This is a genomic window from Streptomyces coelicoflavus (assembly GCF_003112555.1).
Taxonomy (GTDB): Bacteria; Actinomycetota; Actinomycetes; order Streptomycetales; family Streptomycetaceae; genus Streptomyces; species Streptomyces coelicoflavus.
This window is the reverse complement of record NZ_BEWB01000009.1, coordinates 55,795-166,910: the sequence shown is the minus strand read 5'-3', so window position 1 is coordinate 166,910 and position 111,116 is coordinate 55,795. Positions and strand designations below refer to the sequence as shown.

The 111,116-nt window shown below is 70.6% G+C and carries 112 protein-coding genes (2 of these 112 only partly in view); 56 read left to right on the top strand and 56 right to left on the bottom strand.

All coding sequences use genetic code 11. From position 1 onward, the window contains the following. Window positions 1-391 carry the beginning of a LysR family transcriptional regulator gene (locus Sco07f_RS22655; protein ID WP_108989001.1) on the bottom strand. 446 nt of this gene lie to the left of the window's left edge, so 391 of the gene's 837 nt are visible here — the first part of the coding sequence; the start codon lies at window positions 389-391; the stop codon falls past the left edge of the window. Window positions 392-572: 181 nt separating this feature from the next. Here Sco07f_RS22655 and Sco07f_RS22650 point away from each other — a divergent pair, with 181 nt between their 5' ends. Further along, window positions 573-1,472: an NAD(P)H-binding protein gene (locus Sco07f_RS22650; RefSeq protein WP_108989142.1), complete on the top strand. Its 900-nt coding sequence runs from the start codon at window positions 573-575 to the stop codon at window positions 1,470-1,472. Window positions 1,473-1,485: 13 nt separating this feature from the next. On the opposite strand, the gene Sco07f_RS22645 is transcribed toward Sco07f_RS22650, so the two are convergent. Next, entirely contained in the window at window positions 1,486-2,370 is an 885-nt protein-coding gene (locus Sco07f_RS22645; RefSeq protein ID WP_007389254.1) for a LysR family transcriptional regulator, read from the bottom strand. Window positions 2,371-2,501: 131 nt separating this feature from the next. Here Sco07f_RS22645 and Sco07f_RS22640 point away from each other — a divergent pair, with 131 nt between their 5' ends. The 6 genes from Sco07f_RS22640 (at window position 2,502) to Sco07f_RS22615 (ending at window position 8,681) form a co-directional block, all read left to right on the top strand. Then, window positions 2,502-3,173, top strand: a complete 672-nt coding sequence (locus Sco07f_RS22640) for a succinate dehydrogenase (protein WP_007389256.1) — start codon at window positions 2,502-2,504, stop codon at window positions 3,171-3,173. Between the two features lies 1 nt (window position 3,174). Beyond that, window positions 3,175-5,124 carry a fumarate reductase/succinate dehydrogenase flavoprotein subunit gene (locus Sco07f_RS22635; protein WP_108989000.1) on the top strand — a complete coding sequence of 650 codons (1,950 nt, stop codon included), beginning with the start codon at window positions 3,175-3,177 and terminating at the stop codon, window positions 5,122-5,124. Continuing rightward, complete coding sequence (locus Sco07f_RS22630; RefSeq protein WP_054101309.1) at window positions 5,121-5,867, top strand: succinate dehydrogenase/fumarate reductase iron-sulfur subunit; 747 nt, start codon at window positions 5,121-5,123, stop codon at window positions 5,865-5,867. The genes Sco07f_RS22635 and Sco07f_RS22630 overlap by 4 nt, the downstream gene beginning before the upstream one ends. A 205-nt stretch (window positions 5,868-6,072) precedes the next feature. After that, window positions 6,073-6,846, top strand: a complete 774-nt coding sequence (locus tag Sco07f_RS22625) for a GNAT family N-acetyltransferase (RefSeq protein ID WP_087788555.1) — start codon at window positions 6,073-6,075, stop codon at window positions 6,844-6,846. After that, on the top strand, window positions 6,843-7,670 hold the full coding sequence (locus Sco07f_RS22620) for a lysophospholipid acyltransferase family protein (RefSeq protein WP_007389260.1): 828 nt from the start codon (window positions 6,843-6,845) through the stop codon (window positions 7,668-7,670). Before Sco07f_RS22625 ends, Sco07f_RS22620 begins: the two co-directional genes overlap by 4 nt. A gap of 72 nt (window positions 7,671-7,742) precedes the next feature. Then, the gene (locus Sco07f_RS22615) at window positions 7,743-8,681 is read left to right on the top strand and encodes a DUF2382 domain-containing protein (RefSeq protein WP_108988999.1); all 939 of its coding nucleotides are present in this window, start codon (window positions 7,743-7,745) and stop codon (window positions 8,679-8,681) included. A 42-nt stretch (window positions 8,682-8,723) separates the two neighbouring features. On the opposite strand, the gene Sco07f_RS22610 is transcribed toward Sco07f_RS22615, so the two are convergent. Both Sco07f_RS22610 and Sco07f_RS22605 read right to left on the bottom strand, forming a co-directional pair. Next, the gene (locus Sco07f_RS22610) at window positions 8,724-11,069 is read right to left on the bottom strand and encodes an ATP-binding cassette domain-containing protein (RefSeq protein WP_108988998.1); all 2,346 of its coding nucleotides are present in this window, start codon (window positions 11,067-11,069) and stop codon (window positions 8,724-8,726) included. A 40-nt stretch (window positions 11,070-11,109) separates the two neighbouring features. Further along, the gene (locus Sco07f_RS22605; protein ID WP_108988997.1) at window positions 11,110-12,132 is read right to left on the bottom strand and encodes an LLM class flavin-dependent oxidoreductase; all 1,023 of its coding nucleotides are present in this window, start codon (window positions 12,130-12,132) and stop codon (window positions 11,110-11,112) included. Window positions 12,133-12,210: 78 nt separating this feature from the next. On the opposite strand from Sco07f_RS22605, the gene Sco07f_RS22600 reads away from it, so the two are divergent. Beyond that, a complete protein-coding gene (locus tag Sco07f_RS22600) occupies window positions 12,211-12,702 on the top strand; it encodes a phosphatase domain-containing protein (protein WP_054101305.1) in 492 nt (163 codons plus the stop codon). Between the two features lie 33 nt (window positions 12,703-12,735). Here Sco07f_RS22600 and Sco07f_RS22595 read toward each other — a convergent pair whose 3' ends face one another. Beyond that, the gene (locus Sco07f_RS22595) at window positions 12,736-12,951 is read right to left on the bottom strand and encodes a dodecin (protein WP_007389281.1); all 216 of its coding nucleotides are present in this window, start codon (window positions 12,949-12,951) and stop codon (window positions 12,736-12,738) included. Window positions 12,952-13,211: 260 nt separating this feature from the next. On the opposite strand from Sco07f_RS22595, the gene Sco07f_RS22590 reads away from it, so the two are divergent. Beyond that, on the top strand, window positions 13,212-14,480 hold the full coding sequence (locus tag Sco07f_RS22590) for an extracellular solute-binding protein (RefSeq protein ID WP_054101304.1): 1,269 nt from the start codon (window positions 13,212-13,214) through the stop codon (window positions 14,478-14,480). Window positions 14,481-14,525: 45 nt separating this feature from the next. Here the strand turns inward: Sco07f_RS22590 and egtD are convergent, their stop codons facing one another. Genes egtD through egtA form a run of 4 tightly spaced genes read right to left on the bottom strand, consistent with a single transcriptional unit; the run spans window position 14,526 to window position 18,932 of the window. Further along, window positions 14,526-15,497, bottom strand: a complete 972-nt coding sequence (gene egtD / locus Sco07f_RS22585; RefSeq protein WP_108988996.1) for an L-histidine N(alpha)-methyltransferase — start codon at window positions 15,495-15,497, stop codon at window positions 14,526-14,528. Continuing rightward, window positions 15,494-16,300, bottom strand: a complete 807-nt coding sequence (gene egtC / locus Sco07f_RS22580) for an ergothioneine biosynthesis protein EgtC (protein WP_108988995.1) — start codon at window positions 16,298-16,300, stop codon at window positions 15,494-15,496. Before egtC ends, egtD begins: the two co-directional genes overlap by 4 nt. Then, window positions 16,300-17,634: an ergothioneine biosynthesis protein EgtB gene (egtB, locus tag Sco07f_RS22575; protein ID WP_108988994.1), complete on the bottom strand. Its 1,335-nt coding sequence runs from the start codon at window positions 17,632-17,634 to the stop codon at window positions 16,300-16,302. The genes egtC and egtB overlap by 1 nt, the downstream gene beginning before the upstream one ends. Then, window positions 17,631-18,932: an ergothioneine biosynthesis glutamate--cysteine ligase EgtA gene (gene egtA / locus Sco07f_RS22570; RefSeq protein ID WP_108988993.1), complete on the bottom strand. Its 1,302-nt coding sequence runs from the start codon at window positions 18,930-18,932 to the stop codon at window positions 17,631-17,633. Before egtA ends, egtB begins: the two co-directional genes overlap by 4 nt. 286 nt (window positions 18,933-19,218) lie before the next feature. Here egtA and Sco07f_RS22565 point away from each other — a divergent pair, with 286 nt between their 5' ends. Then, window positions 19,219-20,058 (top strand): TIGR02452 family protein, encoded by an 840-nt coding sequence (locus Sco07f_RS22565; RefSeq protein WP_167468178.1) that lies wholly within the window; start codon window positions 19,219-19,221, stop codon window positions 20,056-20,058. On the opposite strand, the gene Sco07f_RS22560 is transcribed toward Sco07f_RS22565, so the two are convergent. Then, window positions 20,043-20,507, bottom strand: a complete 465-nt coding sequence (locus Sco07f_RS22560) for a type II toxin-antitoxin system PemK/MazF family toxin (RefSeq protein ID WP_087788549.1) — start codon at window positions 20,505-20,507, stop codon at window positions 20,043-20,045. The two genes, Sco07f_RS22565 and Sco07f_RS22560, sit on opposite strands and share 16 nt — an antisense overlap. Window positions 20,508-20,605: 98 nt before the next feature. On the opposite strand from Sco07f_RS22560, the gene Sco07f_RS22555 reads away from it, so the two are divergent. The 3 genes from Sco07f_RS22555 (at window position 20,606) to Sco07f_RS22545 (ending at window position 22,550) form a co-directional block, all read left to right on the top strand. Further along, entirely contained in the window at window positions 20,606-21,496 is an 891-nt protein-coding gene (locus Sco07f_RS22555; protein ID WP_087788548.1) for an NAD(P)-dependent oxidoreductase, read from the top strand. A gap of 88 nt (window positions 21,497-21,584) precedes the next feature. Beyond that, a complete protein-coding gene (locus Sco07f_RS22550) occupies window positions 21,585-22,007 on the top strand; it encodes a PPOX class F420-dependent oxidoreductase (RefSeq protein WP_054101299.1) in 423 nt (140 codons plus the stop codon). A 114-nt stretch (window positions 22,008-22,121) separates the two neighbouring features. Beyond that, window positions 22,122-22,550, top strand: a complete 429-nt coding sequence (locus Sco07f_RS22545; RefSeq protein WP_108988991.1) for a VOC family protein — start codon at window positions 22,122-22,124, stop codon at window positions 22,548-22,550. Between the two features lie 42 nt (window positions 22,551-22,592). Here the strand turns inward: Sco07f_RS22545 and Sco07f_RS22540 are convergent, their stop codons facing one another. Further along, window positions 22,593-23,471 (bottom strand): alpha/beta fold hydrolase, encoded by an 879-nt coding sequence (locus tag Sco07f_RS22540; RefSeq protein WP_108988990.1) that lies wholly within the window; start codon window positions 23,469-23,471, stop codon window positions 22,593-22,595. Between the two features lie 200 nt (window positions 23,472-23,671). Between Sco07f_RS22540 and Sco07f_RS22535 the strand changes: the two genes are divergently transcribed. From Sco07f_RS22535 to Sco07f_RS22515, 5 genes are all read left to right on the top strand, one after another. Further along, on the top strand, window positions 23,672-25,675 hold the full coding sequence (locus Sco07f_RS22535) for an AfsR/SARP family transcriptional regulator (protein WP_108988989.1): 2,004 nt from the start codon (window positions 23,672-23,674) through the stop codon (window positions 25,673-25,675). 169 nt (window positions 25,676-25,844) lie between these two features. After that, entirely contained in the window at window positions 25,845-26,279 is a 435-nt protein-coding gene (locus tag Sco07f_RS22530; protein WP_108988988.1) for a PPC domain-containing DNA-binding protein, read from the top strand. An 87-nt stretch (window positions 26,280-26,366) separates the two neighbouring features. Then, the gene (locus Sco07f_RS22525) at window positions 26,367-26,792 is read left to right on the top strand and encodes a CBS domain-containing protein (protein WP_108988987.1); all 426 of its coding nucleotides are present in this window, start codon (window positions 26,367-26,369) and stop codon (window positions 26,790-26,792) included. Between the two features lie 27 nt (window positions 26,793-26,819). After that, window positions 26,820-27,161, top strand: coding sequence for a DUF6343 family protein (locus Sco07f_RS22520; protein WP_174855401.1), 342 nt, complete (start codon window positions 26,820-26,822; stop codon window positions 27,159-27,161). Between the two features lie 33 nt (window positions 27,162-27,194). Next, entirely contained in the window at window positions 27,195-28,214 is a 1,020-nt protein-coding gene (locus Sco07f_RS22515; RefSeq protein ID WP_054101293.1) for a sigma-70 family RNA polymerase sigma factor, read from the top strand. Window positions 28,215-28,241: 27 nt separating this feature from the next. Here Sco07f_RS22515 and Sco07f_RS22510 read toward each other — a convergent pair whose 3' ends face one another. Both Sco07f_RS22510 and Sco07f_RS22505 read right to left on the bottom strand, forming a co-directional pair. Then, window positions 28,242-29,678, bottom strand: coding sequence for an FAD-dependent oxidoreductase (locus Sco07f_RS22510; protein ID WP_108988986.1), 1,437 nt, complete (start codon window positions 29,676-29,678; stop codon window positions 28,242-28,244). A gap of 14 nt (window positions 29,679-29,692) precedes the next feature. Continuing rightward, window positions 29,693-31,036 carry a polysaccharide pyruvyl transferase family protein gene (locus tag Sco07f_RS22505; RefSeq protein WP_108988985.1) on the bottom strand — a complete coding sequence of 448 codons (1,344 nt, stop codon included), beginning with the start codon at window positions 31,034-31,036 and terminating at the stop codon, window positions 29,693-29,695. Window positions 31,037-31,218: 182 nt separating this feature from the next. Here Sco07f_RS22505 and Sco07f_RS22500 point away from each other — a divergent pair, with 182 nt between their 5' ends. Then, entirely contained in the window at window positions 31,219-32,172 is a 954-nt protein-coding gene (locus Sco07f_RS22500) for a TerC/Alx family metal homeostasis membrane protein (RefSeq protein WP_108988984.1), read from the top strand. Window positions 32,173-32,202: 30 nt separating this feature from the next. Here the strand turns inward: Sco07f_RS22500 and Sco07f_RS22495 are convergent, their stop codons facing one another. Beyond that, window positions 32,203-33,042 (bottom strand): helix-turn-helix transcriptional regulator, encoded by an 840-nt coding sequence (locus Sco07f_RS22495; protein ID WP_108988983.1) that lies wholly within the window; start codon window positions 33,040-33,042, stop codon window positions 32,203-32,205. Window positions 33,043-33,143: 101 nt separating this feature from the next. Here Sco07f_RS22495 and Sco07f_RS22490 point away from each other — a divergent pair, with 101 nt between their 5' ends. Then, the gene (locus Sco07f_RS22490) at window positions 33,144-33,851 is read left to right on the top strand and encodes an SDR family NAD(P)-dependent oxidoreductase (RefSeq protein WP_108988982.1); all 708 of its coding nucleotides are present in this window, start codon (window positions 33,144-33,146) and stop codon (window positions 33,849-33,851) included. A gap of 4 nt (window positions 33,852-33,855) precedes the next feature. On the opposite strand, the gene Sco07f_RS22485 is transcribed toward Sco07f_RS22490, so the two are convergent. Beyond that, window positions 33,856-34,059 carry a hypothetical protein gene (locus tag Sco07f_RS22485; protein ID WP_007387315.1) on the bottom strand — a complete coding sequence of 68 codons (204 nt, stop codon included), beginning with the start codon at window positions 34,057-34,059 and terminating at the stop codon, window positions 33,856-33,858. A gap of 142 nt (window positions 34,060-34,201) precedes the next feature. On the opposite strand from Sco07f_RS22485, the gene Sco07f_RS22480 reads away from it, so the two are divergent. Beyond that, entirely contained in the window at window positions 34,202-35,107 is a 906-nt protein-coding gene (locus tag Sco07f_RS22480) for a LysR family transcriptional regulator (protein ID WP_007387334.1), read from the top strand. 57 nt (window positions 35,108-35,164) lie between these two features. Here the strand turns inward: Sco07f_RS22480 and Sco07f_RS22475 are convergent, their stop codons facing one another. Next, a complete protein-coding gene (locus Sco07f_RS22475; protein WP_007387316.1) occupies window positions 35,165-35,728 on the bottom strand; it encodes an NAD(P)H-dependent oxidoreductase in 564 nt (187 codons plus the stop codon). Window positions 35,729-35,868: 140 nt separating this feature from the next. On the opposite strand from Sco07f_RS22475, the gene Sco07f_RS22470 reads away from it, so the two are divergent. Beyond that, the gene (locus Sco07f_RS22470) at window positions 35,869-36,573 is read left to right on the top strand and encodes a TetR/AcrR family transcriptional regulator (RefSeq protein WP_108989140.1); all 705 of its coding nucleotides are present in this window, start codon (window positions 35,869-35,871) and stop codon (window positions 36,571-36,573) included. Between the two features lie 73 nt (window positions 36,574-36,646). Then, the gene (locus Sco07f_RS22465) at window positions 36,647-37,681 is read left to right on the top strand and encodes a LacI family DNA-binding transcriptional regulator (protein ID WP_087788537.1); all 1,035 of its coding nucleotides are present in this window, start codon (window positions 36,647-36,649) and stop codon (window positions 37,679-37,681) included. Between the two features lie 31 nt (window positions 37,682-37,712). Here the strand turns inward: Sco07f_RS22465 and trxA are convergent, their stop codons facing one another. Further along, entirely contained in the window at window positions 37,713-38,108 is a 396-nt protein-coding gene (trxA, locus tag Sco07f_RS22460; RefSeq protein WP_007387317.1) for a thioredoxin, read from the bottom strand. Between the two features lie 120 nt (window positions 38,109-38,228). On the opposite strand from trxA, the gene Sco07f_RS22455 reads away from it, so the two are divergent. Beyond that, window positions 38,229-39,662, top strand: coding sequence for a dihydrolipoyl dehydrogenase family protein (locus tag Sco07f_RS22455; RefSeq protein WP_108988981.1), 1,434 nt, complete (start codon window positions 38,229-38,231; stop codon window positions 39,660-39,662). 45 nt (window positions 39,663-39,707) lie between these two features. Here Sco07f_RS22455 and Sco07f_RS22450 read toward each other — a convergent pair whose 3' ends face one another. Both Sco07f_RS22450 and Sco07f_RS22445 read right to left on the bottom strand, forming a co-directional pair. After that, window positions 39,708-40,364: a peptide deformylase gene (locus Sco07f_RS22450; RefSeq protein WP_108988980.1), complete on the bottom strand. Its 657-nt coding sequence runs from the start codon at window positions 40,362-40,364 to the stop codon at window positions 39,708-39,710. Between the two features lie 64 nt (window positions 40,365-40,428). Next, on the bottom strand, window positions 40,429-40,776 hold the full coding sequence (locus Sco07f_RS22445) for a tetratricopeptide repeat protein (RefSeq protein ID WP_007387319.1): 348 nt from the start codon (window positions 40,774-40,776) through the stop codon (window positions 40,429-40,431). A 138-nt stretch (window positions 40,777-40,914) separates the two neighbouring features. On the opposite strand from Sco07f_RS22445, the gene Sco07f_RS22440 reads away from it, so the two are divergent. Continuing rightward, complete coding sequence (locus Sco07f_RS22440; RefSeq protein WP_108988979.1) at window positions 40,915-41,880, top strand: pirin family protein; 966 nt, start codon at window positions 40,915-40,917, stop codon at window positions 41,878-41,880. A 472-nt stretch (window positions 41,881-42,352) separates the two neighbouring features. On the opposite strand, the gene Sco07f_RS39780 is transcribed toward Sco07f_RS22440, so the two are convergent. The 6 genes from Sco07f_RS39780 to Sco07f_RS22410 all read right to left on the bottom strand — a co-directional run bounded on the left by Sco07f_RS39780 (window position 42,353) and on the right by Sco07f_RS22410 (window position 45,549). Next, on the bottom strand, window positions 42,353-42,763 hold the full coding sequence (locus Sco07f_RS39780; RefSeq protein WP_159106975.1) for a TlpA family protein disulfide reductase: 411 nt from the start codon (window positions 42,761-42,763) through the stop codon (window positions 42,353-42,355). 218 nt (window positions 42,764-42,981) lie between these two features. Further along, on the bottom strand, window positions 42,982-43,284 hold the full coding sequence (locus Sco07f_RS22430) for a hypothetical protein (RefSeq protein WP_108988977.1): 303 nt from the start codon (window positions 43,282-43,284) through the stop codon (window positions 42,982-42,984). Further along, window positions 43,281-43,502 carry a hypothetical protein gene (locus Sco07f_RS22425; protein ID WP_108988976.1) on the bottom strand — a complete coding sequence of 74 codons (222 nt, stop codon included), beginning with the start codon at window positions 43,500-43,502 and terminating at the stop codon, window positions 43,281-43,283. The genes Sco07f_RS22430 and Sco07f_RS22425 overlap by 4 nt, the downstream gene beginning before the upstream one ends. Continuing rightward, on the bottom strand, window positions 43,495-43,803 hold the full coding sequence (locus Sco07f_RS22420; RefSeq protein ID WP_108988975.1) for a glutaredoxin family protein: 309 nt from the start codon (window positions 43,801-43,803) through the stop codon (window positions 43,495-43,497). Before Sco07f_RS22420 ends, Sco07f_RS22425 begins: the two co-directional genes overlap by 8 nt. After that, window positions 43,800-44,522 (bottom strand): peroxiredoxin family protein, encoded by a 723-nt coding sequence (locus Sco07f_RS22415; RefSeq protein ID WP_108988974.1) that lies wholly within the window; start codon window positions 44,520-44,522, stop codon window positions 43,800-43,802. The genes Sco07f_RS22420 and Sco07f_RS22415 overlap by 4 nt, the downstream gene beginning before the upstream one ends. Continuing rightward, window positions 44,512-45,549: a cytochrome c biogenesis CcdA family protein gene (locus Sco07f_RS22410; RefSeq protein ID WP_108988973.1), complete on the bottom strand. Its 1,038-nt coding sequence runs from the start codon at window positions 45,547-45,549 to the stop codon at window positions 44,512-44,514. Before Sco07f_RS22410 ends, Sco07f_RS22415 begins: the two co-directional genes overlap by 11 nt. Before the next feature lie 181 nt (window positions 45,550-45,730). Between Sco07f_RS22410 and Sco07f_RS22405 the strand changes: the two genes are divergently transcribed. After that, window positions 45,731-46,498: a cytochrome c biogenesis CcdA family protein gene (locus Sco07f_RS22405; protein WP_108989139.1), complete on the top strand. Its 768-nt coding sequence runs from the start codon at window positions 45,731-45,733 to the stop codon at window positions 46,496-46,498. A 174-nt stretch (window positions 46,499-46,672) separates the two neighbouring features. Here the strand turns inward: Sco07f_RS22405 and Sco07f_RS22400 are convergent, their stop codons facing one another. The 4 genes from Sco07f_RS22400 to Sco07f_RS22385 all read right to left on the bottom strand — a co-directional run bounded on the left by Sco07f_RS22400 (window position 46,673) and on the right by Sco07f_RS22385 (window position 49,198). Next, window positions 46,673-47,302: a class I SAM-dependent methyltransferase gene (locus tag Sco07f_RS22400; protein WP_108989138.1), complete on the bottom strand. Its 630-nt coding sequence runs from the start codon at window positions 47,300-47,302 to the stop codon at window positions 46,673-46,675. An 88-nt stretch (window positions 47,303-47,390) separates the two neighbouring features. Continuing rightward, a complete protein-coding gene (locus Sco07f_RS22395; RefSeq protein ID WP_159106974.1) occupies window positions 47,391-47,867 on the bottom strand; it encodes a DUF2752 domain-containing protein in 477 nt (158 codons plus the stop codon). Window positions 47,868-47,912: 45 nt separating this feature from the next. After that, complete coding sequence (locus tag Sco07f_RS22390) at window positions 47,913-48,569, bottom strand: DUF305 domain-containing protein (RefSeq protein WP_108988971.1); 657 nt, start codon at window positions 48,567-48,569, stop codon at window positions 47,913-47,915. Next, the gene (locus tag Sco07f_RS22385) at window positions 48,569-49,198 is read right to left on the bottom strand and encodes a thioredoxin-like domain-containing protein (protein ID WP_108988970.1); all 630 of its coding nucleotides are present in this window, start codon (window positions 49,196-49,198) and stop codon (window positions 48,569-48,571) included. Before Sco07f_RS22385 ends, Sco07f_RS22390 begins: the two co-directional genes overlap by 1 nt. 144 nt (window positions 49,199-49,342) lie before the next feature. On the opposite strand from Sco07f_RS22385, the gene Sco07f_RS39775 reads away from it, so the two are divergent. Continuing rightward, window positions 49,343-49,537 (top strand): hypothetical protein, encoded by a 195-nt coding sequence (locus Sco07f_RS39775; RefSeq protein WP_159106973.1) that lies wholly within the window; start codon window positions 49,343-49,345, stop codon window positions 49,535-49,537. A 293-nt stretch (window positions 49,538-49,830) separates the two neighbouring features. Here the strand turns inward: Sco07f_RS39775 and Sco07f_RS22380 are convergent, their stop codons facing one another. The 3 genes from Sco07f_RS22380 to Sco07f_RS22370 form a co-directional block, all read right to left on the bottom strand. Then, on the bottom strand, window positions 49,831-51,798 hold the full coding sequence (locus Sco07f_RS22380) for a copper resistance CopC/CopD family protein (protein WP_159106972.1): 1,968 nt from the start codon (window positions 51,796-51,798) through the stop codon (window positions 49,831-49,833). Between the two features lie 126 nt (window positions 51,799-51,924). After that, entirely contained in the window at window positions 51,925-52,908 is a 984-nt protein-coding gene (locus Sco07f_RS41125; protein ID WP_108989137.1) for a M56 family metallopeptidase, read from the bottom strand. Continuing rightward, window positions 52,908-53,279, bottom strand: coding sequence for a BlaI/MecI/CopY family transcriptional regulator (locus Sco07f_RS22370; RefSeq protein ID WP_108988968.1), 372 nt, complete (start codon window positions 53,277-53,279; stop codon window positions 52,908-52,910). Before Sco07f_RS22370 ends, Sco07f_RS41125 begins: the two co-directional genes overlap by 1 nt. Window positions 53,280-53,834: 555 nt before the next feature. Here Sco07f_RS22370 and Sco07f_RS22365 point away from each other — a divergent pair. The 3 genes from Sco07f_RS22365 to Sco07f_RS22355 all read left to right on the top strand — a co-directional run bounded on the left by Sco07f_RS22365 (window position 53,835) and on the right by Sco07f_RS22355 (window position 56,587). After that, window positions 53,835-54,689, top strand: a complete 855-nt coding sequence (locus tag Sco07f_RS22365; RefSeq protein ID WP_108988967.1) for a DUF8832 domain-containing protein — start codon at window positions 53,835-53,837, stop codon at window positions 54,687-54,689. A 20-nt stretch (window positions 54,690-54,709) separates the two neighbouring features. Then, entirely contained in the window at window positions 54,710-55,240 is a 531-nt protein-coding gene (locus Sco07f_RS22360) for a carboxymuconolactone decarboxylase family protein (RefSeq protein WP_108988966.1), read from the top strand. Window positions 55,241-55,321: 81 nt separating this feature from the next. Next, window positions 55,322-56,587, top strand: a complete 1,266-nt coding sequence (locus Sco07f_RS22355; RefSeq protein ID WP_108988965.1) for an MFS transporter — start codon at window positions 55,322-55,324, stop codon at window positions 56,585-56,587. Window positions 56,588-56,853: 266 nt separating this feature from the next. On the opposite strand, the gene Sco07f_RS22350 is transcribed toward Sco07f_RS22355, so the two are convergent. The 3 genes from Sco07f_RS22350 to Sco07f_RS22340 form a co-directional block, all read right to left on the bottom strand. Further along, window positions 56,854-57,708, bottom strand: a complete 855-nt coding sequence (locus Sco07f_RS22350; RefSeq protein WP_108988964.1) for a F510_1955 family glycosylhydrolase — start codon at window positions 57,706-57,708, stop codon at window positions 56,854-56,856. A gap of 146 nt (window positions 57,709-57,854) precedes the next feature. After that, entirely contained in the window at window positions 57,855-58,532 is a 678-nt protein-coding gene (locus Sco07f_RS22345) for a DUF305 domain-containing protein (protein WP_108988963.1), read from the bottom strand. Window positions 58,533-58,627: 95 nt separating this feature from the next. Continuing rightward, window positions 58,628-59,005, bottom strand: a complete 378-nt coding sequence (locus Sco07f_RS22340) for a hypothetical protein (RefSeq protein ID WP_244942138.1) — start codon at window positions 59,003-59,005, stop codon at window positions 58,628-58,630. Between the two features lie 349 nt (window positions 59,006-59,354). On the opposite strand from Sco07f_RS22340, the gene Sco07f_RS22335 reads away from it, so the two are divergent. Continuing rightward, window positions 59,355-59,690: an ArsR/SmtB family transcription factor gene (locus tag Sco07f_RS22335; RefSeq protein ID WP_108988961.1), complete on the top strand. Its 336-nt coding sequence runs from the start codon at window positions 59,355-59,357 to the stop codon at window positions 59,688-59,690. Continuing rightward, window positions 59,690-60,415, top strand: a complete 726-nt coding sequence (locus Sco07f_RS22330; RefSeq protein WP_108988960.1) for a cation efflux transmembrane domain-containing protein — start codon at window positions 59,690-59,692, stop codon at window positions 60,413-60,415. The genes Sco07f_RS22335 and Sco07f_RS22330 overlap by 1 nt, the downstream gene beginning before the upstream one ends. Before the next feature lie 70 nt (window positions 60,416-60,485). Here the strand turns inward: Sco07f_RS22330 and Sco07f_RS22325 are convergent, their stop codons facing one another. The 10 genes from Sco07f_RS22325 to Sco07f_RS22280 all read right to left on the bottom strand — a co-directional run bounded on the left by Sco07f_RS22325 (window position 60,486) and on the right by Sco07f_RS22280 (window position 71,899). Then, window positions 60,486-61,157, bottom strand: coding sequence for an SCO family protein (locus Sco07f_RS22325; RefSeq protein WP_108988959.1), 672 nt, complete (start codon window positions 61,155-61,157; stop codon window positions 60,486-60,488). Window positions 61,158-61,516: 359 nt separating this feature from the next. Further along, entirely contained in the window at window positions 61,517-62,269 is a 753-nt protein-coding gene (locus tag Sco07f_RS22320; protein ID WP_108988958.1) for a cytochrome c biogenesis CcdA family protein, read from the bottom strand. 533 nt (window positions 62,270-62,802) lie between these two features. After that, on the bottom strand, window positions 62,803-65,082 hold the full coding sequence (locus Sco07f_RS22315; RefSeq protein ID WP_108988957.1) for a heavy metal translocating P-type ATPase: 2,280 nt from the start codon (window positions 65,080-65,082) through the stop codon (window positions 62,803-62,805). A gap of 112 nt (window positions 65,083-65,194) precedes the next feature. Beyond that, a complete protein-coding gene (locus tag Sco07f_RS22310) occupies window positions 65,195-65,482 on the bottom strand; it encodes a heavy-metal-associated domain-containing protein (RefSeq protein ID WP_108988956.1) in 288 nt (95 codons plus the stop codon). Window positions 65,483-65,694: 212 nt separating this feature from the next. After that, window positions 65,695-66,858: a PLP-dependent cysteine synthase family protein gene (locus Sco07f_RS22305; protein WP_108988955.1), complete on the bottom strand. Its 1,164-nt coding sequence runs from the start codon at window positions 66,856-66,858 to the stop codon at window positions 65,695-65,697. Between the two features lie 832 nt (window positions 66,859-67,690). After that, the gene (locus Sco07f_RS40730; protein ID WP_244942113.1) at window positions 67,691-69,010 is read right to left on the bottom strand and encodes a M23 family metallopeptidase; all 1,320 of its coding nucleotides are present in this window, start codon (window positions 69,008-69,010) and stop codon (window positions 67,691-67,693) included. A gap of 97 nt (window positions 69,011-69,107) precedes the next feature. Continuing rightward, window positions 69,108-69,359 carry a hypothetical protein gene (locus Sco07f_RS22295; protein ID WP_108988954.1) on the bottom strand — a complete coding sequence of 84 codons (252 nt, stop codon included), beginning with the start codon at window positions 69,357-69,359 and terminating at the stop codon, window positions 69,108-69,110. Next, a complete protein-coding gene (gene lgt / locus Sco07f_RS22290) occupies window positions 69,356-70,213 on the bottom strand; it encodes a prolipoprotein diacylglyceryl transferase (protein ID WP_108988953.1) in 858 nt (285 codons plus the stop codon). The genes Sco07f_RS22295 and lgt overlap by 4 nt, the downstream gene beginning before the upstream one ends. A 235-nt stretch (window positions 70,214-70,448) precedes the next feature. Beyond that, window positions 70,449-71,225, bottom strand: coding sequence for a cytochrome c biogenesis CcdA family protein (locus Sco07f_RS22285; protein ID WP_108988952.1), 777 nt, complete (start codon window positions 71,223-71,225; stop codon window positions 70,449-70,451). Further along, complete coding sequence (locus tag Sco07f_RS22280; protein ID WP_108988951.1) at window positions 71,222-71,899, bottom strand: TlpA family protein disulfide reductase; 678 nt, start codon at window positions 71,897-71,899, stop codon at window positions 71,222-71,224. Before Sco07f_RS22280 ends, Sco07f_RS22285 begins: the two co-directional genes overlap by 4 nt. Before the next feature lie 147 nt (window positions 71,900-72,046). Here Sco07f_RS22280 and resB point away from each other — a divergent pair, with 147 nt between their 5' ends. The 3 genes from resB to Sco07f_RS22265 all read left to right on the top strand — a co-directional run bounded on the left by resB (window position 72,047) and on the right by Sco07f_RS22265 (window position 77,125). Further along, window positions 72,047-73,783, top strand: a complete 1,737-nt coding sequence (gene resB, locus Sco07f_RS22275; RefSeq protein WP_159106971.1) for a cytochrome c biogenesis protein ResB — start codon at window positions 72,047-72,049, stop codon at window positions 73,781-73,783. Further along, a complete protein-coding gene (ccsB, locus tag Sco07f_RS22270; protein WP_108988949.1) occupies window positions 73,780-74,862 on the top strand; it encodes a c-type cytochrome biogenesis protein CcsB in 1,083 nt (360 codons plus the stop codon). The genes resB and ccsB overlap by 4 nt, the downstream gene beginning before the upstream one ends. Window positions 74,863-75,493: 631 nt before the next feature. After that, entirely contained in the window at window positions 75,494-77,125 is a 1,632-nt protein-coding gene (locus Sco07f_RS22265) for a multicopper oxidase family protein (RefSeq protein WP_108988948.1), read from the top strand. Window positions 77,126-77,346: 221 nt separating this feature from the next. On the opposite strand, the gene Sco07f_RS22260 is transcribed toward Sco07f_RS22265, so the two are convergent. Continuing rightward, on the bottom strand, window positions 77,347-77,808 hold the full coding sequence (locus tag Sco07f_RS22260; protein ID WP_374201151.1) for a MerR family transcriptional regulator: 462 nt from the start codon (window positions 77,806-77,808) through the stop codon (window positions 77,347-77,349). On the opposite strand from Sco07f_RS22260, the gene Sco07f_RS22255 reads away from it, so the two are divergent. The 4 genes from Sco07f_RS22255 to Sco07f_RS22240 all read left to right on the top strand — a co-directional run bounded on the left by Sco07f_RS22255 (window position 77,807) and on the right by Sco07f_RS22240 (window position 80,523). Continuing rightward, entirely contained in the window at window positions 77,807-78,574 is a 768-nt protein-coding gene (locus Sco07f_RS22255) for a methyltransferase domain-containing protein (protein ID WP_108988947.1), read from the top strand. The two genes, Sco07f_RS22260 and Sco07f_RS22255, sit on opposite strands and share 2 nt — an antisense overlap. 131 nt (window positions 78,575-78,705) lie before the next feature. Then, a complete protein-coding gene (locus Sco07f_RS22250; RefSeq protein ID WP_108988946.1) occupies window positions 78,706-79,266 on the top strand; it encodes a hypothetical protein in 561 nt (186 codons plus the stop codon). After that, complete coding sequence (locus Sco07f_RS22245; RefSeq protein WP_108988945.1) at window positions 79,250-79,618, top strand: BlaI/MecI/CopY family transcriptional regulator; 369 nt, start codon at window positions 79,250-79,252, stop codon at window positions 79,616-79,618. Before Sco07f_RS22250 ends, Sco07f_RS22245 begins: the two co-directional genes overlap by 17 nt. After that, window positions 79,615-80,523, top strand: coding sequence for a M56 family metallopeptidase (locus tag Sco07f_RS22240; protein ID WP_108988944.1), 909 nt, complete (start codon window positions 79,615-79,617; stop codon window positions 80,521-80,523). Before Sco07f_RS22245 ends, Sco07f_RS22240 begins: the two co-directional genes overlap by 4 nt. An 87-nt stretch (window positions 80,524-80,610) precedes the next feature. Here Sco07f_RS22240 and Sco07f_RS22235 read toward each other — a convergent pair whose 3' ends face one another. Then, a complete protein-coding gene (locus Sco07f_RS22235; protein ID WP_108988943.1) occupies window positions 80,611-81,636 on the bottom strand; it encodes a C40 family peptidase in 1,026 nt (341 codons plus the stop codon). A gap of 171 nt (window positions 81,637-81,807) precedes the next feature. Then, the gene (locus Sco07f_RS22230) at window positions 81,808-82,164 is read right to left on the bottom strand and encodes a BlaI/MecI/CopY family transcriptional regulator (protein ID WP_108988942.1); all 357 of its coding nucleotides are present in this window, start codon (window positions 82,162-82,164) and stop codon (window positions 81,808-81,810) included. A gap of 1,417 nt (window positions 82,165-83,581) precedes the next feature. Here Sco07f_RS22230 and Sco07f_RS22225 point away from each other — a divergent pair. The 4 genes from Sco07f_RS22225 (at window position 83,582) to Sco07f_RS22210 (ending at window position 88,922) form a co-directional block, all read left to right on the top strand. Next, complete coding sequence (locus tag Sco07f_RS22225) at window positions 83,582-84,679, top strand: PLP-dependent cysteine synthase family protein (protein ID WP_167468177.1); 1,098 nt, start codon at window positions 83,582-83,584, stop codon at window positions 84,677-84,679. After that, window positions 84,676-85,983 (top strand): MDR family MFS transporter, encoded by a 1,308-nt coding sequence (locus Sco07f_RS22220; RefSeq protein ID WP_108988940.1) that lies wholly within the window; start codon window positions 84,676-84,678, stop codon window positions 85,981-85,983. Before Sco07f_RS22225 ends, Sco07f_RS22220 begins: the two co-directional genes overlap by 4 nt. A gap of 244 nt (window positions 85,984-86,227) precedes the next feature. Then, window positions 86,228-87,463 carry a DUF1015 family protein gene (locus Sco07f_RS22215; protein WP_108988939.1) on the top strand — a complete coding sequence of 412 codons (1,236 nt, stop codon included), beginning with the start codon at window positions 86,228-86,230 and terminating at the stop codon, window positions 87,461-87,463. 202 nt (window positions 87,464-87,665) lie between these two features. Next, entirely contained in the window at window positions 87,666-88,922 is a 1,257-nt protein-coding gene (locus tag Sco07f_RS22210) for a L,D-transpeptidase (protein WP_108988938.1), read from the top strand. 64 nt (window positions 88,923-88,986) lie between these two features. Here the strand turns inward: Sco07f_RS22210 and Sco07f_RS22205 are convergent, their stop codons facing one another. Genes Sco07f_RS22205 through murJ form a run of 3 tightly spaced genes read right to left on the bottom strand, consistent with a single transcriptional unit; the run spans window position 88,987 to window position 92,082 of the window. Then, complete coding sequence (locus tag Sco07f_RS22205; RefSeq protein WP_108988937.1) at window positions 88,987-89,874, bottom strand: hypothetical protein; 888 nt, start codon at window positions 89,872-89,874, stop codon at window positions 88,987-88,989. Continuing rightward, a complete protein-coding gene (locus Sco07f_RS22200; RefSeq protein WP_108988936.1) occupies window positions 89,867-90,439 on the bottom strand; it encodes a SigE family RNA polymerase sigma factor in 573 nt (190 codons plus the stop codon). Before Sco07f_RS22200 ends, Sco07f_RS22205 begins: the two co-directional genes overlap by 8 nt. After that, on the bottom strand, window positions 90,436-92,082 hold the full coding sequence (gene murJ / locus Sco07f_RS22195) for a murein biosynthesis integral membrane protein MurJ (protein ID WP_108989134.1): 1,647 nt from the start codon (window positions 92,080-92,082) through the stop codon (window positions 90,436-90,438). The genes Sco07f_RS22200 and murJ overlap by 4 nt, the downstream gene beginning before the upstream one ends. A 248-nt stretch (window positions 92,083-92,330) precedes the next feature. Between murJ and Sco07f_RS22190 the strand changes: the two genes are divergently transcribed. The 12 genes from Sco07f_RS22190 to Sco07f_RS22135 all read left to right on the top strand — a co-directional run bounded on the left by Sco07f_RS22190 (window position 92,331) and on the right by Sco07f_RS22135 (window position 105,097). After that, on the top strand, window positions 92,331-93,500 hold the full coding sequence (locus Sco07f_RS22190; RefSeq protein WP_301543035.1) for a lipid II:glycine glycyltransferase FemX: 1,170 nt from the start codon (window positions 92,331-92,333) through the stop codon (window positions 93,498-93,500). 201 nt (window positions 93,501-93,701) lie between these two features. Further along, on the top strand, window positions 93,702-94,274 hold the full coding sequence (locus Sco07f_RS22185; protein ID WP_108988934.1) for a thioredoxin-like domain-containing protein: 573 nt from the start codon (window positions 93,702-93,704) through the stop codon (window positions 94,272-94,274). A gap of 164 nt (window positions 94,275-94,438) precedes the next feature. Beyond that, window positions 94,439-95,584, top strand: coding sequence for a Nickel transporter NicT (nicT, locus tag Sco07f_RS22180; protein ID WP_167468176.1), 1,146 nt, complete (start codon window positions 94,439-94,441; stop codon window positions 95,582-95,584). Window positions 95,585-95,690: 106 nt separating this feature from the next. Continuing rightward, window positions 95,691-96,371 (top strand): TVP38/TMEM64 family protein, encoded by a 681-nt coding sequence (locus tag Sco07f_RS22175; RefSeq protein ID WP_159106970.1) that lies wholly within the window; start codon window positions 95,691-95,693, stop codon window positions 96,369-96,371. A gap of 321 nt (window positions 96,372-96,692) precedes the next feature. Further along, a complete protein-coding gene (locus tag Sco07f_RS22170; RefSeq protein ID WP_108988931.1) occupies window positions 96,693-97,043 on the top strand; it encodes an NADH-quinone oxidoreductase subunit A in 351 nt (116 codons plus the stop codon). Window positions 97,044-97,723: 680 nt separating this feature from the next. Continuing rightward, a complete protein-coding gene (locus Sco07f_RS40725; protein ID WP_244942112.1) occupies window positions 97,724-98,494 on the top strand; it encodes a hypothetical protein in 771 nt (256 codons plus the stop codon). Window positions 98,495-98,510: 16 nt separating this feature from the next. After that, complete coding sequence (locus Sco07f_RS22160; RefSeq protein WP_108988929.1) at window positions 98,511-99,416, top strand: NADH-quinone oxidoreductase subunit H; 906 nt, start codon at window positions 98,511-98,513, stop codon at window positions 99,414-99,416. A 12-nt stretch (window positions 99,417-99,428) separates the two neighbouring features. Then, a complete protein-coding gene (locus tag Sco07f_RS22155) occupies window positions 99,429-99,998 on the top strand; it encodes an NADH-quinone oxidoreductase subunit J (protein ID WP_108988928.1) in 570 nt (189 codons plus the stop codon). Beyond that, window positions 99,995-100,300 (top strand): NADH-quinone oxidoreductase subunit NuoK, encoded by a 306-nt coding sequence (locus tag Sco07f_RS22150; protein ID WP_016325444.1) that lies wholly within the window; start codon window positions 99,995-99,997, stop codon window positions 100,298-100,300. The genes Sco07f_RS22155 and Sco07f_RS22150 overlap by 4 nt, the downstream gene beginning before the upstream one ends. After that, window positions 100,297-102,168 (top strand): NADH-quinone oxidoreductase subunit 5 family protein, encoded by a 1,872-nt coding sequence (locus Sco07f_RS22145; protein WP_108988927.1) that lies wholly within the window; start codon window positions 100,297-100,299, stop codon window positions 102,166-102,168. Before Sco07f_RS22150 ends, Sco07f_RS22145 begins: the two co-directional genes overlap by 4 nt. A gap of 5 nt (window positions 102,169-102,173) precedes the next feature. Next, on the top strand, window positions 102,174-103,679 hold the full coding sequence (locus Sco07f_RS22140) for a complex I subunit 4 family protein (protein ID WP_108988926.1): 1,506 nt from the start codon (window positions 102,174-102,176) through the stop codon (window positions 103,677-103,679). Then, window positions 103,676-105,097, top strand: coding sequence for an NADH-quinone oxidoreductase subunit N (locus Sco07f_RS22135; protein WP_108988925.1), 1,422 nt, complete (start codon window positions 103,676-103,678; stop codon window positions 105,095-105,097). The genes Sco07f_RS22140 and Sco07f_RS22135 overlap by 4 nt, the downstream gene beginning before the upstream one ends. A 217-nt stretch (window positions 105,098-105,314) precedes the next feature. Here Sco07f_RS22135 and Sco07f_RS22130 read toward each other — a convergent pair whose 3' ends face one another. Continuing rightward, entirely contained in the window at window positions 105,315-105,884 is a 570-nt protein-coding gene (locus tag Sco07f_RS22130) for a carbonic anhydrase (RefSeq protein WP_108988924.1), read from the bottom strand. 318 nt (window positions 105,885-106,202) lie between these two features. After that, window positions 106,203-106,829 (bottom strand): hypothetical protein, encoded by a 627-nt coding sequence (locus Sco07f_RS22125; protein WP_244942111.1) that lies wholly within the window; start codon window positions 106,827-106,829, stop codon window positions 106,203-106,205. 443 nt (window positions 106,830-107,272) lie between these two features. On the opposite strand from Sco07f_RS22125, the gene Sco07f_RS22120 reads away from it, so the two are divergent. Next, complete coding sequence (locus Sco07f_RS22120; protein ID WP_108988922.1) at window positions 107,273-108,169, top strand: DUF5655 domain-containing protein; 897 nt, start codon at window positions 107,273-107,275, stop codon at window positions 108,167-108,169. Between the two features lie 152 nt (window positions 108,170-108,321). Here Sco07f_RS22120 and Sco07f_RS40720 read toward each other — a convergent pair whose 3' ends face one another. The 3 genes from Sco07f_RS40720 to Sco07f_RS22105 form a co-directional block, all read right to left on the bottom strand. Beyond that, window positions 108,322-109,143, bottom strand: a complete 822-nt coding sequence (locus Sco07f_RS40720) for an SPDY domain-containing protein (protein WP_244942110.1) — start codon at window positions 109,141-109,143, stop codon at window positions 108,322-108,324. Window positions 109,144-109,771: 628 nt separating this feature from the next. After that, a complete protein-coding gene (locus tag Sco07f_RS22110) occupies window positions 109,772-110,890 on the bottom strand; it encodes a DnaB-like helicase N-terminal domain-containing protein (RefSeq protein ID WP_108988921.1) in 1,119 nt (372 codons plus the stop codon). After that, a protein-coding gene (locus tag Sco07f_RS22105) for a DNA cytosine methyltransferase (RefSeq protein ID WP_108988920.1) crosses the window boundary here: on the bottom strand, window positions 110,890-111,116 show its end. Its footprint extends 1,045 nt past the window's final position; the window shows 227 of its 1,272 coding nt (coding positions 1,046-1,272); its start codon lies beyond the right edge, outside the window; the stop codon is at window positions 110,890-110,892. The genes Sco07f_RS22110 and Sco07f_RS22105 overlap by 1 nt, the downstream gene beginning before the upstream one ends.

Sequence of the window (111,116 nt, the reverse complement as noted above, 5' to 3'; positions counted from 1 at the left end):
GCTGCTCCTGCCATCCGCACAGCCGGACGGCGACCGGCACGGACCCGGGCTCGGACGCGTAGCGCGTCAGGATCGGCTCCAGCAGCCCCGCGTCCCCGTCGGCCTTCACGGCCAGCACCAGCTTCGGCCCCTCGGCCGCCCGCCTGGCCCGCCGCCCGGCGGCCTCCAGGGCGTCCAGCGCGACGCGTGCCTCCGCGAGCAGCACGTCCCCGGCCGGGGTCCGGCTGACACTGTGGGTGTTCCGCTCGAAGAGGGTGACGCCCAGCTCCGTCTCCAGGCGGCGGATCGCCCTGGACAGCGGCGGCGGGGAGATGCCCAGCCGCTCGGCGGCGCGTGCGAAGTTCAGCTCCTCGGCGACCGCCACGAAGTACCGCAGGGAACGCGACTCCATGCTCCGCCTCCCTCCGGTGCCGCCCGGTATTGCCTTCAGGGTAACAAGCGGGACCCGATCGATCCTTCAGTTCCAGCGGCCCGGCGAACACGATGGAAGAGCGCCGGGAAGCGAACGGTACGGGCTACCCGCCCCGGCGCGCTCCCTCTCATCTCGCCTTCCCTGAAGCGGAGTTGTGTTCGTGATCGTCATCACCACCCCGACCGGCGGAATCGGCCGGCAGGTCCTCGACCGAGTCCTGGACGCCCTCGACACCCGGGACGACGGGGCCACGCTGCGAGTGATCGCCCGCGAGCCCGGCCGTCTCACCGTCCGCGCCCGCGAACGGGCCGAGGTGTTCCAGGGCTCGCACGCCGACCCCGAGGTCCTGGCCGCGGCCTGCGAGGGTGCCGGCCAGGTGTTCTGGCTGGTGCCGCCCGCGCCCGGCGCCGACAGCGTCGAGGGCCACTTCCGCGACTTCACGCTGCCGCTGTGCGACGTGATCGCCCGGCAGGGCCTCCCACGGGTCGTCGCCGTCTCCAGCCTGGGACGCGGCGTGGCCAAGGACGCCGGACCGATCTCCGCCTCGCTCGCCATGGACGACCGGATCGCGGCCACCGGCGTGCACTACCGGGCGCTGTGCCCGCCCTTCCTGATGGAGAACCTGCTCGGGCAGACGGCCGCCCTGCGCGACACCGGCGAGTTCCGCATGGCGTACGCCGCCGACCGCGTCCTGCGGACCTGCGCGACCGCCGACATCGCCGCCACCGCCGCCCGTCTGCTCCTCGACGACTCCTGGACCGGTCGCGCGGACGTCCCGCTCGTCGGCCCCGACGACCTCACCCCGGAGGGAATGGCCGGGGTGCTGTCCGACGTACTGGGCCGTCCGGTACGGGTACGGGAGACCACCCCGGAGGCCTACAAGGCGTCCGCCCTGCGGTTCGGGGCGAGCGAGAGCGGGGCCCAGGGGCTGGCCGACATGGCCTCGGCGATGGACGCCCAGGGCTTCTACGGCGCGGCCGAGCCCAGCACCCCGGACACCGCGCCCACGAGCTTCCGCCGCTGGTGCGAGGAGGTCCTCAGGCCGGCCACGCTCGCCTGACGGTCCGGGACCGTCACCGCTCGAGGAGCATCCGCATCAGCTCCCGAGCCGCCCGCGGCGGAGCCACGTCGCTGCGGTGGGCCAGGGCGATGGTCCGGTACAGGCCCGGCCGGGCCAATGGGGTCACCCGCAGTCCGCGCCCGGAGCGCGCGGCCACCATGCGCGGGACGACCGCCATGCCGAGCCCGGCCCGTACGAAGCCCAGCACCGCGTCCATCTCCCCGCCCTCCACGGCGAAGTCCGGTTCGAACCCGGCCGAGCGGCACGCGGCCACGGTCAGCTCGCGCAGGTCGTAGCCGTGCCGGAACATCACCAGACGCTCGCCCTCCAGGTCGGTGATGCGCACGGCACGGCGCCCGCCGCCCGGCCGGGGCGACTCCGGGGACGACACCACCACCAGGTCCTCCCGCAGCAGCTCCACCGTGGTCAGCGCCGGTGAGGCGGTGGGCAGCGGCAGGACGACCAGGGCGAGGTCCAGCGCGCCGCGCGCCAGCTCGCGCACCAGGTCGTGCGAGCCGCCCTCCTCGATCAGCAGCTGGATGCCGGGATAGCGGTCGTGGAAGGCGCGCAGCACGTCGGGGAGCAGGCCGGTGCACAGACTCGGGGTGGCGCCCAGCCGGACCCGGCCGCGGCGCAGCTGGGCCAGCTCCAGCACCTCGTGCCGGGCGGTGTCCGCGTCCGCGAGGATGCGCCGGGCCAGCGGCAGCAGTGCCTCCCCGGCGTCGGTGAGCGTGATGTTCCCGCGCGCCCGCAGGAACAGGTCGGCGCCCAGCTCCCGCTCCAGCGCCTTGATCTGCTGCGACAGCGAGGGCTGCGCCACGTGGACCACCTCGGCGGCCCGGGTGAAGTGCCGGGTCTCGGCGACCGCCACGAAGTACTGGAGCTGTTGCAACTGCATACCGCGAGCATACGGCCTTGATAGGTACACCCTATGGAAACCAGGCATTCCATGTCTTGGACCGATGAGGCCCGGTCCCCGTAACGTCCTGTGACATGGCTCTGGCAACGCGGACGGACCGACGGCCGTCCATGGCGCGCACCGTGTGGGACTCGACCGTCGGCAAGAAGACAGTGATGGCGGTCAGCGGTCTCGTCATGCTGCTCTACCTGGTCGCCCACATGATCGGGAACCTGAAGATCTTCTTCGGGACCGAGGAGTTCAACCACTACGCCCACTGGCTGCGCACGGTCGGCGAGCCGTTCATGCACTACGAGTGGACGCTCTGGCTGATCCGCGTCGTGCTCGTCGTCGCCGTCGTCGCCCACGCCGTCTCCGCGTACCAGCTCAGCCGCCGCGACATCAAGGCGCGGCCCAGCAAGTACGTGCACAAGAAGCCGCGCTCCAGCTACGCGACGCGCACCATGCGCTGGGGCGGCATCATCCTCGCCCTGTTCATCGTCTGGCACATCCTGGACCTGACCACCGGCACCGTGCACTCCGGCGGCTTCGAGACCGGCAAGCCCTACCAGAACGTCCTGGACACCTTCTCCACCTGGTACGGCAACGTCATCTACATCGTCGCGGTGCTCGCCGTCGGCATGCACGTCCGGCACGGCTTCTGGTCCGCCGCCCAGACCCTCGGCGCCGGCAGCCGCACCCGCGACCGCGCCCTGAAGACCGTCGCGAACGTCCTCGCGCTGCTGCTCACGGCCGGCTTCGTCGCCGTACCCGTGGGCGTCATGACCGGAGTGGTGAGCTGACATGACAACCTACGCCGACTACACGACCGGCGAGCCGGTCGCCGACACCAAGGCCCCGGCCGGACCCGTCAACGAGCGCTGGGACACCCGCCGTTTCGAGGCGAAGCTGGTCAACCCCGCCAACCGGCGCGGCAAGACCGTCATCGTCGTCGGCACCGGCCTCGCGGGCGGCTCCGCGGGCGCGACGCTCGCCGAACAGGGCTACCACGTCGTCCAGTTCTGCTACCAGGACTCCCCGCGCCGCGCCCACTCCATCGCCGCGCAGGGCGGCATCAACGCCGCGAAGAACTACCGCAACGACGGCGACTCGATCCACCGCCTGTTCTACGACACCGTCAAGGGCGGCGACTTCCGCTCCCGCGAGTCCAACGTGCACCGGCTGGCACAGATCTCTATCGAGATCATCGACCAGTGCGTGGCGCAGGGCGTGCCCTTCGCCCGTGAGTACGGCGGGTTGCTCGACACCCGCTCCTTCGGCGGCGTGCAGGTCTCCCGCACCTTCTACGCCCGCGGCCAGACGGGGCAGCAACTGCTGCTCGGCGCCTACCAGGCACTGTCGAGGCAGATCGCGGCCGGCACCGTCGAGATGCACGCCCGCACCGAGATGCTCGACCTGATCGTCGTGGACGGCCGGGCCCGCGGCATCGTCGCCCGGGACCTGATCACCGGGAAGATCGACACCTACTACGCGGACGCCGTCGTCCTGGCCAGCGGGGGCTACGGCAACGTCTTCTACCTCTCCACCAACGCCATGAACTCCAACGCGACCGCGATCTGGCGGGCGCACCGGCGCGGCGCCTACTTCGCCAACCCCTGCTTCACGCAGATCCACCCGACCTGCATCCCGCGCACCGGCGACCACCAGTCCAAGCTGACGCTGATGAGCGAGTCGCTGCGCAACGACGGCCGGATCTGGGTGCCGAAGGCCAAGGGCGACGACCGTCCCGCCAACAAGATCCCCGAGGACGAGCGCGACTACTACCTGGAGCGCATCTACCCGTCCTTCGGCAACCTCGTCCCCCGCGACATCGCCTCCCGCGCCGCGAAGAACGTCTGCGACGAGGGCAGGGGAGTGGGCCCCGGCGGCCAGGGCGTCTACCTGGACTTCGCCGACGCCATCAAGCGCATGGGGCGCAAGGCGGTCGAGGCCAAGTACGGCAACCTCTTCGACATGTACCAGCGGATCACCGACGAGGACCCGTACCAGGTACCGATGCGGATCTACCCCGCCGTGCACTACACGATGGGCGGACTGTGGGTCGACTACGATCTCCAGACCACGATCCCCGGCCTGTTCGCCGTCGGCGAGGCCAACTTCTCCGACCACGGCGCCAACCGGCTCGGCGCCTCCGCGCTGATGCAGGGCCTGGCCGACGGCTACTTCGTGCTCCCGGCCACCATCAACGACTACCTCGCCCGCAACCCCCACGAGGACGACGTCGACGACGACCACCCCGCGGTGCAGGAGGTGCTGGCCGAGACCGAGGACCGGCTGAACCTGCTGCTGGCCGTGGACGGCGACCGCACCCCGGACTCCTTCCACCGGGAACTGGGCGAGCTGATGTGGGAGTTCTGCGGCATGGCCCGCACCGACTCCGGCCTGCGCAAGGCCCTGGAGCGCATCCCGCAGATCCGCGAGGAGTTCTGGCGGCGCATCAAGGTCCCGGGCACCGGCGAGGAGTTCAACCAGTCGCTGGAGAAGGCCAACCGCATCGTCGACTACCTGGAACTCGCCGAGCTGATGTGCCTCGACGCGCTGCACCGCGCCGAGTCCTGCGGCGGCCACTTCCGCGAGGAGTCACAGACCCCCGACGGCGAGGCGGCCCGCCGGGACGACGAGTTCGGCTACGCCGCCGCCTGGGAGTTCACCGGCACCGGCGACGCCCCCACCCTGCACAAGGAAGACCTGGTCTTCGAGTACGTCCACCCCACCCAGCGGAGCTACGCATGAAGCTCACCCTGCGCGTCTGGCGGCAGAAGAACGCCGACGCCGACGGCGCCATGTCCACGTACGAGGTGGACGGGATCTCCAGTGACATGTCCTTCCTGGAGATGCTCGACACCCTCAACGAGGAGCTCATCCTCAAGGGCGAGGACCCGGTCGCCTTCGACCACGACTGCCGCGAGGGCATCTGCGGCGCCTGCTCGCTGGTCATCAACGGCGACGCCCACGGCCCCGAGCGCACCACCACCTGCCAGCTGCACATGCGGTCCTTCCAGGACGGCGACACCATCGACATCGAGCCCTGGCGGGCCTCGGCCTTCCCGGTCGTCAAGGACCTCGTCGTCGACCGCTCCGCCTTCGACCGCATCATCCAGGCCGGCGGCTACATCACCGCGCCCACCGGTGCCGCGCCCGAGGCCCATGCCACGCCGGTGCCGAAGCCGGACGCCGACCTCGCCTTCGAGCACGCGGAGTGCATCGGCTGCGGCGCGTGCGTGGCGGCCTGCCCCAACGGGGCGGCGATGCTGTTCACTTCCGCGAAGGTGAACCACCTGAACGTCCTGCCGCAGGGCGCACCCGAGCGCGAGACGCGGGTGCTCGACATGGTGGGGCAGATGGACGCGGAGGGGTTCGGCGGGTGCACGCTCACCGGCGAGTGCGCGACCGCGTGCCCGAAGGGCATTCCGCTGATGTCCATCACCAGTATGAACAAGGAGTGGCTGCGGGCCGCGCGGAAGGTGCAGCGGTAGGGGTTCAGTGAACGTTCGCCGACAAGGTGCGGACGGGCGGGGTCGAGGGAGGTGCTCCCCTCGGCCCCGTCTCGCTTGTGCTCCCGGCATTCAGGAAGCGCACATCCGGGCTCCCGGCAGTCGTCATGTGCAGTACAGCCGGCGTCGGGAGAACTGTGGCGGAGCCGTCCCCACCACCACCGTTCTCACGACCAGGAGAGCACCCATGACCGGCGTACTGACCGCGGACCGTCCCCCGAAGCCCGCCGCTCCCCGCCGCTACACCGTCGCCCTCGCCCGCGACGAGGACGACGTACGGGCCGCGCAGCGGCTGCGGCACGACGTGTTCGCCGGGGAGATGGGAGCACTGCTGGCGAGCGCGGAGCCCGGGTACGACGTCGACCCCTTCGACGCGTACTGCGACCACCTGCTCGTGCGCGAGGAGACGACCGGACAGGTCGTCGGAACCTACCGGCTGCTGCCGCCGGAGCGCGCGGCGGTGGCCGGACGGCTGTACGCCGAGACCGAGTTCGACCTCGCGGCGCTGGACGCGATCCGGCCCGGACTCGTCGAGGTCGGCCGCTCCTGCGTGCACCCGGACCACCGCGACGGCGCCGTCATCGGCCTCATCTGGGCGGGAATGGCCCGCTACATGACCGACCGGGGCCACGAGTGGCTGGCGGGCTGCTGCTCGCTCCCGCTCGCCGACGGCGGAACGCTCGCCGCCGGCACCTGGGACCGGGTGCGGGCCAAGCACCTGGCGCCCGAGGAGTACCGGGTACGGCCGCTGCTGCCGTGGGTCCCGCGCCCGGCGGTGCCCGCCGCGCGCACCGAGCTGCCGGCGCTGCTGCGCGGCTACCTCCGGCTGGGCGCCTGGGTCTGCGGCGCGCCCGCGCACGACGTCGACTTCGGCGTCGCGGACCTGTACGTGCTGCTGCCGATGAGCCGGGTCGACCCGCGCTACCTGCGCCACTTCCTCTCGCTCGCCCCGGCCCGATGAGCGGCTGGCTGCCCGTCGCGCCCTGCACCCCCGGGGCGTGTGTCGAGCGGCCCCGTGGCGCGGCGGCGGTGCCGCGTGCCGTGCTGCGGCTCACCGCCCTCGCGGTGCTGCTCCTGGCCGGGATCGCCGTCGTACTGGCGCCGTCCGGCCTGCGGCGCCGGCTGCCCGACGCCCCGGTGCGCAGCTGGTGCCGGTGGGTCGTGCGGGCCGCGGGGGTCCGGGTCCGCGTCACGGGTGCGGCCGCTCCCGCGGGCGGGCTGCTCCTCGTCGCCAACCACGTCTCCTGGCTCGACATCCCGCTGCTCGCCGCCGTGCGCCCGGCCAGGATGCTGGCCAAGAGCGAGATCCGGTGCTGGCCGGTGGCGGGCGGGCCGGCCGCGCGCGCCGGGGTGCTGTTCGTCGAGCGGGACCGGCTGCGGGCCCTGCCGGACACGGTCGACGCGATCGCGCGGGTCCTGGCGGCCGGTGCCGCGGTGGCCGCCTTCCCGGAGGGCAGCACCTGGTGCGGACGCGCCCGGGGGCCCTTCAGCCGGGCGGTGTTCCAGGCCGCCCTGGACGCCGGCGTGCCGGTCCAGCCGGTCCGGATCCGCTACCGGTCCGGGGAGCGGGCGGTGAGCACCACGCCCGCGTTCGTCGGCGTGGACACACTGCTCGCCTCCCTGTGGCGGGTCGCTTCGGCGCGCGGACTGACGGCCGAGGTGGAGGTCTGTCCGGCCGTGTCGCCCGGCCGGCACCGCGACCGCCGTTCCCTGGCGCGGGCCGCGGAGAGCGCGGTCCACGGCCACCAGGCGAAAGCACTTTCGAAAAGTGCGTGTGCTTTGTGAAGTTTGTGCCGTTTCCTCACCGCTGGATGCGGACAATCGGAAGGCAGGCACCCGAAAGGAGGGTGATGGCAGATGATCACCCGTGAAGAGATCGCCAACGTCCTGGACCAACCGGTCTACGACGGGGACGGCAACAAGATCGGCGACGCGAAGCATGTCTTCTTCGACGACATGACCGGGCGCCCCGAGTGGGTGAGCGTCAAGACGGGCATGTTCGGCGGAGCCGAGTCCTTCGTGCCCATCCGCGACGCCGCGATGGTCCAGGACCACCTCGAGGTTCCCTACGGCAAGGACCAGGTCAAGGGCGCGCCCTCTGTCGACGTCGACGCGGGCGGCCATCTGTCGGAGACCGAGGAGCACCGGCTGTACGACTACTACGGCATCAACTGGGGCAGCGTGCTGTCCGAGGCCGAGCGCACCGACGACGGCCGTTCCGCCGCGGGAACGGGCACGGCGGGCACCGCCGGGGCCGCCGGAGCGGCGGGTGCCGCGGGACTGGCCGGTACGGCCGGTGCTGCCGGAACGGCGGGCGGCAGGACCGGCCGCGAGGGCGCCGGGCGGCGCGAGGGCATGCGCGGCGACGAGGCCATGACCCGCTCCGAGGAGCAGATGCGCATCGGCGTCGAACGCCACGAGTCCGGCCGGGCCAGGCTGCGCAAGTACGTGGTCACGGAAGAGGTCCAGCAGACCGTTCCGATCACCCACGAGGAAGTGCGTGTGGTGCGCGAGCCCATCACGGACGCCAACCGTGACGAGGCCCTGGCCGGACCGGAGATCAGCGAGGCCGAGCACGAGGTCACGCTGCACGCGGAACGTGCCGTCGTGGAGACGGAGACGGTACCGGTGGAGCGCGTCCGGATGACCACGGAGGAGCTCACGGAGAACGAGACGGTGCGCGGCCAGGTCCGCAAGGAGCGCATCGAGGCCGAGACCGAGTCGTTCACCGAGGGCGAGGCGAAGCATCCCCGGGACGACAAGCGGCGGGACGACAAGCGGCGGGGCGGCAAGTGACCGTTCCCCGCGGTCGCGGGACCGGGCGCCGGTGAAGCCACTTCACCGGCGCTCCCCGCCGTCCAGGGCCCGGGCCAGATAGGGCGCCGTGGCGCTCCCGGCGGCCCGCGCCACCTCGGCCGGCCGCCCCGCGGCGACGATCCGGCCGCCGGCGTCGCCGCCGCCCGGCCCCAGGTCGATCACGTGGTCGGCGCCCGCGACCACCCCCATGTCGTGCTCGACCACGACGACCGTGTGGCCGGCGTCGACGAGACCGTGCAACTGGCGCATCAGCACCTCGACATCGGCCGGGTGCAGACCGGTGGTCGGCTCGTCGAGGAGGTACAGGGTGTGCCCGCGGCGCCCCCGCTGAAGCTCGCTCGCGAGCTTGATGCGCTGTGCCTCGCCGCCGGACAGCTCCGTCGCCGGCTGGCCGAGCCGCAGATAGCCGAGCCCGACATCCAGCAGCGCGGCCAGGCTGCGGGCCACCGCCGGCGTGTCCGCGAAGAAGTCCGCCGCGCCCTCCACCGTCAGGTCCAGCACCTCGGCGATGTTCCGCCCCCGGTGCGTCACTTCGAGCGTCGCGGGGTTGTAGCGCGCCCCGCCGCAGTCCGGGCACGGCGCGTAGGTGCTCGGCAGGAAGAGCAGCTCGACGCTGACGAAGCCCTCGCCCTGGCAGGTCTCGCAGCGTCCTCCCGCCACGTTGAAGGAGAACCGGCCCACGCCGTAACCGCGCGCCCGCGCCTGGTCGGTGGCGGCGAAGACCTTGCGTACGACGTCGAACAGACCCGTGTAGGTGGCCAGGTTGGAGCGCGGGGTGCGGCCGATGGGCCGCTGGTCGACGGAGACCAGCCGGTCCACTCCCGGCAGTTCCTCGGTGATCTCGCCGACCAGCGTCGACTTGCCGGAGCCCGAGACGCCCGTCACCGCGGTGAGTACCCCGAGCGGGATCCGGGCGGTCACCCCGCGCAGGTTGTGCCGGGTCACCGGACCGACCGTCACCGTGCTCCGGGGGGTACGCACCTCGCGCGAGGGCGCGGGGGAGCGGTCGAAGAGGTGCCGGGCGGTGGCCGACTCGGGGACCTCGGCCAGCCCGTCGACCGGACCGCTGTACAGCACCCGCCCGCCGTGCTCGCCGGCCAGCGGACCGACGTCCACGATCCAGTCGGCGCCGCGCATCACACTCAGGTGGTGCTCCACCACGAACACCGAGTTCCCGGCCGCCTTCAGCCGCTCGAGCACCGTCAGGAGCGCCTCGGTGTCCGCCGGGTGCAGACCGGCCGAGGGCTCGTCGAGGACGTACACCACCCCGAACAGCCCGGACCGCAGCTGGGTCGCCAGCCGCAGCCGCTGCAACTCGCCCGCCGACAGGGTGGGAGTGGGCCGGTCCAGGCTCAGATAACCGAGCCCCAGCTCGACGACGGGCGCGATCCTGGACACGAGGTCCTCGGTGAGCACCTTGGCCGTCTCGCCCTCGGTCGGCAGCAGGGCGGCCAGCTCGGTGAGCGGCAGGGCGGCCAGTTCGGCGACGTTGCGGCCGCCGACGGTCACCGCGAGGGACTCGGCCCGCAGCCGGCCGCCATCGCACACCGGGCAGGGCGCGCCGGTCAGGAAGCGCTCCGCCTTCGCCCGCAGCGTGGTGCTCTTCGAGTCCGCGAACGTCTTCATCACATAGCGCCGGGCGCTCATGTACGTGCCCTGGTACGGCCGCTGGATGCGGCCCGCGTCCCGCACCGGGTGCACCGTGACCACCGGCTGCTCGTCGGTGAACAGGATCCACTCCCGCGCCTCGGCGGGCAGCTCGCGCCAGGGCCGGTCCACGTCGTACCCGAGCGCGTCCAGGACGTCGCGCAGGTTCTTGCCCTGCCAGGCACCCGGCCACGCGGCGATCGCACCGTCCCGGATCGACAGCGAGGGGTCCGGGACCAGCAACTCCTCGGTGGTGCGGTGCACCCGCCCGAGCCCGTGGCACTCCGGGCAGGCCCCGGCCGCGGTGTTCGGCGAGAAGGCGTCGGAGTCCAGCCGCTCGGCGCCCGGCGGGTAGTCGCCCGCGCGGGAGAAGAGCATTCGCAGGGAGTTGGAGAGGTTGGTGACCGTGCCCACCGAGGAACGGGACGTCGGGGTCGCCCGCCGCTGCTGGAGCGACACGGCGGGCGGCAGCCCGGTGATCCCACCCACCGTCGGGGCGCCGACCTGGTGGATCAGGCGGCGGGCGTACGGCGCGACCGACTCGAAGTACCGCCGCTGCGCCTCCGCGTAGACCGTCCCGAAGGCCAGCGAGGACTTCCCCGACCCCGAGACGCCGGTGAACACCGCCACCACGTCCCGGGGGACGTCCACGTCGACGCCCTTGAGATTGTGCTCGCGGGCGTCGCGCACCCGGACGTACGGGTCGTGGGGGCTGTGCATCGCGGGGAACTCCGTACGGTGGGGGACAAACTCCGCAATTCTACGCCGGGGCGCCGAGCGGACCCGTGCCGGTGACACGGGCGAGCCGCCGGTAGGACTCGAGCAGTGCCTCGCGGTCGTACGTGCTGGTGGTGACCAGGACCTCCTGCGCGCCCGTCTCCTTCACCAGCCGCTCCAGCTCGTCGGCGACCTGCTCCTCGGTGCCGGCGACGTGACCCGCGAGACCGGCCTCGTACAGGTCGCGCTCCTTGCCGGTCATGGTCCGGGCCCCGACCTCCTCGGCCGGGGGCAGCGGAGGGAAGGAGCCCCGCGTGCGGGCCTCGGCCATGGACCACGCCTCCGGGACCAGCAGCCGCCGGGCCTCCTCGGCGGTGGCGGCCACCGCCACGGTGCCGGAGACGACGACGTACGGCTCCGCGCTCCACTCCGAGGGGCGGAACCCGGCGCGGTAGCGGTCGATGCCGCGGCGCATCCGGTCCCGGTCGCGCAGGTCCCCGATGACCATCGGCAGACCGGCACGGGCGGCGACGGCCGCGCCCTCGCCCATGGCCAGCACGAACGGCGGCACGGTCAGCCCCTCGGAGGGGCGCGCGTGCACGCCGCCCGTCGGCGACGTCCCCCGGAACCAGCCGAGCAGCTCGGCCAGTTGCGCGTCGAAGTCCTCGGCGTCGTCCTTCTCCCGGCCCAGTGCCCTGCGGACGCCGTCGGTGAAGCCCACCGAGCGGCCGAGCCCCATGTCGATCCGGCCGGGGAAGAGCGACTCCAGCACGCCGAACTGCTCGGCGACCACCAGCGGCCGGTGGTTGGGCAGCATCACGCCCCCGGTGCCGACGCGGATGCGGCGGGTGGCCCCGGCCACGGCGGCGGCGAGCACGGTCGGCGCCGAACCGGCCACCCCGGGTACGCCGTGGTGCTCCGCCACCCAGAACCGGTGGTAGCCGAGCCGCTCCGCCTCCCGGGCCAGCTGCACGGTGTCGCGCAGCGCCTCCCCGGCAGTGCGGCCGGCGCGGATGCGGGAGCGGTCGAGGACGGAGAAGCGGGTGGTGGCGAGGCTCGAGGTCACATGGTGTTCAACGCCCGCGCGCCGCACAGATTCCCGGTGGAGCCCTCTTGGTCCTGTCGTCGGACCTAGGGTGAACGCGTGAGCGACAGCAGCAGACCCCCGGTGGCCGTGTTCGACCTGGACAACACCCTCGCCGACACCGCGCACCGGCAGCGGTTCCTGGAGCGCAGGCCCCGCGACTGGGACGCCTTCTTCGCCGCCGCGCCGCACGATCCACCGCTCGCGGAGGGTGTCGCGCTGGTGCGCGAGAGCGAGAAGGAGTGCGAGATCGTCTACCTCACCGGCCGGCCCGAGCGCTGCCGGCGCGACACGCTCGACTGGCTGGCCGCGCACGGCCTGCCCGAGGGTGCCGTGCACATGCGGGGCAACGCCGACCGCAGGCCCGCCCGGCGCACCAAGCTGGAGATCCTGCGGCGCCTCGCCCGGACCCGCGAGGTCCGGATCCTGGTGGACGACGACGAGCTGGTCTGCGACGACGCCGAGCGGGCCGGTTTCCCCGTGCTCCGGGCGCGCTGGGCGGCCCGGTCGGCCGAACTGCGCGTGGCGCAGGAGCGCGAGGGCCGTACCTGACGGACGCGGCCGTCCGGGTGGGCTCCGGGGATGTCAGTCCGACTCCTCCAGGCGGAACCCGAGCTTGAGGCCGACCTGCCAGTGCGCGACCTGCCCCTCCTCGATCTGGCCGCGCACCTGTGTCACCTCGAACCAGTCCAGCTTGCGCAGGGTCTGCGAGGCACGGGTGATGGCGTTGCGGACCGCCTGGTCGACGCCGTCGGGCGAGGTGCCGACGACCTCGGTGACCCGGTAGGTGTGGTTCGACATGCCGGTGCTCCCTTCCGCGAGGACAGCGGTGTGCGCTGCGTCACTCCACCGTGCCCCAAGTCGGGACGGAGCGCGAGGCATCGGCGTTCGGGGCGGAAACGCTCCGGTACCTCCCCTTGCCCCTTGACCTTTGTAATGGTCCATACCAAAATCCCAGACACCCGTTCGAGCCTCGGGCTCGTCCCCCACGTCGGGTCTCCCTTCGCGTGTGCAGGACGCACCTGCCGCCGCCCTCTGTTCGTCAGTCAGAAGGACCCCTCGTGAGACGTCGCCTCCTCGCCCTTGTCTGTGTGTCCGCCTCCGTGCTCAGCGGCTGCGGCCTGATCTCGCAGGACGGCGGGAGCGGACGGCACACCGTCAGCGTGTGGCTGATGAAGGGCAGCGCCTCGGACGACTTCCTGAAGCGGTTCACCGAGGGCTTCGAGGCCGACCATCCCGACCTCGACCTGGACATCCGCATCCAGGAGTGGACCGGGATCGGCGACAAGGTGCAGGCCGCGCTGAAGGCCGACGGCACGGACGGCCCCGACGTCGTCGAGGTCGGCAACACCCAGGTCCCGCAGTACGCGGAGGGCGGCCGGCTCCAGGACCTGACCCTGGAGTCGATGCGTGACTGGGGCATCCGGGACTGGCTTCCGGGCCTCGCCGAACCCGGTCAGTGGATGTCCCAGCAGTTCGGCGTCCCCTGGTACGCCGCCAACCGCGTCGTCATCTACCGCAAGGACCTCTTCGAGCAAGCCGGAGTCAACGAGCCGCCCGGCACCCGCGAGGAGTGGCTCGCCGCCACGGAGAAGCTCGACAAGAACGGTGACCAGGGCATCTACCTGGCCGGCCAGGACTGGTACACGCTCGCCGGGTTCATCTGGGACGAGGGCGGCGAGCTGGCCACCCAGGCCGGCGAGGGCGGGGTCTGGACGGGCGCCCTCGACTCCGAGGCGGCCCTGCGCGGCATGGACTTCTACCGCGAACTGCAGGCCCTGGGCGACGGTCCGGTCGACGCCGACGAGGAACACCCGCCGCAGTCCGGGGTCTTCGCCAAGGGACAGGTCGCGCAGATCATCGCGGTGCCGGGCCAGGCCCAGTCCGTCCTGCGCGAGAACCCGGACCTCAAGGGCAAGATCGGCTTCTTCCCCGTGCCCGGCAAGAGCGCCGACAAGCCCGGTGCCGTCTTCACCGGCGGCTCCGACCTCGTCGTCCCGAAGAACACCGACCAGGAGGAGGGCGCCCTCGCCGTGATCGAGGCGCTCGCGGGCGAGAAGTGGAACACCGACCTGGCCCGCACCATGAACTACGTGCCGAACAAGAAGTCCCTCGCCGAGGCCGTCTCCGGCGAGGAGGGCGCCGAGGCCATGGCGGCAGGCGCCGCGCAGGGCCGGGCGACCCCCGGAACACCCCAGTGGGGCGCGGTCGAGGCGGACAACCCGATCAAGGAGTACATGACGAAGGTGCTCAAGGGGGCGGACGCGAAGCCGGAGGCCCGCAAGGCCTCCGACCGCATCACCGAACTGCTGGACCCCAACATGCGCTGACCGCGGCGAGGCGGGACCGTCGGGTCGGCCCCGCCTCGCCGCACCTCAGCGCGCGACGCTCAGCGACAGGGCGAAGCGCCCCTCCCGGTCCGTCCACCAATGGGCCAGATCGAGCCCGGCGGCCTCCAGTTCGGCCCGCACACCCTCCCGCCGGAACTTCGCGGACACCTCGGTACGCAGCTCCTCCCCGTCCGCGAAGTCCACGGCCAGGTCGAGCGCCTGGACCTTGACGGTCTGCGCGGTGCGCGAGCGCAGCCGCATCTCGATCCACTCCCGTTCGGCGTTCCACAGCGCCACGTGCTCGAAGGCCGCGGGCTCGAAGTCGGCCTCCAGTTCGCGGTTCATCACGGCGAGCACGTTCTTGTTGAACTCTGCCGTCACCCCGGCCGCGTCGTCGTACGCGCGGACCAGCACCCCCTCGTCCTTGACCAGGTCCGTGCCCAGCAACAGGGCGTCGCCCGGGGAGAGCAGGGCGCGGACGGAGGCCAGGAACGCGGCGCGCTCCCCGGGCAGCAGGTTGCCCACGGTGCCGCCGAGGAAGGCGACCAGCCGCGGGCCCGGCGTGCCGGGCAGTGTCAGCCCGCCCGTGAAGTCGGCGATCAGCGCGTGCACCTGGAGGCCGGGATGCTCGGCGACCAGCGCCTCCCCGGCCTGCGTGAGGGCGCTCTCGCTCACGTCGACCGGCACATAGGCGCCCAGCCCGGTCCGCTCCTTCAGCGCGTCGAGCAGCACCCGCGTCTTCTCCGAGGAGCCGGAACCCAGCTCCACCAGGGTGCGGGCGCCGGTCGCCGCCGCGATCTCCCCGGCCCGGTCGACCAGGATCTCCCGCTCGGCCCGGGTCGGGTAGTACTCGGGCAGCGCGGTGATCGCCTCGAACAGCTCGCTGCCCCGCGCGTCGTAGAACCACTTCGGCGGCAGCCACTTGGGCGTGCTGGACAGGCCGGCCAGGACGTCGTCGCGCAGGGCGGCGTCCGTGGCGTCCTCGGGCAGCGTCCGGGTCAGACGGAACTGGCTCACGTGCGGGGCTCCTTCGTGTGCGAAGAGACGAAAGCGTCTGAGGAGGCGGTCTCGCCCGGGTCCTTGAGCGGGGTGAGCCGCACCTCCGTGCGGCTCGCCACCAGCAGGGTGCGGTCGGGGACCGCCTGCCAGCCGGGATCGTCGTCGTACGGCTCCGAGGCGACGACCGTGCCGCCACCCGGGCGGGACAGGTACCAGAGGGTGTCGCCCCAGGTCGTGGCGGTGACGGTGGAGCCGTCGGTGAGGAGCAGGTTGAGCCGGGAGGCCGGGGCCGCCGCGGCGACCTCCAGTACCGTCTCGGACAGCGCCCGGCCCTCGTCGTCCCCGGCCCGCAGCCGGGCCAGGACCAGCGCCCACACGAGCGCCGAGTCGTTGCGCGCCTCCAGCGACAGCAGCTCCCCGGGCGGCAGTGTCGCGGCCACCGGCGCCAGCGAGTCCGGCCAGCCCTTGACGGCGCCGTTGTGGCTGAACAGCCAGGTCCCCGCGGCGAACGGGGCCGCGGCCGCCTCCGCGTCGGCGCCGGCCAGCGTCGCGTCCCGTACGGCGGCCAGCAGCGCACCGGTGCGCACCACCCGCGCGAGGTCGGCGAAGGACTGGTCCGCCCAGATCGGGCCGGCCCGCCGGTACCGGGCGGGCACCGGATCGCCCCCGGCGTACCAGCCGACGCCGAACCCGTCGGCGTTGACCGTGCCGTACCGCTGGTGCCGGGGCGCCCAGGACTGGCGGTACAGACCGTGCGGCGGCGTCACGAGGAGGCCGCCGAGCGGCTCCGCGGGGCCCACGTAGGCCAGGTGACGGCACATCAGACGGCCTCCGCCGACCGGGCCGTGCGGAACCCGGAGAAGATCTGCCGCCGGATCGGGTAGTCCCAGTTGCGGAACGTGCCCCGGCAGGCCACCGCGTCCACGGCGAAGGAACCGCCGCGCAGCACCTTGTACTCGGGGCCGAAGAACACCTCCGAGTACTCCCGGTACGGGAACGCCCCAAAGCCCGGGTACGGGGCGAAGTCGCTCGACGTCCACTCCCACACGTCGCCGATCAACTGCCGCACGCCGAGCGGCGACTCGCCGGCCGGGTAGCTGCCCGCGGGCGCCGGGCGCAGGTGCCGCTGTCCGAGGTTGGCGTGCTCCGGGCCCGGGTCGGCGTCGCCCCACGGATAGCGCATGGCGCGGTCCCCGGCCGGGTCGTACCGTGCGGCCTTCTCCCACTCGGCCTCGGTGGGCAGCCGGCGCCCCGCCCAGCGGGCGTACGCGTCGGCCTCGTACCAGCACACGTGCAGCACCGGCTCGTCGGCCGGGACCGCCTCGGTCACCCCGAAGCGGCGGCGCAGCCACTGTCCGCCGTCCCGGCGCCAGAACAGCGGGGCGGCGATGGAGTGCCGGCGGACGTGGTCCCAGCCCTCGGGGGTCCACCAGCGCGGGTCGTCGTAGCCGCCGTCGTCGATGAAGGCCAGGTACGCGCCGTTGGTCACCGGGGTGGTGTCGATGTGGAACGGCGCCACCTCGCGCCGGTGCGCGGGCCGCTCGTTGTCCAGGGCCCACGGCTCGGTCGACGTGCCCATCGTGAACGGGCCGCCCGGCACCAGGACTTCGGCCGGGCCGGTGAACAGCGGGAGCGGGTCCGGATCGGGTGCGGTCAGGACCTGCGGGCCCCTGCGCAACTGGTGCGTGATCAGCATGGTCTCGTCGTGCTGCTGCTCGTGCTGGGCGATCATCCCGAAGGCGAAGCCCGCCTCCGTCAGCCGCGTCCCGTCGAACGCGGTCCGCTCCAGCACGTCCAGGGCCCGGCCGCGCACGTCCGCCGCGTACCGGCGGGCCTCGGCGGGCGACAGCAGCGGCAGGCTGGGCCGCTCGGAGCGCGGGTGCTCGAAGGCGTCGTACAGGCTGTCGATCTCCGGGCGTATCGCCTCGTGTCCGGCGACCGCGCGCAGCAGCCACTGCTCCTCCTGGTTGCCGATGTGTGCCAGGTCCCACACCAGCGGGGACATCAGCGGCGACACCTGGGCGGTCAGGTCGGGGCCCTCCACGCAACCGGTCAGCAGCGTGGTGCGCTCCCGGGCGGTGACGAGCGTGGTCAGGGCCCGCTCCCGCAGCGTCTCGGCGCCGGCGGTCGTGGTCGCGTCCGTGGAGTCGGTCATGAGCGGGTCTCCCTCCCGTGCGGGCCACGGCCTGCGCCGCCCGGCATGTCCAGCAGATCGTCGGCGGGGCAGCGGCCCCTCAGGACGTAGCGCTCCAGGTACCCGGCGACGGCATCGGTCACCTCGGGACCCGCGCCGAGCCGGGGCAGTGCGGCGAGCGCCGCGGTGAAGCAGGTGACGGCCGCCTCGCGCAGCTCGGGATCGGTCAGGGCGGCACGGGCCGCGTCCTCGTACAGCGGATTGTGCGGCGCCGGCAGACCGAGCGTGCGCTCGGCCAGGGGCTTGACGGCCCGGTAGGCGGTCTCGGTGGCCTCCGGGTCGTCGAACAGCGCGGCGGTCACCGCCAGCGGCACGATCCAGCCGTCGTCCCCGGGCTGCGCGTCGATCATGCGCAGCTCCAGGTGGCCGCGCGGCCGGACCGGCGGGAAGAGCGTGGTCAGGTGGTAGTCCAGGTCCTCCCGGGTCGGCGGCCTCGGCACCAGCTCGCGGGTCCACTCCCGCAGGGTCAGGCCCTCCGGCACGTCCCACGGGCCGCCGTCCCGGCGTACGCACATCACCGGGGCGTCCAGCACGTGCCGTGCCCAGGTACCGCGCGGATCGGTGTTCAGCGGGGGGCCGCCCGCCCGGCCCGCGCCGATCTGCGTCCACCGCAGCTGCCGGGTGGACCGCCAGCCGGTGGGCCGGCCGCCGGACAGCGGTGAGTTGGCGAACGCGGCCAGCAGGACCGCGCCCAGATGATGGGCCAGCCACCACCGGCGTACATGGCCCAGAGGCCCGGGCTCCTCGTACCCCGCGTCCACGCACACCTGCACCGAGGCGGAGGCGCACATCATGAAGCGGCCACCGGGGCCGGTGCGGTCGAGACAGGACTCCATGGCGTCGTAGCGGGGCTGCCGCAGGTAGCGGCGCGGCCGGTGCCAGGGGTCGTGGCCGAGGCCGACCAGGGCGAGGCCGTCCTCGCGCAGCACGGCGCGGACGGCGTCGAGGTCGGCGGAGACGGAGCGGACGCACTCCGTCAGGGAGGCGGCGGGGAGCGAACTCAGCTCCAGCTGGCCGCCGGGTTCGACGGTCAGCGCCGACCTCAGGGGCACGGCCCGCAGTGCGGTGTACACCGCGTGGAGCCGTTCGGGTGACACGGGGAGCCGCGGCGCGCGCAGCTCGTGGACGAGCCATTCCACCTCGACGCCGAGGAGCCTGGGCGGCCCGGTCTTGAAGCAGATGCCGTGGACCAGTGCCTCGACCTCGGCCTCACTGACGGCGGTACGGGGCCGGACACAGCCCCCAACCGAATCGGACATGTCGGGATCCTCCTGAGATTCCACCATGCCGCCGGCCCTTCTGTGGTGGGCCGGGCCGGCACACTCGTCCCACCCAAGACCCTCGTGCCGCTCCGCACAAGGGTGCAATTCGGGACGTTCCCGCTCGGTAATCTCCGCGATCCGCCCGTTTCCGGGGGTCTTCCCCGTCGTTCGCCGGTCGGGAAACTCCGTTGCACCGCATGCCCAGCATCGCCCAGGATTCCCGCATGAGCACGACGGGGTAGACCGCGTGGCACGCGGTCACGGCGTCCACGGGGGTGGCGCCGTGAGCGCGCGCCTGCGGGGCATCGCACAGCGGACCGAGCAGATCGTCGCCGCCGGGGTCTACCGCACGTCCGACGGCCGCGAGGTGTCCGTCGCGGCGGCGGTCGAGGCGGCCCGGGACGGCACCCGGATGTACGGACCGGAGCCCGTCGAGGTGACCGCCTCCGCCCCGCTGCGGACGCTCTTCGAGGTCACCGGCGAGAGCAGCCTGGAGGCCGCCCGCCGCCTGGGCGGCGAGGTCGCCGTGCTCAACTTCGCCTCGGCACGCAACCCCGGCGGCGGCTACCTCAATGGCGCCCAGGCCCAGGAGGAGGCGCTGTGCCGGGCCTCCGCCCTCTACACCTGCCTGCTGCGGGCGCGCGGGTTCTACGACCACCACCGCGCCCACCGCGACCCGTTCTACACGGACCGCGTCGTCCACTCGCCCGGCGTGCCCGTCTTCCGCGACGACCGCGGCCGCCTGCTGGACGAACCGTTCACGGCCGGATTCCTCACCTCCGCCGCACCCAACGCCGGCGTGGTGCTGCGCACGGTCCCGGAACGCGCCGGGGAGCTTCCCGCCGCGCTCGCGGTGCGCGCCGAGCGGGTGCTGGAGACCGCCGCGGCCCACGGGTACCGGCGCCTCGTGCTGGGCGCCTGGGGCTGCGGGGTGTTCCGCAACGACCCCGCCCAGGTGGCGGGCGCGTTCCGGGCGCTGCTCGGGCCCGGCGGACGGTTCGCCGGGACCTTCGAACGGGTGGCGTTCGGCGTCCTGGACCGCACCCCGGGCGGGACCGTCCGGCAGGCGTTCGAGCGCGTCTTCCCGGAGGGCGCGGGCCGCCCCGCTCAGCTCCAGCCGTAGCGCTCCCGCAGCCGCTGCCGTACGAGGTCGAAGCGCATCCGGTCCAGGGCGCACGCCTCGCGGCGCATCCCGGCGTCGTGCAGGCGCAGCACCCGGTCCACGTCGACCCAGGAGTCGCGCCCGGAACGGTCCCACGGCCCGCTCCCGATCGGCACCCACTCCCGGTCTCCGTCGTGCCGCTTGCTGGACAGCTGCACGGCCAGCACGGTCCCGGCCGGCTCACGCGCCACGACGAGCACCGGCCGGTCCTTGCCCCGGCCGTCCGCCTCCTCGTAGGGCACCCACGTCCACACGATCTCGCCGGGATCGGGGTCGCCGTCGTGCGCGGGGGAGTACTCGGTCCGCACCCGGCCCACCTCCCGCGGGTCGGCCTCGGTGGTGGCGGAGGGTCCGTAACGGCCGGGGACGGTCTCGCCGTTGCTGTCGATGTCGTCGGTGAAGGCGCTCACGGCCGTACCGTACGGGACGTCGCCGCGCGGACGCGCGGGGACCCGCGCCGAGTGGCAGGCTGGCCCCGGCAACCCAGTCCGAGGCAGAAGGCGACGTCATGACCGACCAGCTCACCGTGAGCGTCCTGGGCACCGGCATCATGGGTGCCGCGATGGCCCGCAACCTCGCCCGCGCCGGACACACCGTCCGGGTCTGGAACCGCAGCCGGGACAAGGCCGAGCCGCTGGCCGCCGACGGCGCGCACGTCGCCGGCGGCCCGGAGGAGGCGGTACGCGGCGCCGACGTCGTCCTCACGATGCTGTACGACGGCCCGGCCGCCCTCGACGTCATGCGGCGGGCCGCGCCCGGCCTCGCTCCCGGCACCGTGTGGGCGCAGTCCACCACCGCGGGCGTCGACGCGGTCGCCGACCTGGCCGCCTTCGCCCACGAGCACGGCCTCGTCTTCTTCGACGCCCCCGTCCTCGGCACCCGGCAGCCCGCCGAGGCCGGTCGGCTGCTGGTGCTGGCGGCGGGGCCCGGCGAGGCGCGGGAGCGGGTGACGCCCGTGTTCGACGCCGTCGGCTCCCGCACCGTGTGGACCGGCGAGGACGGGGCGGCGGGCAGCGCGACCCGGCTGAAACTGGTGGCCAACAGCTGGGTCCTCGCCGCCACCAACGCGGCCGGCGAGACCCTGTCGCTGGCCAAGGCGCTGGGTGTGGACCCGGACGGCTTCTTCGACGCCATCGCGGGCGGCCCGCTCGACATGGGCTACCTGCGCGCCAAGGCCGGCCTGATCCGCGACGGCGCGCTCACGCCCGCCCAGTTCGCCGTCACCACCGCCGAGAAGGACGCCCGCCTGATCGTCGAGGCCGGCGAGGCGAACGGAGTCCGGCTGGACCTCGCCGCGGCCGGTGCGGAACGTTTCGCCCGGGCCGCCGCCCGGGGACACGGCGACGAGGACATGGCGGCGGCCTACTTCGCCAGTTTCGAGGAGAAGGCGACCGACTGAGCCCGCCCGGGGTACCGGGTGCACGAGACCACACCAAGACCGGCGACCGGACCCGGTGCCGGACCACACCGAATCCCGAGGAGCCCGCATGTCCAAGCCGCCGCTGCCGTCCGAGGCCGTCGAACTGCTGCGCCGCCCCAACCCGTGCGTCATGGCCACCCTGCGCTCGGACGGCGCCCCCGTCTCCACGCCCACCTGGTACGTGTGGGACGACGACGGCCGCGTGCTGATCAACCTCGACGCGGGCCGGGTACGCCTCGGCCACCTGCGCCGCGACCCGCGCGTCACCCTCACCGTCCTCGCGGGCGACGACTGGTACACACACGTCACCCTCATCGGCCGGGTCGCCGAGATGCGCGACGACGAGGACCTCTCCGGCATCGACCGGCTCGCCCGGCACTACACCGGCAACCCGTACCCGGACCGGAAGCGCCCCCGGGTCAGCGCCTTCGTCGAGGTGGAGCGCTGGCACGGCTGGGGGGCGATGAAGGACAGCGACCAGTCCGGCTGAACCCTGGGCAGGGAGGCGGACCCGGACGTATGATCATCACGCGGCATCGCGTGTCGGTCACCGTCCGGGTGAGGCATGGAGGCGCCGCGGAGATGCCCGTGGAGGCATTGACCCGTGTCAGTCCAGTTCAACCACACCATCGTTCTCTCCCGCGACCGGGAGAAGTCCGCCCACTTCCTCGCCACGATCCTCGGTCTCGAGGTCGGCGAGCCGGCCGGAATGTTCCTGCCCGTGACGACCGCCAACGGCGTCACCCTCGATTTCGCCACCGTCGACATCGACATCCCCGTGCAGCACTACGCGTTCCTCGTCTCCGAGGACGAGTTCGACGGCGTCCTCGCCCGGCTCGTCGAGGGCGGGACGCCCATCCAGGCCGATCCGCACGGCCGGCACCCGCGCCGGATCAACCGCAACGACGGCGGCCGGGGCGTGTACTTCACCGACCCGTCCGGGCACGGCATGGAGGCCTTCACCCGCCCCTACGGCAGTGACCCGGCCTCGCCGCTCAACGGCGTCACGGAGGACGTGCCGGGAGCCCGCTGACGGCCCCCGCCCCGGCGTCGGCCGCTGCGCGGACTGGTGTCCCTACCGGGCCAGCAGTCCGCGCAGCGCCCCCGCGACCTCGTCCGGCGCCTCCTCCGCCATGAAGTGTCCGTAGCCCACGGTCTCGTGCCGCAGGTCCGGCGCCCACGCCCGCCACAGCGCGGCGGCGTCGTACCCGAGGGCGGCCCCCCAGTCCTGCTGGAGCACGGTCACCGGCATCCGCAGCCGGTTGCCGTTCTCCCGGTCCGCCAGGTCGTGGTCCACGTCGACGCCGGCCGAGGCCCGGTAGTCGGCCACGATCGAGGGCACCGCCTCGCGCGACGCCTTCAGGTAGGCGGCGCGGACGTCGGCGGGCAGGGCGTCCGGGTCCCGGGTCCACAGGTCGAGGAAGTGACCGAAGAACGCGTCCGGCGCGGCGCCGATCAACTGCTCAGGCAGCCCGGGCGGCTGCGCCATCAGGTACAGGTGGAAGCCCACCGCTGCCGTCGTGCCGCGCAGGACGTCCCACATGTCGAGCGTCGGCAGCACGTCCAGCGCGGCCAGGTGCGTCACCGCGTCCGGATGGTCCAGCCCGGCGCGCACCGCGACCAGCGCGCCCCGGTCGTGACCGGCCAGCGCGAACCGTTCGTGCCCCAGCTCCCGCGCCAGGGCCACCACGTCGGCGGCCATGGTCCGCTTGGCGTACGCGGTGCCGTCCGGGTCGGCGGGCTTGTCGCTGGCGCCGTAACCGCGCAGGTCGGGGCAGATGACCGTGTGGTCGGCCGCCAGGTCGGCGGCGACGTGCCGCCACATCAGGTGGGTCTGGGGGAAGCCGTGCAGCAGCACGACGGGGCTGCCGGTGCCGCCCGTGGCCACGTGCAGGCCGATGCCGTCGGCGACCGTCACGCGGTCGTGGGTGAAGCCGGGGATGGTCGGTTCCATGGCTGGTCGTGCCCTTCTCTCTCTCGGTGCTCCGCGCTCCGCCCACAGCGCGTGGGCGACGTCCCCGACCCTGCCGCGCGCGAATCAGCAACCGATCAGCAACGATCGGCGGCCGGTCACCGACCGGCCGCGCACCGTCCCGCGCGCGTACCGTGGTGAGCGCACGAACGGTGGCGGAGCGGAGCGGACGGACACGGAACATGGAAGCGGTCACGTTCGGTGTGCTCGGAGCGGTCACCGCCGGACGCGGTCCCGACGTGCTCGCCCTCAAGGGCCCCCGGCACCGGGCCGTGCTCGCCCGGCTGATCCTGGCCCGGCGCCGGGTCGTCCCGGTCGCCCGCCTGGTCGACGACCTTTGGGAGGCGCCGCCGCCCCGCGCCGTGGGAGCCGTACGCACCTTCGTCGGCGACCTGCGCCGCGCCCTCGAGCCCGACCGTCCGCCGCGCGCCCCGGCCCGGCTGCTGGTCACCGAGGGCCCCGGCTACGCCCTGCGCGCCGCGCCGGACGCCGTGGACGCATGGCGCTTCGAGGCCGCCGTCACCGAGGCCGACCGGCTGCCGGCCGCACAGGCGCCCGAACGGCTGCGGGCGGCCCTGGGGGAGTGGCGGGGGCCCGCCTACGCCGAGTTCGGCACGGAGGACTGGGCCCGCGGCGAACGCTCCCGGCTCACCGAACTGCGGCTGCGCGCCGTCGAACGCCGGGCCGAACTGCTGGTGGAACTCGGGCGCGCCGCCGAGGCGGTGCCCGATCTCGACGCGCACCTCACCGAGCACCCCTGGCGCGAGGAGTCCTGGCGCCTGCTCGCGCTCGCCCTGTACCGGACCGGACGGCAGGCGGACGCCCTCGCCGTGCTGCGCCGGGCCCACGCCCTGCTGGCCGGACGGCTGGGCATCGACCCCGGACCCCGGCTGCGCCGCCTGGAGGCGGGCATCCTCGCCCAGGACCCGGACCTGGACCCGCCCGGCGAACCGGCGGACGCGGCGGCCCGGCTCTGGGCCCGCACGACCGAGGCGTACGACCGCACCGTGGCCGCCGGTTCCCGGGCCCGCCTGGAATCCACCGTCGGCCTGCTGCGCGGCCTCGCGGTCACCGGCGGCGGTGGCCTCGAGGCCGCCCGGGAGCACCGGATGACGGCGGTCCAGGCCGCGGAGGAGACGGGCGACGCGGAACTCACGGCCCGCGTGATCGGCGCCTACGACGTCCCCGCCAACTGGACCCGCGGCGACGATCCCGAGCTGGCCCGGCGGATCGTCGCGGCGGCCGAACGCACCCTCGCCGCCCTGCCGCAGGACCCCACCGCCGACACGGCGCGCTGCCGCCTGCTGGCCACCGTCGCCCTGGAGTCGCGGGGCGTGCGCTCCCCGCGCGGGCCGCGGGCGGCCGCCGAGGCCGAGGAGATCGCCCGCCGCCTGGACGACCCGGCGCTGCTCGCCTTCGCCCTCAACGGCGTCTTCATGCAGTCCTGCACCCGCGCCGGGCTGGCTCCGCGCCGCGACGCGATCGGCGCCGAACTCACCGCCCTCGGGGCCCGGCACGGCCTGGTCAACCATGAGGTGCTCGGCCACCTGATCCGGCTCCAGGCCCGCGCGGCCCTCGCCGACCTCACCGCCGCCGACGCGCACGCGAGGGCCGTGGACCGCCTCGCCGAACGGCACGAACGCCCCCTCGTGGGCGTCTTCACCGCCTGGTACCGGGCGCTGCGCGAGGCCGTCTCCGCCGACGCGCCCGCTGGCTCTGCCGATGAGTCCGGCGGCTCCCCCGACAGCGCCGAGGCCGCCTACCGCTCGGCCGCCGCACGGCTCGACGGCGCCGGGATGCCGGGTCTGGAACGCGGACTGCTGCCCCTCGCCCTGCTCGGCCTGCGCCTGGCCCGCGGCCGTCCCGCCCGGGTGGACCCGCGCGCCGACTGGGGTCCGTACCGGCCCTGGGCCGAGCCGTTCGCCCTGCTGGCCGAGGGACGTGACACCGAGGCCCGCGGCGCCCTGCGGGCGCTGCCCGAACCACCGCCCGACCTCCTCTACGAGGCCCTGTGCTGCGCCGAGGCCGCGGCCGCCCTCGGCCTCGGCGACCGCCCGGCCCTGCGGCGGACGTACGACAGACTGCTGCCCGCGGCCGGCGAAGTCGCGGGCGCGGGCAGCGGACTGCTCACCTTCGGACCGGTCGACGGGTGGCTCGCCGCGATCCGCCGGGCACTCGACGCCTGACGGCGGGGGCGAGCGGCGCTGCGGAACCGCCGCCGTCACGCGTTCCCCGGCACCGCCGCCGGCTCCTCGACGCGCGCCGAGGCCGTGCCACGGCTCACCCCGGGCGCGGGCGGCCCGGTCGGGACGCCGACCGGGGTTGCCCCGGCCCCCGCCGGGTACCCGCCGGGCCATGAAGTGGCAGCAGGTCCAGGAAGGTCCGTCCGCGGTGTACGTGGTGGTGCTCGACCAGGGGGAGGACGCGGTCGCCGAGCTCACCGCCTTCGCCCGCGAGCGGTCGCTGGGGGCTTCCCAGGTGACCGCCGTGGGCGCCTTCTCCGACGCGGTCGTCGGCTGGTTCGACCGGCAGGCCAAGGACTACCGGCCCCTCCCGGTCCAGGAGCAGTGCGAGGTGCTGTCCCTGATCGGGGACATCGCCGTCGCCGACGAGGGACCGACCCCGCACCTGCACGCCGTACTGGGCCTGTCCGACGGCTCCACCCGCGGCGGCCACCTGCTGTCCGGCCGGGTCTGGCCGACCCTGGAGGTCGTCGTGCGGGACAGCCCGGCCGAGCTGGCCAAGACCCACCGCCCCGACATCGGCCTGGCCCTGATCGACCTGGGCTGAACCGGCCGGCGTGCGGCGGTTTACCGGGCCGGGCGAGGGCTACGCGGCCCGCAGGCAATCCCGTACCGACACCCCGGGAGGCGCGAGATGACACGGCGCATCCGAGACGTGATGTCACCGGCCGCGGTGGCCGTCGAGCCCATGACGACGGTGGCGCGAGCGGCCCGGCTGATGCGCGAGGAGGACGTGGGCGACGTCCTGGTGACCTACGACTGCGATCTGTTCGGCGTGCTCACCGACCGCGACATCGTGCTCCGCGGCGTCGCCGACGGACGGGACCCGGACACCACCACGGTCGGCGCGGTGTGCACACCCCCGCCCGTGGTCACCCTCGGACCCGACGACACCACCGACCGCGCCGCCGAGCTGATGCGCCGGCACGCCGTGCGCCGGCTCCCGGTCGTCGAGCACGGCGGCGTCCCCGTGGGCGTGGTCACCCTCGGCGACCTCGCCGCCAGCGACGACCCGCACTCCGCCCTCGCGGACATCAGCCGGGCCGCACCCGGCCACTGACACCCCCCACCGCCGGGGAGGAACGGCATGAGCGACCGACGGAGCCCCCACCGGGCCGCGGAACCCGACCCCCGGTCCCGTTCCGGCGCGGTCGGCCGCCGCTCCCCGCGCACCGGCACCGAACCGGTCCGCGCGCAGAGCCCACTGCGGCTGAGACTGCTGCTGTCGGCGGTCTTCCTGCCGCTGTTCCTCGCGGGGGCCGCGTACTTCGGCGTGTGGGCCGCCGACACCGCTTCCGGTGACAGCCCCGGCCGCGGCACCCTCGTGGTCGTCGCCGTCGTGTGCGGGGCGCTCGCCCTGCTGGCGGCCGCCGACCTGCTGGTGGTGAACCGCAGGCTGAGGGACGAACGCGGGAGCGCAACCCTGTGATCCTGTGATCCGCAAGGGGACGGAGGAAACGACATGGCGCCCAAGGCACGCACCCCCGCGGCACGCACCCGGGACGACCGCCGCGCCACCACCCGTACCGCGCGGCTGCGCAGCCGGATCCCCGAACCCGACGAGGAACCCGACCTGCTCGGCCAGTACCTGACCCAGATCGGCGCCACGCCCCTGCTGACCGCCGAGGACGAGGTCCGCCTCGCCACCCGCATCGAGGCCGGCGTCCGGGCCAGGGAGGAACTGGAGGCGGCCGACACCGGCGAGCCCGCCCCGACACCGGAGCGGCGCCGTGCGCTGGAGGAAGCGGTCCACGACGGCCAGGAGGCCAAGGACCACATGGTGCGGGCCAACCTGCGCCTCGTGGTGTCGATGGCCAAGCGCCACGCACACCGAGGGCTGCCCCTCCTCGACGTCATCCAGGAGGGCAACCTCGGCCTGATCCGGGCCGTGGAGAAGTTCGACCACACCAAGGGCTTCAAGTTCTCCACGTACGCCACCTGGTGGATCCGCCAGGCCATCGAGCGGGGCCTGGCCACCCACGCCCGCACGGTACGGCTGCCGGTCCACGTCGTGGAGCAGCTCCAGAAGCTGGCCAAGACCGATCGCAAGCTCCGAGCGGGCCTAGACCGCGAGCCGACCACCGAGGAGGTCGCCGCCGAGAGCGGCATCGACGCGGACAAGGTCGTCTGGCTGCGCAGGGTCGGACGGGACGCGGTCAGCCTGGACACCCCCGTGGACGAGACCGGCGACACCGTCGTCGGCGACCTCATCCCCGACACCGAGGTGCTGCGCGCCCCCGAGGTCGCCGAGTTCCAGGCACTCGCGGCGGAACTGCGGGAGGCCGTCGGCACCCTCGCCCCCCGCGAGTCCCTGATCCTCAGCCTGCGCTACGGCCTCCACGACGGCCGCCCCCGCACCCTGCAACAGGTCGCCCAGCACGTGGGCCTCACCCGCGAACGCGTCCGCCAGCTGGAGAAGGAGTCCCTCGCCCACCTGCGCGCCCCCGAGCAGCGGGAACGCCTGCTGGACTGGGCGAGCTGAGCCGGCCGGAGTCCCCCCGGCGGACTCTCACCCGGGTCCCGTCCGCAGCCGCGCCCCCTGCCGCAGCAGTTCGCGCTGGACCAGCCGGTAGGGCAGCCCGCGCGGTCCGTGCCCGTGCCGGACGGTCAGCGCCGCGCAGACCCCGGCGGCGTGCCCGGTCGCCATGGCGATGGGCATCACCCGGTACGACGAGTGCGCCACGTGCGTTCCGGAGATGCAGCGCCCCGCGACCAGCAGCCGGTCGGTGTCCCGGGGCAGCAGACAGCGCAGCGGGATGTCGTAGAAGCTGCCCCGCGGCACCCGCTTGAGCACGGTGCCGGAACCGCGCGGGTTGTGGATGTCGACCGGATAGGCGCCGTGCGCGACCACGTCCGGGAAGGTGCGCGCCGCCAGGATGTCGTGGCCGGTCAGCCGGTAGTCGCCGAGCACCCGCCGGCTCTCCCGCACCCCGGTGTGCGTGCCGCTCTGCACGACGTACGACTCCTCGAAACCGGGCACGCGGGTGCGCAGGAAGCGGTCGATCTCGGCGAGTTGGTGCCGGGCCGTGTACTCGGCGCGGGTGAGGTCCCAGACATTGCTGCCGAGGACCCGGGTCACGCGGGTGCTGTTGACGGCGACCTCGTGCGGGTGCGGGGTCGCGAAGAACAGGATGTCCTCGCGCGGCAGGCGCAGTTCGCCGTTGGCCCGGGCCTCCTCGATCAGGTCCCACAGCCCGTGCACGCCCCGCCACTGGTCCGGGTGCTCGCGCGCGTAGGCGGCGAAGTCCGGCCGGGCGAAGTCGGCGACGCGGAACATCAGCGTCATGGGCTGCACCAGCCCGTCCTCGGGCCGGCCGATCTCGTACGGCGCCCCGCAGGCCGTCGCCACGTCACCGTCGCCGGTGCCGTCCACCACCACCCCGGCGTCGATCACCACGGGCCCCGACTTGGTCTCGAACACCACCCGCCAGCCCGAGCCGTCGTCCAGCGGCAGCGCGCCGGAGGCGAAGGAGTGGAACAGCATCCGCACGCCCGACTCGTCCATCAGCTCGAGCAGGGCGAACTTGAACAGCTCCGGGTCGAAGGGGACCGTGTACCCGGTCTTCGGGGAGGGCGGCAGACAGCCGCCGCGCCCCACGAGCCGGTCGAGCAACCGCCACAGGACACCGGCGACCACCGGCTCGCCCTCGCCGTGGTCGGTGGGCAGCAGCCGCGAGGTGTCCCCGGCCTCGGTGAACGCGGCCTGCTTGTGCTCGTTGTGGAACGACATCAGCGGCATGACCAGGGCCGCCGTCGCGTTGCCGCCGAGGAACCCGTACCGCTCCACCAGTACGGTGTCGGCCCCGGCGTCGGCCGCGCCGACCGCGGCCGCGAACCCGGCGGGGCCGCCGCCCACCACCAGGACGTCGCAGCGGCCCCCGTGCCGGGCGGGCCGGGCCGGCAGCGTGACGGTGCGGGACTCGCGGGGCTCTTCCAGAATCGGCATCGCTCACCTCCGGGTCAGGCCTTCAGCGGCCGTGTCTCGGCGCGGCACGGATCGTCCCCGGGCGGCTCGTGGCCCGCCGGGTGGTCGTCCGCCGGTCCGTCACCCGCCGGGTGGTCGTCCGCCGGTCCGTCACCCGCCGGGTGGTCGTCCGCCGGTCCGTCACCCGCCGGGTGGTCGTCCGCCGCGGGGACGTCCCCCGAACCGCGCGCTGTGCCGATCTCGTCGAGCAGGGACCCGCACCGCTCGCAGGTCTCCCGCGCCGACGCGGACAGCTCCGCCATCCGGGCCCTCAGGTCCTCCCGGCGCTGCGGATACTCGTCCCACAGCCGGTCCACCTCGGCCAGCAGCAGACCGGCCTGCTCCCGCGCCACCCCCACCAGCGCCGGGGCGCCCAGCCGGCGCGCGAAGTCGAAGACCTTGCCGGAGTACGGCAGCGGCAGCACCGGTACGCCGGTCAGCGCGGCGAAGACCACGAAGTGCAGCCGCATGCCCACGGCCAGGTCGAGGTGGCGCATGAAGCCGAGCACCTGCCCCGGGCTGTAGTCGCCGTGCAGAATGCGGCCCTGGTCCGGGGCCGTCATGTGGGACAGCACGGCGTGCGCGTGCCGTACGTCGTGACGCTCCATCGGCAGGAACACCACACGCGCGTCCAGCCGGCGGACCAGGAAGTCCGCGACGTCGGCGAGCAGGGCGTGGTAGTCGCCCTCGTCGAGCTTCTCGGCCGCCCGCCCCGGCTCGCGCACCGACATCCCCACCAGCCGGGTGCCGACCGGGATCCCCTCGTCGCGCATCATCGCCTCGGTGAACGGCTCCGGGGCCAGCAGCAGCGCCGGGTCCGCGGTGACCGCGACCTCGCGCTCCAGACCGACCTCCTCCAGCACCAGCCGCGACTCCTCGTCCCGGACCACGACGTCGTCCATCTCCGCCAGCACCGTGCGCACCGCGTCCCGGTCCTCGGCGTCCGTCAACGGGCCGGCGCCGACGGCGTGGGCGAAGGTGGGCACGTGCCGGATCTGCGCGGCGCGCACCAGCCGCAGATAGCGGCGCGCCTCGCCGTCGTAGAGGATGCCGCCACCGCCCAGCACCAGCAGGTCCAGGCCGGGCAGTACGTCCACGACGTGGTTGCGGCTGACGCCCTCCCAGGGGACGACCTCGTCGGCCTCGGGATGATGGGCGCGGGTGTGCTCCGCGTTCCGGCTCAGCACGACGAGCTGCGCGTCCGGCCGCCGGGCGCGCAGACAGCCCAGCACGCAGGTCAGGATCGCCTCGTCGCCGATGTTGAAGCCGCCGTAGGAACCCAGCACGCCGATGCGCGGGCCCCGGCGGGCGGGGTGCGGATGCGAGGACCGAAGAGTCATCCGGAACTCCCGTCACGTCGGCGAAGCCACGGCGCGGGCCGGTTCGGGTGCGCGGGGCCGCGCACGGTGCCGGGTTGCCTGCCCGGCATCCCGGAAACACTCTGATCAGGAGCAACCCCGGACGCGGCCGTCCCGAACGCGGCCCCGTCCCGCACGAGACCCGTCCCGCACGAGGAGCACCGGTGAACGTCTCGACCAGCGTCTGGCTGCTGACCGTCGCGGGCCTGTGCGTCCTCGTCGCCGCCGACTTCTTCATCGGCCGCAAGCCGCACGACGTGTCCCTGCGGGAGGCCGGGATCTGGACGGCCGTCTGGGTGGTGCTGGCCGCTCTGTTCGGGGTGGGAGTGATCGTGTTCGGCGGCGGCGGGCCGGGCGGCGAGTTCTTCGCCGGGTACATCACCGAGAAGTCGCTCAGCGTGGACAACCTCTTCGTCTTCGTCCTGATCATGACGAAGTTCGCGGTGCCCTCGCAGTACCAGCAGCGGGTGCTGATGGTCGGCGTCCTGGTGGCCCTGGTGCTGCGCGCCGCGTTCATCGCGGCCGGCGCCGCGATCATCTCCGCCTTCTCCTGGGTGTTCTACCTCTTCGGCGCCTTCCTGATCTGGACCGCCTGGAAACTGATCCAGGACGCCCGCAAGGGCGGGCACGAGCAGGAGGAGTACGAGGAGAACAAGCTGCTGAAGTCGATCGAGCGGCGCTTCGGCGTCGCCGACCGCTACCACGGCACCAGGCTGTGGGTGGAGGAGAACGGCAGGCGGGTCATGACCCCGATGCTGGTGGTGATGCTCGCCATCGGGTTCACCGACGTCCTGTTCGCCCTGGACTCCATCCCCGCCATCTACGGTCTGACGCAGGACCCGTACATCGTGTTCACGGCGAACGCGTTCGCCCTGATGGGCCTGCGCCAGCTCTACTTCCTCATCGGCGGCCTGCTGAGGAAGCTCGTCCACCTCTCCTACGGCCTGTCGGTCATCCTCGGCTTCATCGGCGTCAAGCTGGTGCTGCACGCCCTGCACGAGTCCGGCGTGCACGTGCCGGAGATCGGCATCCCCTTCTCGCTCGGGTTCATCGTGCTGGTCCTCGCGGTGACCACGGCGACGAGCCTGTGGGCCACGAGGGGGCAGGAACAGGAGTGACGCCCCTCTGCCTGCCGGTGAGCCCAGCGGCTACTCCACCAGTTCCTGGGTGCCCAGGACGGTGAGCAGGGCGAGCCGTTCCGCGTCGGCGGACTCCGGTTCGGCCGTGTAGACCATGATCCGCAGGTCGCTGCCGGCCACGCCGAGCACGTCGCAGTCCAGGGTGACCGGTCCGACCCGCGGATGGTCGACGGTCTTGCGCGCCGCCTCGTGCCGGCCCACCGCGTCCGCCCGCCACAGCTCGGCGAACCGCTCGCTGCGGGCACACAGCTCCGAGACCAGCCGGGCGAGGGCGCGGTCGGCGGGATAGCGGGCCGAGGTGGCGCGCAGGTCCGCGACGAGTGCCGCCTCGAAGGCGCGCCGTTCCCCGGGCGTGTACCGGGCCCGGCTGCCCGGGCCGACGAAGTTGCGCCACACGCCGTTGCGCTCCGGGCCGCGCCACCGGGAGGGGTCGCCCATCAGCGCCGCGTAGGGCGGGTTGGCGAGCAGCAGCGTCCACGCCGCGTCGTACACGGCCACCGGAGTGCCGGCCAGCCGGTCCAGGAGCCGGTGGACGCTCGGCGGGATGTACGCGGGGACCGTCTCGGGGCCCGGCGGCACCAGCCCGGCCAGCCGGAACAGATGCGCGCGCTCCTCGGCCGGCAGCCGCAGCGCCCGTACGAGGGCCTCGACGACCTGGGCCGACGGGTGGGCCGCCCGGCCCTGTTCGAGACGGGTCACGTAGTCGACGGAGACACCGGCCAGCAGGGCCAGCTCCTCGCGCCGCAGCCCCGCCGCCCGCCGGTGCCCGCCGGAGGGCAGCCCGGCCGCCCCGGGCGGGACCCGGTCCCTGCGCAGCCGCAACGCCCGCCCGAACTCCGTAGCCGTCATGCCCCCAGTGAACACCTCGTGCGCCCCCTGTTCCTGGTACCCGCGGTCCCAGGAAGACGGGACGCCTGGCTGCCCGCACCGGCGCGCCGCACGCTTGATCCATGACGACCACACTGATCACCGGAGCCAACAAGGGCCTCGGCTTCGAGACGGCCCGCCGCCTCGTCGCCGCCGGCCACACCGTCTACGCCGCCGCCCGCGACCCCGAGCGCGGCCGCCGCGCCGCCGCGGAACTGGGCGCGCGCCCCCTCGTTCTCGACGTCACCGACGACGCGTCGGTGGCCGCCGCCGTGCGGGCCGTGGAGGCCGACGGCGGCCTCGACGTCCTGGTCAACAACGCCGGCATCGAGGAGCGCGGCGAGCACAACACCGTGACCGGCGCGGACGGCACGACCGCCGGCCTGCTGCGCACCGTCTTCGAGACCAACGTCTTCGGCCCGGTCCGCGTGATCCACGCCTTCCTGCCGCTGCTGCGCAGCTCCGGCGCGCCCGTCGTGGTCAACGTGAGCAGCGGGCTGGCCTCGCTGACCGGACTCGGCTCGCCCGGGAGCCCGGGGTACGGCTACCCGGGACTCGCCTACCCGGCGTCGAAGACCGCGGTGAACGCGCTGACCGTGCAGTACGCCAAGGCGTTCCCGGGGATGCGGATCAACGCGGTCGAGCCCGGCTTCACCGCGACCGACCTGAACGGCAACACCGGTACGCAGACCGTGGCCGAGGGGGCCGAGGTCATCGTCCGCGCGGCCCGGCTGGGCCCGGACGGACCGACCGGGGGCTTCTTCGACGCGGCGGGCCCGCTGCCCTGGTAGCGGCTCAGCGGCCGGCCGGGGTGGGCCTGCCGCGCGAGACCACCCGGGTGCCGTGTCCGTCGACGACGCGGGCCTGGAGCGAACCGCAGGCGCACCGGGTCCACAGGGTCCCGCCCGCCCCGGTGGGGTGGGCGGACACCACCTGGAAGGGCTCGGCACCGTCGGGCCACCCGCAGTGCGGGCAGACGAGACCGGTCGTGCTGGGCATGGCGACTCCTCGTGCGTCGGTGGTACGTGGGGATGCCGGTGTGGGTGCTCGGGCCCACCGTGGCGTCACTGACAAGGGTGCGGCCACGCATCCGTTCACGTCCAGGTTGACTTTACGGACTCCACCGTGAAGCGTGGACTTCATGATTGATCTGCGCAGGCTGCACGTGCTCCGCGCCGTCGCCCACTACGGCACCGTCACGGCGGCGGCCCGGGCCCTGCACTTCACCACCTCGGCCGCCTCGCAGCAGATCCGCCAGCTCGCCCGGGACCTGGACGTCGACCTGCTGGAGCCGCAGGGGCGCGGGGTGCGGCTCACCGCGGCCGCCGAGAGCCTGCTGGAACACGCCGACGCGATCGAGGCCCGCTGGGACGAGGCCGAACAGGATCTGCGGGCGGGGGAGGGCGCCCCGGCCGGGCCGCTGCGGGTCACCGGGTTCCCCGTGGCCGTCGCCGTCCTGCTGGCCCCGATGGCGGCGCGGCTGCGCGAGCGGCACCCCCGGCTCTCGGTGCGGATCCGGGAGGTCGAGGTGACGGAGAGCTTCGACCTGCTCTTCGAGGGGGAGAGCGACCTGGCGGTGGTGGAGGCGACCCCGGCCAGCCCGCCGTCGGCCGACACGCGCTTCGAACAGCGGCCGCTCCTGGACGAACCGTTCGACCTGGTCGTCCCCGCCGACCATCCGCTGGCCGGACGGGGGGAGGCCGACCTCGCCGACGCGGCCCACGAGGCCTGGATCGCGCCGCTGCCGCAGAGCCCCTGCCGGACGCACGTGATGTCGGCGTGCGGTGCCGCCGGGTTCACGCCCGACGTGGTCCACCTCACGGTGGACTGGAACGTCACGGCCCACCTGGTCGCCCACGGGCTCGGCGTCGCGCTGGTGCCCCGGCTCGCCCGGCTGACCCCCGACCTGCCGATCGTCCGCGTGCCCTGTGCCGACCGGCCGCACCGCAAGCTGCTGACCTGCACGCGCAGCGGTGGTCACCGCCGTACCGCGGTCGCGGCCGCCCTCGAGGAACTGCGCACCCTGGCCGCCGCCGCGGTGGCCTGACACACGCGTGGACCGGAGCTCGGGCGAGCTCCGGTCCACGCGCGCGGTGTGCGCCGGTCAGGCGGCGAGGGCCTCGTCCGCGTGGCCGTGCAGCCGGGCGACGACCTCGGTCAGCTGCGCGGCGACCTCGGCGTCGTCCGACGGGTGGGTCTCGGCGAAGCGGGTCATGGAGCCGGGGATGGACAGCTTGATGTCCTCGATCACCTTGCCGCCGGCGATGCCCACGGCCTTGCGGGCCTCGTCCTGCGCCCACACGCCGCCGTACTGGCCGAAGGCGGTACCGACCACGGCGACCGGCTTGCCGGTGAAGGCGCCGGCGCCGAACGGGCGGGACAGCCAGTCGATGGCGTTCTTCAGGACGGCCGGGATGGTGCCGTTGTACTCGGGCGAGAAGAGCAGGAAGGCCTGGGCGCCCTGGGCGGCCTCGCGCAGCTTCGCGGCGGCGGCCGGGACGCTGCCCTCGACGTCGATGTCCTCGTTGTAGAAGGGGATCTCGGCAAGCCCCTCGAACAGCTGCACCTCGGCGCCCTCCGGCGCGAACTTGGCGGCCGCCTCGGCGAGCTGGCGGTTGTGCGAACCGGCGCGAAGGCTGCCGACGAGCGCAAGGATGCGGACAGACATGAGTACTCCCAGTAATGGAACAGAGGGTGACGGGCGGGGCCGCGACCTCGCGGTCACGATCCGGACCGGGGTCCGTTTAATTTCTAACATCCCAAACGGACCGCGGTCCAGTTTTCTTCCCGATGCTTTACGCTGGCTTCATGTCCGCCTCCCTGCCGCCCTTCCCGCAGCCTCAGGAGAACGCCGGCTCGCCCGAGTTGCTGCAACTCGGCACCGGGCCCGACGCGGACGAGCCCTGCCTGCGCGCCGACGCCGCGCGCAACCGCGCCCGGCTCCTGGAAGCCGCCGAGCGCCTGGTCGCCGAGCACGGCGCGGCCGCCCTCACCATGGAGGCGGTGGCCACCGCGGCCTGCGTGGGCAAGGGCACGGTCTTCCGCCGCTTCGGCGACCGCACCGGGCTGCTCGCGGCGATGCTCGACCACTCCGAGCGCAAGTTCCAGGCCGCGCTCCTGACCGGTCCGCCGCCCCTGGGCCCCGGCGCACCGCCCGTCGAGCGGCTGCGGGCCTTCGGCTGCGCGCTGCTGAGCCGCTCCGTCGACCAGCTCGACCTGCTCCTGGCCGGGGAACCCAGCGCCGAACGCCGCCACACCTTCGCCCCGCGCCGCTTCCTGCGCCAGCACGTGGCGCTGCTGCTGCGGGAGGCCGTGCCGGACGCCGACGGCGAACTCCTCTCGCACACACTGATGGCCTACCTCGACGCGGCCCTGATCCACCACCTCACTCGGCAGTGCGGGCTGCCCGCCGAACGGGTGCGGGCCGGCTGGATCGACCTCGTGGCACGGGTGACCCGTACCGAACCCCCGGACGCCGGCGCTGAGTTCCCCGGGACCGCCGAGACTGACTGAGCGTTCCGCCGCCGCGGCCGAAGTCGCCCCGCCCGCCGTCTCGCACCCGGCTTCTGCCAGGATTCCGTACGTCATGGTGCAGATACCGAAACAGCCCGCCCACGAGCCCTCCGCACCGCGCTCGGCCCCCACGAGCGCCGATGTGGCCCGCCTGGCCGGCGTCTCGCGCGCGACCGTCTCCTACGTCCTCAACAACGCCGACGCCGTACGGATCAGCGAACCCACCCGCCGCCGCGTCCGCGAGGCCGCCCGGGAACTGGGATACGTCCCGCACGCCGCGGCCCGCTCCCTGCGCGCCGGGCACAGCCGCATGGTCCTGATGCCGGCGCCGTCCTTCCCCGCCGGCCCGCTCTACAGCCGCTTCGTCGCCGAACTCCAGTGGGCCCTGGGCCGCCTCGAGTACACCGTCGTGCAGTACGGCACCGCCGGCGCGCACGGCGACGAGGCCGCCCGCGCCTGGGCCGAACTGCGCCCGGTCGCCGTCCTCGCACCCGCCTCCGACCTCGGACCGCGGGGTGTGGAGATCCTCAAGCGCTCCGGCGCCCGGGCGGTCCTCACCCTCGGCCCCGAGCCCGTCGACGGAGCGCACGCCCTGCTCACGGACCAGGAGGGCGTCGGCCGCGGCGCGACCCGCCACCTGTACGACCGCGGGCGCCGCACCATCGGCGTCGTCGTCCCCGCGGAACGCGGCCTGGACGTCTTCTCGGCACCGCGCCTCACGGGTGCCCGCCAGGCGGTCGCCGGCACCGACGCCACCGTCACCGAGCTGCCCCTCGCCTACGACGAAGGGGACGCCGCCCGCCTCGCGGCGCGCTGGCGTCCCCTGGGCCTCGACGCGGTGTTCGCGTACAACGACGAGTACGCGATGCTGCTGATGCGGGCCCTCCAGGACGAGGGCCTCGACGTCCCCGGCGACGCGGCCGTCATCGGCGCCGACGACCTCATGCTGGGCCGGCTGCTGCGGCCCCGGCTCAGCACCGTCCACCTGGAGCTGCCCGCGGGCCGTGACCTGGCCGCACTCGTCGACCGGGCCGTGCACGACCCCGGTGCCGCACCCGAGCGCCACAAGGTGCTGGGCGCCACGGTGCTGCACCGGGAGTCGAGCTGACCGGCGGACGGACCGACGGCCGAAGGGACCGCTACTGGCCTTCCTGGCCGTTCTGCCCGGCCTGGGCCTGCTGCTCGGCGACCGCCTTGCGGACCTCGTCCATGTCCAGGTTCCGGGCCTGGCCGATCACGTCGGTGAGGGCCGCCTCCGGCAGCGCGCCAGGCTGTGCGAACACGGCCACCTGGTCCCGCACGATCATCAGCGTCGGGATCGAACTGATGCCGAAGGCCTGCGCCAGCTCGGGCTGCGCCTCGGTGTCCACCTTGCCGAACACCAGGTCCGGGTTGGCCTCCGCCGCCTTCTCGTAGACCGGCCCGAACTGCTTGCACGGGCCGCACCACTCCGCCCAGAAGTCGATCAGCACGAACTCGTTGTCCGTGACCGTCTGGTCGAAGTTCTCCTTGGTGAGTTCCACGGTGCTGGTCATGAGGTAATCCCTCTTCCTGGTTGCGGGGGAGTAGCCGTCGGCACAACACTGCCGACCTGGTGGGTATTCCGCGCACGTACCCATGTGGCCACGTCGCACACCACCCACCAGACTGACCCCATGACGCAATCGGATTCCCTCACGTACGACGTCGTCGTGATCGGCGCGGGCCCCGTCGGGGAGAACGTCGCCGACCGCACCCGCGCGGCCGGGCTGTCCACCGCGATCGTGGAGAGCGAACTGGTCGGCGGCGAATGCTCCTACTGGGCGTGCATGCCCAGCAAGGCCCTGCTGCGCCCGGTCATCGCCCGCGCGGACGCCCGCCGGCTGCCCGGTCTCGCCGGGGCGGTCCAGGAACCCCTCGACGCCGCGGCCGTCCTCGCCCGCCGCGACGAGTTCGCCTCGCACTGGAAGGACGACGGCCAGGTCCAGTGGGTGGAGGGCATCGGCGCCGACCTGTACCGCGGCCAGGGGCGGCTCGCCGGACCGCGCACGGTCGAGGTGGCCGGCCCCGACGGCACCCGCCGGACCCTGACCGCCCGGCACGCGGTCGCCGTCTGCACCGGCAGCGCCGCCGCCCTGCCCCCGCTGCCCGGACTCGCCGAGGTACGGCCCTGGACCAGCCGCGAGGCCACCAGCGCCGAGAGCGCGCCCGGCCGGCTCCTCGTCGTCGGCGGCGGAGTCGTGGCCGTCGAGATGGCCACCGCCTGGCAGGCCCTCGGCTCCCGGGTGACGATGCTGGTGCGCGGCGAGGGCGGCCTGCTGGCCCGCATGGAGCCGTTCGCCGGGGAACTGGTCGCCGAGGCGCTCACCGAGGCCGGCGTGGACGTCCGCACCGGCGTCTCCGTCGAGTCCGTCACCCGCGAGAACGGCACCGTCGTCGCCGTCACCGACACCGGCGACCGCCTCGAGGCGGACGAGATCCTCTTCGCGACCGGCCGCTCTCCCCGCACCGGAGACATCGGCCTGGAAACCGTCGGCCTCGAACCGGGCTCCTGGCTTCCCGTCGACGACAGCCTCCGGGTGGAGGGCCACGACTGGCTCTACGCCGTCGGCGACGTCAACCACCGCGCCCTCCTCACCCACCAGGGCAAGTACCAGGCACGCATCGCGGGTGCCGCCATCGCCGCCCGCGCCTCCGGGGTGCCGATCCTGGAGTCCGACCCCTGGGGCGCGCACGCCGCGACCGCCGACCACGACGCCGTGCCCCAGGTGGTGTTCACCGACCCCGAGGTCGCGTCCGTCGGCCCGACCCTGGCCGAGGCCGAGCAGGCGGGACACCGCGTCCGCGCCGTCGACGTCCCCATCGCGGTGGCGGGCTCGAGCCTGTACGGCGACGGCTACAAGGGCCGTGCCCGCATGGTGGTCGACCTGGAGGACGAGATCGTGCGCGGCGTCACCTTCGTCGGCCCAGGCGTCGGCGAGATGATCCACTCGGCCACCGTCGCCGTCGCCGGCCGGGTGCCGGTCAGCCGCCTGTGGCACGCGGTCCCGTCGTACCCGACGATCAGCGAGGTGTGGCTGAGGCTCCTGGAGACGTACCGGGACAACTGACGGACGTGGGGAGAGCCGTCGGGTGAGCGCGAGCCCGGCGGCCGGTCAGACCGCCGGGCCGGGCAGCTCGAATCCCAGCGCCGACGCCGCCCGCTCGGGCGTCGGCTGGGACCACAGGTCCGCCATCGCCGCGTTGGAGGACAGCGAGCGCGACTCGGCCCGGTCGAGATACAGCGTTCCGCCCAGATGGTCCGTCTCGTGCTGCACGATCCGGGCCGGCCAGCCCGTGAACACCTCGTCCACCGTCCGCCCGTGCTCGTCCAGCGCCAGCAGCCGCACCTCGGCGTGGCGCGCCACCACCGCCTGCCACCCCGGCACGCTGAGGCAGCCCTCGAAGAACGCGGCACGTCCGGCGCCGACGGGTTCGTACGACGGATTGACCAGCACCCGGAACGGCTGCGGCACCCGTCCACGCGCCACCCGCACCTCGTCCGGCACCGGCGCCGGATCCTCGATCACCGCGATCCCGAGCCCCACGCCCACCTGCGGCGCGGCCAGCCCGACCCCCGGCGCCGCGTGCATCGTCAGGCGCAGCGCCTCGACGAACCGGGCGAGCAGCGCCGGCTCCAACTGCCCGTCGAACGGCTCGGCCGGCCGCCGCAGCACCGGATCCCCGGCCGCGACGATCGGCAACGGGCCGCCGACGGCGAGCAGTTCCTCGACCCGCTCGGCAAGCGGGGCACCTTCACGCGGAGTTCCCATCGCGCCAGGATGCCACGGAGCGACGCGTCGCCCGTCCCGGCTCAGCGGCGCCGCCCGTCCCGGCTCAGCGTCCGGCGAAGTCGCCCGCGAGGGCGGAGGCGATCCGCAGCTGGGCGTCCGCCTCCTCCTGCCGCCCCTGCCGTTCCAGGGTGCGGCCCAGCATCAGCCGGGCGTACTGCTCGACGGGGTCCCGCTCGACCAGCGTCCGCAGCTCGGCCTCCGCCCGCCGCAGCTGGGCCGAGTGGTAGTAGGAACGCGCCAGGAGCAGCCGCGGTCCGGTCTGCTCGGGCACTTCCGCGACCAGGCCGTCCAGCACTCGCGCCGCGGCGGCGTAGTCCTTGGCGTCGAAGAACATCCGCGCGCGCTCCCAGCGCTCCGCCGGCGTTCCGTGGTCGTAGTACGTCGTGTCCACTCGAAACCTCCTTCGGTCTCCTGCAACCACGCCGTATGGTTGAACATTCCACTACCGATGGAGCTGCCGTCGCCCGCCACGGTGACGCCACGGGGACCGCCCGACGCGGACGGCCGGTCTGGGGCTACGTTGGGCGGCATGAGCAACCTTGACCGGGACGCGGTTCCCAGCCTGTGCGGCGGCCGCGGCTTCGTGGTGACGGAGCCCGTGCGTGAACTCCTCAGCCCTCGCAACGTCAAGCTCGGCGAGTCGACCGAGGTCCGCCGACTGCTGCCCAACCTGGGCCGGCGCATGGTCGGTGCCTGGTGCTTCGTCGACCACTACGGCCCCGACGACATCGCCGACGAGCCCGGCATGCAGGTGCCGCCGCACCCGCACATGGGCCTTCAGACGGTGAGCTGGCTGCACGAGGGCGAGGTACTGCACCGCGACTCCACCGGCAGCCTCCAGACCATCCGCCCGCGCCAGCTGGGCCTGATGACCTCCGGACGCGCCATCAGCCACTCGGAGGAGAGCCCGCGTGCGCACGCCCGCCTGCTGCACGGCGCGCAGCTGTGGGTGGCCCTCCCGGACACCCACCGCCACACCGACCCGCACTTCGAGTTCCACGCCGAGCTGCCCCGCGTCACGGCCCCGGGCCTGACGGCCACCGTCCTCATGGGCACCCTCGACACGGCCACCTCGCCCGGCACGACGTACACCCCCCTCGTCGGCGCCGATCTGACCCTCACCGGCGGCACGGACGTACGCCTGCCGCTGGAACGGGACTTCGAATACGCCGTACTGGCCATGAGCGGCGAGGCCCACGTCGACGGCGTGCCCCTGGTGCCGGGCTCGATGCTCTACCTCGGCTGCGGCCGCGACGAACTCCCCCTGCGGGCCGACTCGGACGCGGGCCTGATGCTCCTGGGCGGCGAGCCGTTCGAGGAGGAACTGATCATGTTCTGGAACTGGATCGGACGGTCGCAGGAGGAGATCGTACAGGCCCGCCGGGACTGGATGGAAGGGACACGGTTCGGCGAAGTGAAGGGCTACGACGGCGCCCCGCTGCCTGCCCCCGAGCTGCCTGCGGTGCCGCTGAAGCCGCGCGGGAGGCTTCGCTGACCTGCGGGAATGGGTGCCGGGCCGGTTGTGCTCGATCGGCCGGCCGTCCTGCGTCGTCCTTCCCGGGCTCCTCGCGGGCGCTGTGCTGTTGGGTTTGCTGCTAGCCCGATGCGCTGTGCTGTACCCGTCGAGGGTGTGTCCGTCTGTGGTTGGCTGGGGCAGGACACTTGCTAACCCTTTGCTAACTCTACTGACGCGTCATCAGGTGTCGACGGAGTTCGTGGCGCACCTCTGCCGTGGTGGCGTTGTCATTGCAGGCTGGGTCACCACCGGATGGATTCCGGGCCGACGGGCGGCCGTGGCACGCTCTGGCGCACGGACTCGCTACTCAGCCTGTCCCCTTGTCGAGGTTCTACAAGAGGTGTGTCTGCCGTAGCGGTGAGGTTGGTGGACTGACCGTGATGCGGGCGTTGGATCTGGCCGTGGCACCCGATCGGCCGTGACCGGGGACGTGGGGCGGTCGTGTGGGTGCTCACGCCTGCTCCGCGGCGACGTCCTTGATGATGGGGTAGAAGCCCCGAGCGGTGAGCGGGCCGATGGACACGGCGGCCACGCGGCCCTTCTTGTCCAGCACATAGGTGGTGGGTACGGCACGCGCGGCCAGGCTCTTGAAGCCGATCAGAGTGCGGCTGTCGGGGTCGTAGAGACTGGGGTAGGTGATACCGAAGTTGCGCTCGAACGACTTCGCCGCGGTCTTGGTGTCCCGGATGTCGATCCCGAGGAACTGCACCCCCAACGGCACGGTCTGCTCGGACAGCCTCTTCAGCTCGGGTGCTTCCTTCCGGCACGGTCCGCACCAGGAACCCCAGATGTTGATCACTACGACGTGGCCGCGCATGTCGGCGATGTCGGCGGGCTTGCCATCCAGGGTGGTGCCCGCCACGGGCGGGGTTACGGACCGTTCGGACGGCTTGAGGTACCGCGAGGAGCTCCCCTTCGCAGCGCCCGGCGTCCTCGTACCGCTGCCGCCAGTGTCCTGCGCGCTGCCGCAGGCGGTGAGAGCGGCGGCCCCGGCGAGCGCGCCGGACAGGACCCGGCGGCGCGACGGTCCGGCCGGGCGGACATCTGCGGGAGGCCGTCGTGGGAATATGCCAGTGATTCTCAGCGCGGTTCCTCCTTGGTGAGCTGCACCGCGTCGTCCCCCGAGCGCAGGTCGAGTTCGTGGTGGAGCAGCTGGATCTCTTCGCGCAGCCCCGCGATCTTCGCGTCCGTGCTGTCATCGTCGGTGGAGGCATGCGCGGCCTGCCGGGCATCCGCAACGTTGCGACAGGATGCCTGTTCCGTCCCGGACCGCTGGAACATCATGTGACAGCCGCGGCCCTTGAGCATGGGCCGGACACAGAGGGCGTACGTCAGTACACCGGCTGCGGCGGTGAACAGCAACGGCAGAACATAGCCGGTCACCGGGCTTGCTCCCGGTCCTTCGGGCTGGGTTCCGGCGTGAGCCGCTTGCGCAGACCGTCGACCTCCGCACGGAGGACGGCCAGTTCCTGCTCGCGCGGGTCGGCCTTGGTGGCCGGGGCGGTGGCCTTCTTGTTGCCGGACCGCATCATGAACCACATCATCAGACCCATGCCGACCGGGCAGGCCAGCGCGGGCAGAACGTAGAGGATCTCACTCATGGAGAACTCCTGTCGGGGTCGGTACTGCGGTGGTCTCCGCGCGCGTGAGGGTGCGGCGGAGCTTGCGTTCGGACAGCCGCCCGTAGGAGAAGGGCTGGTCGTTCAGGAGGATGCCGGGGGCGAAGAGCACGCCGGCCTCAGTGCCGATGCGCATGCCCTCCTCGCTGCTCAGGTCGATCTCTGTGATGGCCAGGGGGTGGTCGGCGCCGACCTCGGTCAGGACCTGCTTGGCGTGCTCGCACAGCACGCAGTCGGCCTGAGTGAGTAGCGTGATCCGGTGCGGGGCGCTGGGGGGAGTCATGTCTGCCGCCCTGCCTTCAGGTCGGCGAGCAGCTTGTCGACCTTGACATACATCGTGTAATTGGGGGCGCCACCGTAGTCCGCCCGCCACTGGATCTTGCCGTCGGGGCCGACCAGGACGAAGCTGTGGCCGTCGCGGGAGTCGCCCATCATCCCGTACTGGTTGGCGTTGTACTCCTTGGAGACCTTCAGGTCGGGGTCGGACAGCACCGGGGTGGTGAGCTTCTCGTCGGTGACCTTGCGCTTGACCAGGTCGGCTGAGTCGGTGGTGACGGACAGGACCTGATCAATGCCGGCGGCCTTGACCTGGTCGGCGGCCTTCTCCAGGTCTCGGATCTGGTCCCAGCACGGCTGGCAGGTCAGACCCTCCTGGAAGTACAGCAGGACCGTTTTGCCCTTGTAATCGGCCAGGCTCTGCGTGCCCCCCGCGCTGGAGGACAGGGAGAAGCCTGGGGCGCTCTGTCCGATGCTGGGGCTGCCGACGTCGTAGCCGGTGTTCGGGGACTGCTCGGACTGGCGGAACACGAAGTACAGCATGGCGGTCACCGCGATCACGGCCGCGGTGACGAGCGCGGTGACGCGGCGCCGCCGGCTTCGTAGCTGACGCTTTTGTTCCTCCTCGCGCAACACCTGGGCCTTTACACGCCGGGCGGCCTTGTTCGCGGCCTTGGTGCCGGGCTTCGGTGCGGCCTTCGCGCCGGGCCGGGTGTCAGCGGCCATCCGTGGCGACCTCCTTGGTCGTGTTCGGGGACTGAGTTGCGGCCAGTGCCGCGGTTGCGTGCGCGGAGGAAGTGCCCCCGCCGATGTTGGAGCCGGTGCAGCACGCGGAGGCAACGGCTTCGGGCCCACCGGTGCCCTCCTCTGCGGCGGGTGTTCCGCCGTCTTCTGGGTCTGGGGCCACGGTTCGCAGGGCGTGTCGGATCACCAGCGCGAGCAGGGCCACCGCGAGCAGCGCCACTGCCCAGCCTGGTATCCAGGCGAGCGCGTCGGTGACCATCGAGGCGTAGTGGTCGAGATCGGCGGCGAACCGGGCCCGCCAGCCGGTGGTGCCCATGTCCGGGCCTCGGAAAGCGAGAACGACGGTCAGCGCGCCCATGGTCACCAGCAGCACCCCGGCCAGCAGGTCGCCCAGCGGCAGGCTGCGCTCGAAGGATCCGGCGCGCATCCGCACACGGCGGCTCTGCAGCACTCGGGCGGGGCCGCGGTGGCCACGCTCCCAGGCCAGGGCGATCACGACCAGCGGGGCGACCATACCCAGCACGTAGACGAGCCCCACTCCGAGCGCGGCCAGGAAGGAGCCGCTCGCCCCGGACAGCACCACCACCCCGGCGAGCACTGGCGCGCAGCACGCGCTGGCGATCCCGGAGAACGCACCCAGCCCGTATGCGGCGGCGAACCCACCGCCCTGGCGCGGCGTCCCGCCGGCCGGCATGGGCAGTTTCGGCTTCCACCCCACCAACACCGCCAGACCGCCGGCGAGCATCAGCACCCCGCCGATCAGATAGACCCACAGGTGGTACCGCTGCAGCGCCGAGGAGATAGCGGCGGCCCCGAGTCCGACCGGCACGATAATTGTCGCCACTCCCGCGCCGAACGCCAGCGTCGCCGCGACCACCCGGCCGCGGGAACGGAAGCCGGTGGCGAAGTAGGCGGGCAGCATCACCGAGACACAGCACGGGGCCAGTAGGGCCACCATGCCGCCGAGGAACGACGCCAGCAGCGTCGTCCCGAACAACAGCTCGCTCATCCACCAGCCCTTTCCGGCAGGCCGCAGGTCACACGACCCGCAATCACCTATGTGACTTAGGACCTAAGGTACATAGGAGTTAGAGTTCTTGTCGACCCGGCCCCCGAACTGGCCCCGCCGGTTCCACCCGATCGGTGCCGGGCCGGCCGGGCCGCCCCATACGCAGCGGAAGGTGCTGTTCGTGTCCGTCGACATCAGTCAAGTGGTGGGCTCCGGCTCCCTCCTGCTGGCCGCCCCCATCGCGCTGGCCGCAGGCGCCATCACCGTCGCCTCGCCCTGCTGTCTGCCCCTGGTCCCCGGCTATCTCTCCTACACCACCGGCATGACCGCCGCCGACGCCCAGGCAGGCCAGGGTGGGCGGGCCCGTTCGCGGGCGTTGCTCGGCACCGCACTGTTCGTCCTCGGCTTCGCGGCCGTGTTCACCGCCTACGGCGCTCTGTTCGGCTCCGTCAGTACCCTGCTGCTCGCCCACCAGGAGACCATCATCCGTGTGCTCGGCGTGCTCACCATCGTGCTGGGCCTGATGTTCATGGGCATCCTGGAGCGCATCCCGCTCCTGTCACGCTCCTTCAAGCCCCGCTTCACTCCGCGTGCCGGGCTGGTCGGCGCGCCGCTACTCGGCGTGATGTTCGGCATCGGCTGGACGCCCTGCATCGGCCCCACGCTCGCCGCCGTGCTCTCCCTCTCCCTGACCACCGGCTCCGCCGGACGCGGTGCCCTCCTAGCCTTCCTCTACGCGGTCGGCGTCGGCATCCCCTTCCTGCTTTTCACCCTCGCTCTGGGGAAATCGCTGCGGGCTTTCGCCTTCGCGCGCCGCCACACCCGCACCGTGCTCCGCGTCGGCGGAGTGCTGCTCGTGCTCGTCGGCATCACCCAGGTATCCGGCCTGTGGAGCCTGCTGATCTCCCAGATGCAGACCTGGATCAGCGGATACGCACTCCCGCTGTGAACCCGCCTGCTCGCGCAGCGGCGTGCTTCGGGCCCGTACGCGGAGACGGGCGCCGGAGCGGCGCGGAACAACGGCCGCCAGCGCTCCAGCCCGGCCCGCGCCGAGACCTGTTGAGCCCTGCGTGCCGGTTCCGGCGGACCGGCGCGCCCGGTTTCCACATGCCGCCGCGCCGGATCAGACCGGCTTGCGCGCGGCAATGCGCTCGACGATGCCGAGCTTGAACCGGTCCCGCTCCTCGATCTGCAGTCCCGCCGCCTCGACGTGCCGCAGCGGGCGGCGTCGGAAGTGCTCACCACCGAGCGGCACGGTGACCAGTTCCAGTAGCCGCTGGAGGGCGCGGGCCGACCAGGCGGAGGCGATGACGTGGTCCAGGAGCAGCAGACGGCCGCCGGGCCGCAGGACCCGGACCATCTCCGCGACCGCCCGCTTCTCGTCCGGGATGGCGCAGAGGGACAGGGTGGCCACGACGGTGTCGAACGAGGCGTCGTCGAACGGCATCTCCTGCGCGTCGCCCTCGCGCAGCGTCGCCGTACGGCCGAGCCCGTCTGCGCGACGGCGGGCGATGTCCAGCATGGCCGGACTCCACTCGAGTCCGGTGAGCTCGACATCGGCCGGGTAGAGGGGCAGGTTGAGACCGGTACCGACGGCGACCTCCAGGACCCGGCCGCCGGCCCGCGAGCAGATCCACCTCCGGCTCTCACCGAACAGCGTTCGGTCGAAGAAGCTCATCTGCCGGTCGTAGGAGCGGGCGTGCCGGTCCCAATAGCGGCGCAGCCGTTCGTCCGTGTCACTGGCAGCAGGCATGAGCACAGCCCTTTCGTCGTCTCGGGGGAGATGCGGGTGGATCCGGTCGTGCGGAAGGACAGTGGCGCACCGGAATGGCGGCCTCCGGTCAGCGCAGCCCGGCGGTCATCAGTAGCTCGGCCTGGCCCTGCTGGCGGATCTCCAGCGCTACCAGGGCCAGGACGAGCACCATCCAGCCGATCCGGCCGGGACGCACCCGCAGCACCGGGCCGCGCCGGACGAACACCCCGGCCAGGAGCCGGGCCAGGGCGGCGACGGCGACCACCGCGACCAGCAACCCGGCCGGGTTGTAGCGCCAGGCCATCGAGATATCGCCACGGAAGACCGCCACGACCGAGCGTGTCAGCCCACACGTCGGCGCCATGATCCCGGCATCGTGCGTCGGCCCGTGCAGGTCGACGGGGAACATCCCCCACACCGCCATCGCCACCCCAACGGCGACGATCACGGCGCCACCCGCGCCCAGCCACCACCAGCGGGCGTTCCGTGACTCGAAACCGATCCGTGCCTGTGGCAGCCAGCGTGCACCGGGCGGAGCGTCGGACGGGGCCCAGGTTTCTGTCATGGCACTCCTCACCTGCATACGACCGCGGCGCTGAGCAGAAATGGTTCAGGCGGCAGCGCCACGCTCGGCGAGCATGTCCACCATCAGCTTCATCTCCGACTCCTGGCCCTGGACCATACTCTCGGCCAGGCGCCGCACCTTCGCATCACCGGCCATGTCGGCGGCCGTCTCAGACATCTCGATGCCGCCCTTGTGATGTGCTGTCAGCAACCGCAGGTACAGCACCTCCGCAGCCTTTCCCTTGGCCTTGCGCAGCTGGTTCATCTGGGTGTTGGTGGACATGCCCGGCATGAGCGAGCCGTCGTGCGCCTCGTACATGGGCATGGACATCGACCCGTGACCGTGGCCCTCATCCATCCAGGCCATCGGCGGCTTCTGCGAGGACTTGGGCACGTCCCACGCCTCCAGCCAGCCCAGCAGCATGCCGCGCTGATTGGCTTGGGTGTTGATGACGTCGTACGCCAACCGCCGCACGTCCTCGTCGTCGGTGCGATCGCGCACGATGAACGACAGCTCCACCGCCTGCTGGTGATGGATTGCCATGTCCCGGGCGAAGCCCACATCCGCCGAGCCCTCACTCGGCGTGTCGTCCCCGCCGGGCCGCATCGCGATCAGCACGGCCGCCGCCACGGCCAGGGCAAGGACGACGGAGGCCACGGCGAGCCACCAGGGCCGTCGCCGTGCGAATGTGATCGGTTCCATCAGCCGATCCCTCCGGTGCAGGCCGCGCCCGGCTCAGGGGTCTGCGGGCCCTGCACATACTTGTCGAAGAACTCCGCCACCCGCGCATCGGATGCCTTGTTCACCTTCAACTGGTGACCCCAGGCGGTCAGCGTGATCGGTGAGGACTCGCTCTTGTAGGGGCTCATGAGGGTGTACGGGGTCTTGGACACCCGCTGGCTGAGTGTCTTGATGTCGGCGGCGGTGGCCTTGTCGTTGTAGGCGACCCAGACCGCGCCGTGCTCCAGGGAGTGCACGGCGTTCTCGTCCTTTATCGCCTGGTCGTAGACGTTGCCGTTGCAGTTCTGCCAGACCGGGGCGTGGTTGCCGCCGGCGGGCGGGTGCATCGGGTAGGCGACGGCCTTGTCGACGTGGGTGCGGCCCAGGTCGGGCCAGGTCTGCTCGCCGCGTACGGGGGCGGCCTGGGCCTTTTCCTTGTCGTTGGCGGAATCCAGTAGATACCAGCCGCCGACGGCGATGCCTGCGACGATCGCTGTGGAGGCGCCAATAGCGATGATCTTGTTGCGGCGCTCACGCTTCTGTTCGGCGCGGCGCATCTCCTCGATGCGGGCCCGGCGGGCTGCCTTCTGGGCCTTGGAGTTGGCTCCCATGGGATGTCCTTGTCCCCGCCGCTCCGCATTTCTTTGGGGCCGGCGGTGCTGCACGTGTAGTCGGTGTCGTCGTTGGACGCGGGGCGCCGCCGCGCGCTCTGCGCAGGCTTCGGCGCGGTGACCTAAACGAGCAGGAGTTGCAGCATGTGCAAGTCGGGAGGCCCTGGACCGCTGTCCGCGGGGGCGCGGCAACGGGACCGGCACGCGGTCGGCGGCTGCCCCGGCCGCACGCCAGGCTGGGGCGGGATCGCGATCGCCTGGGTGGTGCTGTGGACGGCGTCCGTGCTGGGCAAGTCACAACACGAGGGGGACGGCCGGCCGGACGCCTGTGGGCAGTGAGTCCGGTCGCAGTCGCTGCCCGGGGAGGCAGCCGTCGAGACGGCGGTCTGATCACCCCCGTTGTCACTCGCGTTCCGCAAGGTCGATGCCATGGTCACAGGGCCGGTGGACGCCATCGACGCCATGGGCGAAGCGTGAGCCGACGTCGCGAGGACGCATGCGGTGGCACTGGCGGCGAGTATGGTCAGCAGCAGTATCAGCAGCGTGCGTGCAGGCCGAAGCGGGCCCCGTCGGATACCCCGGCGGGCTGCTCGCATCGGTCTGGCCGACATGTCGTCCTCTTTCTGCGGCTGTTACCGGCCAACGGACGCGGCATCGCCCGAGTGGTCGTGCCGGTCCCTTTCCTGTCCCTGTGGTTCCGGATAGGTGAAAGTGCGACGGATGAAGTGGTTGGGCGCGACCAAGGTCTCCCGTACGACGCGCTCTTGATCGTCCAGGGTCAGCTCCAGCGCGAGCCGCTCGCCGGGGAAGCCCAGTGCGAGCACGGTGTTGCCCTCCGCATCGGTGAAGCGGGAGCTGAGCGGCGCCTGCCCTTTGGCATAGGGCTCGGAGTCGATGAACTGCTTCCCGGTGACCTCCAGCCTTGTCGGCGCGACCCGGGTGCGGTCGATGTCACTGGCCACCAGCTCATGCAGGGTGAAAGCGTCGATCGCGCGCATCGCCTTCACCACGCGCTGGAGCAGCTTCGCGTCGGGGCGGACCGGCCACATCACCCGCAGCGTGTCCTGACCGCCGCCCCAGCCCTGCGCGCCGGCCTTCACAGTGAGCAGGTTCAGCCCCTTGCGCCAGGTCACCCGCGCGTAGAAGCAGCCCTCACCACAGCCGCGGATCGCCAGCGCCCGGGTACGGCCGCCCGGCGTGGTCAGGGTGAGTCCGGCCTCGTACGAAAGTCTCGCCTCGCCGCCGTTGTCGCTGAGGTCGGTGTCCGGGGCGGTCAGCCGCACGACGACCTGGCCGGAGGAGGCGGTGGCGGCGATGCCGATTTGGTCCGCCCGTCCACCCGCCGTGATCGCGTTTCCGCTCGGCGGCGGCGCGAAGGGCAGCGCGGCATTCACATTTCGGGGCGGCTGGGTCACGCTCAGCAGCGCGGTGACGCCGAGCACGGCCACCAACGCTGAGGCCTCGACCCGGGCCAGCAGGTGGGGCGCGCTGCCGGCCAGCCTGCGACGGGCGGCGAGGGCCATTCCACAGGCCGCCCCCACCAGCGACAGCTTGACGACGAGAACCTGTCCGAAGGAGGTGTCCCACAACTCGGACCAGGACAGCAGCAACAACCCGGACAGCGTCCCGGTGAGCAGCACGACGAGCACGAGGGCCAGGGCGAGGCGGGCGTAGTGGCGCAATACCGCGCGGGCGTTCGACGCCCACCGCCAGGCCCGTCCCAGGCGTAGCACATGGACGAGCGCGCCGATCCACACCGCCGCCGCCAGCAGGTGGACCGTGGTAAGCACCGGCCCCCACACCGCCGACTCCGCCGCCGGATGGGCTCGCAGCCCCTCCGCGACTGCTGCCACGAACAGCGCCCCGGCAACAAGGCGCCGCTGCTTCAGCCGCAGCGCGACCATGGCCCCCAGCCAGGCCACCGTCCCGACCACCGCCAGGATCCCCGGCCGTCCGTCGAGCACTGCGGCCCCGGACGGCGAGGTGACCCCGTCAACCAGGCTGCCGCCTCCGGCGATCAGCACCGTCAGCCCGATCGAGGCCACCAGGCCGGCTGCCGTGCCGGGCAACACCCACGACCGGGGACGCCCGGCGCCCTCCGGGACGCGCTGCCGCGAAGCGAGCCGCTCCCCGACCAACCCGCCAAGAGACAAGGCAAAGGCCGCATACAGCACCCACCGCAGCGCCGCGGTTGCCGGAGCCCCGCTCACCTGCTGCCTGCCCGGCGCGCCGGAAGTGGACCCCAGCTCCGCCGTTACGGAGCCCACGGCGAAGCGGTACGTCCCGCTCATCACGTCGCCGTCCTCCGCGACCGCCTGCCAGGTGACCGTGTACACGCCCGGCCCCATCATCGAACGGACCGGTGCTGTCAGCTGCTTGCCACCCTCGCTGCGGGCGACCGCGCCGTGGGGCACGGACGCCCCGCCGGGTGCCGTGATGTGCAGCGCCTTCGCCCCGCTGGGCCGTACCGGCTCGTCGAAGACCAGGGCGATTTCCTTGGGTGCGGTCGGTACCGCGCCCTCGATCGCCGGGGAGGCGAACAGCAGAACCGCATGCGCTTGCGCCGGCGCTGGACCGGTCAGTAGCCCGGCCAGGGCCAACAGGACCGCGGCCGTCAGACGAGCGGCCCAGCGGGCCCACGCACCACACATCCTAAATACCTAAGTTCACTAGGAGATTGTGCCGGTCAACCTACCAGGCCCGGTCTGCCGGGCAGTGGGGTGGGGTCAGTAAGCGGGCTGTGGGGCGGCAACCGGCGGTGCGGTCGGGAGCGGGCAGGCGTTCATGCCGCTCGCGGCCACCGCAGGCTCGACGGCCACCACGAGCGGCAGCACCAGTACCGCGCCCGCCACCAGCGCACCGCCCCAGGCGATGGCACGCTTCAGCGGCCGCTGCGGAGCGAGGAGTCGACGCACCCGGCCGGCCGCGTGCCCGCCCGACGCGGCCAGCGAGGCCGCCGGAACCCCGGCTCCGGCCATCTCCACCAGCGCGCTGGCCAGCGTCAGCGCGTCCGACCGGGCCGTCGCCTCGTCGTCGGCGGCCAACTCCACCAGCCGCCGTGTCTCGCTCGCCGCGGTACGGAAGAGGGGCACGCGGGGGAAGGCCCGCTCCAGCGCCTCCGCATAGGCCAGCACCAGGTGGTGCCGCTGCCGGATGTGGGCCCGCTCGTGGGCGATCACGGCATCCAGAGCGCGCGGCTCAAGGGTCGTCAGCGCGGCGGTGGTCAGCACGACCCGGTGACCATGACCGGGTAGGCAGTACGCCGCCGGACGGTCGTGGTCCAGCACCGTGACCCCGAGATCGGGACGATGACGGCCCGCGAGATCCAGGACGGCGGCGTGCTCGGACCGCTGACGGCGGGCCCGTACGAGAGCGGCCGCCAGGCACCACCCGATGCGCGCGACCAGCGCAAACGCCAGCACGGTTCCGCTCGCCGCCACCGCCGCCCCGCCGGGCGCCGCGTACTGTGCCCGCAGCGCCATCACGCACTCCTGCAGCATCGCGGCGAGGTTCCCGCTGACAGGCACTGTGGGTACCGCCACCGCCAGCCCCGCCAGCGTCACCGAGATGATCACCGTCGCGGTCAGCGCATGCCACGCCCAGATGCCGAGCCGTGGCGCACGGTCCAGCCACGACGCCCGCTTCAGCCAGAGCGGACCGAGCCCACCCAATACGGCGGAGTAGCCAAGAAGCAGCAGCGCGACCGTCATCACCTGCCCCCATCCGCCCGCGCGGCGAGCGCGGCCCGCAGCTCGGCGACCTCGTCGGCGTCCATCTCGTCGAACAGCCGCACCAGGGTCGCGGTACGGTCCGCGCCGCTCTCCCACACCTGGTCGATGAGCGAGGCCGCGTACTCCTCACGGCTCTTCGTGGACGTGTACCGGTAGGCGCGGCCGTCCTTGGCTCGCGACAGCCAGCCCTTGCGGTGCAGAATCTCCGTGACGGTGTGCACGGTGTTGTAGGCCAGCGGCTGCGGCCGGTCACCGTTCAGCTGATCCAGCACCGCGCGGACCGTCACCGGCTCACCACTGGTCCAGACGACATCCATGATCGCCTGCTCCAGCTCCCCGAATCCTCGCACCAGCCGCCCTCCTCAGACCAAAACCTAAGCGACATAGTACGTGCTGCAGCCCGGCCGACGTCCAGGCACACTACGTGCGGTCTCCGGCTCACGCCGTCATACGGAATGGTCCGCTGCGCGGTGACTTCGAGTTCCCGCCCGGTGCCCGGGTCGTGGCATACGACCGGGGCACCGGGCGGCGGCGCGCTTCTGCGAGTGGCCACCCATCCTTCGATCGTCTTGTGGCCTGATTCCAATTTGGCGCTAGAAGCGTCCGAGCCCAACCGGTCGAGGGGCGGGGTTCGATAGGGCAGTTCTATGGGTCCGTGAGCGCGTGCGGATCATGCCGCATCAGCCCGTGAAACCAGTCCGCTGCCGAGAGATGCCAGGACTCGGTTCCGTAATTCGTGCACCCGGCGGTCTCAGCGCTGTAGCGGTGATCCTCGCGGTGGCGTGGTGAAGCCTATGCGGTGGGCGCGCAAGAGGGGTTTCTATATACCCCCGGGGGGTATATAGTCGCCGTCAGCGCCCTGAACGGGCGGCTTCGGTAGGCGCTTCTATTTCTTGGGAGAGGGCATGCGGAATCACTCCGATCACGGCGGACACGGTGCAGCCCAGCCCGGCGGGCTGTCGGTGTCGCAGAGTGGGTACACCCTGGAGCTCGAGTCGGCTGTCCTCGCCGCAGGGGTGCAGCCGGTGCGCTTCCGGGTCGTCGGTCCCGACGGGCGGGCGGTGACCGATTTCGTGGCCGAGCACGAGAAGGAACTGCACTTCATCGCCGTGCGGCGGGACACGGCCGGGTTCCAGCACGTCCACCCTGTGCGTGACGAGAAGGGCGACTGGAGCGTCGAACTGGACCTGACGCCTGGCGACTGGAGGTTCTTCGCCGACGTCCACCCGGCCGGCCACGACGGAACCCTGACGCTCGGGATCGACGCCGCGGTCGCCGGGGTGTACGAGCCCCGCCCGTTGCCCGAGGCCACCGGCGTCGCGAGGGTCGGCGAGTACACCGTCGCCCTCGACGGCGCGCTCGTGCCCGACGAGGCGAGCGAGCTGACCCTCACCGTCAGCCGCGACGGCCGTCCCGTTACCGACCTGCAACCCTACCTCGCCGCATACGGGCACCTCGTCGCCCTGCGGGTCGGCGACCTGGGTTATCTGCACGTCCACCCGGAGGGCGAGCCCGGTGACGGCACCACCGCCTCGGGCCCCGGCATCACCTTCCTGGCCGTCGCGCCCACCCCCGGCACCTACCGGCTGTACCTGGACTTCCGGCACGCCGGCGTTGTCCGTACCGCCGAGTTCACTGTGCGGGCCGCCCACAACCCCCACGCGGCCCAAACCGCCCACGCCGCCCAGACCGGCGCGGCCGCCGAGCCCGCGCACGAGGGCCACCGGCACGGCCACCCGACGCACTACGCCCACCTCTGACTGTGAACGTAAGGAGCGTCATGCCTCGCCTGAACCCCCTCACACCCGACACGGCGGTCGGCGCCTCGCGCGACCTCCTCGCCGACCTGGTCTCCCGCCACGGCCAGGTCGGTGACATGGTCGCCACGACGGCGCATTCCCCCGCCGTGCTCGGTGGCTACCTCCAACTCAGCCGCGCCATGGGCCGGGCCAAGCTGGACCGCCGGATCAGCGAGCGAGTCTCGGTCGCCGTCCAGGCCCAGCAGGGCTGCGGACTCTGCCTCGACGCGCACATCCATGCCGCCCGCACCCTGGGCGTGGAGGAGGAGGAGATCGAGCGGGCCCGCGCCGGCACCTCGGCCGATCCCGCGATCGCCGCGGTCGTCGCCCTCGCCCTCCAGGTCTACCGGGCGCCCGCGTCGATCACCGACGACCAGGTCGCCGCCTTGCGCGAGCACGGCTTCAGCGACCGCGCGATTTCCGACGTCGTGGGCGTCGTCGCGCTCAACCTCCTCACCGGCGCCTTCAACCTGCTCGCCGGTCTCACCCCGGAGAGCACCGCCCGTGCATAGAGATCTCCCCGCCTGTACCCGCGGGGCACGGCCTCCGTCCCGGAGCCGTGCCCCGCCGCATGGACACGGAAGGAAACCGCCATGCGTCTGTTCGCCCTCCGCGACTACCGCCGCCTGTTCGGCGCCCAGGTCATCGCCCTGTTCGGCACCGGGCTGACGACGGTGGCCCTCGGCCTGCTCGCCTACGACCTAGCCGGTCCGAACGCCGGCATGGTCCTCGGCACGGCCCTCACCATCAAGATGGTCATGTACGTGGTCATCGCCCCGTTGGCCGCCGCGTACGTCGACCGGCTCCCCAGACGAACGCTCCTCGTCCTCCTCGACGTGGTTCGCGGCGCGGTGGTCCTCGCGTTGCCGCTGGTTACCGAGGTCTGGCACGTCTACGTCCTGATCGGCCTGCTGCAGGCCGCCTCCGCGGCGTTCACGCCGACGTACCAGGCAGTCATCCCCGACATCGTCACCGACGAGTCCGCCTACACGCGCGCCTTGTCGGCGTCCCAGGTCGCCTCCACCATGGAGAGCCTGCTCAGCCCGGTGCTGGCGGCCGTCGCCCTTGCGTTCCTGAGTTTCGACCGGCTGTTCCTCGGCACCTCCGCCGGATTCCTCCTCTCCGCTCTCCTCGTTCTGTCGGCGCGCGTCCCGGATGCCCGGCCGAGCGCCCACACCAGGGCGTGGGACAAGGCGGCGGCGGGGATCAGGACCTTCCTCCGCACGCCGAGACTGCGCGGGCTCATGGCGCTCAACCTCGTGGTCGCGGCGGCCGGGTCGATTGTCGTCGTCAACACCGTCAACCTTGTCCGTGACGGGCTCGGCGGCTCGCAGTCGGACGTCGCCTGGATGCTCGCCGCCTCCGGAACCGGCACGCTGGTGGCCGCCCTCGTGCTGCCGCGTGTCCTCGACCGGGTCGCCGCCCGCACCGTGATGACGACCGGCGCCGCAGTCCTCGTCGGCGCCACGGGTGCCGCGGTGACGCTGGTCGCGACGGGAATCGCCACCTGGGCCGGCACGGCGGTGATCTGGAGCGCGATCGGCGTCGGCATGGCGCTGATCATCACGCCGACCGGCAAGGTGCTGCGCGCCTCAGTCGCCCGGAACGCGATCCCCGAGGCGTTCGCCGCCCAGTTCTCCCTGTCGCACCTGGCCTGGCTGATCACCTACCCCGTCGCGGGCTGGATCGGCACGGCAGCCGGCCTCACCCTCGCCTGGTCCGTCCTCGCGGTCCTTGCCGGGGCGGGAGCGGCCGGCGCCCTCCTGCTGTGGCCGCGCTACGACACCCCGGTGCCGGTCACCGGCCCAGTGTCCGGCGCACCGGCGAAGGACCGCTCCAGCCTGGCCAAGGCCGCCTGAGCTCAGCTCTAACGCGGCGGCGTCGACTCCCCGTCCCCGTGGTGCGGAGGGAACCCCGCTCTTCAGCGTCTGCAGCCCGCAGATCCGGACTCCATGCCCAGAGGGCGAGCGTCGAGGACCTGCGTGTCATACGGCCGCCGTGGGTGATCGGCCGCACTCAGCCGACGTCCCGGCCCCTCCAAGGTCGTGCCCTCGGAAGCGGGTCTGGACGTCGGCTGCGGACCGGCGTACAAGCGGTCATGGCTGCAGAACTCAGCTGGTGACGATCAGTTTTCGCCGCTGACTCCGACGTCCAGACGCCTCGTGAAGGTCTTGCCGCCGTCCTTCGACTCGTACACCCCGGTCTGTGTAGCAGCCAGGATGTGATCGGTTCCTGCGGCGGTGAGGGCCTGGGGCTGCCCCCCTGGGACCGTGCCAGTCTGCCGCCACGTGGTCCCTCCGTCGGTGCTGCGGTGCAGCGTGCCGGCAGTGTCGATGCCGTACAGGGCGTCCTTCGTCGGCCAGGACAGGAACGCCATCATCGGCTGCTGACCGGCGGTGAAGGTTTTGCCGCTGTCCGTGCTGCGTGCGACTCCCTCGGCGGTGGTGGCGAGGAGGAGGCCAGGATCCTCGGGGCTGACCGTGATGTCGAGGGCCTGGACGCTTGCCCCGTCTTTCCAGGTCTTGCCGTCCTTGCTGGTACGCAACAGGCCGCCGGTGGAATCGTAGCCGTAAACGGTGTCATGGACGTAGTCGAGCGCGTGGAAGTCGGACTTGCCGGAGAGGGACAGAGACTTCCAGGTCTTGCCCGCGTCAGTGCTCTTGATCAGTCCTTTGTTGCCACCGGTGGTGGGGTGGCCGCTGGCGTAGAAGGTCTTGGGCCCGGCCACCGTGAAGCCCATGAAGTCGTCTTTGCTGTCACCCACCAGGGTCGGCTTTCCCTGGGCGTCGGGGGTGTAGACGCCCTCGTGCGTCGCAACGTACAGACGCTGGTCGGAGGGGTCCAGACCGAGCCCATGGATGTGGCTCACCGTGACACCGGGTGCGGAGGCATCCGTATCGGCCTCGTCGCCGGAGCATGCGGTCAGGGTGAGCGTGAGCGCGGCGGCGAGGGCTGCCGCGGCGGCAAGGCGCGAGTTCATAGGTCCTCGAAGGAGAAGTTGTGCGGGCGCGGCGCGCCGTGTGCAGAGACCGGCGCGCCGGGGAGGAACGACCACCCGGGCCCGGAGTCGGAACCGGGTGGTCGATGGCGCGACGCGGGATCGACTGTGCGGCCGCGTCGCCCGACTCAGAGTCGGTCGAGGATGCTCTGGAGCTGCTCCACCTCGGCGGACTGGCCCTTGACGATGTCGTCGGCCATCTTCTTGGCGTCGGCGAACTTGCCGTTCTTCTGTTCGTCCTTGGCCATGCTGATCGCGCCGTTGTGGTGCTCGATCATCATTTCGGCGAACGCCTTGTCGAACTCGGTGCCCTTCATGCCCTTGAGTTCGTCCATGTCCGCCTCGGACATCATGCCGTCGCCGCTGCCGTGGCCTCCATGGTCCATGCCGGGCATGGACTCCATCTCGGTCGGCTTCCCCCAGGACTCCAGCCAGCCCTTCATCGTCTTGATTTCCGGGTCCTGTGCGTTCTCGATCTTTTGTGCGATGTCCTTGACCTCGGCGTCGGAAGCGCGGCCGTCGGCCAGCTTCGCCATCTCCAGGGCCTGCTCGTGGTGCGGGATCATCATCTGAGCGAACGTGACGTCCGCGTCATTGAAGTCCTTCCCCTGTTCCGCGCTCCCGGCGGCCTGGCCGGTGGCCGTCGCGGAAGCCGAGCTGTTGTTGCTGCCGTGATCCATACCGCTCATGTCGTCGCCGTCACCACCGCAGGCGGCGAGGAACAGGGAGCCGGCGGCGACGAGGCCCACTGCGGCGAGGCGACGGGCGGGCTTGCGGCGCAGAGCAGCGCGAGTGAAGGCAGTCATGGTTCGAGTCACCTTTTGTGTCGGTTTCGGGTGCTGTTTTGCCGTACGCGGAGTCGCGGGATCGCACGTGTGTGCGCACGCGAGTGCGGTTCGGCCTACAGCCGCAGGACCGACAACTGGGTGAGATCGGGGCAGCGTGGGGGTGGATTCGGTCGCAGCACGGCGGCGACCTGGGCGAGGAGCCGTGCCAACCACTCGCGATGTCTGGCGAAAGCGGACTTCAGCAGCGTGAGGAGCATCCATGCGCTGAACAGGACCGCCACGCACAACGAGAGCATGTCCATCGCCGCACCGGGGGCGTGCGTAGGTGACGCGTCCGATGGATCCGCCGCATGGCCGACCGGCTCGGTGTTCGTCAGGGCGAGCGGGCTCACGGCGTCGTGAGCTGTTGAGGTGCCGTCCATCGCCGACATGTGGGATGTGGTGCTCATGCCGGAACCGGAGGAGTCGTCGGGATGCCCCAAGGTGTGCATCGTGAGAACGCCGAACGCGAGCACGACGACGAGCAGTAGGTGCCCTAGGGCTCCTCCCGCGCGTGCATGTCGGCTCGGCCGCATTCCGCAAAACTCCGTTCCTGACCGTTGAACATCGGTCCATCCGACAGTACCGAACGGACGCGGGTCACGGCGCGAGAGGTACGCCCGAACGGAGATTACCGGCGGATCGTTGAAAGCTGTCACTGCGTTCGGAGGGGACGGCCGTCTCGGACCTGGTGAGGGGCTCCGTCGAGCACGGTGGTGACGTATGGGTGCGGCGGAGAGCCGCTGGAGCCCTTATGGTTCAAGGTGTTGTGAATTCACGAATGTGTGTATCGTGTCATCTATGCTGAGTCTTGCCACCGACCTTGACGCGTTGACCCGGTTCGGGCGGGCGCTGGCCGACCCGATCCGCTGTCGCATCCTGCTCGCGCTGCGCGAGGAGCCGGCCCACCCGGCCGCGCTGGCCGACCTGCTGGAGATCTCCCGCACCCGGCTGTCGAACCATCTGGCCTGTCTGCGGGACTGCGGATTGGTCGTCGCCGTGCCGGAGGGACGCCGGGTGCGCTACGAGCTGGCGGACGAGCGGTTGGGACACGCGCTGGACGACCTGCGCACCGCCGTGGTCGCCGTCGAGGCCGACAGGACCTGCGTGGACGCCGACGAAAAGGGCTGCTGCTGATGACAACGGACATCTCCCTGTCCCTCGGCCCGTCCCCGGCCCGCCGTGACGTCCTGGCCAAGCGCATACGTCTGTTGGTGGCCGCGACGATCACCTACAACGTGATCGAGGCGGTCGTCGCCATCACCGCCGGCACCATGGCTTCCTCCACCGCGCTGATCGGTTTCGGCCTGGATTCGGTCATCGAGGTCTCCTCGGCCGCCGCGGTCGCCTGGCAGTTCTCCGCCCGCGACCACGACCTGCGCGAAGCCCGCGAGAAGGTCACCCTGCGGATCATCGCCGTCTCCTTCTTCGCGCTCGCCGCCTACGTCTCCTTCGACGCCGTCCGCGCGCTGGCCGGCACGGGCGAGGCCGAGCGCTCCATACCCGGCATCGTCATCGCCGCCCTATCCCTGGCGATCATGCCGTTCCTGTCCCACGCCCAGCGCAAGGCCGGGCGCGAACTCGGCTCCGCCTCGGCGGTCGCGGACTCCAAGCAGACCCTGCTGTGCACCTACCTGTCCGCCGTGCTGCTGGTCGGCCTGGTCCTCAACGCCACCCTCGGCTGGTCCTGGGCCGACCCGATCGCCGCCCTCGTCATCGCCGCCATCGCGGTCAAGGAGGGCATCGAGGCGTGGCAGGGCAAGGGCTGTTGCGCTCCCAACACCACTGCCGTAAGCGCCGGTGCGGGCAAGGTCGAGTCGGACGCCTGCGGCAGCTGCGGCCCGGGCTGCGACTGCTGCTGACCGGCATCGGCCGAACGAGAGAAGGGCTCCGGCCCCGCGTGATGCGGGAGGCGGAGCCCTTTTCTCGTGGTCAGCGGGTGCTCTTGACGAGCAGCGGCAGGTCGTGGGCGTAGTCGTCGCTGGTGGTGCCGGCGGTGTAAACGACGTGGGCCATGTCGTCGGCGGGCAGGAAGGCGGCGACCTGGGCGCCGTGGTCGGAGGTGACGGTACCGTCGTGGTGCTTCTTGGGCTCCTCGACGGAGATGCCGAGGGTGAACGCGGCCTTCTTCACCTTGTCCAGGTCACCGGACAGGCCGGTGAAGTTCGGCCCGAACGTCTTGAGCCACTTGCCCAGACTCTTCGGGGTGTCGCGCTCGGGGTCGGTGGTGATGAAGACGACTTCCACGCTGTCCTTGACCGTCTTCGGCTGCTTGGACAGGGCGAGGGAGATGTCGCCCATGGTGGTGGGGCACACGTCAGGGCAGTTGGTGTAGCCGAAGAACATCAGCGTCGTCTTGCCGGCGGTCTGCTTGCGCAGATCGAACGGCTTGCCGGCGGTGTCGGTGAGTACCAGGTCGGGCTTGGTGAAGCCGCTGTCCAGCGCGGTGCCCCGGTAGGGGGAGTTGTCCGCCTGGGAGACCACGGCTGCGGGCTCCCCGTCGGCGTGGTGCTCTTCGGAGGCGCCGCAGCCGGCCAGGAGCATCGCGGCGGCGGTGGCGAGAGCGGCGGCGGTCAGGCGGATCGGACGCGTGCGGTGCTGCATGGTCGGCTTCTCAGTTCTCTTCGGACTCGGGCTCGGGCGCGGGCGCGGTGGCGGCCAGGACGGGGGCGAGGACGGCTTGCGTGAGGTGTTGGCCGCGGTCGGTGAGGCGGTACATCGCCAGTCGCCCGTCGCGGCGGGAGGCGGCCAGGTGCGTGGCGTGCAGGTGGTGGGAGACTTCCGGGTCTGGTCGACGAGGAGGTCAACCGGCATCCGCACAACGTTATTCGACACTGGCCCCCAGGCCCTGCGGCCGTGGGTGAACTCCGCCACGGGCAGTTCCCGGTACAGGAGGTCGCCGGCGTCGTCCCCGCGCACGTCACTCACGTCGAAATCCCTCGTTTTCCGGGTGGGTGTACAGCTCAGATGCCAATGGTGTAGTCGGCCGTCCAGGACTGCATCTGGCTGATCATGGCGCTCCACACCCCGGTGACCATGAGCAGCCCGGTCGCGATCATCATGCCGCCGCCGATGCGCATGACCCACTGGTAGTGGGCCTTGACCCAGGTGAAGACTCCGAGGGCCTTGCGGAAGGCGAGGCCAGCGACCAGGAAGGGCACTCCGAGTCCGAGGCAGTAGGCCACGGTCAGCAGGGCGCCGCGGGAGGCACTGGCCTCGCTGAACGCCAGCGCTTGCACGGCGGCCAGGGTCGGGCCGATGCACGGCGTCCAGCCCAGGCCGAACAGCACCCCCAGCATCGGCGCCCCGGCCAGGCCGACGGCCGGACGCCGGTGCAGGCGCCATTCCCGGCTCATTCCCGGCAGTACGCCCATGAACGACAGGCCCATCACGATCGTCAGGCCACCCAGCACCCGGATCAGCAGGTCCTGGTGTTCCATCAAAGTGTTGCCCGCGTAGCCGAACGCGGCGCCGAAGGAGACGAACACCCCCGTGAACCCGGCCAGGAACAGCAAAGTGCCGGCGAGGATTCGGCCTCGGCGTACGTCGGCGAGGTCCGCGCCGCTGACCCCGGTGACATAGGACAGGTAGCCGGGCACGAGCGGTAGCACGCATGGGGAGAAGAACGACACCAGCCCTGCCAGGGCGGCGATCGGGATGGCCAGCAGCACCGAGCCGGTCAGCACGGTGGACTCAAGTCCGGCAGCCACCAGCATGGCTCGACACTCCTTCGTACAGGGCCTCGATCGCACGGGCAGCGACAGGGAAGCGGGGGAGGCCGTGGCATACCCGAAGCAACAAGCTAACGGACGTTGCTACTGAGCCTGACCTCGCCCCTACCACACCGACCACCCCAGCAGAGGTATGCCGCTGTCCCTCGAGTCATCCCGTCGGGTTTTCGGGGAGGGTGTCCTGTTGGCGGGGCGGGGCACACGCTTCCGGGCGAGACGAGCCGGCGGCGCCCTTCTGCGCGAGGTGGGTCGCCACGGCTTGGAGCAGAGCAGCGGCCGTCATCCGTACCACCGGATGCTGGATCATCTTTCGAAGCGTGTCTGTTCGTGACGTCTGGCTCATCGGTACACCTCTCTCGTTCTATCGCTGAGCCGTTGATTCGCCGGGTGTGCGCCGACGGCCTGCCGGACCCCAGGGGGCTCGGCAGGCCGTCGGCCGGTACATCGTTCTCGTGCTGTTCGGTGGTCCGTCGTTCAAACGCCGACCTGCGTGGTGAGTGAGGCCAAACCGAGTCGGACTACTTGAAGGACCGCAGGCGGAGGCTGTTGGTGACGACGAAGACCGAGGAGAAGGCCATCGCCGCTCCGGCGATCATCGGGTTGAGCATTCCGGCCGCCGCGAGCGGCAGCGCGGCGACGTTGTAGCCGAAGGCCCAGAAGAGGTTGCCCTTGATGGTCGCGAGGGTCTTCCGGGACAGCCGGATCGCGTCCGCGGCGACCCGCAGGTCCCCGCGCACCAACGTCAGGTCGCCGGCCTCGATCGCCGCGTCCGTGCCGGTGCCCATGGCCAGTCCCAGGTCGGCGGTGGCGAGCGCGGCGGCGTCGTTGACGCCGTCGCCGACCATGGCCACCGTTCGGCCCTCTGACTGCAACCGCTTGACCACGTCCACCTTGTCCTGGGGGAGGACCTCAGCGATCACTTCGTCGATTCCGACTGCCCGCGCCACCGACTCGGCGACGCGCTGATTGTCTCCGGTCAGCAATACCGGCTTCAGCCCCAGCCGCCGCAACTCGGCGATTGCTTCGGCGCTGGTCTCCTTGACCGCGTCGGCGACCGTGACAACACCGCGGGCCTCGCCGTCCCAGGCGACAGCAACCGCAGTGCGCCCCTCGGCCTCCGCAGCCACTTTGGCCTCGGCCAGTTCACGGGGCAGCCCGATAGCCCACTCGGTGAGGAGTTTCTCGCGGCCGACCAGCACCGCGTGCCCGTCGACCACGCCTTGCACACCGAGGCCGGCGACATTTTCGAAGTTCTCCGGTACGGGCAGGCTGCCCACCTGTTCGATCGCTCCTACGGCGATTGCCTGGGCGATCGGGTGCTCCGAGGCGTGCTCCAAGGCGCCGACGAGTCGCAGAAGTTCTGCCTCTTGGACGCCCTCGGCGACATAGACATCCTGGAGGCTCATGCGGCCGGTGGTCACCGTGCCGGTCTTGTCGAGGACGACGGTGTCGACACGGCGGGTGGATTCCAGGACTTCGGGGCCCTTGATGAGGATGCCGAGCTGGGCGCCGCGCCCGGTGCCGACCATCAGCGCGGTCGGTGTGGCGAGCCCCAGTGCACAGGGGCAGGCGATGATCAGAACTGCGACGGCCGCGGTGAACGCCGCAGCCGGGTCCCCGGTCATGAACAGCCAGGTCAGGAGCGTGCCCAGTGCGACAAGGATGACTGCGGGGACGAACACGGCGGAGATGCGGTCGGCCAGGCGCTGAACCGCCGCCTTGCCGTTCTGCGCGTCCTCGACCAACCTCGCCATCCGCGCGAGCTGGGTGTCCGCACCGATTCGCGTAGCCTCGACGACCAGCCGTCCACCGGCGTTCACGGTCGCTCCGGTGACGGCATCCCCAACGGTCACGTCCGTCGGCACCGACTCGCCGGTCAGCATGGAGGCGTCGACGGCCGAGCTGCCCTCGACGACGGTGCCGTCGGTGGCGACCTTCTCCCCGGGCCGTACGACGAACCGGTCGCCAACCGCCAACTGGGATACCGGAATCCGTACTTCCGTACCGGAGCGCAGTACGGCGACGTCCTTGGCACCCAGCTCCAGCAGGCTTCGCAGAGCCGCGCCCGCCTTGCGCTTCGACTTCGCCTCCAGGTAGCGCCCGGCGAGGATGAGTGCGGTCACGCCGGCCGCGGCCTCCAGGTAGATGGAGGAGGAGCCGTCCGAGCGGGAGATGGTGAACTCGAATCCGTGCCGCATGCCCGGCATCCCGGCGTGCCCGAAGAACAGCGCCCACAATGACCAGCCCAGCGCGGCGAGCGTACCTATGGACACCAGCGTGTCCATGGTCGCGGCACCGTGTCGGGCGTTGGTGAAGGCGGCCTTGTGGAAGGGGAACGCACCCCAGACCACGACGGGGGCCGCCAGCGTCAGCGACAACCACTGCCAGTTGTCGAACTGCAAAGCTGGGACCATCGCCATCAGAACGACGGGCACTGAGAGTGCGAGCGACACGAACAGGCGCTGACGCAGTGAGAGCAACTCACCGTCCGCCGTCACCTGGACGGTCTCGGACCCACTCTCGGAAGGCGAAGCGGGAGGGGGTGGCTCCTCGGCCGTGTACCCGGTCTTCTCGACGGTGGCGATGAGGTCGGCAACCTGGATCTCTCCGCCGTACGCGACCTTCGCCTTCTCGGTGGCGAAGTTGACCGTCGCGGTGACGCCGTCCATGCGGTTGAGCTTCTTCTCGATGCGGGCCGCGCACGAGGCGCAGGTCATGCCGCCGATGGAAAGCTCGACCTCCGCGCTGGGCGGCGGCGCCGTCGCGGAAGTGGTCTTCTCCGGAGCCGTGCTGCTCATGGACGTCACTCCTGGGAACTGCCGGGGCGTACCGCGTCCGTGTGAGCGGAGCGGTACGTCCCGACGCGGAAGGGGAATGCGGGTATTGCCGGCGCGGGGCCCGGGACGGGCGTCAGTCCTTGCCGATGAGCTCGTACCCGGCCTCGTCGACGGCGGCTCGTACGGCCTGCTCGTCGAGCGGGGTGGCGGAGGTGACGGTCACCTCACCCGTCTTGGCGACCGCCGAGACCGCGGTGACGCCGTCGAGGGCCGAAATCTCCTTGGATACGGCGCCCTCACAGTGGCCGCAGGTCATGCCGGACACCTTGTAGACGGTGGTGACGCCGACGTCCTGGACACCGGACGTGGTGCCGGTGCCGCAGGAACCACAGCACGAGCCTGAGTTGTTCTGATCGGTCATGGCTTCTTCCTCGGGTGGGGTGCGTGTGTCGGTCTCTGCCGTGAGGGGCGCTATCGGATTCCGCATCCCTCGCACGACAGAGAACACTATACCCCCCTAGGGTATTTCTTGCTCGGGGTCTCCTGTGAGGGAAGCCACATGGCAGGTGCGCCGGCTGAGAGCGGAGTGCATCCCTCAGTCGCGGCAGGCCGTGACGCGGCCCTGCGTCTCTGTCATCGCGCGTACGTCATTGGGCCGCCCTTGGCGAACAAGGGAGCGTTGGTGGCGCCGGTGGACGCGAGCGGGTCGACCACCCGGGTACAGCGCGTCCATCGGGACACGACCCGGTCGTGAGGATGGCCGATCTCGTCCGGAGCCTCGGCGGGGAGGTGGCCGAGGAGCTGGTTGGCGAGGCAGTACCTGTCGTCGAAGACGGTGCCGACGTAGCGCTGGGGCCCATCGGGGAAGACGGCGACGACACGCTCCTCGGCCGGCAGGGTGCGGGCCAACCAGCGGGCCACGAGGGCGACGGCTCCGACGCTCCAGCCTCCGGTGGCGTAGTGGTGGTGTGCCAGCTGTCGCGCTGCCCAGACGGCCTCCGGGGCGGCGACCCAGTGAACCTCGTCGAAGAGGTCGTAGGCGACGTTACGAGGATGGATACTGCTGCCCAGGCCCCGCATGAGGCGAGGCGCGGCGGGCTGACCGAAGATCGTCGAACCGGTGCTGTCCACGCCGACGACCCGCAGCCCCGGAAGGAATCCACGAAGAACCGAGGCGATGCCGGCGGAGTGGCCGCCGGTGCCCACCGCCACCACAAGGGTGTCGATCCGCCCCAGCTGAGCGACGAGTTCGTGGGCGAGAGGGGCGTACGCGGCGACGTTGTCCGGGTTGTTGTACTGGTCGGGGCACCAGGCGCCCGGGCACGCAGCGAGAACCTCCTGCACGCGCCGAAGGCGGGCCTGCTGCCAGCCCCCGGTCGCATGTGGCGTTGTGACGACATCGACCTGGGCCCCGTACGCGGTGAGCAGGCCGGCCACCAGCGGTTCCATGCCGGGGTCGGTGACGACGGTGACCGGGTGGCCATATACCGCGCCCGCGAGGGCCAGGCCGAGCCCGAGCGTGCCGGAGGTGGACTCCACGATGCGGGCGCCCGGCTGCAGATCTCCGCGTTCCTGGGCGGCTAGCACCATGTGGAGGGCGCTGCGGTCCTTAATGCCGCCGGGGTTGTGACTCTCCAGCTTGGCCCAGAAGCCCCGTCCAGCGGTGGCGAAGGGTTCTCCGATCCACAGCACCGGGGTGTCCCCGACGAGTCCGGCGGGCGAATGGGCTGGGCGTTTCGCGTGAGCGGGGAGCTGGGCGGGTGACGACGGGACGGTGAGTGGGACCACGTAGTTCATGGCGTGCCTCTTCCGCGGCCGGCGGACCCAACTGGCTCCGGCCGTCATGAGGTTGTGGGGGAGTGGCTGACCGGTGGCCGCCACAGAGGTGGGCGAGACAGCGCTCGCCGACCCCCGGGGAGGCTTAAGTGCCGGTCAGGTCCGCCACACGCCGAGGCGGGATCGTGACTGTCCTCCGTGAGCTGCGCCGGAAGGCTCGAAGGCCGGCGCCTCGCTTTGCCTGAGGGGCGGGGTCGCGTCAGCCGGACGGGACTGCAGGGTGTGGGCATCCGAATCGGGCGCTGGGACGGTCGTACGCGTTGGATGCGCCGTCGGTTCGTCCTCGTCCAAGCAGCACCCGTGCCCATGCCCGGGGGGTTCCTCAGCCGTGAGGTGTGCTTCCTGCGGTACGGCGGACGCGTGCCTGTGGTCCCCCTGTGCGCGATCGACGGCGTACGTGTTGTGGTGCACGACAGACGCGGAGACGACGTTGTGCGCGTGGTCCGTCGCTATCGGCTTCACACCGTGGGCGCACGCAAGCACGTGGAGGAGCGCGGCCAGCAGCACGGAGAGGACCGCTCCGGTCGATGACCAGGAGCGGCCGCTGCGCCGTAGGGTGCGGGCCTTCATGAGCACAAAAGGTAATCGCACATGTGCGGTAAGTGTGGGCGAGGGGTCGTGCTCAGGATGCGCCGCATCCCGGGTGGTGCGAGTAAAGGTGCGTGTCAGTCGGGTCGCATCGACCTGGTGTGATGCTGTGAAGTTCCGGCAACGCGGCTCGTCCGGCGGAGTGAAGTCGTCGGCTGACCGGGCGACGACTTCGCCGGACTTTGATCCGGCCGGGTTCGCTTTGCTACGTCGGGTCGAGACCGTGGTTGCGCAGCCACGTCAGCGGGTCGACAGGAGCGCCTCCGCCCGGGCGTACTTCCAAGTGCAGGTGGGGGCCGGAGGAGTTTCCGGAGCTGCCGGCGTAGGCGATGACCTGGCCGGCCTTGACGTGGCCCGAGCGGGTCCTGGCGGAGGCGAGGTGGCAGTACCAGGTCTGCGTGCCGTCGGGTGCGGTCACGATGACCATGTTTCCGTAGAACTGATGCCACTTCGTCTGGACGGTGCCGTCCGTCACCGCCATTACTGGCGTGTTCATGGGAACCGGGAAGTCGAGCCCCGTGTGCCGGTTGGACCACATCGAGCCGGCCGCTCCAAACAGCTCACCCACCCCGCGCTGCGCGACCGGCAGAGCGAACTTCGGCCGAAGTGCCTCTTGACGGGCTGCTTCGGCCTTCTTTCTGGCCGCTTCCTCCCGCCTGCGCTCCTGCTCCTCCAGCCGCCGCTGCTCCAGGTCGAGCCGTTCCTGGGTCCGACTGACGCGGTCGGCGAAGTCTCGGGCGTCTTCCGGGAGTTGGTTGAGTCGTGCGTCCACTGCGATACCGGGGCTTGGCGGCGCGGCGGCCGGGGTTGCGTCAGCACCGGCCTGCACCGTCTCTCCGGTCGGGTCGCCGAGTCCGACGGAGACCGCGGCGAAGCCGGATATTCCCAGGAAAGCGACCGAGGGGGCGGTGACGCTGAAGAATGCTGATCGCCGGGTCGAAGCCCGCCGGGTGCGGAGATCGGCGCGGCGCGGTGCCGGCGTGAGTGCATCTACGCGCTGGGCGTCCCGAGAGCCTTCCGGCTGGGGGGCGTCTGCCGGGCCGCGGTCGATGCCGTCGGCGGTAAGGAAGGTGTCGAACTCACCGGGCGACGGCTGGCGATCGGGGGAGTGGTCTGGTTCTTGGAGGGCGGGTACGTCGAGGAACGAGCCGCTGCCCGCATGCGGCACCGCCTCCCACTCGGACGGCCTTGCAGCGGCCGGAGAGCTCCACATGCTGTAGTCGCCGTCGGGATGAACGGTCGTTTCGCTCTGCCACTCCTCGGAACCGCCGTCGGCATGCAGTTGCCCTGCGTCATCCGCACCGTGGCGCGGCGCGGAGCCGTGCTCCCAGATACTCGATTCGGTGCTGTACAGAGGGACATCACCGTGGGCGTGGCCCCATCGGTCGGCTTGGACGTGCGACAGCTCCGTGATGCCACTGGGCCCGAAGCCCGGGTGCCTGTGGTCGGTGCCAATTCCAGGCCAGGCGCTCGGCACTTGGGTGGCTGGTATCGCGTCCTGGAAGGGGTACTCCTCGTCGGTCACCGGTTCTTCTCTCGCCTCGGACACTGGGACGGGGGAAGCGTCCAGCCCCTACATACAGCCAAACTACTACGGTGGTTAGTGCACGTAATGCGCGGTACTACGACCGTGCGTCGAAGATTCCGGCCCGCCACGCGCCAAGGGCGGCGCCCACGATCCCGCCCACCAAATACAGGACGGAGTGGCCGCCGGGGAGGACATTGAGGTCGCTGAACTCCTCGATCCAGTTGAGCACGATCACTAGCAGGCTGAGCCACAGCAGGGTCCAGCCGAAGATCCGGGACGGCGCGGAGCGGGTGTGCAGGCGGCCGATCTTGGTCTGCGGTCGCTTGGTCTTCTTGGTGTTCTTCATGCCGTCTTCTTCTGCTCCTGTGCGGCCGATGCGTCGGGAGTGGACAGTTCCTCCCGGCCGGGGTGTTGCCGCGCCGAGATCGCGAAGTAGGCAACAGCCGCGGTGAAGAGAAGGATCGAGGTCCAGTCGTTCAGGCGTAGCCCGAGGAGGTGGTGGGCCTCGTCGATGCGCAGATACTCGATCCAGAAGCGACCGGCGGTGTAGGCGGCGACGTACAGCGCGAAAGCTCTGCCGTGGCCCAGCTTGAAGCGGCGGTCGGCCCAGATGACCAGCAGAGCGACACCGATGTTCCACAGGGACTCGTACAGAAACGTGGGGTGGTACGTCGCCACGTGCGGGCTGCTCGCCGGTCGGTTCTCGGGGTCGATCTCCACGGCCCAGGGCAGGGTGGTCGCTCTGCCGTACAGCTCCTGGTTGAACCAGTTGCCCCAGCGGCCGATCGCCTGGGCCAGGGCGAGGCCGGGAGCGGCCGCGTCGGCGAAGGCGGGCAACGGTACGCCGTGCCGGCGGCAGCCGATCCAGGCGCCCAGTGCGCCGAATGCGACGGCGCCCCAGATGCCGAGTCCGCCCTCCCAGATCTTGAAGGCGTCGACCCAGTCACGGCCCTCACCGAAGTACAGCTGGTAGTCCGTGATCACGTGGTAGAGCCGACCGCCGACGACGCCGAACGGTACAGCCCACATCGCTACATCGGCGACGAGGTACCTGTCGCCGCCGCGTCCCTGCCAGCGTCGGGAGGTGAGCCAGACGGCCACGAAGATGCCGATGATGATGCAGAAGGCGTAGCCCCTGAGCGGGATGGGACCCAGATTGACGACTCCGGTCGGCGGACTGGGCAGGTAGGCGAGCTGCATGTCTCGCAGTATAGGCAGATGCTGCTAAGTCACTTAGCAAAGAATCGGTTGTGTTCCGGCGCGGTCGTGAATCGGACACCACGGCATTGGTTCATAGCAACAGGCGCCAGAGCTTCGTCAGTGTGTGCGGGCTCGGTGGTCGGCAGCGTTCCCTGCGGCCCGGTCACCTCCGGGTCCTGCACTGCCCCGGACGCGTCACCTCATGGGTGTAGAGCAGCCGGTCACTGGCGCAGGGCTACAGGGGAAGCTCGAACCCGGTCACCAGTGATTGCATGCTCGCGATCAGTTCTCCCCACCAGCCGGTGATCTGCATCACGCCCACGACTACGAGCAGAGCCCCGCCGAAGCGCATCACTGCGCGGGCATGCCGTCGCGCGAAGGCGAACCGCCGTACCGCGCCGCTGAAGGAAAAAGCCGCGACCAGGAATGGCACGCCCAGGCCAAGACTGTAGGTGAACGACAGCAGAGCCCCGCGCCCCGCGCTCGCGCTGTCGGCGGCCAGCGTCAGGACGGCGGCGAGTGTGGGGCCGATGCACGGCGTCCACCCGATCGCGAACAGCGCCCCCAGTACAGGCGCACCCAGCAGCCCGGCGCGCGGTCGATAGGCCGGGCGCCAGCTGAGCCCGCTGAGTGGCAGCCGTTCGAGCACGCCGGCGAAGAGCAGTCCGAGAATGACGGTGAAGGCGCCGAGTACGACGGTCAGCGTGCGCTGGTGCACCAGCAATGCGGCGCCGGCGCCGCCGAACAGCGCACCGTAGCTGGTGAACACCACCGCGAACCCGGTGACGAACAACAGTCCACCCACTGTCACCCTCCAGCGGGAACTCCGCCCATCCGTCGGCCCGGAAGCGGTCGCGCCCGTCATCCCGGCCACGTAGGACAGATATCCGGGTACCAGCGGCAGGCAGCAGGGGGAGAAGAACGACAGGAGCCCGGCGGCGAGCGCCAGGAGAAGGGCGAGCAGCAACGGACCGGCCGTCACTGTCTCGCCGATGCCGGCGACCAGAGTCATGCGCCCGCTCCCTTGTCCGGCTGCTCGGCGGCCAGTTCCCGGACCACCGTGTTGAGCGTGTCGTAGGTCGTCGGTCCGATGATCCGGGCGGCGATGCGCCCGGATCGGTCGATGAGTACGGTGCTGGGTACCGCTGAAACGGGGACCAGGCCGTCGAAGCGCAGAACCAGTCGACCGTCACGGTCGCGGAGGCTGGGATAGGTGATCTCGTAGTTGCGCTCGAAGGCCATGGCAGCCGAGTCGTTGTCCCGGGTGTTGAAGCCGACGAACCGCACGCCGAGTTTCCGGGTCGCATCGGAGATCTTCTTAAGCGCGGGAGCCTCTGCCCGGCAGGGCGCGCACCATGAACCCCATACGTTGATCACAACGACGTCGCCGCGCCAGTCGGCCAGATCGAGCGTCCCGCCGCCGACCAGCTCGCCGCTGATGGCGGGAGCGGCGGGCCGTTCGCCAACTGGGTACTGGGTGAACCCGGACTTCTCGCGCTGCGAGGAGGCAGTCGATGCCCCCGACCCGTCGCCGGAACCGCATGACGCCAGGGTCAGGCCCGCGGCGGCGGCCAGGGCGACGGCACGCCAGACGCGGAGAGACCGTGTGAAGCGATGGCTCCGCCCTGCCGCGTTCCGCGCCGGCGGAACGGAACGCCGATCGGTGCGTGGCGGCGCTGCTGCCATGGCGGTGCTCCTTAGCTTCTCATGGATTCGGTTCCGTGAGGCATGAGTGGGCCTGGTAACCGTCTAAGCAGGTTAGGCGTAGATCTGAAAGCGGTAACGGCCGGGGTGCCCTGAAGTGCAACCGGCTTGCTGTGCCACACTCGTCGCGTGACTGCTAAGGAAATTCGTAGCCCTGCGAGTTCTGTCACGCAGAAGAAGGGGTGCGGTGGTACCAGCCTCGGGACCGCGGCCGACGAACTGGAGGCGAACAACGCGCCGATCGCACCGGGCGCCTCTGCGGACGGGCCGCGACTCGGACCGGTCGGCTGGCTGCGCTGGCTGTGGCGTTCGCTGACCTCGATGCGGACGGCTCTGGTGCTGCTGCTCCTGCTCGCCCTGGCGGCCGTGCCCGGTTCCCTGGTGCCCCAGCAGGAACGCCAGCCCGCGCAGGCAGCGGACTTCCGTCGGAACAACCCGGACCTGTCGAATGTGCTGGACACGCTGGGCGTCTTCAACGTCTTCGCCACGCCGTGGTTCGCCGCCGTCTACCTGCTGCTGTTCGTCTCACTGGCCGGGTGCATCGTGCCGCGTTGCGGGCAGTACTTGCGCGCTCTGCGCGCCCACCCGCCGACCGCACCCCGCGTCCTGTCCCGGTTGCCGGAACATACGTACTGGATTGCTCCGGCAGCCGACGCCGACGACGCGTTGCGCGCGGCCGTCGACGTCCTACGCGGTCGCCGGTTCCGCGTCGCTGCCGGACCCGGCGGCGATGGCTGGGTGGCGGCCGAGAAGGGGTACCTGCGCGAGGCCGGGAATCTGGTCTTCCACCTCGCGCTGTTCGGGATGCTGGTCGCTCTGGCGATCGGCAACCTGTTCGGCACCACCGGCCAGAAGCTGATCCTGCAGGGTGACGGCTTTACCAACACAAGCACCCAGTACGACGACTTCACGCCCGGCACGCTGGCCACCGGCGACGACCTCGAACCGTTCTCCTTCCGCCTCAAGAGCTTCCACGCCGCCTACCAGCCCACTGGCCCGCAGCGTGGCACCGCCAGTGCCTTTGAGGCCCGCATCAGCTACACCGCAGCCGAGGGTGCCACCCCGCGTGACGCCCGCGTACGGGTCAACGAACCGCTCGAAGTGAACGGCACCAAGGTCTTCCTCGTCAGCCACGGCTACGCTCCCGTCGTCACCGTTCGTGACGGCAAGGGTGACGTGGCATGGAAAGGGCCGGTCGCCTTCCTGCCCCAGGACAACAACCTGCGCTCGGTGGGTGTGGTCAAGGCCCCGGACGCGGTGGACGCCAAGGGCAGACCCGACCAGCTCGGTTTCACCGGCCTCTTCCTGCCCACCGTGCAACTCGATGCGAACGGCTGGGTGTCCACCTTCCCTGCCCCCGACGACCCGGTCCTCGTCCTGACGGCCTACCACGGCGACCTCGGCATGAACAGCGGGATCCCGCAGAACGTCTACCAGCTCGACACCGAGCGGGCGACTCAGTTCCGGAACGCTGATGGCACCCCCTACGCCAAGGCCCTGCGCCCAGGCGACAGGATGACGCTGCCGGACGGCGCCGGCTCGCTCAGCTTCGACGGCATCCGGCAGTGGGCCGGCTTCCAGGTCGCCCGTGACCCCAGCAACGGCACGGCGCTGTGGAGCTCGGTCGCCATGGGCGCCGGACTGTGCGCCTCTCTGTTCGTACGCCGCCGCCGCGTGTGGGTACGTGTCCGCCCGCACACCGGCACCGATACCAGCTCCGGCATCGAGATCGAGGTCGCGGGGCTGGAGCGCGGCTCATCCGACCGCCTCGGCGAGGAGGTCGGCGAGATCGCCGCCGAACTTCGCGTCCGGACCCTCGCAGCGTGTCACGACACCTCCAACTCCCGCACTCAGGAACGCCCGTGAATTCCAACTCTCTCGCGGACCAGACGCTGGCCCAGCTCTCCAACTGGCTCATGTACTCGGCGATCGCTGTGTACCTGATGGCCTTCCTCGCAGCCTGCGCCGAGTGGGCCTTCGGCAACACGGGCAGGATTGCCCGCGCCTCAGCGACGGACCCCGCAGGGTCCGTCGCACGAGACGATGAGCCATCCGCTCCGGTCGGCGGCACCACCCCCGGCAGTACCTCCGTGCTGGTCCCTACCAGCACGACGGTCCGACGCAAGGCGCCGCCGGGCGGCCACGGCGCGGCCGGCGACAGCCCGCGCGCCGATGTGCTCGGCCGGACTTCCGTCTCACTCACCTTGTTGGCGTTCGTGCTGCACGCCGGCTCGATCGTGACCCGCGGCCTGTCCGTGGCACGTCCTCCGTGGGGAAACATGTACGAGTTCTCCACCGCTTTCGCCCTCGCAGCCGTCGGCGCCTACTTGGCCGTCCTGGCCCTGCGCAAGAATGTCCGCTGGCTGGCTGTGCCGATCCTGCTGTCGGTCCTGCTGACCCTCGGCCTGGCTGTGACGATTCTGTACGTCGACAGTGCCCAGCTCGTGCCCGCGCTGCACTCCTACTGGCTGTGGATCCACGTCTCCGCCGCCATCGTCTCCGGTGGCGTCTTCCACATCGGGGCGGTCGTCACTTTGCTGTTCATCGGCCGTGACCGATGGGAGGCGGCGGTGGCGAAGGGCCGGGCCGGCGGACGCCTGGCGACGGTGTGGGGGCGTCTGCCCTCAGCGGGGTCGCTGGACAAGCTCTCCTACCGGCTCAACGTCCTGGTATTCCCGTTGTGGACCTTCGCCGTCATCGCGGGTGCCGTGTGGGCCGAGGCTGCGTGGGGCCGCTACTGGGGCTGGGACCCGAAGGAGACCTGGGCCTTCATCACGTGGGTTGCCTACGCGGCGTACCTGCACGCCCGTGCCACGGCCGGCTGGAAGGGACGCCGCGCCGCCTGCCTCGGGCTGATTGCTTTCAGTACGTTCGTCTTCAATTACTACGGCGTGAATATCTTCATTACGGGATTGCACTCCTACGGTGGGCTGCCGACCAAGTAGGCGTCCCTTAACATCGTCCATACCCCTCCGGGGTACAGTGGCCGCTCCGGCCACCAAACGAAGCAGATACGGAAGGCGATGACCGCAGTGGCGAACCGGTGGGGCATCCCTCGTGGCAGCGCAGTGCGCGGTGCCTGGGGCGCTGTTCTGGCGTTGCTCGCCGCCGTCGCTCTGCTTATTCACCATGACACCACTGTCATGGGGCCGGCCGCCACGAACTCCATGAGCTCGATGTCTGGCATGAGTCACGGGTCCGCGGCGATGACCGTGCAACCCCCGATGTCCGGGCACGGGGCAGTGCAGCAGGCAGCCGCACCGGCCACCGGCACGGGTGGCGCCCCCGCCTGCGCGGGCCCGGCCATGTGGCACTGCTCGGCCGGGGATGTCAGCACTGCGAAGTTCGCCCCGCCGCCTGGCGTATCGGCAATTGACGGGGCCGACACCGCTTATGGGGTACACACAGGTGTTCCCACGGGTGTGTCCCATCGTGCTCCGCCCGACCTCTCCGTCCTTTCCCGATTGCTGATCTAGGCCGCTTCTTCACGGGCAACCACCGCGTTCTCCACCTGAACGCGAGGTGCCGCCCGCAGCGCCCACCTGATCGACGCACATCGAGAAGAGGACTTCCATCATGAACAGCATCAACCGTCGCTCTGTCCTGCTGGCCGGGCTCGGCGTGGCCGGTGCCGGTGCGCTCGCCGCGTGCAGCAACGGGTCCGGCGGTTCCCCCGCTCTGGTCAGCCCCTCGGGCTCAGCCGTGGTCGCGGCAGAGAAGAAGCGCCGCGGCACCGGCCGGGTGCACAACGTCAACCTGACGGCCGCCCCCACCACGGTCGATCTCGGCGGCGGGACCAGGGCCAAGACCTGGGCTTTCAGCGGTCAGACGCCCGGCAAGGAGCTCCGCCTCTCCGTGGGCGACACGCTCGCCGCCGAGCTGTCCAACCAGCTGCCGGACAGGACCGCCACGTCCATCCACTGGCACGGTCTCGCGTTGCGCAACGACATGGACGGCGTGCCTCCGGTCACGCAGACCGCCGTACGCGCCGGCTCCAACTTCACCTACCGGTTCATCACCGACCTCCCCGGCACGTACTTCTTCCACCCCCACGTCGGCGTCCAGCTCGACCGCGGCCTGTACGCCCCGCTGATCGTCGAGGATCCCAAGGAGCCGCTCTCGTACGACGATGAGTGGGTCCTCGTCCTCGACGACTGGCTGGACGGTGTGACAGGCACACCCGATGAGGCCTTCGCCGAGCTCAAGCAGGGGATGGGTGGGATGCACATGGGCGGGGGTTCCGGCGAGTCGTCGTCCAGCTCCTCCTCAGGCGGGCACGACATGAGCGACATGGACGGGATGGACATGAGCGGAGGGAGCATGGACGGGGCGAGTCCGTCCCCCTCCGCCTCCTCCGGCGGCATGTCGATGAAGTTCATGTTCATGGGCGCCGAGAGTGAGCTGCTCGGCGGCGACGCGGGCGACGTCAAGTACCCGCACCACCTGATCAACGGACGCGTACCGACGGACCCCGACGTCTACACCGGCAAGCCCGGCAAGCGTGTTCGTCTCCGCATCATCAACGCGGGCGGCGACACGGCGTACCGGGTAGCGCTCGGTGGCCACAGGATGACCATCACCCACACCGACGGTTTCCCGGTCCAGCACCAGGAGGTCGATGCCCTGCTGCTCGGTATGGGCGAGCGCTACGACGTCCTGGTGACTCTCGCCGACGGCACGTTTCCACTCGTCGCGCTCGCCGAGGGCAAGGACGCGAGCGGGATGGCGGTGATCCGCACGGGCTCCGGCGGAATTCCGAAGCCCACGGACCGCCCGAAGGAGCTGAACGGCATGATCATGACCGCCGCACAGCTGAAGGCGGCGGACGACGTCCGGCTGGAGACGAAGAAGGCCGACCGCGTCCACCGCGTCGAACTGACCGGTGGCATGGACAAGTACGACTGGGGCATCAACGGCAAGCGCTTCGACATGAAGAACCCTGCCTCGAGTCCTCTGCGCGTCAGGAAGGGGGAGCGGGTCCGCCTCGACTTCGTCAACAGCACCGACATGTGGCACCCCCTGCACCTGCACGGCCACACCTACCAACTCGGTACCGGCGGCCCGCGCAAGGACACCACGATCGTGCTGCCGAAGAAGACCGTGTCCGTCTTCTTCGACGCCGACAATCCCGGGCAGTGGATGCTGCACTGCCACAACGCCTACCACGGTGAGGCCGGGATGATGGCGCTGGTGGCCTACGAGGCGTGACCACAGGTCCGTTCCGGGGCGGTGCCACGACCGTTCCGGAACGGACCACAGGCGCGGGTGCGCGCGCTCACGCCGTTTCGGTGCCGCGCCCGGGTTCAACACGGCCGGGAACTTCGGCAGCCTGCTGACGGAGAAGGCCGAACGGACGTCCTGACCACTGCTGAGATCTTGCTCGCGCGCGACGGGCGATCCGCTTCGGTGATTGCAGCGTCTGATCACGTTCACGTAGGAAGGCTGACCGGAACGTCGGGTCCGAGGCGTTCGGCGATCATCTGCCGGAAGTTCGAGCACAGGGTGAAGTCTTCGTGGTCGCACTCCAGAGCGCATTCGATGAGCTCGAGCGAAGCCTGGGCAGCGGCGATGCGCGATCGCAGGGCCTCGGCCTCCTGGCGGAGGATGACCCGCCGTGCGACAGGTTCGACGGCGGTGGCCAGTGAGCGGATGGTGTCGAGGGAGAGCCCCGCTTCCTTGGCGCGAATGATGACCGCCACGCGAGTGAGATCGGCGGTGCCGTAGCGACGGCGGCCGGCGGCGTCGCGTACGGGGGACATCAGTCCCATGGTCTCCCAGTGGCGCAGGACGTGAGTGGCCAGGCCGAACCGCTCTGCGAGGTCGCCGATGCTCAGAGTCGCGTCTTCACCGCTTGACTTCATGCCGACATTAAGGCGCAGCCTGACGGTCATGTCCAAGGAACAGGGAAACGAACACGGGGCGGACCAGCTCATCACACTGCTTGACGCCGCCGAGCAGTTGCCGGGCGCGTCCGCGCTGCGCAGCCGCTCCTACGAGCTGATGGGCGTCGCGCCTGGAAGGACCGCCGTGGATGTCGGTTGCGGCGCGGGGCGAGCCGTGGCCGAGATGACGGAGATCGGTATGAGGTCCGTCGGCGTGGAACCGGACGAGCGGATGATCGAGGTGGCCCGGCAGCGGTGGCCCGGGGCGGATCTCCGGATCGCGGACGCGTACAAGCTGCCGTTCGCCGATGCCACCGTAGACGGCTACCGGGCGGACAAGGTGTTCCACGAACTGAGCGAGCCGGCCAGGGCATTGGACGAAGCGCTCAGGATCCTCGCCCCGGGCGGCCGGATCGTGCTGGTCGGGCAGGACTGGGACACGTACGTGATCGACTCCGACGACCCGGCGCTCACCCGCGCCGTCGTGAGCGCCCGGGCCGACCTGGTGCCGGGCCCTCGGGCGGCGCGACGTTACCGAAACCTGTTGCTGGAGGCAGGCTTCACTGAGGTAGCCGTTGAGGTCCACACCGGTGTGTTCACCGGACCGGCGATGCTGCCCTTGGTGACCGGATTGGCCGAGGGCGCCTGCTCGGCCGGTGCTGTGAGCCGGGAACGGGTTGACGTGTGGATCAGCGAGCAGCGCATCCGTGCCGAGACGGACCGGTTCTTCCTGGCGCTACCGCTGTTCGTAGCCGCTGGGACCGCCCCTCGATGAGTGGGGGAGGTACTTGAGAAGCATCCCGCCGCTCAGTGTCCAGAAGAGTCGGGACACCGAGCAGGGCCTGAATCCTTCGCTTTCCTACTAAGCTGTTTGGCAGTACTGGAAGTGAATGGAAAGGCAGGCGCATGCGTACATGGACGCCACGTCACTGGGCGGTGGCGGTGGTTGCGGCCCTCCTCGCGGGCGTCGCGGTCGGAGTGCCGACCGGGGTCGTGCCCACGGACTTCTACACCCGGATGACTCCGGTGCTGTGGTGGGACTATCCGGTCTGGGCTGCCTCGTCGTTGCTCATGGGGCTGCTGGCGGCCACCTATGCGGGGCAGCCCCTCGCGGGACGCTCCCAGGGCCCCAGAGGGCGCCGGGCGATGTTCGCCGGCGCGCTGGCCGCGTTCGCCGTCGGCTGCCCCATCTGCAACAAGCTGGTAGTGATGGCCATCGGTGTCAGTGGTGCCCTCTCCTACTGGGCGCCGGCGCAGCCGGTTCTGGCCATCGCGTCATTGGTGCTGCTCGCGCACGCCCTCATCCGACGTCTGCGTCTGGCGGCAGCATGCCCGGCGCCCGCCGCCGCGTCGTTCACCGGTGCCCCCGTAGGGCACCCGGGCTCGGCGGAATACGATGGACGTTCACTGGTACCGGAGGGTTCGCACTCCGGGAGGGAAGGGAGCGGTCGTGCGTCAGCTGGGTGAGCTGGAGGCGGAGATCATGTACCGCCTGTGGGCCTGGGGGCGTCCGGCGACCGCCCGCGACGTGCTGACGGACATCAACAAGGGACGGCCCCTCGCCTACAGCACGGTCAAAACGGTGGCCGACATTCTCCATGGCAAGGGCATGCTCAAGCGGCACAAGGAGGGGCGGGCCTGGGTGTACACGCCCACCTGCACTCGCCAGCAGTACACGGCCTCCCTGATGCAGGACGCCCTGGGCAACAATCCGGACCCGGCTGGAACCCTGGTCAGCTTTCTCGAGCAGCTGACGCCGGAGGAGGAGGGCGCACTACGCTCGGCTCTCCGAGCTGCGAAGAGGCGGAGCGAGGCATGATCACACCCTTGGCGCTGGTGGGATACGCGGCCCTGGTGGGCACTGTGGCGCCGTTGTTGCTCGCCCGAGCGCGGTGGTCTCATCGGGCACCTGGCCTCGCGGTCCTTGCTTGGCAGGGCCTCATGGTGACCTTCGTCGTCGCCACCGCGCTCGCGATCTACCACCTGGTCCTCACTGAACAGCATGTACACGACGGACTTGTCGGGTTCCTCAGCGCTTGCGGTCTCTCTGGCGACGCACCGCCCGGGGGGCCCACGCCTACTGTTATGGACGGCCTGCTGCTCGCAGCTCCTGCCGCGATCCTTTTGCTGCCCATCGGCTGGTTCGTGCGCTGTGTGTGGCAGGCTCGCCGAGCGCGGCAACGTCACCTCGACGTTCTGGCCCTCGTCGGCGAGCCGGCGCCCGAATACGACGCCACCATCCTCGACCACGCAGACCCGGCCATCTACTGTCTGCCCGGCCGCTGCCGTCGGGTTGTCGTCACCCGAGGCGCCCTGGACGTCTTGTCCGAGGAGCAACTCCGAGCCGTCCTGGAGCATGAGCGGGCGCACATCGAAGGCAGGCATCACCTGCTGCACGCGCTCACGGACGCGTTCTCCCGCGCTTTCCCCGGTCTGCCGCTCGCTCGGCACGCCAAGGAGCAGACCGGGCTGCTGACCGAGATGATCGCGGACGACCGTGCTCTGCGGTATCACTCGCGCGACGTGCTGGCCACCGCGATGTGCGAGGTGGCGTCAGGCCGCGCACCGCAGGCTGCTTTCGGTGCAGGCGGAGCGGGAGCGCTCCTCAGGCTGCGCCGGATCCTCGCGCCACAGCCACGGCCGCATCGCGTGACATGGTTGGGCCTGGCGGCGGCTACGGTCGCGGCCCCGCTGCTGCCCCTGCTGGTGGCGTGCGGACCCTGAGACATCAAGTCCCGCACCACTCTCTCTGCAAGGGCAGGATTCACTCGCTCGCCAGGAACCCCGACCGATTGCTCCGGCTCGACCGGGTCAGGGGCGCGAGGCCGCGAAGAAGGGCATCGAGTCGAGGGGAGTGATCTCGACGTTCTTCCCGGTACGCGGAGCGTGGATGGCCTTGCCGTTGCCTATGTACAGGCCGTTGTGCTGGTTGTTGTTGTACCAGTAAATGATGTCGCCCGGCTGCAGGTCCGACTTCGCCACCTTGCGTCCCGCCGAGTACTGCTGGATGACGGTGCGCGGCAGCGAGACGCCGGCCGCGCGCCACGCGGAGCCGGTCAGCCCGGAGCAGTCAAATGAATTCGGTCCGGTCGAGCCCCACTCGTAGGGCTTGCCGAGTTGGGCGTAGGCGAAGTCGATGGCCGTACGGGCACGCCCGCTGGCGGCGCCGTTGTACGCGGCCGGGCTGTCGCTGTTCCCGGCAGCCTTGTCCGCCTTGGCCTCCTTGGCCTTGAGTTCGGCACGCTGTTCGGCCGTGAGGCTGTTGAGGAGCTTTCGGGCGTCGCGCAGCTTGCCCTGGATCTCCTCCTTCTTGCTGCCGAGCCGCTTGCGGGCCTTCTCCGCCTCGCTCAGCTTCTTGACCGCCTCGGTACGGGTCTGGGCAAGCTCGCGCTGTTTGGCTTCCAAGCTGCTCAACATGGAGACCTGACGCGAACTCAGGCGATCGACCCTGGCTGCCTTGTCGAGGTAGTCGTCCGGGGCGGAGGAAAGGAACAGTTGGACGCTCGGGTCCAAGCCGCCGTCGCGGTACTGCGCGGCGGCCACCGGGCCCATCTGGTCCCGCAGTTCGTTGATCTCCTGTTGCTGTCTGGCGACTTGCTCCTGGGCGCGCTCGGCTTCCTCCTGAAGCTTGTCCTTCTTGACGAGGATGGCGTTGTACTCCTCCGTCGGGGCCTCCGCCTCCTCGTAGAGTTCCTCGACCTGCTGTCGCACTTCGTCTATGGAGGGCTTGGGTGCGGCCTGACTCTGAGTCGGCAGGAGAGAGACCGTCCCCGCCGCGGCGGCCAGGACTGCGAGCCGGGAACGGCTCGGCGGCTTCGGACGGCGGTGGGTTCCCATCCTGTGACAACTCCTCTGTTTCACCCGGGGAAGACTGCGAGGCCATCCACCGGGCGGTGCCGTTGGTGTCGATCAGTCTGCTCTATCAACTTAGTAGCTTAGTAGTCCCCGTCGCAATTCTGGCCGCAGGAGCGTGGTGGTTCGGACGAGCTTGCGCCCTGGGAAGCGGTTCTATCGTCCTGCGTCGCGCAGCGCCTTGCGCAAGGCGCTGACCTCCTCGGGGCTCATCTGCTCCACGAAGTGGGCGAGGGCGACCGGGTGGTCCTCGCTGGCGCCGAGCGCCTCCTCCATGAGCCCTGCCGAGTATTCTTCGCGGCTGCGGACCGGCGTGTACACCCAGGCGCGGCCTTCTTTGCCGCGCAGCAGCCAGCCCTTGTTGTAGAGGATGGTGGCCACCGTATTCACGGTGGTGTAGGCGAGCGGGCGCTGCTTGTTGATGTCGTCGACGATCTCCCGCACTGTCGCCGGACGCTTCCAACGCCACAGGCGGTCCATGATCTCCGCTTCGAGTTCCCCCAGCCGCCGCATGGTCGCTCTCTCCTCTTCGCCGTGCTACGCGAGCCCATAGTAGAACGCTTCTTCGGAGTGCTCAGCGCTCGGTAGCGGCCGCCTGCTGTCAGTCCTCGCCAGAGCAAATAAGTCATTTGCGTGGCGCGTTGTCGAGCTGCGTCCGGAGTCTTGACGGATCAACGCCCGAGAGCCGCTAGTATCACGGCATGATTACGGCTTGGTCGCCTCCGTGCATGCTGCGGGCCCGTGCTGCCGCGGGTCGGCTACTGCCTGTGCTGGGTCTGGCCGTGCTGCTCCTCGGTGTCGTGTTCACGCACGGACTACATGCCGACGGTGTCCCCAGCCACTCGGTGACCAGCTCAGCGGTACCCGCTGCCGAGCCGTTCGTAGAGCCTCACGACGCCTCGGGAGCGCAGGCGCCGTCTCGCCTTGTCGCAACGGGTGACGGCCGTGACAATCATGGTTCGTCGCATCCGGGGGAACACTGTGTAGCCGGCCAACCGCTTCCGGGCCCGGTGGTTGCGCTGCCGTGCTTTGCAGCCTCCACCAGTGAATCGGCCACCGCCGAGCGAACCGCTGACAACCAGTGCCTCGGCGCGCCGGAGTCCGATCCCTCGCCCTCAGGGGCCCTGAGATCCTTCGTGATCCAACAGGTCTAGATTTCGAAGTCCTTACACGTCCGATCGTTCTGGCTCACCCGTTCAGACGGGCGAGTGGTACGTCGGTCTGCGCGTCACGAGAGTAGGATCCCGCTCCGCCGATACGGATCCCGCGCTGGATCGTCGACGCCCTCCTTAAGCCCCCCACTCACGCCTGCCGTTTGTCTGTGCCATGGCCGCTGCCGTGGTCAAATCGGTGGCACACGGAGGATTTGTGCTGACAAACCGTGATGCGAGGTTATCCATCCGGTGGGTCCTGAAGGACTCGCGGTGGCGCCGCCGACTCGCTTCGCTACTGTTCGGAAGCCTGTTGGCGGTGATCGGCCTCTGCGCCCTTACACACGGGCCGACAGACGACCCGGACCGGTCGACGTCTGCGGTGTCCGTAGCAGTCGCGCCGGAGATGAAGGGTGCGGTCCCCCACGGACCGCACACACCACATGAAGACGAGGAATGTTGTGCGGACGGAGCGGCTCGTACAACGGCGCAGGTCGTCGACTACTCACCTGCCGGAGTAGGGGCGACGGCGCTCGTCGTCCTCTCCGCGCTCGTGAATCGATGGCCTGTGCGCCGGCGACCGTACAGGCGTCGGGGAGCCCGCACGGGCCGAATCGAGCTGGCTCGCACCTCGCGGTGGCGCATCTAGACCTCTCGAACGCAGCCGCTAATCCGTGGCTGTCGTGCGACGGCTCCACGAGTCGGGGCTGACCACCCCTCTCGTGGCCGTGGCGCGAGATGAACACGCACGACGCATTCATCGATCGAGAGCGAAAGAGATGAGTCCACTGATGAACACCGCCGTCACACCGGACCGTTCGGCCTTGTCTGGCTTGGTGGGGAACACTCCGCTGCTGCGGGTGTCCGAGCCGCTGACACCCGCGGACCGTGGCTTCTGGGCCAAACTGGAGGGGTTCAACCCCGGCGGGATCAAGGACAGGCCCGGTCTGCACATGGTGGAGCGGGCACGCGCCCGCGGCGACCTGCGACCCGGCGCGCGCATCATCGAGTCCACCAGCGGCACCCTGGGCCTGGGCCTTGCCCTGGCCGGAATGGTCTACGGCCACCCGGTCACCCTCGTCACCGACCCGGGTCTGGAGATGTCCATGTCCCGGCTGCTGACGGCGTACGGGGCCCAGGTCAACGTGGTCTCCGAACCACACCCCACCGGGGGGTGGCAGCAGGCCCGCCGCGACCGCGTTCAGCAACTCATGGCACAGCACCAGGAGTCCTGGTGTCCGGACCAGTACAACAACCCGGACAACACCACCGCCTACACCCCGCTCGCCCTGGAACTCGCCACAGAACTCGGCCACATCGACGTCCTGGTGTGCAGCGTGGGCACCGGCGGCCACTCCGCCGGCACCTCCCGGGTCCTCAAGCAGCTGTATCCAGAGCTGAGGGTGGTCGGAGTCGACACCGTCGGTTCCACGATCTTCGGTCAGCCGGCCCGGCCGCGGCTGATGCGGGGCTTGGGGTCCAGCATCTACCCGCGCAACGTGGCCTACGAGAACTTCTCCGAGGTGCATTGGGTGGCTCCGGGGGAGGCGGTCTGGACCTGCCGAGAGCTGGCCGGTTCGCACTACGCCACGGGTGGGTGGAGCGTGGGGGCGGTCGCTCTGGTCGCCGGGTGGCTGGCCCGGACGGTGCCGTCCGACACGCGCATCGCGGCAATCTTCCCGGATGGCCCGCAGCGCTACCTCGGGACGGTGTTCGACGACGACTACTGCGCCGCCCACGGCCTGCTCGACTCGCCGCCCGCGCCCGAGCCGGAGACGATCGGCCGCGGGGACGAGAAGGAGATCACACGCTGGACCCGGTGCACCACCGTGGTCGATCCGCTCACGCTCTCCGAGCCGTCGGAGGAGGACCGGTGAAGAGCACCCTCGCACAAGTACGCACGTACGAGCGCAGCGTCCAGCTGTTGATGGTGAACCAGTTCACCATCAATCTCGGCTTCTACATGCTCATGCCCTACCTGGCGGCTCACCTGTCCGGAACACTCGGCCTGGCCGGTTGGGTCGTCGGACTGGTCCTCGGGGTAAGGAACTTCAGCCAGCAGGGCATGTTCCTCGTTGGCGGCACGCTTGCCGACCGGCTCGGCTACAAGCCGCTGATCGTGGCCGGGTGCGTGCTGCGCACGATCGGCTTCGCGACGCTCGGCCTGGTCGACTCGCTGGGTGCGCTGATCGCCGCCTCCGCGGCGACCGGGCTCGCAGGGGCACTGTTCAATCCCGCGGTCCGGGCCTATCTCGCAGCGGACGCGGGGGAGCGCCGGGTCGAGGCGTTCGCGTTGTTCAACGTCTTCTACCAGGCCGGAATCCTCCTCGGCCCGCTGGTGGGCATGGTGTTGACCGGAGTGGACTTCCGCATCACGTGTCTGGTGTCGGCTGGGGTCTTCGCGCTGCTGAGCATCGTGCAGATCCGCGCTCTACCGGCCCGGCGTGCCAAGGACACCAACGAGAAGGAAGAGGGCCAGGCCCGAGAGGGCGTCCTCGCCCAGTGGCGCGGCATTCTTGCCAACCGGCCCTTCCTTCTCTTCTCCGGTGCCATGGTCGGCTCGTACGTCCTCTCATTCCAGATCTACCTGTCCCTGCCCCTGGAAGTGCGCCGACTCGGTGGGGACGGGGAGTTCGGCACGGTCGCTGTGGCGCTGCTCTTCGCTGCGTCCGGACTGAGTACCATCGTCGGCCAGACGCGGGTGACCGCCTGGTGCAAGGCCCGCTACGAGCCCGGCCAGGCACTGGTCCGGGGTCTGACCGTGATGGGCTTGGCGTTCGCGCCGCTGCTGCTGGCCACAGCCGTGCCCGTCCCGGCGTCCGGTGTCGCGCTGTGGCTGCTTGCGGCGGTGCCACCCACGCTCGCCGCGCTGTTCCTGGCCATCGGCACGATGATCGCCTATCCCTTCGAGATGGACACCATCGTCCGGCTCTCGGGGGACCGGCTCGTGGCCACGCACTACGGGCTGTACAACACCATCTGCGGCGTCGGCATCACCCTTGGGAACCTGCTCACGGGAGCGTCTCTGGACGCGGCTCGTTCGGCTGGAGTGCCTGCGTTGCCATGGATCGCGCTACTCCTCCTCGGTCTCGCCTGTGCGGCGGCTCTGTACGGACTGCACCGCACCGGTCGCCTTTCGGAGCCCGTACGCGCGCACGACCCGGAGCCCGCGGCGGCCTGATCCCGATTACGTAGGCCCACGGGGCGGGCGGACCAAGCCGCCCGCCCTTGGCCGCGGCCCGTAAAGCACCGAGAGGCGAGTCGGCGTGGACGCCCCATGCGGACCCTCGCCATGCCTGCCACTCGGCGTTCTCACGTGACTGGGCTCAATCCGCCACGGTCCGATCCATCCGCCTGCTGTACCCAGGGCGGGTGCCAAACGGCGCCCGCCCTGACGGGCTGTGCTACTCACCAGGGAGCAATCCATGTCCACCCCAGCTGCTCCTGCGCCGGAGCCGACATCCCTGCGCCTCCGCGCTTTTCGGGCTGTGCGCTACGACGAGGGAGTTGTCGGCGACCTGTCCCGTATCGTGGCTCCCCCTCAAGACGATCACGGACGGGCGCAGGCGCGATCACAGCGCGGTCACCCCTACCAGGTGACACGCCTTCTCTACACACAAGATCCACAGGCCACCGCTCGGCAGTTGAGGGGCTGGCTGCACCGCGGAGTGCTACGACGCGACGAGCGGCCCGCCGTCTACGTCTACCAGCAGCAGCGGGGCGCCCGAATCCTGCAACGCGGCCTGATCGGTGAGCTCTCAGTGCCACGAGACAACAGCGTGCGGGAGGAGCGGCTGCTGCTGCCCCACGAAGCCGTGTCTCCTCAGGTCGTCGAGCAGAGAGCCGCCCACATGTCCGGTCTCCGGGCTCAGTTGGAGCCTTTGCTGCTGACCCACAGTGCTATGGAGTCAGTGGCCGGCCAGGTCATGGAGCACGTCATTCGCCGCCCACCGGCAGTGGTCGTCCGTGTCGCAGGGATCACTCACACACTGTGGGTCTGTGACGACGACCAGGAGATTGACTTGCTGACCAGCGGCGTATCCCGGGGCCGGGCGCTCATTGCCGACGGCCACCACCGCCACGCCGCTTGCCTGCACCTCGGCCGACAACCCGGCAGTCCATGGAGGAACTCTCTCGCCCTGTTGATCGACACCAATGCGTACCCTCTGCGGCTCTCCGCGATCCATCGGGTGCTACCCGGACTGGACCCGGAGAAGGCGGCCTCCTTGGCGGCCAATGTCGCCCGCGTCCTGTCCCTGCCGGACGGGCCGCGGAAGCCCGGGCCAAATGAGCTGGTCCTGGTCGGCGCCGGGCAGGCGTGGTCGGTTACCGACCCCGATCCCATGGCATTGCGTGAAGCCCTCGCCTCCCGCCCCCGGGAGTGGGCTGCGATCCCCGCAGCCGTCGGTGATCACCTGCTGCTGGACACCGTATGGGCTGTGCCGGATCTACCCGGCGCCGTGAGGTACTCACACGACGTCCAGCAGGCAGTCGCGGACGTGGCCGCACCCGGAAGTGGCACCGCTCTGCTACTCCCCGCGACCACGGAGGCCCTGGTGCGCGAACTCGCTGGTGCCGGAGTGTTGATGCCCCGAAAGTCAACCTCGTTCGGTCCCAAGCCCGCGGTCGGCCTTGCGCTCCGTGTTCTCGGGCTGCCCTGACTCGAGGCATCACGTGGACGCGTGCGGCGATGATGGCCGCGACCTGTCGTCCTACGGAACTGCGACCTTATCCTACGAAGTAGATTGGTAGATCGTTGGCGACTCCGCCGGAGCCACAGTTGCCCCCGCGCCGGGCGCGGGAACCGGGATCGCGCGGCCAGCGTCTACTAAGGTACTTAACGAAACGCGATGGAGGATCACCGTGCAAGACAGCCGACGCGGGCGCCCCGTGCCTGAGCAGCAGCGGACCGGGCGCAGGCGGCTCGCCGCCGCGGCCCTCGCCACGGCCGCACTCGTGACCCTGACCGCCTGCTCCCAGTCCGCCTCCGGATCGACGAGCGACGACAAGGCACAGGACTCGTCCCCCTCGAAGACTGGCTCGGGGGCTGGAAAGGCCGGGTCGGCCACCGTCACGGTCTCACCCACGGTGAAGGGTGAGAAAGTCATAGCCGACGAGCCGCTCGTCGTGACGGCCGGCGATGGCAAGTTGGCCTCGGTCACGGTGACCGGGCCCGGCGGCAAGCAGCTGGACGGGGAAGTTTCCGCCGACGGCCGCACCTGGACCTCGACCCACGACACGGAGTACGGCACCGCCTACACGCTCAAGGCGCAACTCGCCGCATCAGACGGCGGCAAGGTCTCCCGCAGCAGCAGTTTCACGACTGTGAGCAAGGACGAGATCTTCGTGGGCACTTACAACGTCAGCCCAGACGACACGGTCGGAGTCGCCCTGCCGGTGTCGGTGGTGTTCAACAAGCCCATTCAAGACAGGGCGGTGGTCGAACGCAGACTCAAGGTCACCTCGTCACCGGCTGTCGAGGGCGCGTGGAGCTGGATGAAGGACCGCGACGGCAAGGACCGTGTGGACTTCCGACCCAGGGAGTACTGGCAGCCGGGCACGAAGGTGAAGTTCACGATGGACCTGGTCGGCGTGGAGAACGGCGATCTGGTCGGCACCCAGCGGCGTGAGATCGACTTCACCATCGGCAAGGCCGTAGTGAGCACGGTCGATGTCGTCAAGAAGACGATGACCGTCAAGGAGAACGGCAAGGTGCTCAGGACACTGAAAGTGTCCGCCGGCAAGGAGACCTTCGAGACCTGGAACGGCACCATGGTCGTACTGAGCAAGGTCCCCACCATCCGGATGAACTCCGCCACCGTCGGCATATTCGGCCCCGAGGCGTACGACCTCGGCTCGGTCAAGTGGGACGTCCAGCTCACCCCGTCGGGTACGTACGCGCACGCCGCTCCCTGGAACGAAGGAAAGTTCGGCGTTGTGAACGGCAGCCACGGCTGCATCGGCATGAGCACGGCCGACGCCAAGTGGTTCTACGACCAGGTCGACTACGGCGACCCAGTCACCGTGATCAAGTCCAAGGACACCGTCCCTGCCAACAATGGCTACGGCGGCTGGAACGTCGACTGGGACATGTGGCAGAAGGGCAGTGCCCTGAAGTGACCATGTGATCCACGTCGACCGAAGTGCAGCCGTGCCTCCCGGAAGAGTCCCGGCGGGCACGGCTTCAGCAGTGCTCGGACCCCTGGCTCGTTCCCGCCCCGCGAAGAGACTCGTTGAGGCAGGCGTCTGTCCGGCTGTCGGGATGTGCGTGGTCGTAAGCGACCGGAGTGGAGACCGCGAGGACTGCCACGCGGTTGTCAGACTGGGCCAACGTCACCCGTACGGAATCGTCCCTGCCGGAGGTCAGCACGTATTCGTGCAGGCCCGTCGGCGTCGCACCGGAAGACGCGTCCCGGTCGGACGACCGTGCCCCCGTCGCCCTGGTCTCGTGCCAGCCGCATCCGTGGAGACGGGAGTCAAGCGTCGCCGCGGCCCGGGCCGCGGCGGAGGGGCCTGCGAACGCCGCGATCCGGTGCTGGGCGGTCGCAGGCCCCTGACCGTCGTAGGTCCGCGTGACCATGCTCGTGGTGCCCAGGTCCTCGAACCACTGGACATGGCATCCTCCCTTGCCCGCTTCCGGCAGGGCAGGGGCGGTTTCCCGGCCAGTGTCGGTGCTACGCCAGTGATAGGTGCCGTTCCAGGGCAGGGCGGAAGGGGACAGGAGCGCCTTCTCGGTGAGTTTCCCGTCCGGTTGCGCGGGAGGCAGGAGCGCGCCGGCGGACACCAGGTCGCGGGCTTGCCGGCCGGCTGCCGGCGCCTCCTTGCTGTCCTGGAGGTCCGGGAGCATGCCCCAGGCGGCACCCATGACCAGTGCGGCGCCGCCCAGGAGTGTCGCGGCCCCGGCCCGCCGCCGGCTTCGGCGCCGGTGGGCACGCATGCGGACAACGTTCGGGCGGGCGCCCAGGCTGACCAGCTGCTCGGCGTCCTCCGCGAGTCCCCGCAGCCGCACGCCGATGTGGGCATCGGTGGTCGTGGCCAGTGGGTTCTCCTTGCGACCGGAATTCTCAGTCATGCGTAGGCACCTCCTCCGGCCGTCCCCTTCGGGTGTGTCCGGGAGCGTATCGGGTCGTCCGTAGCGACCGCCGGTCGATGTCGGTCTCCTCGAGGTGCGTCCCGAGTGCCCGACGGGCGCGCACAAGGCGGGTGCGCACGGCGTCCCGAGTCGAACCGGTCTCCCGCGCGACCTCCTCCACCGGCAGGTCCAGCAGGTGGTGCAGCACGATCACGCGGCGCTGCTCCGGCTTGAGCTTGCGAAGAGCCGCGACCAGGGCCACGTGGTCCGGGGCCAACCCGGGCAGGTCAGTCGGCGGACCGTGGCGGAAGTGAGCCCGGACACGGTTGCGGGACTTGCGCCAGGTGCTGACCGCCAGCCGCATCGCCACGGTACGCACCCAGGGCACCGGGTCACCCGCCGCCACGATCCGGTCCCAGCGCAGCCAGGCACGCGCGAACGCCTCCTGGACGGCGTCCTCGGCCTCCGCCAGGTCGCCTGTCACGGCATAGACGATCGCCACAAGCCGCCGGGCGTGGTCGGTGTAGCACTGGTCGAAGTCGTTCGACTTCCCCGTTCCGTTCACGGGCGGGGCCCTCCGGTGGCGCGGTGGCGGCCGCGGGGACCCAAACGGCGCACCAGTGGTGCCGTCAGCGTTTGCACCTCGACGATGCGCAGTGGCCGGGCGAGAGTGACCAGGGAGACGGCGATGGCCGTGCCGCCGAGCAAGAGACCGGTCAGGTCACCGGTCGGTCCGTTGCCGAGGCGGGCCGTGCTCCAGCCGGAGACCAGGTAGGCAGCCGCGGCTCCCGGCAGGCAGGCGACGGCCAGCTTCAGATGGACGAGCGCCACGTGCGCGGCGTCGATGCCGCGTTCGGCTCCTGCTCGCCGCAGTCTCCGGCTCAGAACGTGTGAGGTGCACACCAGCCCTGCGGTGCAGGCCACTGCGTACGCACCGGCTACGCCGGTCACTGCCCAGCGAGCCGGGAGAAGCACGTAGGCTGCCGCCGACAGCCCGGCGTTGGCGCCGGCGACGACCAGGGTCAGGAAGAACACGGTCCGGGTGTCGCCGAGCGCGTAGAAGCCCCGGGAGAGCACGTACTGTGCTGAGAAGGCCAGCAGGCCGGGCGCGAAGGCCATGAGGACCCACGCGATTGCTTGGGTGTCCTCCTCGGTGGCCTGCGCGTACTGGTAGGCCACCCCCGTCAGCTGTGGGGCCAGCACGAGGAACGCGATCGTGGCGGGGACGATCGCGACCGCCGTGGTGCGCAACCCCCGCGACAGGTCCGCGCCCACGCGTCCGTGGTCTCCATCCGTGGCGGCCCGGCTCATACGCGGCAGCAGAGCGGTGACGAGGGAAACCGTGACGATGCCTTGTGGCACGACCCACAGTTGGTAAGCGCTGCTGTAGGCGGTATAGCCGACGCCGGCCGTGAGGCCCTCGGCGTTCGCGCGTACCCCTGCGGACGTGGAGAGCCGGGTCACCACCCAGTACGCCACCTGATTCGCCAGGACCAACATCAGGGTCCATGCGGCGGCGCGCAGCGGCCGGGTCAGGCCCGAGTTCCGCCAGTCGAACCGGGGCCGCCAGCGGAAACGCGCTGCGCGGAGTGACGGCAGCAGCGCCAGTGCCTGAACGGCGATACCCGCAGTGCTGCCCACCCCGAGAAGCAGCATCTGCGAATCGGTGACCTGGTCCGCCGAGACCGCCTCCGCGGCGATGACGAGGTACAAGCCGAAGACGATGATGACCACGGTGTTGTTCAGCACAGGCGTCCACATCATCGCGCCGAAGCGGTCGCGGGAGTTGAGTACCTGCCCGAGCAGAGTGAACACGCCGTAGAACAGGATCTGCGGCAGGCAGAAACGCGCCAGGGCGACGGTCATGTCGCGCTGTGCGCCGGTGTAGTCGGCGTACGCGTCGACGATCCAAGGAGCGGCGATCACGGCTGCCGCCGTCATCGCCGCCAGGGCCAGCAGGCAGACGGTCAGCAGCCGGTCGGTGTAGGCGGTACCTCCGTCCTCGTGCTCCTTTGCCGCGCGGACGAGTTCGGGGACGAACACGGAGTTGAGGGCGCCTCCGATCAGCAGGATGTAGATGATGTTCGGCACCGTGTTGGCGACGTTGTACGCGTCGCCGAGCAGCGCGGTACCCAGAGCGGCAACCACAATCGCGCTGCGGACGAAGCCGGTGAGTCGTGAGGCCAGGGAGCCGAGCGCCATGGTCACCCCGCCGCTCACCGTCGCCGGCCGCCGAGCCCCGGCGGCCGCGGGCGTCTTGGCGGGAGGCTCGTTGTTCGTCTCCACGGTCATGGCCGCTGTGTCGCCCTTCGTTCATCTCTCGGTGGCCAGCCGTGCCGGAAGTTGTCTGTCACCGGGCCGTGGGCCCGCGCGTGAACCAGATGAGCGGGCGATGCCCGCCGCCCTCCAGGAGGAGGGGACCTGATCACGACGAGGAGGCCGCCGCTGTGACCGCCATGGTGCAGACGCCCCAACCCCATCGAGCGCTCGAGCTGCAGCCGATGCCGCGTGAGCGATACGCCGACTATGTCCGCGTTTGCAGCGTGCAGAACGGTGGCGGGCAGGTCAGCTTCCTCCAGTGCCCCTCGTGGGCGGAAGTGAAGGAAGGCTGGAAGCCCGAGTACCTCGGCTGGTTCGACGGAGCTGGGAACCAGGAGGGCGCCGCGCTGGTGCTGTACCGCCAGATGCCTGGCGTACGCCGGTACTTCGCCTACATTCCCGAAGGGCCGGTACTGGACTGGGCCGCACCCGGACTCGGCGTACGACTCGAGTTGCTCTTGGATCACCTGCGGGACACCGGCGCCTTCGCGGTGCGCATGGGACCGCCGCTGTCGTACCGCAAATGGTCCGCTTCGACGCTCAAGAACGCGGTGGCGCCGGGCCGACGGCTGGGGGACGTGCTGCCGGACGTGGTCGATCCGCTGGGAGCGGCAGTCGCCGACCGGCTGCGGGAGGCCGGTTGGCGGCGCTGTGGTGAGGACGGTCAGGGCGCCGGCGACGCACAGCCGAGGCATCTCTTCGAAATCCCACTGGACGGCCGGACGCTGGAGGACGTGTGGTCGGGCATGAACCAGGAGTGGCGGCGCAACATCAAGAGGGCGACCAGGTCCGACGTGGCGACAGCCATAGGTGACGACAGCTGCCTGCCGGACTTCTTCGCGCTGCTGCAGCAGACCGAGAAACGTGACGGCTTCCGACTGGGCCGGTCCCTGGAGTACTTCCAACGTCAGCACCAGGCGCTCAATGCGGAAGAGCCGGGTCGTATGAGGCTCTATCTTGCCCGCCACGAAGGCGAGGTACTCGCTGCGCACACCCTCATCACGCTCGGTCGACGGGCCTGGTACCTGACCGGCGCGTCCGCCGACAACCGGCGCGAAGTGCGCCCCAGCAACGCACTGCAGTGGCGCATGATTCGCGATGCTCACGCGCGAGGGGTCGCCACGTACGACATGCGTGGGGTGCCTGACACCCTCGATCCCGAGGTCCGGGCGTTCGGCCTGATGCGCTGGAAGCTCGGCACCGGAGGTCGAGTGGCCGAGACGCTGGGCGAGTGGGAAGTGCCGCTCCAGGGGGCGGTCAACAAGACACTGCACCGGGCGATGCAGGCGTATCTGACCAGGCGCTGAGCAGGTCAGAGCCTGTTTACGGGCGGGGTATTGAGCGACTCCCATGGAACCACCCTAAACTAAAGTGTGTAGTAGATTAGTAGTAGGCGTGCCGGTTCCCGCCGTGGCCGCCTGTCGCGGAGCGGCGGGGCAAGGACATCAGCATGGGTTCCAACCAAGTCGACAGCACAGAAGGCAGCTCGCCGCGCGCACGTAGAGCAGATGCGACGCGCTGAGCAGGCGCGCGAACGACGCAACAAGGCCATCGTCATCACCGCCTCTGCTGTGATCATCGCCGGCACCATCGGTGGCGGCTGGTACCTGCTGGACAGCGCGAACGACAAGGAGCAGCAACGGGCGGCTCCCGTCCGTGGAGAGCGGGCCTGGTCCAAGCTGAGCCAGAAGCATGTCGACAAGAATGTTGGCCATCCGATGCCGGGGACGGGCGGCGACCACAACCAAATCTGGCAGAACTGTGACGGCGACGTGTACACCGAGCAGATAGAAGACGAGAATGCCGTTCACTCGCCGGAGCACGGCGCGGTGTGGGTCACTTACAACGACAAGGTGGCCGACGCCGACGTCGCCGCCCTCAAGGAGAGGGTGTCCGACACGAAGTACACGCTCATGAGCCTGTACAAGACCCAGCCGTCACCGATTACGCTGACAGCCTGGGGCCACCAGCTGGAGATGGACGAGGCTTCCGATCCGCGGGTGGCGGAGTTCTTCGACAAGTATGTGCTGGGTGAGCAGACCCCCGAGCCGGGTGTGGCGTGCACGGGAGGTATCGGCTGACCCCGGTGGCGAGATCGGGCGGAGCCGACTGATGACGCCGATGCGCTGACCCTTGCCACCTCTGCCCCAGAGACTCACTTGCGACGTTCTTGCAATAAGCTCTGCGCTCGCGGTCCGGGGCCACCGGATGGCTTGGCTTGCTTTCTCAGGAACAAGGATCGTCCATGGTCTCCGGCGCTTCACCGACAGCCACCACCCCGCGATCGCGCGTGGGCCTGCGCGCAGCGTTTAGGCCGACGGAGTGGCGGTCCATCGGAGGCATGACCGCCTTCGTCCTGCTGCTGCACGTCGTGGGGTGGGGCGTGCTCATTTTCGCCGTGGCACCCCACGAATACCAGCTCGGCAGTGACGGCGTCCTCGGCGTCAATGTGGGCCTGACGGCATATCTGCTGGGGGTGCGGCACGCGTTCGATGCGGATCACATTGCTTCGATCGACAACACCACCCGCAAGCTCGTCGGCGAGGGCAAGCCGTCTGTGAGTGCCGGTTTCTGGTTCTCCCTCGGACACTCCTCGGTGGTGTTCGTCGCAAGCCTGCTGCTGGCCATCGGTATCCGCTCGGTGGCCGGCGTCGTCCAGAATGAGGACTCGCACGCGGCACAGACGCTCGGCCTCGTCGGCACGATCGTCGCCGGAGCCTTCCTCGTACTCATCGGTCTCGTCAACCTCGTCTCGGCCATCGGCATCGCGAAGGTCTTCCGCCGCATGCGCGGTGGTGAGTACGACGAGGCGGAGCTGGAGCGGCAGCTCGACAGCCGAGGCTTTCTGGCCCGGCTCCTGGGACGCGTAATGAGGCGCGTCAGCAAAGCCTGGCACCTCTATCCGGTCGGCCTCCTTATGGGCCTCGGCTTCGACACCGCGACCCAAGTCGCCCTACTCGTTCTCGCGGCAGGCTCGGCGGCGTACGTCTTGCCCTGGTATGCCATTCTCGTCCTGCCGGTCTTGTTCGCCGCCGGGATGAGTCTGTTCGACACCGCCGATGGTGTCTTCATGTCACGGGCCTACACCTGGGCGTTCCTGAAGCCTGTTCGCAAGGTCTTCTACAACCTGACCGTGACCGTGCTGTCCGTCACCGTCGCCCTTGTCATCGGCATCCTGGTGCTCGTCGGTCTGCTCGTCGAGAGGCTCGGCATGAAGTCCGGACCTTTGGTCTGGATCGCCTCGTTGAACCTGGAGTACGTGGGCTTCGGCATCGTCGGACTCTTCCTGCTGACTTGGGTGATCGCATTCGGTGTCTGGCGGATCGGCCGTATCGAGGAGCGATGGTCCGGCGACGCGCGACCAGTCAGCCCCATGCCTCCCGCAGAGTAGGGCGGCGCCGGGCTGAGTGCGGTCGCACTGGGAGCCGAGCCTCTGCAGGTTCGTCGACGGGCTTCGGTGCCCCGCCCAGGTCTCAGCGCGCCATTACACTTGCTTGGTGCGCATACCACCGCTTGCCCGTCTGGCCTTCCTCATCGTGCTGCTGGCGGTCGCGGCAAGCTCCCTGCTCCTGTGGAGTCCCCGTCGACTCCTGTCTCAGGGGTTCTCCTCCAGCCCTTTCGAGGTGTGGGCCGCACCCGCTTTCGTCCTCGTTTTCGCCCTCGCCACGCTTGCCTTCTTTCCGAAGCCCCTGCTCAACGCGGCCGCCGGAGTTCTGTTCGGCGCCGAGGGCCTGGCGCTGGCTGTCGCCGGGACCACACTGGGTGCAGTGCTGGCTTTCCTCCTCGGGCGAAGCCTCGGACGGGAGGCGATCCGGCCACTCCTGAGGAAGAAGGCCCTTGCAGCCCTGGATCGCCGTCTTACCGATCAGGGCTTCCGAAGCATGTTGCTGCTCCGCATCGTCCCCGGCATTCCTTTCCAGATGGTGAACTTCGCAGCGGCCTTCTCTGGTATCCGGCTCTGGCCGTTCGCCGCCGCGACGGCCGTCGGCGTGCTGCCCGGCACCGCCGCGTACGTGGTCGCTGGCGCCTCGGCCTCTGAGCCCACCTCGCCCGCCTTTCTGATCTCGACCACGGTCATGATCGCCATGGTGGTGATCACCCTCGTCTCGCTGCGCGGAAACCGACGCGCGAAGGGCGGGCAGGTGTCCGTGCATCCGCCGGCACGGCAGACACACTGAACAGCCGCGCCCTTCCGCGGCCCTGGTTCGTCGCGTCCCTTGGCAGTCCGATGGGCCCGTCCGACCTGTCCCAGCAGCCCGCCTCATCCAACCGGCACCGATTGACTCAGCCATCTCGCGCGGGGCTCGCCTTTCGGGCACCGTAGCCGTAACGCCTTGTTCAGAGCGCGGTCGGATGAGTCGCAACCATCTTGGCCATAGGAGCTTTCCGGGATTCAACATGCCCCGTGGGGGTACCTGCGCCGTTGTCTGGCAGCGGAGGGAGTGGCAGAGCATGGTACGGGCGACGGACCGCACGGGCGGCGTAGGCAGTGAGCGCTGGTGAGCGGCTTTACGGCTGCACTGGCCCTGCTTGGCGTGGCACTGCTCGCCGTGGCGGGTCTTTACGGGGCCGCCTGGGCGCTGCGGATCTCAGCGGCACCGCTGTCCGTGCAGCCGTTCGGGTCAGGTCTGGATCCCTCCGAACATGCGGTCAGCCGTTTCCATGTGCGCTGGTACACGGTGACGATGCTCTTCCTCGCGTTCGACATGGAGATGGTCTTCATGTACCCGTGGACGCTTGTGATCTCCGCGATGGGGCCAAGCGCGGTGATCGAGATGTTCGTCTTCCTCGCGGTCCTTCTCGCCGGAGTGGTCTACGCATGGCGTGAGGGAGCGCTGCGATGGGCGTAACAGCTGTCCTGGCACGCGCAGCCGCGGGCCGGCCGCGTGTGCTGCTGACGGCTACGCCGGGCGGGACGCGGGTGCGGCTGGCCGTCGAGAAGGAGCTGCGGTCGCGGGACTGGCCGGCGGCAACGACCCCTGCCGAGGCCGACCTCATGCTGGTTGTGGGTCCCGACTGCCCGCGGCTACGTCCAGCAATGGACCGGCTGTGGCAGGACATGCCCCAGCCACGCGTGCGAATGCGGGTGACGACGGTCGGCGAGGTGGCTTCGGTTCTCGACGCCGGCCGGACCCGGCTGAGTGCACCGGACCACTCGGACATCGGTCCGGACCGAACCGACGGGCACGACACATCTGGAGAGTCCGGCAGTGAGGGGCATATGCCGTCCGACCGGGAAGCGGGCAACAGGGATCGCAGCGGCGACGAGGACACGGGACGGCACCACGACGGTTCGCGGGGCGTCGACCGCGGCGGTGAGCACCAGGGACACCGCGGCGCCGACCACGGAGGTCATGACCCCGGCGCTGCCGGCCACGCCGGATCACACGGCGAAGCGGAGCACGAGTCTGACGGTCCTATGAAAGGGGACGGTCAGCAGAACCACGCGGGCCATGGCAGCGGCCACGGCGTTCATGGAGGCCACGGCGGTCACGGGCACGGGGACATGGAAATGCCCGGCGGACTGCCAATGGCCGAGCCGGGCGAAGACCGCGACGGTCTGATGCTGGACCGCCTGCACGTGTCGCTGGGGCCGTTCCTGGCCGACTGGCCCACCGGACTGGTCATCCGTGTGGTGCTGCAGGGCGATGTCATTCAGCAGGCCGATCTCGATGCGCCGCCCTCCAGCGGGTCGGCCGACGCCTTCTGGGCGAGGCCCTGGCTGCGTGCCGCGTCGGGTGAGGTGGTGTACGCGGGGGAGGCCGCCCGGTGGCGAGCGGCTGCGCATCTGGACAGCCTGGGTCGGCTGTTGTCGGTGGTCGGCTGGCCCGCCCAGGCAGTGAAGGCGCGACGGCTCCGCGACGACCTGCTGGACGAGGCGCAGACCAAGGAGGTACTGCCTCGTGTGGAGCGCCTTGCCCGACGCGTCGGAAGGTCTCGGACCTTGTACTGGTTGTCTCGTGGCATCGGCCCGGTGAGTACGGCCGATGCGCGGGCCGCCGGCGTCACCGGACCCGCCGCGCGCGCGGGCGGGGACGTGCCGGCCAGGTACCGGCAGTGGCTCACCGATGTCGTACGAGACGTACTGCGGTTGGACGACACAGCGCGGCTCGATCCAGCGGCTCAGGAGAGTCCGCGGGGCCGGTGGGACGCCGTGCGACCGCCCTCAGTAGACCTGGCGAGGCTGCTGCCCCGGCTGTTGGAAGGAGCCGAGCTGAGCGCGGCTCGCCTCATTGTCGCCAGCCTTGACCCGGACCCGGACGAACTGAGCCTCACCGAGCAGGAGCTCGCTCGTGGTTGAGGCGGGAGAGTGGTGGATGCTGCTGGCCGCTCCGGCGGCGCTGCTCGGCTTCGCCTTGGTGGCCGTGGCCGGCAATGCGGCGCTGGACGCCCGAAGCGCGGGCCGGTCGGTCACTGCGACCGCTGTGGTGCGGCCATTTCTCGCCGTACCGCAGGCACTGGTGACACAGCAGCGTCGTATGCCCGCTCCGGACCGGTTGCTGTGGCGGGTCGGCGTCGTGGTGGTACCGGTGGCGGCCGTTCTTTCCACGCTGGTCATCCCGTTCGGGAACCACGTCGTCGCCGACCTCTCGGTGGGGGTGGTGTGGTTCAACGCGATGGAGGTGCTGACCTGGGCCGGGCTGTGGTTGGCCGGCTGGGGCCCGAACGCTGCGTTCTCCCTGGTCGGCGGCTACCGCTTCCTCGCCCAGGGCCTGGCGTACGAACTGCCCCTGATGTTCGCGCTGATCTCTGCTGCCACCGGGGCGCAGTCCCTGCGGGTCACGGACGTCGTCGGTGCCCAGCACGGGTTGTGGTACGCGGTGTGGATGCCATTCGCGTTCGTCGTCTACCTGGCCGGCGTGCTCGCGTTCAGCTTTCTGGGCCCGTTCGCCTACCCGGCCGGTCGTGACATCGCCGGTGGCGTGCTGGGGGAGACGTCCGGCGTGGACCGGCTGCTGCTGCAGGCCGGGCGGTGGCTGTGGCTGGCGGCGGGGGCGGCGATGGCGGTGCCGCTGTTCCTGGGAGGTGGTGCCGGACCGGGACTGCCGACCTGGGCGTGGTCACTGATCAAGACATTGCTGGTGCTGGGGCTGCTGGTGTGGGTGCTGCGACGCATGCCGGTGATCCGTGCCGACCGGTACGTGGAGCTGGCCTGGGTGGTGCTGCTACCACTGTCGATTGTGCAAGCCCTGGTGCCGGCCCTGGTCAATCTCAACCTGTAGGGAAGGAGCGTCATGGGCCTGACGAGCACGGTGCTGCTGGTGGTACTGGGCGTGCTCGCTCTCACCGGCGGCGTCCTGGTGTTCACGCTGAACTCCATGGCCCGGGTCACCTTCGCGCTACTGGGCTCCCTGGTGTGTGTCGGCGGGGTGGTCACCGTGCTGGGGCTGCCGTATCTCGGCGTGGTGATCGTGCTGATGATGGTCATGGAGATGGTGATCATGGCGGTGTTCATGATCGCGTACATGATGAATCCGGCCGGCCTGATGCCGATGTCGATGCTCCACAACACACGCGGCTCGCTGGTCATCAGTGGTCTCGTGTTCGCCGCGATGGTCGCCGGAATCTACGTCGTGCCCTGGCCCGACCGGACAGGGGCGCGGCCCAAGGACACCACGTTCCAGGTCGGCATGTCGTTGATGGGCGACCAGATGCTGACCATGGTCACCCTCGGCTTCGTTCTCCTGGCCACCATGATCGCCACCGTCGTGCTCGCCACCCACCGGGGGCGCTACGACCGCTTCGGCGACGACCTCGACCAGAGGCCGGCCAAGGACCCGGCCGGCGGAGGAGTGGGCCGATGACGTTCGAACTCCTGCTGGTCCTCGCCGCCGGACTGTTCTCGACGGGTCTGTTCGGGGCGCTCTCCCAGCAGTCCATCGTCATGATCATGATGGGGATCGAGCTGATGATCGGCGGGGTCATCGTCGCCGCCGCCGACTTCTGGTACTTTCTCGCCCCCGCCGCCGGCAGCGGCCAAGTGGTAATTGTGGCGGCCGTGGTAGCGATGGCGGTGGAGATGGCCATGGGCTTCGCCGTCACCACCGCCATCTATCGGGCCCGGCAGGTCGACATGACCGACATGGCCGAGGACCTGAAGGGATGAGCGCGATGCTCTGGCTGCTGATCGCTCTCCCGCTCGGTGGGGGAGCGGCGCTCGCGCTCATGGGGCGGAGTCGCAGTCGGCAGGTTCCCGCCATCGGCGTGACGTTGGCCGTGGCCACGCTCGGTGTGGCGGTGGCTGCTGCGGTGACGAGACCTGCCGCCAGTGCGTCACTGTTCGCCGGGATGGACGCGGGGTTGGCGGTGGACGGCCTGTCGGCGGTGATGGTGGTCACCGTCGCCGCCGTCACCACCACCGTCCTGGCCTTCGCGGCGGGGGAGATGACCGCCGACGAGAACCGGGGCCGGTTCTTCGGGCTCATGCTCGTCTTCGCCGGCGCCATGCTCGCCACCGTCACGGCGGCCACGCTGCCGCTGCTGCTGATGGCCTGGGAAGTGATGGGCGCGACCAGCTGGGCCCTGATCGGCTACTGGTGGCGGCGGCCCGAGCCGACGGTGGCCGCCGACGTCGCGTTCCTCACCACCCGCGCCGCGGACCTCGGCCTGTACCTGGCGGCAGGCGCCGCCGTGGCCGGCGGCATCGGGTCCCTGGATCTGGATGCTCTTTCGCACGCGGATGCGCCGTGGTTGCATGTGATCACCGCGGGCGTAGTCGTGGCCGCCCTCGGCAAGTCCGCCCAACTGCCCTTCTCCTTCTGGCTGTCGCGCGCCATGCAGGGCCCAAGCCCGGTGTCGGCGCTGCTGCACTCCGCAACCATGGTCGCCGCCGGTGCCTATCTGCTGCTCCGTCTGGTCCCGCTGCTGGACGCCACCACCTGGGCCGGTCCACTCGTTGCCTGGTCCGGCGTGGTCACAGCCCTGGCCCTGGGATTGGTCGCGGTGGTCCAGACCGACCTCAAGCAGCTCCTCGCGGCCTCCACCGCCGCGCAGATCGGGTTCATGGTTCTCGCCGCGGGCAGCCGCGGAGTCGCAGCGGGCACGACGCAGCTCCTCGCCCACGCAGCCACCAAGGCGGGGCTGTTCCTGGCAGCAGGCGCCTGGCTGACAGCGCTGGGCACCAAGCAGTTGCCAGCCCTGAGGGGCGCGGCCCGCACGTATCGGCTGGTCGGCGTGACCTTCACCGTGAGCGCACTCACCTTGGCCGGGTTGCCACCCCTATCCCTGTGGGCGGCCAAGGACGAGGTCCTCGCCGCCGCCCGCACCGAGGGGACCGGCTTGTACGCGGTGGGCCTCGCGGCAGCTGCCGTGGCCGCTGTCTACAGCATCAAGGCCCTCTGGTACGTCACCCGCCCCCTCCCGAAAGACCCGCAGGCCGGATATGACACCGAGCGACACGGCACCCGGCGCACAGCCCGTACGACACCGGCTCCACTCCTCGCCCTCGGCCTTGCCGCGGCGGTACTGGGGGTTTTGGCCCTGCCCGGTCCGGCGTCCTGGCTGAAGCGGCTGGTAGGCGCCCCGGGCGAACCGTCGCCCGAGCCGTGGGAACTCGGCCTGTCGGCCGGAGTCGCGATCGCAGCCGCAGCCTTGGCCTGGTGGTGGGCGTCCCACCCGCCGTCCGCACCGGCCGCTGCCGTGCGATGGGCCGAAGACTGGTTCTACTTGGAGCAGATCACGCGAGCCATTGTCGTCCGCCCGGTGCTGGGCCTGGCACGAACGCTCGCCGCATTCGACGACCGAGTCGTCGACGGCACCGTACGGCAGACCGCCCGAGGCGGACTCGCCGCCGCACGGCTTGCGCGGCAACTGGACGACGGAGGCATCGACGCTGCCGTCCGCGCGGTCGCCACGAGCGCGCGGAACCTCGGCCGCTGGGCACGCCGACCGCAGACCGGACTCCTCCACCAGTACTACGCACAGGCCGCCGTCGGCATCGCCGTGCTCGTCCTGATCATCTTGTTGGTGAGGTAACCCCTGTGCTGACCGTCGTCACGTTCCTGCCGCTGCTGGTGTGTGCAGTGCTCCTGCTTCTGCCGCGCAGCCTTCCCGATCGGGTGCTCGTCTGGACATGGATCGCCACCGCGGCTGCCGATCTGGCCCTCGTCGTCGCGCTGTGGGTGGGCTTCGACCCCGATGGCGGAATGCAGTACCAGCAGCGCGTGCGCTGGATCCCCAGTGCCGGCGTCGGCTACCACGTCGGTGTCGACGGCCTGTCCCTGCCCCTGGTCGCCCTGACCTGCCTGCTGTTCCTGGCCGTCGCCGTTCACTCCCTGCGCGAGAGGCGGCGTGTGCGTTCCTACGTCTGCCTGTTCCTGTTCCTGCAGACCGTCAGCGTCGGCCTGTTCGTCGCCCTGGACCTGATCCTGTTCTTCGTCTTCTTCGACCTCTCCATCGTCGGCATGTTCTTCGTCATCGCGGGCTGGGGGCACGGCGAACGGGCCCGGGCCGCAGCGCTGAAGTTCTTCCTCTACACCTTCATCGGCTCCCTCGCCCTCCTGCTCGGCTTCATCGGCCTCTACCTGGCCGCCGACCCGCACACTTTTGACATCGTCGACCTCACCCACAGCAACCCACTGGCCGGACGCGGCCTGTACGCCAGTCTTGTGCTGTTGGCCATCGGCGTTGGACTGGCGGTCAAGACCCCCACCGTGCCCTTCCACACCTGGCTGCCGCCCGCCCACACCGATGCCCCCGCCACCGGCTCGGCGATCCTCGCCGGTGTCCTGCTGAAAATGGGCACGTACGGGTTCGTGCGCATCGCCATGCCCCTGCTGCCCGGCAGTTGGCGCCACTACGCGCTCGTCATCGTGATCGTCGGCGCCGTGTCCGTCGTCTACGGGGCCTTGGTGGCGCTGGCGCAGACGGACTTCAAGCGCATGATCGCCTACACGTCGGTCAACCACATGGGCTACATCATCCTCGCAGTCGGCGCCGCCGGAACACTGGCGGGCAGCGACGCCCAAGCCCGCTCCCTGGCGGTGACCGGGGCGGTGACCCAGATGGTCAGCCACGGCCTGATCACCGGAGCTCTGTTCCTGCTCGCCGGAGTGCTCCACGACCGCGGCCGCACCTACACGATGGACGCCTACTCCGGCTTGGCCGCTCACACTCCGCGCTTCGCGGCGGTCACCGCCGTCGCCGCGTTCGCCAGTCTCGGCATCCCCGGCTTCTCCGGCTTCATCGCCGAGTTCCAGATCTTCGCTGGCAGCTTGGCCTCCCAGGCGATCGCCACCGCCATCGCCGTGACCGGCATCCTGATCACCGCGGCCCTGTTCCTCACCGCTCTGCGACGTATGTTCCTCGGCACTCCACGCCTGCCCGAAACGATCTCTGCTGGCGGAGTCGGCGACCTGAGAGGTACCGAGGCGCTGTCCACCGTGTCCCTGCTCGCGGTGGCCCTGGTGATCGGCGTCGCCCCGCGGTGGCTGCTGGACGTCATCGAACCGGCCAGCCGGACCCTGACCGGGCTGGTAGCACGGTGAACGAAAACCTGACGGCCCTCATCCCCGAACTCGCCCTCGTCGGTGCCGCCGTCATCGGCCTTCTCACTGGCTCTTGGCTGCCCCGCCGCCGCCAGTGGATCGTCGCTGCCCTCGCAGCCGTCGCTTGTGCGACCGGGCTGGTGGCCACCGCCGTCACCATGGCCACGGGCCGGGAACAGACCGTCTTCTCCGCCGCGTTCGCCGTCGACACCGCCACCGACTTCGGCCGGCTCATTGTCCTCGCCGCGCTGCTGCTGATCATCGGCATGTCGGTGGAGACCGTACGCGGCCACAAACGCGAAACAGAGTACTGGGTGCTCCTGCTGCTGACCGGCGCGGGCACCCTCGCCCTGCTCGGGGCGAACGACCTGCTGATGCTGTTCGCCGCCTACCTGCTGGCGAGCATCCCCGCCTACGCGCTCGCCGGCTTCACCAAGGACGCCCGCGGTACGGAAGCTGCCCTGAAGTACTACCTAATGGGCGCCCTGCTCGGCACCGCCATGCTCGCCGGCATCGCGCTTCTCTACGGCGTCGGCCACGGCACTCACTACAGCGAACTCAATGCGGGCCTGCCAGCCGCTTCCTACGGCCTTGTCGCCATCGGACTCGTCGGCGTACTCGCCGGTCTGCTCTTCAAGGTCGGCGCGGTACCGGTCCACTTCTGGGTGCCCGATGTCACCGACGGTGCCCCGACACCTGTCGCCGCCTACGTCACCACCCTCCCCAAGATCGGCGGCCTGATCGCCGGCTACCGCCTCCTTCACCAGGCGCTTCCCAACAGCGACGTCAACTGGCCGCTGCTCCTTGGGATCCTTGCCGCGGTCACCATGACCCTGGGAAATCTCGCGGCGTTCTTCCAGACCTCCGTCAAACGCCTGCTCGCGTACTCGACCATCAGCCAGGTCGGCTACCTCCTCATGGCCTTGGCCGTCGCCACCTACAGCGATTTCGCCCAGAAGAGCCTGCTGTTCTACCTGGCTGCCTACGCCGCCACCAATCTCGGTGCCTTCGCTGTCGTCACGGAACTCCCCGCTGCGCGTGCCCTTGCCGACTACAGGGGCCTCGCCCGCAGCCATCCCGGCCTCGCAGGCGTGCTTGTCGTCTGCCTTCTCGGCCTCGTCGGCACTCCGCCCACCGGCGTCTTCGTCGGCAAATTGGAGATCTTCAGCGCGGCCATCGACGGCGGCTACACCTGGCTTGCCGCCTTCGCCGTCGCCAACACCGTGGCCTCCCTCTTCTACTACCTGCGCTGGCTCGCTCCCTTGTTCACCACCGCCGATGAGGTACCAGTCAACGGGCACACCGTCCTGGGCCGTTGGTCGGCCGTCACCGCTTACACGGCGGCTGCCCTGTCCCTGGCGCTGGGTATCGCTGGGGAGGCTGCCCTCACGCTCACTACGGGACCGCTTCTGCCCTGAGGCCCGCGCTGTGACGTTCGTGTGACTCACCGAGCCCGCCGCTCTTGCCGTATCGCGCATGGAGCCGTCCGGGGCGAGGGTTTCGCCCCGGACGGCGGTGGGCTGAGACCGCGCGTCACCAGGAACGCGAACGGGGCACCTGCGCCGCCGTCAGGTCCCGGCTGTCACGTGGACGACTACCCCTGCCTCCGTGATCGTGGTGAGCCGGAGCAGGTTCCTACAAAGGGAGGAAGGCGTTGGCGCGGGCGTGGTGGGCCAGCGTCGCGCCGGTTTCGAGCTCATGGAACCAGGCGTGCAGGCGTAGGGATCGATCGGCCAGCCGTGGCACGACGCAAGGGTAGTTACTGAGGTTGTCGAGCTGTGCCAGGACGTGCCAGTGCCCGGCGGCGGTGAGGTCTCCCGTCAGCGGAACAGGTTCGGCGCGGTCCGCCTCGGCCTCGTCCGAGGCTGCCAGGGCAGCGCGCAGGGCGGCGGAGACGATGTCGCAGTGTGAGTGACCGCAGATGATGATGTCTGAAACATTCAGATCATTGACGGCATACTCAATCGTCCGTGACTCACCGGTCGGAGCGTCGGGAGCGTAGGCCGGGATTTCTCCGCCGTGAGTACGGAGTTCGAAAAGATCTCCAGGCCGGGCCGCTGTGATCAGACCAGGTGCGAAGCGGGCATCGGAGCAGGCGACGAACATCGCCCGCGGCCTTGTTAGCTCTGTGAGGCCGCCCAAGTGCAGGGTATGGGCAGTTGCGCGGGCACGGTAAACACGCGCTTGGTCGATCAAATACTGCATGACGCTACTGCCTCCCCCCGTGTCGTCACTTGGTTGCCGATTGATCCCTTGAACGCCTCATAGGCAGCAGAGGCACGGATGAGGGCTCCGCCAGCGAGGAAGGGGAGATTCCTCTGGATACCCGTGCCGAGCAACGTCGTCACAGAGAAGGCGCTCCGGACCGTGAGGACGGCGGGCACGACGGAACAACGTGGCGTCGTGGGGACGGCACGCTCATGCATGACATTCATGATGCGAAACTCTCCGAATCCCCCGGCGCAGCGTGGCACCGGGGCTGGGGCACCGGCCTTACCGGACGGTCACCCTTGTGCCCGCCCGTCAGGGCAAGCTGAGACCACCGATCGGCATCGGCCGGAGAGGGACGAGGGAGCTCTTCCGCCGCAGCGGCGGCGCTCTGCCCTCATGCAGCCTGACCAACAGCGCCGACATAAGCGGGGCACTGCTCTGAGGGATCTTGTTCTCAGGGCCGTTGCTCTGGTGGCCGCGTAGCAGTGGCCACAAGAAGGACAGCAAACGCCGGATGACGGTCGACAGCGTTTTGCTCTGCCACAGCAGGCGCTCGGTGACGCCTAGGAGGCGAGCGGTCAGCAACACCATGACCAGGTGGCCGGCCAGCATCGCACTGGGAGGTGAACCACCGGCTGCCTCAGGTTCGACCATCCAGGCCCAACCATTGTCGAGATCGCCGGTCGCCGTCACTGCCGCACATGCGTCAGGCAGGGAGTAGACGGCGTGGTACGCCAGCTGGGCAACAGCGAGTGCTGCCAGCAGCTGGGTGTCTGTCAGCGTTTTCTGTGTGAGTACTGCCGCTCCGGTGCCAACCACCGCGGTCAGTCCGGCAACGATGAGCCACTGAGGAGCGTGGCACTGCACCAGAATGTGTCCAGCCAATGGCATCAGTACGCACAGTGCCGCCAGCACGCTTGCCCGCAGCCCGCGCAGCACACTGGACGCCCCAGGGGCAGATCCTAGAGAGCATTGTGGCTGCATGGAGTTCAGAGCCTTCCAAGGCCGCCCAACGTTGGGCGGAGCGGCGGACGATTCGGATGAAGTCGGGATGGCTGCCCGTACGTAAGGCAGACTACCCACTCCGCCTTGGGCTGGTGTAGGACCGGCAGGTCTGTGACGCGGCCGTTGCCGAGCCGCTGACTGATTATCCACCGAGCCGTGGCGCGGTCCAGCCGCGGGATCCTGTAGGCAAGCCGGTCAGTGACGGTTAGTCAGGCACACGGGACGCGTTGGGACGGCCATTGCAGGGAACCCGTGGGATGCGAAACCCTCCCGTGGTCTCGACAATGCCTCTCACGCCATCTTCACACCCTCGGAGCCCTTCGCGGAAACAAGTCCGCACCTGTTCGGCGTTGGCGATGATGAATCAAGGAGGGGAAGTGTCGGGCCTGACGTTGTTCCGCACGAAAATGTCGAACGAAAGCGTGATTGAAGTCATTCCGCGCCTCGCCGAGTTCGAGGCCGAGGTGCAGGATCTCGTCGAGGCACACATGGAGACGATGCTCGGTGTGCGGTTCCTGGCGAGCGAGTACGGCACCGGGTCGCTCCATGGTGGCCGAATCGACTCGCTAGGGCTGGATGAGAACGGGGCGCCGGTGATCGTCGAGTACAAGCGAGGCACGGACGCTGGTGTCATCAACCAGGGGCTTTTCTACCTTGCATGGCTGATGGACCATCGTGCCGAGTTCGAGCACTTGGTCCGGCAGCGGCTCGGGGTGACCGCAGCGTCGCAGGTCCTTTGGAGCGGACCGCGTCTGATCTGCATTGCCGGCGATTTCACGCGTTATGACGTGCACGCCGTGCATGAGCATCGGCGGTCGATCGACCTTGTCCGCTACCGATTCTTCGGTGGCGAGCTGCTGGGCCTTGAGACCGTGGCGTCCGTGAGCGGCCGCATCCAGGGGGCGAGCCGAGTCCGTCGGCGGGCGGTTGCCCGAGCGGTGCACGACGTCCAGGGTGCGTCGATGACGGAGCTGGCGAGCGCAGTCGACGAGGCCCTGCTCGCGCTCGGGGACGGCGTGAAATGCGTCGAGCGCAAGACCTACCGGGCCTATCAGCGGCTGCGGAACTTCGCCTGCCTTTGCCCGCCGCAGCGCAGCAAGCTGCTGGTCTACTTGAAGGTTGATCCGGAGGACGTCGACCTCGTGCCGGGATTCACTCGTGACGTGTCGGGTCTTGGCCACCACGGTACCGGTGATCTGGAGGTGCAGTTGCGCAATCCGAAAGACGTGCTGCGGGCGCAGGAACTGTTCCAGGCCAGCTACGCGTCGGCCTAATCACCTGGCTGTGTCTGGCCGTTCTGTGCTCGTGGGACAGCTCCTTTCGATGCGGGGGCGCGGCGTGCCGGTGGGCTACTCATGATGCGCAGGATCGCCGGTTCCTTTCACAGGCGATTCCCGTTGTGATGCCCGCTCCTGTGTGGTGGTGTTCAGCGACACCGGCTGGCCGTGGAGTCGGCGGCGACGATGAGCATGGCCGGCGGGCTGGTGAAGAGCTTTGTCCTGCGTTCGGGGCCCGCGGTCTGTGGGAGGCGCAGGCCGGTTTCGTGGGCGAGGGACCCGGAGAGATCGGTCAGGAGCGAACTCGGAGTGTGCGGGGACGCGGTGACGACATAGGTGGGCCGGTCGGGGCCTGGGCCGGCCCAGATGGTCCAGGTGGCCTGGTTCTGGCCGGGGTGCTGGGCAGCGAAGGCATCAAACTGCATGCCTGCGTCCCCGTCGGGGGACGTCCAGTGGATCCATCGGCCGTCCACGGTGTGCTTCCATCCGGCCTCGGAGAGCGACTGGGTGGCTGCGGTGACCATCTTCTCGTCCACCGGGGCGCTGATGGCCGTGTCCCAGCCGTCGCCGTCGGCGAGGTGGATCAGCAGATGTCGCAGCACTGGAGCGGGGGTGGTGCCGGTCGCGGTGAGTACCCATATGCGATCGGAGACGGGTGTCTCGTAGGCGGCTACGGTCCATGCGGTCTCGTTGGCGGGGGTTTCGTGGACACGCTCGATGCGCAGGGTCTGCGACTCGTGGATGGGGTGCGTCGTGTCATCCGACCAGGTTCGCCACTTCTCGAACTCGCCGTGTTCGTCGAGGAAGGTGTCCAGGAGGGCGTCGTGGTCGCCGGCATCGGCCAGGTAGACGGGGACGGTCTCCGGCCTGGAGCGGGAGCGTTCGGACTTGGCTGTGGTGACGTCGAAGACCAAGTGAGCTTTGGCGGTGGCGCGTTCGGTGTCGGTCAGGGGTGCCGGGTCGGGGCGCATCTCGGCCGTCTGGGCCTTCTCGAAGGCGAGGAGCGCCTGGGCGGGTGAGTCAAAGGTGTCGGCTACCTGGCGCAGGTGGTCCTCGCCTTCGCAGGAAGACGGATTTTGCGCCTGGGCGGAGGTATGTGCCGACCGCGACGGTCGTGTGACCGTCGTGGGCGTGGGCGTGGGCGTGGGCGTGGATGAGGAGCTGTCCGTGGCGGATGTCGTCGTCGATCTTCTGCGCCTGATTGGAGACCTCACGGATGTCGCTGCGGGTGCACCAGGGCATCGGGTAGTTCGCCCAGGTCCATTCCTCGTTGATGGCCTCCTGGAGCCGCGGGGAGACCTCGACGGTGATGCCTTCGGCGATCAGGTTCTAGGCGGCGTCGGCGGCCCAGTAGGACTCCTCGTGATCGATGCGGGCCAGGACCAGGACGCCCGTGGCGATGACACTCCAGCCGGGCAGCCTCCAGAGCCATGGAGACGACGCGGGCTTGGGCGCCGGTCAGGACGGCCTGCACGGCGCTCGGGTGAGTGGGGTGGGTGTCGAGGCGGACATGGGCGTCGATGGCGGGAGTCACGTGGGGGCCTCATCTGCTCTGCCGGTGGCCGGGCCCGCGAGTCCGGCCACCGGCGTACTCGGCAGTTATCGGGTTACTCGTGTGGGTCGGGCGGCGTGTGCGGCCGTGGTGGTCGGCGGGCCGGCGCGGGTGGCGGGCGCCGCTCGCCGCTGCTGTGGCGGGGCGGCTCCGGTGGCGTGCTGCCAGCGGGTGCGGATGGCGGCGATGTCCGCGAGGGCTCGGCGGGCGCCGACGACCAGCTGGAAGGGGGTGCTCGCCGGGTCGCCGGCGTACGCCTCGATGCGCCGTCCGGTGTGCTCGGCCGTGGACAGGATGGAGCGCCGCAGGGCGCGTTCGGCCCAGTGCCCGACGGATCCTGCCGGTTCGGCCAGCATGCGCAGGACCTTGCCTGGTGCGCTGCCGTCGTCCAGCAGGCCGCGCTGCTGTGCCTCCCACAGAGCCGTTACGGGGTCGACGGGCTCGTTGCGGCGGGTGAGGGTGGTCAGGCACTGCCACAGGCCGGCGTGCAGGGGCAGGGTGAGGTCGTCGGGGAGCAGCCACCGGACGGCGTCGATGTCGTCAGGGCGGGCGGTGGCGGTGGCGAGCAGTAGTTGCTCCTCCTCGATCGCCTCGATGTGGTCGGGGGTCTGGGCGGGTGTTGGTGCGGGGGTGCGGGGGAGGACGCCGGAGCGAGGGGGGAAGCGGTTCGCGATGTCGTCCACGACCGCGGCAAGCGCGTCCGCCTCGGCGAGCACTGTCTGGACGGGGTGAGGGCGGGAGACGTCGTGGACGGTATGGAGCAGGCGTTCGGCGGCCGTCAGCAGGCGACGGCGGGCGTGCTCGGCCTCGACCATCCGGGCGTAGGCGGGGGCGTGGCGGGGCCAGGGGCAGACCTGGACGAGGGAGTGCAGGTAGGAGGCGGTCAGACCGCGCGCCTCCTCCAGGGCGGTGGCGAGTACGCGGTCGAGCCACTTGGTGTTCTTCGCGTGCTCGGCGGGGTCGGGCCGTGGCAGGGTGCTGATCGCGGCGTACAGGGCGGCGTGCGCGGCGGTGGAGAACGAGTCGGCGGTGATGCCGCTCACGTCGTCCAGGCGGTGCGGGTCGAGGAGCAGGGCGCCGAGGAGGGCCTGCTCGACGTGGAAGACGGGCTGGGGCGGTGCGATGGCGTCGAGGTCGTCTTCGTCGGGTTCGGGGGTGTGGGGCATCAGGCGGCGAGGGTGAAGTCGTCGGGGTCGAGGGTGAGGCCGAGGTGCGGGGCGAGGAGGTGGCCGGCGAGCAGCGGGGGCACGGCGTTGCCGATCTGGGAGAATTGCTGGCCCTTGTTGCCGGCCCAGGGGTAGTCGGCGGGGAAGGTCTGCAGGAGGCCGGCCTCGCGGGCGGTGATCCGGATCGGCTCGGGAACGGCCGGCGCATCGGTGTCCGTGGCCGAAG

Coding starts and splice junctions, on each gene's coding strand:
- Sco07f_RS22645 (WP_007389254.1), bottom strand. CDS start 2,370: ATGCAGTTGCAACAGCTCCAGTACTTCGTGGCGGTCGCCGAGACCCGG.
- Sco07f_RS22640 (WP_007389256.1), top strand. CDS start 2,502: ATGGCGCGCACCGTGTGGGACTCGACCGTCGGCAAGAAGACAGTGATG.
- Sco07f_RS22635 (WP_108989000.1), top strand. CDS start 3,175: ATGACAACCTACGCCGACTACACGACCGGCGAGCCGGTCGCCGACACC.
- Sco07f_RS22630 (WP_054101309.1), top strand. CDS start 5,121: ATGAAGCTCACCCTGCGCGTCTGGCGGCAGAAGAACGCCGACGCCGAC.
- Sco07f_RS22625 (WP_087788555.1), top strand. CDS start 6,073: ATGACCGGCGTACTGACCGCGGACCGTCCCCCGAAGCCCGCCGCTCCC.
- Sco07f_RS22620 (WP_007389260.1), top strand. CDS start 6,843: ATGAGCGGCTGGCTGCCCGTCGCGCCCTGCACCCCCGGGGCGTGTGTC.
- Sco07f_RS22615 (WP_108988999.1), top strand. CDS start 7,743: ATGATCACCCGTGAAGAGATCGCCAACGTCCTGGACCAACCGGTCTAC.
- Sco07f_RS22610 (WP_108988998.1), bottom strand. CDS start 11,069: ATGCACAGCCCCCACGACCCGTACGTCCGGGTGCGCGACGCCCGCGAG.
- Sco07f_RS22595 (WP_007389281.1), bottom strand. CDS start 12,951: ATGTCGAACCACACCTACCGGGTCACCGAGGTCGTCGGCACCTCGCCC.
- egtC (WP_108988995.1), bottom strand. CDS start 16,300: ATGTGCCGTCACCTGGCCTACGTGGGCCCCGCGGAGCCGCTCGGCGGC.
- egtB (WP_108988994.1), bottom strand. CDS start 17,634: ATGACCGACTCCACGGACGCGACCACGACCGCCGGCGCCGAGACGCTG.
- egtA (WP_108988993.1), bottom strand. CDS start 18,932: ATGTCCGATTCGGTTGGGGGCTGTGTCCGGCCCCGTACCGCCGTCAGT.
- Sco07f_RS22555 (WP_087788548.1), top strand. CDS start 20,606: ATGACCGACCAGCTCACCGTGAGCGTCCTGGGCACCGGCATCATGGGT.
- Sco07f_RS22550 (WP_054101299.1), top strand. CDS start 21,585: ATGTCCAAGCCGCCGCTGCCGTCCGAGGCCGTCGAACTGCTGCGCCGC.
- Sco07f_RS22540 (WP_108988990.1), bottom strand. CDS start 23,471: ATGGAACCGACCATCCCCGGCTTCACCCACGACCGCGTGACGGTCGCC.
- Sco07f_RS22535 (WP_108988989.1), top strand. CDS start 23,672: ATGGAAGCGGTCACGTTCGGTGTGCTCGGAGCGGTCACCGCCGGACGC.
- Sco07f_RS22530 (WP_108988988.1), top strand. CDS start 25,845: ATGAAGTGGCAGCAGGTCCAGGAAGGTCCGTCCGCGGTGTACGTGGTG.
- Sco07f_RS22525 (WP_108988987.1), top strand. CDS start 26,367: ATGACACGGCGCATCCGAGACGTGATGTCACCGGCCGCGGTGGCCGTC.
- Sco07f_RS22520 (WP_174855401.1), top strand. CDS start 26,820: ATGAGCGACCGACGGAGCCCCCACCGGGCCGCGGAACCCGACCCCCGG.
- Sco07f_RS22515 (WP_054101293.1), top strand. CDS start 27,195: ATGGCGCCCAAGGCACGCACCCCCGCGGCACGCACCCGGGACGACCGC.
- Sco07f_RS22510 (WP_108988986.1), bottom strand. CDS start 29,678: ATGCCGATTCTGGAAGAGCCCCGCGAGTCCCGCACCGTCACGCTGCCG.
- Sco07f_RS22505 (WP_108988985.1), bottom strand. CDS start 31,036: ATGACTCTTCGGTCCTCGCATCCGCACCCCGCCCGCCGGGGCCCGCGC.
- Sco07f_RS22495 (WP_108988983.1), bottom strand. CDS start 33,042: ATGACGGCTACGGAGTTCGGGCGGGCGTTGCGGCTGCGCAGGGACCGG.
- Sco07f_RS22490 (WP_108988982.1), top strand. CDS start 33,144: ATGACGACCACACTGATCACCGGAGCCAACAAGGGCCTCGGCTTCGAG.
- Sco07f_RS22485 (WP_007387315.1), bottom strand. CDS start 34,059: ATGCCCAGCACGACCGGTCTCGTCTGCCCGCACTGCGGGTGGCCCGAC.
- Sco07f_RS22480 (WP_007387334.1), top strand. CDS start 34,202: ATGATTGATCTGCGCAGGCTGCACGTGCTCCGCGCCGTCGCCCACTAC.
- Sco07f_RS22475 (WP_007387316.1), bottom strand. CDS start 35,728: ATGTCTGTCCGCATCCTTGCGCTCGTCGGCAGCCTTCGCGCCGGTTCG.
- Sco07f_RS22470 (WP_108989140.1), top strand. CDS start 35,869: ATGTCCGCCTCCCTGCCGCCCTTCCCGCAGCCTCAGGAGAACGCCGGC.
- Sco07f_RS22465 (WP_087788537.1), top strand. CDS start 36,647: ATGGTGCAGATACCGAAACAGCCCGCCCACGAGCCCTCCGCACCGCGC.
- trxA (WP_007387317.1), bottom strand. CDS start 38,108: ATGACCAGCACCGTGGAACTCACCAAGGAGAACTTCGACCAGACGGTC.
- Sco07f_RS22455 (WP_108988981.1), top strand. CDS start 38,229: ATGACGCAATCGGATTCCCTCACGTACGACGTCGTCGTGATCGGCGCG.
- Sco07f_RS22450 (WP_108988980.1), bottom strand. CDS start 40,364: ATGGGAACTCCGCGTGAAGGTGCCCCGCTTGCCGAGCGGGTCGAGGAA.
- Sco07f_RS22440 (WP_108988979.1), top strand. CDS start 40,915: ATGAGCAACCTTGACCGGGACGCGGTTCCCAGCCTGTGCGGCGGCCGC.
- Sco07f_RS22425 (WP_108988976.1), bottom strand. CDS start 43,502: ATGAGTGAGATCCTCTACGTTCTGCCCGCGCTGGCCTGCCCGGTCGGC.
- Sco07f_RS22420 (WP_108988975.1), bottom strand. CDS start 43,803: ATGACTCCCCCCAGCGCCCCGCACCGGATCACGCTACTCACTCAGGCC.
- Sco07f_RS22415 (WP_108988974.1), bottom strand. CDS start 44,522: ATGGCCGCTGACACCCGGCCCGGCGCGAAGGCCGCACCGAAGCCCGGC.
- Sco07f_RS22410 (WP_108988973.1), bottom strand. CDS start 45,549: ATGAGCGAGCTGTTGTTCGGGACGACGCTGCTGGCGTCGTTCCTCGGC.
- Sco07f_RS22400 (WP_108989138.1), bottom strand. CDS start 47,302: ATGCCTGCTGCCAGTGACACGGACGAACGGCTGCGCCGCTATTGGGAC.
- Sco07f_RS22395 (WP_159106974.1), bottom strand. CDS start 47,867: ATGACAGAAACCTGGGCCCCGTCCGACGCTCCGCCCGGTGCACGCTGG.
- Sco07f_RS22390 (WP_108988971.1), bottom strand. CDS start 48,569: ATGGAACCGATCACATTCGCACGGCGACGGCCCTGGTGGCTCGCCGTG.
- Sco07f_RS22385 (WP_108988970.1), bottom strand. CDS start 49,198: ATGGGAGCCAACTCCAAGGCCCAGAAGGCAGCCCGCCGGGCCCGCATC.
- Sco07f_RS39775 (WP_159106973.1), top strand. CDS start 49,343: ATGTGCAAGTCGGGAGGCCCTGGACCGCTGTCCGCGGGGGCGCGGCAA.
- Sco07f_RS41125 (WP_108989137.1), bottom strand. CDS start 52,908: ATGACGGTCGCGCTGCTGCTTCTTGGCTACTCCGCCGTATTGGGTGGG.
- Sco07f_RS22365 (WP_108988967.1), top strand. CDS start 53,835: ATGCGGAATCACTCCGATCACGGCGGACACGGTGCAGCCCAGCCCGGC.
- Sco07f_RS22360 (WP_108988966.1), top strand. CDS start 54,710: ATGCCTCGCCTGAACCCCCTCACACCCGACACGGCGGTCGGCGCCTCG.
- Sco07f_RS22355 (WP_108988965.1), top strand. CDS start 55,322: ATGCGTCTGTTCGCCCTCCGCGACTACCGCCGCCTGTTCGGCGCCCAG.
- Sco07f_RS22350 (WP_108988964.1), bottom strand. CDS start 57,708: ATGAACTCGCGCCTTGCCGCCGCGGCAGCCCTCGCCGCCGCGCTCACG.
- Sco07f_RS22345 (WP_108988963.1), bottom strand. CDS start 58,532: ATGACTGCCTTCACTCGCGCTGCTCTGCGCCGCAAGCCCGCCCGTCGC.
- Sco07f_RS22340 (WP_244942138.1), bottom strand. CDS start 59,005: ATGCACACCTTGGGGCATCCCGACGACTCCTCCGGTTCCGGCATGAGC.
- Sco07f_RS22335 (WP_108988961.1), top strand. CDS start 59,355: ATGCTGAGTCTTGCCACCGACCTTGACGCGTTGACCCGGTTCGGGCGG.
- Sco07f_RS22330 (WP_108988960.1), top strand. CDS start 59,690: ATGACAACGGACATCTCCCTGTCCCTCGGCCCGTCCCCGGCCCGCCGT.
- Sco07f_RS22325 (WP_108988959.1), bottom strand. CDS start 61,157: ATGCAGCACCGCACGCGTCCGATCCGCCTGACCGCCGCCGCTCTCGCC.
- Sco07f_RS22320 (WP_108988958.1), bottom strand. CDS start 62,269: ATGCTGGTGGCTGCCGGACTTGAGTCCACCGTGCTGACCGGCTCGGTG.
- Sco07f_RS22315 (WP_108988957.1), bottom strand. CDS start 65,082: ATGAGCAGCACGGCTCCGGAGAAGACCACTTCCGCGACGGCGCCGCCG.
- Sco07f_RS22310 (WP_108988956.1), bottom strand. CDS start 65,482: ATGACCGATCAGAACAACTCAGGCTCGTGCTGTGGTTCCTGCGGCACC.
- Sco07f_RS22305 (WP_108988955.1), bottom strand. CDS start 66,858: ATGAACTACGTGGTCCCACTCACCGTCCCGTCGTCACCCGCCCAGCTC.
- Sco07f_RS22295 (WP_108988954.1), bottom strand. CDS start 69,359: ATGAAGAACACCAAGAAGACCAAGCGACCGCAGACCAAGATCGGCCGC.
- lgt (WP_108988953.1), bottom strand. CDS start 70,213: ATGCAGCTCGCCTACCTGCCCAGTCCGCCGACCGGAGTCGTCAATCTG.
- Sco07f_RS22285 (WP_108988952.1), bottom strand. CDS start 71,225: ATGACTCTGGTCGCCGGCATCGGCGAGACAGTGACGGCCGGTCCGTTG.
- Sco07f_RS22280 (WP_108988951.1), bottom strand. CDS start 71,899: ATGGCAGCAGCGCCGCCACGCACCGATCGGCGTTCCGTTCCGCCGGCG.
- Sco07f_RS22265 (WP_108988948.1), top strand. CDS start 75,494: ATGAACAGCATCAACCGTCGCTCTGTCCTGCTGGCCGGGCTCGGCGTG.
- Sco07f_RS22255 (WP_108988947.1), top strand. CDS start 77,807: ATGTCCAAGGAACAGGGAAACGAACACGGGGCGGACCAGCTCATCACA.
- Sco07f_RS22260 (WP_374201151.1), bottom strand. CDS start 77,808: ATGACCGTCAGGCTGCGCCTTAATGTCGGCATGAAGTCAAGCGGTGAA.
- Sco07f_RS22250 (WP_108988946.1), top strand. CDS start 78,706: ATGCGTACATGGACGCCACGTCACTGGGCGGTGGCGGTGGTTGCGGCC.
- Sco07f_RS22240 (WP_108988944.1), top strand. CDS start 79,615: ATGATCACACCCTTGGCGCTGGTGGGATACGCGGCCCTGGTGGGCACT.
- Sco07f_RS22235 (WP_108988943.1), bottom strand. CDS start 81,636: ATGGGAACCCACCGCCGTCCGAAGCCGCCGAGCCGTTCCCGGCTCGCA.
- Sco07f_RS22230 (WP_108988942.1), bottom strand. CDS start 82,164: ATGCGGCGGCTGGGGGAACTCGAAGCGGAGATCATGGACCGCCTGTGG.
- Sco07f_RS22225 (WP_167468177.1), top strand. CDS start 83,582: ATGAGTCCACTGATGAACACCGCCGTCACACCGGACCGTTCGGCCTTG.
- Sco07f_RS22215 (WP_108988939.1), top strand. CDS start 86,228: ATGTCCACCCCAGCTGCTCCTGCGCCGGAGCCGACATCCCTGCGCCTC.
- Sco07f_RS22205 (WP_108988937.1), bottom strand. CDS start 89,874: ATGACTGAGAATTCCGGTCGCAAGGAGAACCCACTGGCCACGACCACC.
- Sco07f_RS22190 (WP_301543035.1), top strand. CDS start 92,331: ATGGTGCAGACGCCCCAACCCCATCGAGCGCTCGAGCTGCAGCCGATG.
- Sco07f_RS22185 (WP_108988934.1), top strand. CDS start 93,702: ATGCGACGCGCTGAGCAGGCGCGCGAACGACGCAACAAGGCCATCGTC.
- nicT (WP_167468176.1), top strand. CDS start 94,439: ATGGTCTCCGGCGCTTCACCGACAGCCACCACCCCGCGATCGCGCGTG.
- Sco07f_RS40725 (WP_244942112.1), top strand. CDS start 97,724: ATGGCCGAGCCGGGCGAAGACCGCGACGGTCTGATGCTGGACCGCCTG.
- Sco07f_RS22160 (WP_108988929.1), top strand. CDS start 98,511: ATGCTGCTGGCCGCTCCGGCGGCGCTGCTCGGCTTCGCCTTGGTGGCC.
- Sco07f_RS22155 (WP_108988928.1), top strand. CDS start 99,429: ATGGGCCTGACGAGCACGGTGCTGCTGGTGGTACTGGGCGTGCTCGCT.
- Sco07f_RS22150 (WP_016325444.1), top strand. CDS start 99,995: ATGACGTTCGAACTCCTGCTGGTCCTCGCCGCCGGACTGTTCTCGACG.
- Sco07f_RS22145 (WP_108988927.1), top strand. CDS start 100,297: ATGAGCGCGATGCTCTGGCTGCTGATCGCTCTCCCGCTCGGTGGGGGA.
- Sco07f_RS22130 (WP_108988924.1), bottom strand. CDS start 105,884: ATGCAGTATTTGATCGACCAAGCGCGTGTTTACCGTGCCCGCGCAACT.
- Sco07f_RS40720 (WP_244942110.1), bottom strand. CDS start 109,143: ATGCGCCCCGACCCGGCACCCCTGACCGACACCGAACGCGCCACCGCC.
- Sco07f_RS22110 (WP_108988921.1), bottom strand. CDS start 110,890: ATGCCCCACACCCCCGAACCCGACGAAGACGACCTCGACGCCATCGCA.